Annotated in this window: 103 protein-coding genes (2 of these 103 cut by a window edge); 35 read left to right on the forward strand and 68 right to left on the reverse strand. The window is 48.1% G+C overall.

The features are described from left to right. A protein-coding gene (locus tag FPE01S_RS21670; protein WP_046371152.1) for a glycosyltransferase family 2 protein crosses the window boundary here: on the forward strand, positions 1 to 106 show its 3' portion. Its footprint begins 800 nt before the window's first position; only the last 106 of its 906 coding nucleotides appear in the window; its start codon lies beyond the left edge, outside the window; it ends in the stop codon at positions 104 to 106. Positions 107 to 212: 106 nt separating this feature from the next. After that, a complete protein-coding gene (locus FPE01S_RS21675) occupies positions 213 to 1,652 on the forward strand; it encodes a hypothetical protein (RefSeq protein ID WP_046371153.1) in 1,440 nt (479 codons plus the stop codon). Positions 1,653 to 1,654: 2 nt separating this feature from the next. Here the strand turns inward: FPE01S_RS21675 and FPE01S_RS21680 are convergent, their stop codons facing one another. The 35 genes from FPE01S_RS21680 to FPE01S_RS21855 all read right to left on the reverse strand — a co-directional run bounded on the left by FPE01S_RS21680 (position 1,655) and on the right by FPE01S_RS21855 (position 38,294). Beyond that, complete coding sequence (locus tag FPE01S_RS21680; RefSeq protein ID WP_046371154.1) at positions 1,655 to 2,653, reverse strand: glycosyltransferase family 2 protein; 999 nt, start codon at positions 2,651 to 2,653, stop codon at positions 1,655 to 1,657. Between the two features lie 169 nt (positions 2,654 to 2,822). After that, positions 2,823 to 3,764 carry a GDP-L-fucose synthase family protein gene (locus FPE01S_RS21685; RefSeq protein ID WP_046371155.1) on the reverse strand — a complete coding sequence of 314 codons (942 nt, stop codon included), beginning with the start codon at positions 3,762 to 3,764 and terminating at the stop codon, positions 2,823 to 2,825. A 7-nt stretch (positions 3,765 to 3,771) separates the two neighbouring features. Next, positions 3,772 to 4,890: a GDP-mannose 4,6-dehydratase gene (gmd, locus tag FPE01S_RS21690; protein ID WP_046371156.1), complete on the reverse strand. Its 1,119-nt coding sequence runs from the start codon at positions 4,888 to 4,890 to the stop codon at positions 3,772 to 3,774. Between the two features lie 54 nt (positions 4,891 to 4,944). Continuing rightward, positions 4,945 to 5,697 (reverse strand): glycosyltransferase family 2 protein, encoded by a 753-nt coding sequence (locus tag FPE01S_RS21695; RefSeq protein ID WP_046371157.1) that lies wholly within the window; start codon positions 5,695 to 5,697, stop codon positions 4,945 to 4,947. Between the two features lie 24 nt (positions 5,698 to 5,721). Then, a complete protein-coding gene (locus FPE01S_RS21700) occupies positions 5,722 to 6,279 on the reverse strand; it encodes a WcaF family extracellular polysaccharide biosynthesis acetyltransferase (RefSeq protein ID WP_046371158.1) in 558 nt (185 codons plus the stop codon). Further along, positions 6,276 to 7,421, reverse strand: a complete 1,146-nt coding sequence (locus tag FPE01S_RS21705; protein ID WP_169749205.1) for a glycosyltransferase — start codon at positions 7,419 to 7,421, stop codon at positions 6,276 to 6,278. The genes FPE01S_RS21700 and FPE01S_RS21705 overlap by 4 nt, the downstream gene beginning before the upstream one ends. A 13-nt stretch (positions 7,422 to 7,434) precedes the next feature. Further along, positions 7,435 to 8,421 carry a glycosyltransferase family 4 protein gene (locus FPE01S_RS21710; RefSeq protein ID WP_046371159.1) on the reverse strand — a complete coding sequence of 329 codons (987 nt, stop codon included), beginning with the start codon at positions 8,419 to 8,421 and terminating at the stop codon, positions 7,435 to 7,437. Next, on the reverse strand, positions 8,409 to 9,746 hold the full coding sequence (locus FPE01S_RS21715) for a hypothetical protein (RefSeq protein ID WP_046371160.1): 1,338 nt from the start codon (positions 9,744 to 9,746) through the stop codon (positions 8,409 to 8,411). The genes FPE01S_RS21710 and FPE01S_RS21715 overlap by 13 nt, the downstream gene beginning before the upstream one ends. Positions 9,747 to 9,847: 101 nt before the next feature. Beyond that, a complete protein-coding gene (locus FPE01S_RS21720; RefSeq protein WP_046371161.1) occupies positions 9,848 to 11,011 on the reverse strand; it encodes a glycosyltransferase family 4 protein in 1,164 nt (387 codons plus the stop codon). Then, positions 11,011 to 12,291 (reverse strand): glycosyltransferase family protein, encoded by a 1,281-nt coding sequence (locus tag FPE01S_RS21725; protein WP_046371162.1) that lies wholly within the window; start codon positions 12,289 to 12,291, stop codon positions 11,011 to 11,013. Before FPE01S_RS21725 ends, FPE01S_RS21720 begins: the two co-directional genes overlap by 1 nt. Beyond that, positions 12,292 to 13,512 (reverse strand): glycosyltransferase family protein, encoded by a 1,221-nt coding sequence (locus tag FPE01S_RS21730; RefSeq protein WP_157474123.1) that lies wholly within the window; start codon positions 13,510 to 13,512, stop codon positions 12,292 to 12,294. After that, on the reverse strand, positions 13,502 to 14,590 hold the full coding sequence (locus FPE01S_RS21735) for a glycosyltransferase family protein (RefSeq protein WP_046371164.1): 1,089 nt from the start codon (positions 14,588 to 14,590) through the stop codon (positions 13,502 to 13,504). The genes FPE01S_RS21730 and FPE01S_RS21735 overlap by 11 nt, the downstream gene beginning before the upstream one ends. Positions 14,591 to 14,655: 65 nt before the next feature. Continuing rightward, on the reverse strand, positions 14,656 to 15,765 hold the full coding sequence (locus FPE01S_RS21740; RefSeq protein ID WP_046371165.1) for a DegT/DnrJ/EryC1/StrS family aminotransferase: 1,110 nt from the start codon (positions 15,763 to 15,765) through the stop codon (positions 14,656 to 14,658). A gap of 2 nt (positions 15,766 to 15,767) precedes the next feature. Beyond that, on the reverse strand, positions 15,768 to 16,229 hold the full coding sequence (locus tag FPE01S_RS26355; protein WP_046371166.1) for an acyltransferase: 462 nt from the start codon (positions 16,227 to 16,229) through the stop codon (positions 15,768 to 15,770). A 1-nt stretch (position 16,230) separates the two neighbouring features. After that, entirely contained in the window at positions 16,231 to 17,244 is a 1,014-nt protein-coding gene (locus tag FPE01S_RS21750; RefSeq protein ID WP_046371167.1) for a Gfo/Idh/MocA family protein, read from the reverse strand. A 31-nt stretch (positions 17,245 to 17,275) separates the two neighbouring features. Then, complete coding sequence (locus tag FPE01S_RS21755; protein WP_046371168.1) at positions 17,276 to 18,025, reverse strand: AglZ/HisF2 family acetamidino modification protein; 750 nt, start codon at positions 18,023 to 18,025, stop codon at positions 17,276 to 17,278. A 2-nt stretch (positions 18,026 to 18,027) separates the two neighbouring features. Then, complete coding sequence (gene hisH / locus FPE01S_RS21760) at positions 18,028 to 18,639, reverse strand: imidazole glycerol phosphate synthase subunit HisH (RefSeq protein WP_046371169.1); 612 nt, start codon at positions 18,637 to 18,639, stop codon at positions 18,028 to 18,030. 1 nt (position 18,640) lies between these two features. Then, positions 18,641 to 19,780 (reverse strand): N-acetyl sugar amidotransferase, encoded by a 1,140-nt coding sequence (locus tag FPE01S_RS21765; RefSeq protein ID WP_046371170.1) that lies wholly within the window; start codon positions 19,778 to 19,780, stop codon positions 18,641 to 18,643. A 1-nt stretch (position 19,781) separates the two neighbouring features. After that, positions 19,782 to 20,432 carry an acyltransferase gene (locus FPE01S_RS21770; protein WP_052956087.1) on the reverse strand — a complete coding sequence of 217 codons (651 nt, stop codon included), beginning with the start codon at positions 20,430 to 20,432 and terminating at the stop codon, positions 19,782 to 19,784. A 1-nt stretch (position 20,433) separates the two neighbouring features. Continuing rightward, complete coding sequence (locus FPE01S_RS25200) at positions 20,434 to 21,258, reverse strand: glycosyltransferase family 2 protein (RefSeq protein WP_052956088.1); 825 nt, start codon at positions 21,256 to 21,258, stop codon at positions 20,434 to 20,436. A 31-nt stretch (positions 21,259 to 21,289) separates the two neighbouring features. After that, entirely contained in the window at positions 21,290 to 22,351 is a 1,062-nt protein-coding gene (locus FPE01S_RS25205; protein WP_169749206.1) for a glycosyltransferase family 2 protein, read from the reverse strand. A 9-nt stretch (positions 22,352 to 22,360) separates the two neighbouring features. After that, positions 22,361 to 23,500 carry a glycosyltransferase family 4 protein gene (locus FPE01S_RS21785; protein ID WP_169749207.1) on the reverse strand — a complete coding sequence of 380 codons (1,140 nt, stop codon included), beginning with the start codon at positions 23,498 to 23,500 and terminating at the stop codon, positions 22,361 to 22,363. Further along, on the reverse strand, positions 23,500 to 24,276 hold the full coding sequence (locus FPE01S_RS21790; RefSeq protein ID WP_046371172.1) for a glycosyltransferase family 2 protein: 777 nt from the start codon (positions 24,274 to 24,276) through the stop codon (positions 23,500 to 23,502). The genes FPE01S_RS21785 and FPE01S_RS21790 overlap by 1 nt, the downstream gene beginning before the upstream one ends. Next, positions 24,273 to 25,859: a DapH/DapD/GlmU-related protein gene (locus FPE01S_RS26360; protein ID WP_281176221.1), complete on the reverse strand. Its 1,587-nt coding sequence runs from the start codon at positions 25,857 to 25,859 to the stop codon at positions 24,273 to 24,275. The genes FPE01S_RS21790 and FPE01S_RS26360 overlap by 4 nt, the downstream gene beginning before the upstream one ends. Positions 25,860 to 25,866: 7 nt before the next feature. Then, positions 25,867 to 26,622, reverse strand: a complete 756-nt coding sequence (locus FPE01S_RS21805; RefSeq protein ID WP_046371173.1) for an O-methyltransferase — start codon at positions 26,620 to 26,622, stop codon at positions 25,867 to 25,869. Next, positions 26,623 to 27,900 (reverse strand): ABC transporter ATP-binding protein, encoded by a 1,278-nt coding sequence (locus FPE01S_RS21810; RefSeq protein ID WP_046371174.1) that lies wholly within the window; start codon positions 27,898 to 27,900, stop codon positions 26,623 to 26,625. It abuts the gene before it with no gap. A gap of 11 nt (positions 27,901 to 27,911) precedes the next feature. Continuing rightward, complete coding sequence (locus tag FPE01S_RS21815; protein WP_046371175.1) at positions 27,912 to 28,772, reverse strand: ABC transporter permease; 861 nt, start codon at positions 28,770 to 28,772, stop codon at positions 27,912 to 27,914. A gap of 24 nt (positions 28,773 to 28,796) precedes the next feature. Further along, positions 28,797 to 31,157, reverse strand: a complete 2,361-nt coding sequence (locus tag FPE01S_RS21820; protein WP_046371176.1) for a GumC family protein — start codon at positions 31,155 to 31,157, stop codon at positions 28,797 to 28,799. Between the two features lie 2 nt (positions 31,158 to 31,159). Next, entirely contained in the window at positions 31,160 to 31,897 is a 738-nt protein-coding gene (locus tag FPE01S_RS21825) for a polysaccharide biosynthesis/export family protein (protein ID WP_169749208.1), read from the reverse strand. A 107-nt stretch (positions 31,898 to 32,004) separates the two neighbouring features. Beyond that, entirely contained in the window at positions 32,005 to 32,508 is a 504-nt protein-coding gene (locus FPE01S_RS21830) for a UpxY family transcription antiterminator (RefSeq protein ID WP_046371178.1), read from the reverse strand. Between the two features lie 252 nt (positions 32,509 to 32,760). Then, positions 32,761 to 33,792, reverse strand: coding sequence for a hypothetical protein (locus tag FPE01S_RS21835; protein ID WP_157474125.1), 1,032 nt, complete (start codon positions 33,790 to 33,792; stop codon positions 32,761 to 32,763). A gap of 330 nt (positions 33,793 to 34,122) precedes the next feature. Then, the gene (locus FPE01S_RS21840; protein ID WP_046371180.1) at positions 34,123 to 35,475 is read right to left on the reverse strand and encodes a hypothetical protein; all 1,353 of its coding nucleotides are present in this window, start codon (positions 35,473 to 35,475) and stop codon (positions 34,123 to 34,125) included. Positions 35,476 to 35,513: 38 nt separating this feature from the next. After that, positions 35,514 to 36,011: an acyltransferase gene (locus FPE01S_RS21845; RefSeq protein WP_046371181.1), complete on the reverse strand. Its 498-nt coding sequence runs from the start codon at positions 36,009 to 36,011 to the stop codon at positions 35,514 to 35,516. Between the two features lie 52 nt (positions 36,012 to 36,063). Beyond that, positions 36,064 to 36,951 (reverse strand): hypothetical protein, encoded by an 888-nt coding sequence (locus tag FPE01S_RS21850; protein WP_046371182.1) that lies wholly within the window; start codon positions 36,949 to 36,951, stop codon positions 36,064 to 36,066. A 5-nt stretch (positions 36,952 to 36,956) separates the two neighbouring features. Next, the gene (locus FPE01S_RS21855) at positions 36,957 to 38,294 is read right to left on the reverse strand and encodes an MBOAT family O-acyltransferase (protein ID WP_217998255.1); all 1,338 of its coding nucleotides are present in this window, start codon (positions 38,292 to 38,294) and stop codon (positions 36,957 to 36,959) included. A 152-nt stretch (positions 38,295 to 38,446) separates the two neighbouring features. Here FPE01S_RS21855 and FPE01S_RS21860 point away from each other — a divergent pair, with 152 nt between their 5' ends. Together FPE01S_RS21860 and FPE01S_RS21865 are read left to right on the forward strand one after the other, a co-directional pair. Further along, positions 38,447 to 39,613: an acyltransferase family protein gene (locus FPE01S_RS21860; RefSeq protein ID WP_046371184.1), complete on the forward strand. Its 1,167-nt coding sequence runs from the start codon at positions 38,447 to 38,449 to the stop codon at positions 39,611 to 39,613. 265 nt (positions 39,614 to 39,878) lie between these two features. After that, positions 39,879 to 40,208, forward strand: a complete 330-nt coding sequence (locus FPE01S_RS21865) for a hypothetical protein (RefSeq protein WP_046371185.1) — start codon at positions 39,879 to 39,881, stop codon at positions 40,206 to 40,208. On the opposite strand, the gene FPE01S_RS21870 is transcribed toward FPE01S_RS21865, so the two are convergent. The 9 genes from FPE01S_RS21870 to FPE01S_RS21910 all read right to left on the reverse strand — a co-directional run bounded on the left by FPE01S_RS21870 (position 40,205) and on the right by FPE01S_RS21910 (position 53,389). Further along, entirely contained in the window at positions 40,205 to 41,602 is a 1,398-nt protein-coding gene (locus tag FPE01S_RS21870) for a c-type cytochrome domain-containing protein (RefSeq protein WP_046371186.1), read from the reverse strand. The two genes, FPE01S_RS21865 and FPE01S_RS21870, sit on opposite strands and share 4 nt — an antisense overlap. Positions 41,603 to 41,607: 5 nt before the next feature. Next, positions 41,608 to 42,549 carry a sugar phosphate isomerase/epimerase family protein gene (locus FPE01S_RS21875; protein WP_052956091.1) on the reverse strand — a complete coding sequence of 314 codons (942 nt, stop codon included), beginning with the start codon at positions 42,547 to 42,549 and terminating at the stop codon, positions 41,608 to 41,610. 2 nt (positions 42,550 to 42,551) lie between these two features. Further along, positions 42,552 to 44,066: a DUF1501 domain-containing protein gene (locus tag FPE01S_RS21880; protein WP_046371187.1), complete on the reverse strand. Its 1,515-nt coding sequence runs from the start codon at positions 44,064 to 44,066 to the stop codon at positions 42,552 to 42,554. A 5-nt stretch (positions 44,067 to 44,071) separates the two neighbouring features. Further along, positions 44,072 to 46,816 (reverse strand): DUF1553 domain-containing protein, encoded by a 2,745-nt coding sequence (locus FPE01S_RS21885; protein WP_046371188.1) that lies wholly within the window; start codon positions 46,814 to 46,816, stop codon positions 44,072 to 44,074. Between the two features lie 53 nt (positions 46,817 to 46,869). Next, entirely contained in the window at positions 46,870 to 49,035 is a 2,166-nt protein-coding gene (locus FPE01S_RS21890; RefSeq protein ID WP_046371189.1) for an alpha-galactosidase, read from the reverse strand. Beyond that, complete coding sequence (locus FPE01S_RS25210) at positions 49,025 to 51,115, reverse strand: alpha-L-fucosidase (RefSeq protein WP_052956092.1); 2,091 nt, start codon at positions 51,113 to 51,115, stop codon at positions 49,025 to 49,027. The genes FPE01S_RS21890 and FPE01S_RS25210 overlap by 11 nt, the downstream gene beginning before the upstream one ends. Before the next feature lie 79 nt (positions 51,116 to 51,194). Then, entirely contained in the window at positions 51,195 to 51,857 is a 663-nt protein-coding gene (locus tag FPE01S_RS21900) for a response regulator transcription factor (RefSeq protein WP_046371190.1), read from the reverse strand. Between the two features lies 1 nt (position 51,858). Next, positions 51,859 to 53,004 carry a PAS domain-containing sensor histidine kinase gene (locus FPE01S_RS21905; protein ID WP_046371191.1) on the reverse strand — a complete coding sequence of 382 codons (1,146 nt, stop codon included), beginning with the start codon at positions 53,002 to 53,004 and terminating at the stop codon, positions 51,859 to 51,861. Continuing rightward, positions 52,988 to 53,389, reverse strand: coding sequence for a DUF7793 family protein (locus tag FPE01S_RS21910; protein WP_083990400.1), 402 nt, complete (start codon positions 53,387 to 53,389; stop codon positions 52,988 to 52,990). The genes FPE01S_RS21905 and FPE01S_RS21910 overlap by 17 nt, the downstream gene beginning before the upstream one ends. 182 nt (positions 53,390 to 53,571) lie before the next feature. Here FPE01S_RS21910 and FPE01S_RS25215 point away from each other — a divergent pair, with 182 nt between their 5' ends. Continuing rightward, a complete protein-coding gene (locus FPE01S_RS25215; protein WP_052956093.1) occupies positions 53,572 to 56,046 on the forward strand; it encodes an aminotransferase class I/II-fold pyridoxal phosphate-dependent enzyme in 2,475 nt (824 codons plus the stop codon). Positions 56,047 to 56,062: 16 nt separating this feature from the next. Then, positions 56,063 to 56,476, forward strand: coding sequence for a MauE/DoxX family redox-associated membrane protein (locus FPE01S_RS21925; RefSeq protein WP_046371194.1), 414 nt, complete (start codon positions 56,063 to 56,065; stop codon positions 56,474 to 56,476). Between the two features lie 473 nt (positions 56,477 to 56,949). Here FPE01S_RS21925 and FPE01S_RS21935 read toward each other — a convergent pair whose 3' ends face one another. The 4 genes from FPE01S_RS21935 to FPE01S_RS21950 all read right to left on the reverse strand — a co-directional run bounded on the left by FPE01S_RS21935 (position 56,950) and on the right by FPE01S_RS21950 (position 63,656). Next, complete coding sequence (locus FPE01S_RS21935; protein ID WP_046371196.1) at positions 56,950 to 58,302, reverse strand: RagB/SusD family nutrient uptake outer membrane protein; 1,353 nt, start codon at positions 58,300 to 58,302, stop codon at positions 56,950 to 56,952. A 2-nt stretch (positions 58,303 to 58,304) separates the two neighbouring features. Next, positions 58,305 to 61,550: a SusC/RagA family TonB-linked outer membrane protein gene (locus tag FPE01S_RS21940; RefSeq protein ID WP_169749209.1), complete on the reverse strand. Its 3,246-nt coding sequence runs from the start codon at positions 61,548 to 61,550 to the stop codon at positions 58,305 to 58,307. 12 nt (positions 61,551 to 61,562) lie between these two features. Beyond that, entirely contained in the window at positions 61,563 to 62,816 is a 1,254-nt protein-coding gene (locus tag FPE01S_RS21945; protein WP_046371198.1) for a TlpA family protein disulfide reductase, read from the reverse strand. A gap of 282 nt (positions 62,817 to 63,098) precedes the next feature. Further along, a complete protein-coding gene (locus FPE01S_RS21950) occupies positions 63,099 to 63,656 on the reverse strand; it encodes a sigma-70 family RNA polymerase sigma factor (protein WP_046371199.1) in 558 nt (185 codons plus the stop codon). Between the two features lie 150 nt (positions 63,657 to 63,806). Between FPE01S_RS21950 and FPE01S_RS25220 the strand changes: the two genes are divergently transcribed. Next, positions 63,807 to 64,169: a helix-turn-helix transcriptional regulator gene (locus FPE01S_RS25220; RefSeq protein ID WP_052956094.1), complete on the forward strand. Its 363-nt coding sequence runs from the start codon at positions 63,807 to 63,809 to the stop codon at positions 64,167 to 64,169. Between the two features lie 145 nt (positions 64,170 to 64,314). Beyond that, the gene (locus tag FPE01S_RS21960; protein ID WP_046371200.1) at positions 64,315 to 64,845 is read left to right on the forward strand and encodes a hypothetical protein; all 531 of its coding nucleotides are present in this window, start codon (positions 64,315 to 64,317) and stop codon (positions 64,843 to 64,845) included. 11 nt (positions 64,846 to 64,856) lie between these two features. Here the strand turns inward: FPE01S_RS21960 and FPE01S_RS21965 are convergent, their stop codons facing one another. Next, complete coding sequence (locus FPE01S_RS21965) at positions 64,857 to 65,573, reverse strand: nucleotidyltransferase family protein (RefSeq protein WP_046371201.1); 717 nt, start codon at positions 65,571 to 65,573, stop codon at positions 64,857 to 64,859. Between the two features lie 8 nt (positions 65,574 to 65,581). Beyond that, complete coding sequence (locus FPE01S_RS21970; protein ID WP_046371202.1) at positions 65,582 to 67,021, reverse strand: RapZ C-terminal domain-containing protein; 1,440 nt, start codon at positions 67,019 to 67,021, stop codon at positions 65,582 to 65,584. A 59-nt stretch (positions 67,022 to 67,080) separates the two neighbouring features. On the opposite strand from FPE01S_RS21970, the gene FPE01S_RS21975 reads away from it, so the two are divergent. Further along, entirely contained in the window at positions 67,081 to 69,885 is a 2,805-nt protein-coding gene (locus tag FPE01S_RS21975) for a TonB-dependent receptor (protein ID WP_046371203.1), read from the forward strand. Positions 69,886 to 70,301: 416 nt separating this feature from the next. Here FPE01S_RS21975 and FPE01S_RS21980 read toward each other — a convergent pair whose 3' ends face one another. Genes FPE01S_RS21980 through FPE01S_RS21995 form a run of 4 tightly spaced genes read right to left on the reverse strand, consistent with a single transcriptional unit; the run spans position 70,302 to position 73,673 of the window. Then, positions 70,302 to 71,384, reverse strand: coding sequence for an aromatic ring-hydroxylating oxygenase subunit alpha (locus tag FPE01S_RS21980; protein ID WP_046371204.1), 1,083 nt, complete (start codon positions 71,382 to 71,384; stop codon positions 70,302 to 70,304). A 24-nt stretch (positions 71,385 to 71,408) separates the two neighbouring features. After that, positions 71,409 to 72,437 (reverse strand): PA0069 family radical SAM protein, encoded by a 1,029-nt coding sequence (locus FPE01S_RS21985; RefSeq protein ID WP_046371205.1) that lies wholly within the window; start codon positions 72,435 to 72,437, stop codon positions 71,409 to 71,411. Between the two features lies 1 nt (position 72,438). Continuing rightward, positions 72,439 to 73,071, reverse strand: coding sequence for a 2'-5' RNA ligase family protein (locus FPE01S_RS21990; RefSeq protein WP_046371206.1), 633 nt, complete (start codon positions 73,069 to 73,071; stop codon positions 72,439 to 72,441). 11 nt (positions 73,072 to 73,082) lie between these two features. Beyond that, positions 73,083 to 73,673: a hypothetical protein gene (locus FPE01S_RS21995; RefSeq protein ID WP_046371207.1), complete on the reverse strand. Its 591-nt coding sequence runs from the start codon at positions 73,671 to 73,673 to the stop codon at positions 73,083 to 73,085. Between the two features lie 148 nt (positions 73,674 to 73,821). On the opposite strand from FPE01S_RS21995, the gene FPE01S_RS22000 reads away from it, so the two are divergent. Continuing rightward, positions 73,822 to 74,910 carry a metallophosphoesterase gene (locus FPE01S_RS22000; protein ID WP_052956104.1) on the forward strand — a complete coding sequence of 363 codons (1,089 nt, stop codon included), beginning with the start codon at positions 73,822 to 73,824 and terminating at the stop codon, positions 74,908 to 74,910. A gap of 3 nt (positions 74,911 to 74,913) precedes the next feature. Here the strand turns inward: FPE01S_RS22000 and FPE01S_RS22005 are convergent, their stop codons facing one another. Next, positions 74,914 to 75,726, reverse strand: coding sequence for an N-acetylmuramoyl-L-alanine amidase (locus tag FPE01S_RS22005; protein ID WP_174446987.1), 813 nt, complete (start codon positions 75,724 to 75,726; stop codon positions 74,914 to 74,916). A gap of 2 nt (positions 75,727 to 75,728) precedes the next feature. After that, a complete protein-coding gene (locus tag FPE01S_RS22010) occupies positions 75,729 to 77,030 on the reverse strand; it encodes a DEAD/DEAH box helicase (RefSeq protein WP_046371209.1) in 1,302 nt (433 codons plus the stop codon). A 32-nt stretch (positions 77,031 to 77,062) separates the two neighbouring features. Here FPE01S_RS22010 and FPE01S_RS22015 point away from each other — a divergent pair, with 32 nt between their 5' ends. After that, positions 77,063 to 77,995 (forward strand): SAM hydrolase/SAM-dependent halogenase family protein, encoded by a 933-nt coding sequence (locus FPE01S_RS22015; protein ID WP_046371210.1) that lies wholly within the window; start codon positions 77,063 to 77,065, stop codon positions 77,993 to 77,995. Here FPE01S_RS22015 and FPE01S_RS22020 read toward each other — a convergent pair. From FPE01S_RS22020 to FPE01S_RS22030, 3 genes are all read right to left on the reverse strand, one after another. Beyond that, positions 77,959 to 78,843 (reverse strand): aldose 1-epimerase family protein, encoded by an 885-nt coding sequence (locus tag FPE01S_RS22020; protein WP_046371211.1) that lies wholly within the window; start codon positions 78,841 to 78,843, stop codon positions 77,959 to 77,961. The genes FPE01S_RS22015 and FPE01S_RS22020 overlap by 37 nt on opposite strands. 44 nt (positions 78,844 to 78,887) lie before the next feature. Beyond that, positions 78,888 to 79,502: a DUF3667 domain-containing protein gene (locus FPE01S_RS25225; RefSeq protein WP_169749210.1), complete on the reverse strand. Its 615-nt coding sequence runs from the start codon at positions 79,500 to 79,502 to the stop codon at positions 78,888 to 78,890. Positions 79,503 to 79,638: 136 nt separating this feature from the next. Further along, positions 79,639 to 82,989 (reverse strand): methylmalonyl-CoA mutase family protein, encoded by a 3,351-nt coding sequence (locus FPE01S_RS22030; protein ID WP_046371212.1) that lies wholly within the window; start codon positions 82,987 to 82,989, stop codon positions 79,639 to 79,641. A gap of 130 nt (positions 82,990 to 83,119) precedes the next feature. Here FPE01S_RS22030 and FPE01S_RS22035 point away from each other — a divergent pair, with 130 nt between their 5' ends. The 8 genes from FPE01S_RS22035 to FPE01S_RS22070 all read left to right on the forward strand — a co-directional run bounded on the left by FPE01S_RS22035 (position 83,120) and on the right by FPE01S_RS22070 (position 92,955). Beyond that, entirely contained in the window at positions 83,120 to 84,097 is a 978-nt protein-coding gene (locus tag FPE01S_RS22035; protein WP_046371213.1) for a DUF2157 domain-containing protein, read from the forward strand. Then, the gene (locus FPE01S_RS22040) at positions 84,094 to 85,239 is read left to right on the forward strand and encodes a hypothetical protein (RefSeq protein ID WP_046371214.1); all 1,146 of its coding nucleotides are present in this window, start codon (positions 84,094 to 84,096) and stop codon (positions 85,237 to 85,239) included. The genes FPE01S_RS22035 and FPE01S_RS22040 overlap by 4 nt, the downstream gene beginning before the upstream one ends. Positions 85,240 to 85,572: 333 nt before the next feature. Then, positions 85,573 to 86,166 carry a hypothetical protein gene (locus FPE01S_RS22045; RefSeq protein WP_046371215.1) on the forward strand — a complete coding sequence of 198 codons (594 nt, stop codon included), beginning with the start codon at positions 85,573 to 85,575 and terminating at the stop codon, positions 86,164 to 86,166. A gap of 122 nt (positions 86,167 to 86,288) precedes the next feature. After that, positions 86,289 to 87,629, forward strand: coding sequence for a vanadium-dependent haloperoxidase (locus FPE01S_RS22050; protein WP_046371322.1), 1,341 nt, complete (start codon positions 86,289 to 86,291; stop codon positions 87,627 to 87,629). A 23-nt stretch (positions 87,630 to 87,652) separates the two neighbouring features. Next, a complete protein-coding gene (locus FPE01S_RS22055) occupies positions 87,653 to 88,606 on the forward strand; it encodes a hypothetical protein (protein ID WP_046371216.1) in 954 nt (317 codons plus the stop codon). Positions 88,607 to 88,608: 2 nt separating this feature from the next. Further along, positions 88,609 to 90,159, forward strand: a complete 1,551-nt coding sequence (locus tag FPE01S_RS22060) for a phosphatase PAP2 family protein (protein WP_046371217.1) — start codon at positions 88,609 to 88,611, stop codon at positions 90,157 to 90,159. A 9-nt stretch (positions 90,160 to 90,168) separates the two neighbouring features. After that, positions 90,169 to 92,370 (forward strand): TonB-dependent receptor family protein, encoded by a 2,202-nt coding sequence (locus FPE01S_RS22065; RefSeq protein WP_217998256.1) that lies wholly within the window; start codon positions 90,169 to 90,171, stop codon positions 92,368 to 92,370. A gap of 18 nt (positions 92,371 to 92,388) precedes the next feature. Next, positions 92,389 to 92,955 carry a hypothetical protein gene (locus FPE01S_RS22070; RefSeq protein ID WP_046371218.1) on the forward strand — a complete coding sequence of 189 codons (567 nt, stop codon included), beginning with the start codon at positions 92,389 to 92,391 and terminating at the stop codon, positions 92,953 to 92,955. Here FPE01S_RS22070 and ispG read toward each other — a convergent pair whose 3' ends face one another. Genes ispG through FPE01S_RS22090 form a run of 4 tightly spaced genes read right to left on the reverse strand, consistent with a single transcriptional unit; the run spans position 92,956 to position 97,547 of the window. Beyond that, positions 92,956 to 94,986, reverse strand: a complete 2,031-nt coding sequence (gene ispG, locus FPE01S_RS22075; protein WP_046371219.1) for a (E)-4-hydroxy-3-methylbut-2-enyl-diphosphate synthase — start codon at positions 94,984 to 94,986, stop codon at positions 92,956 to 92,958. 29 nt (positions 94,987 to 95,015) lie between these two features. After that, complete coding sequence (locus FPE01S_RS22080; protein ID WP_046371220.1) at positions 95,016 to 95,657, reverse strand: tetratricopeptide repeat protein; 642 nt, start codon at positions 95,655 to 95,657, stop codon at positions 95,016 to 95,018. Then, positions 95,654 to 96,691 (reverse strand): VWA domain-containing protein, encoded by a 1,038-nt coding sequence (locus FPE01S_RS22085; RefSeq protein WP_046371221.1) that lies wholly within the window; start codon positions 96,689 to 96,691, stop codon positions 95,654 to 95,656. The genes FPE01S_RS22080 and FPE01S_RS22085 overlap by 4 nt, the downstream gene beginning before the upstream one ends. Positions 96,692 to 96,728: 37 nt before the next feature. Further along, complete coding sequence (locus tag FPE01S_RS22090) at positions 96,729 to 97,547, reverse strand: penicillin-binding transpeptidase domain-containing protein (protein ID WP_046371222.1); 819 nt, start codon at positions 97,545 to 97,547, stop codon at positions 96,729 to 96,731. Between the two features lie 39 nt (positions 97,548 to 97,586). Here FPE01S_RS22090 and FPE01S_RS22095 point away from each other — a divergent pair, with 39 nt between their 5' ends. The 6 genes from FPE01S_RS22095 to FPE01S_RS22120 all read left to right on the forward strand — a co-directional run bounded on the left by FPE01S_RS22095 (position 97,587) and on the right by FPE01S_RS22120 (position 103,252). Next, positions 97,587 to 98,549 (forward strand): aldose 1-epimerase, encoded by a 963-nt coding sequence (locus FPE01S_RS22095; RefSeq protein WP_052956096.1) that lies wholly within the window; start codon positions 97,587 to 97,589, stop codon positions 98,547 to 98,549. Between the two features lie 23 nt (positions 98,550 to 98,572). Continuing rightward, on the forward strand, positions 98,573 to 99,334 hold the full coding sequence (locus FPE01S_RS22100) for a hypothetical protein (protein ID WP_046371223.1): 762 nt from the start codon (positions 98,573 to 98,575) through the stop codon (positions 99,332 to 99,334). Further along, the gene (locus FPE01S_RS22105) at positions 99,334 to 99,963 is read left to right on the forward strand and encodes a lysoplasmalogenase (RefSeq protein ID WP_046371224.1); all 630 of its coding nucleotides are present in this window, start codon (positions 99,334 to 99,336) and stop codon (positions 99,961 to 99,963) included. The genes FPE01S_RS22100 and FPE01S_RS22105 overlap by 1 nt, the downstream gene beginning before the upstream one ends. Beyond that, complete coding sequence (nadB, locus tag FPE01S_RS22110; RefSeq protein WP_046371225.1) at positions 99,950 to 101,551, forward strand: L-aspartate oxidase; 1,602 nt, start codon at positions 99,950 to 99,952, stop codon at positions 101,549 to 101,551. Before FPE01S_RS22105 ends, nadB begins: the two co-directional genes overlap by 14 nt. 78 nt (positions 101,552 to 101,629) lie before the next feature. Further along, positions 101,630 to 102,532, forward strand: a complete 903-nt coding sequence (locus tag FPE01S_RS22115) for a lysophospholipid acyltransferase family protein (protein ID WP_046371226.1) — start codon at positions 101,630 to 101,632, stop codon at positions 102,530 to 102,532. 57 nt (positions 102,533 to 102,589) lie between these two features. Continuing rightward, positions 102,590 to 103,252 carry a response regulator transcription factor gene (locus FPE01S_RS22120; protein ID WP_046371227.1) on the forward strand — a complete coding sequence of 221 codons (663 nt, stop codon included), beginning with the start codon at positions 102,590 to 102,592 and terminating at the stop codon, positions 103,250 to 103,252. A gap of 10 nt (positions 103,253 to 103,262) precedes the next feature. Here FPE01S_RS22120 and FPE01S_RS22125 read toward each other — a convergent pair whose 3' ends face one another. The 4 genes from FPE01S_RS22125 to FPE01S_RS25230 all read right to left on the reverse strand — a co-directional run bounded on the left by FPE01S_RS22125 (position 103,263) and on the right by FPE01S_RS25230 (position 106,533). Beyond that, positions 103,263 to 104,669 carry an MBL fold metallo-hydrolase gene (locus FPE01S_RS22125; RefSeq protein ID WP_046371228.1) on the reverse strand — a complete coding sequence of 469 codons (1,407 nt, stop codon included), beginning with the start codon at positions 104,667 to 104,669 and terminating at the stop codon, positions 103,263 to 103,265. A gap of 93 nt (positions 104,670 to 104,762) precedes the next feature. After that, on the reverse strand, positions 104,763 to 105,107 hold the full coding sequence (locus FPE01S_RS22130) for an ArsR/SmtB family transcription factor (RefSeq protein ID WP_046371229.1): 345 nt from the start codon (positions 105,105 to 105,107) through the stop codon (positions 104,763 to 104,765). Positions 105,108 to 105,187: 80 nt separating this feature from the next. Next, positions 105,188 to 105,871: a tRNA (adenosine(37)-N6)-threonylcarbamoyltransferase complex dimerization subunit type 1 TsaB gene (tsaB, locus tag FPE01S_RS22135; protein ID WP_046371230.1), complete on the reverse strand. Its 684-nt coding sequence runs from the start codon at positions 105,869 to 105,871 to the stop codon at positions 105,188 to 105,190. An 11-nt stretch (positions 105,872 to 105,882) separates the two neighbouring features. Beyond that, the gene (locus FPE01S_RS25230) at positions 105,883 to 106,533 is read right to left on the reverse strand and encodes a 3-hydroxyacyl-CoA dehydrogenase family protein (RefSeq protein WP_052956097.1); all 651 of its coding nucleotides are present in this window, start codon (positions 106,531 to 106,533) and stop codon (positions 105,883 to 105,885) included. Between the two features lie 31 nt (positions 106,534 to 106,564). On the opposite strand from FPE01S_RS25230, the gene FPE01S_RS22145 reads away from it, so the two are divergent. Next, entirely contained in the window at positions 106,565 to 106,945 is a 381-nt protein-coding gene (locus FPE01S_RS22145; RefSeq protein ID WP_046371231.1) for a RidA family protein, read from the forward strand. Here FPE01S_RS22145 and kbl read toward each other — a convergent pair. Then, positions 106,942 to 108,123 carry a glycine C-acetyltransferase gene (gene kbl, locus FPE01S_RS22150; RefSeq protein ID WP_046371232.1) on the reverse strand — a complete coding sequence of 394 codons (1,182 nt, stop codon included), beginning with the start codon at positions 108,121 to 108,123 and terminating at the stop codon, positions 106,942 to 106,944. The two genes, FPE01S_RS22145 and kbl, sit on opposite strands and share 4 nt — an antisense overlap. Before the next feature lie 159 nt (positions 108,124 to 108,282). Between kbl and FPE01S_RS22155 the strand changes: the two genes are divergently transcribed. The 9 genes from FPE01S_RS22155 to FPE01S_RS25235 form a co-directional block, all read left to right on the forward strand. Beyond that, positions 108,283 to 108,501 (forward strand): hypothetical protein, encoded by a 219-nt coding sequence (locus tag FPE01S_RS22155; protein WP_046371233.1) that lies wholly within the window; start codon positions 108,283 to 108,285, stop codon positions 108,499 to 108,501. A gap of 135 nt (positions 108,502 to 108,636) precedes the next feature. Next, positions 108,637 to 109,122: an RNA polymerase sigma factor gene (locus FPE01S_RS22160; protein WP_046371234.1), complete on the forward strand. Its 486-nt coding sequence runs from the start codon at positions 108,637 to 108,639 to the stop codon at positions 109,120 to 109,122. Between the two features lie 2 nt (positions 109,123 to 109,124). Then, a complete protein-coding gene (locus tag FPE01S_RS22165) occupies positions 109,125 to 110,222 on the forward strand; it encodes a hypothetical protein (protein WP_046371235.1) in 1,098 nt (365 codons plus the stop codon). A gap of 27 nt (positions 110,223 to 110,249) precedes the next feature. Continuing rightward, positions 110,250 to 111,089, forward strand: coding sequence for an outer membrane beta-barrel protein (locus tag FPE01S_RS22170; protein WP_083990414.1), 840 nt, complete (start codon positions 110,250 to 110,252; stop codon positions 111,087 to 111,089). 115 nt (positions 111,090 to 111,204) lie between these two features. Further along, entirely contained in the window at positions 111,205 to 111,612 is a 408-nt protein-coding gene (locus FPE01S_RS22175; protein WP_046371236.1) for a DUF4332 domain-containing protein, read from the forward strand. Between the two features lie 26 nt (positions 111,613 to 111,638). Beyond that, positions 111,639 to 112,133, forward strand: coding sequence for a BON domain-containing protein (locus tag FPE01S_RS22180; protein WP_046371237.1), 495 nt, complete (start codon positions 111,639 to 111,641; stop codon positions 112,131 to 112,133). A gap of 10 nt (positions 112,134 to 112,143) precedes the next feature. Continuing rightward, positions 112,144 to 112,518, forward strand: coding sequence for a LysM peptidoglycan-binding domain-containing protein (locus FPE01S_RS22185; RefSeq protein ID WP_046371238.1), 375 nt, complete (start codon positions 112,144 to 112,146; stop codon positions 112,516 to 112,518). A 144-nt stretch (positions 112,519 to 112,662) separates the two neighbouring features. Beyond that, positions 112,663 to 113,217, forward strand: a complete 555-nt coding sequence (locus FPE01S_RS22190) for a L,D-transpeptidase family protein (RefSeq protein WP_046371239.1) — start codon at positions 112,663 to 112,665, stop codon at positions 113,215 to 113,217. 230 nt (positions 113,218 to 113,447) lie between these two features. After that, on the forward strand, positions 113,448 to 115,343 hold the 5' portion of the coding sequence (locus FPE01S_RS25235; RefSeq protein ID WP_169749211.1) for a T9SS type A sorting domain-containing protein. 177 nt of this gene lie beyond the right edge of the window; only the first 1,896 of its 2,073 coding nucleotides appear in the window; the start codon lies at positions 113,448 to 113,450; its stop codon lies beyond the right edge, outside the window.

Here is a 115,343-nt window from a genome sequence, read left to right on the forward strand (position 1 = left end):
AATTCAAAGCCTGCTTCAGCAGGCACTGCGGCCACGCAGGCAGCCATTGGTCCTACAATTGAAACGACTTATCAAAAAAGCCATCGGGAGCTTGAAATCATCCTAAGGGTTTTCAATTAGCGGAAAAAATATTGGATTTCCAGTACAATCAACTTTGAATTTCCATCGTTGTAACTGGACGGTTGAGAAATTAAATCCAATATCCAAATTCCATGAAAATCCGGTACGTAGTAGCCCTGCTGCTTCTTGCATCTTGCAGTAAGGAAGTTGAAAACAATGAACTGCTCCCAGTAATTACAGAACCCACGGTTACCCAACCAATTCCACAGCTCAACTATTATGTGAGCCAGTCCGGAAGTATCCTTAATAGCGGTAAATCGGCCGACCAGCCCTGGAGTCTGGATAAGGCAAATGAATTTACGTTCAGTCCCGGTGATACCATCAATTTAGTTGGCACCCTGTACGGTTCACTGATGCTTACAGAGTCGGGAACTGAAGATAGTGTTATCACCATCACCGGCGGGAAAATCAACAGTGGAAATAAAAGCGGAATTACGCTATACAACAATAGTAATATTACGATCAGGAATGTTGAATTGCAGGGTTCAGGTGAGATGAGCATTAACCTGGAGAATTCAGGCATCCGGTTGTGGTCAGATGACGGGAACCGTCATGCGAACTTCATATTTGAGAAAATAATAGCGAAAGGATATTCCCGTTCAGGAATAGAATCAGGACTGGCCATGTCACCGACTGTACTTTGGGAAAGTGAAGAGGCGTCAATGAGCTACGCCGGAGGGTTTGATCATGTTCTGGTAAACCAATGCCAGACTGACAGCAACGGATATGCGGGCATCAATATGGCCGGATCCTGGCCAGGCCGCCAAAACAAGGACATCATCATCAGGAACTCAGTGGCTTTCAGCAACAGGGGAATTAAAGGTTACGATCCTCATTCCGGCCACGGCATATTTTTAACCAATGTTGTTGGCGGGAAAATAGATTCCTGTGAAGCTGCCTATAACGGTTGGGAAAATGGCAGTGGCAATATTGGAATCTGGACAGCCAGTGCAGTGGATGTGACAATTCAAAATTCAAAATCCTACAGGAATATATCCATTACCAACGGAGATGGGGGCGGATTTGATATTGATGGCGGAAGCTGGAACTGTACGATGCAGTATAACTATTCGTATGAAAATGACGGCGCCGGCTACCTGATATATGAGTATGGCAATCCCAATGGCATGAAGGACCATATTGTCCGATACAATATTTCGCACAATGATGGACGCAAGGGAACACATTATGGTGGAATAACCGTAGGAGGAGATGCTCCCATTACCAACCTGCGGATTTACAATAATACCGTAATGATGGACAGGGGCAGCGCTATTCGTTTTGTGGGCGGACAGCTGCTGGGAGTTTATGACGTGAAGAACAATGTGCTGATTGGCACTCAATCTTCCTATCTCGGAAAAACCCCGGCAAACAATGTACTTAAAGACCCGAATCTCAACCTGCAATATATCCCTCTGCAGAATTCGCCGGTGATTGATCTTGCAACAGAAATATCGGGCCTATTGCCTGCTCTCGATTTTTATGGAAAGCCAATAGTCGGCAAACGCGACATCGGCGCAGTAGAATACTAAAACTATTGCTGCGTACTGTCTGCCTGCTTCCTGGCCCCGCTTAAAAACCTCAATGTTACCCGCGAAAAGAAGTAAATCGATTTTTTGCTGGGATACATCAGCATTGATTTAAAAGAAAGTACAAGGTAGCGGAAAGGGTCGCCATAAAAATTGGTGAATGCGATTACGGCGAAATGATTGGAAAAGTTTTCCCTGGCTGCATTCCTGGATGTTTTCCTGATGCGTGCGGGAAGATAGTTCTGTATGATCTTGATGAAATGCTGTATATCTTTCAGGCTTTGCCCTGTTCGATGAGATTTATTGCTGATGTTCCTGGGATGGGACCGGTATTTTGCGAGACAAACAGGGGAATAGCCAACCGGATAATGTGCAGCAATCCTGCACCACATTTCCCAATCTTCACCATAATGGCCACCAAAAAAACCGCCGAGTTCTTCATATACTGAGCGTTTTACCGTTACAGCGGGCGGCTGGCAATAAACTGCCCTGGAGATTTTTTCGAGCCAGTTCGGAAGTATTCCCGGGTTTTGCAACAATAATTTAGTACGTCCGGTCTCTGTCCCATTCCGGTCGACAAAACTGTTCCGGCAAAAGGCAGAACCGATATGCCCGTGCGCCTCAAAGAGCATTTCCATTTCCTTATAGTAACCATCCATCACCAGGTCGTCGCCATGGAGCAAATGCACATATTCGCCGGTCGCACGCTGAAGGCAGGTTTCAAAATTCCGGAGGCTGCCTTTGTTTTCAGGCTGCCGGAAATAATTTACCCGTCCATTGCCAATATTTTTTACCAATTGTTCAAGATCCCCGTCTGTGCTGGCATCATCTACGACTTCAATCTGCATTTGATCAACCCCAAGGTCCTGCGATAAAACACTTTCAATTGTCTGTTGGATATACTGAATACAATTGTATGCCGGTATCATGACAGACCATCTGGGCCTTTTTATCTCCGATCGGGGAAGTATTGCGGGTGGGGTCTGGGGAGTTCTCGTGTTCACAATCTATTGTTCGGCGTTAGTAAAATCGTTGAATTTATACGCGAATAATAAGATAGTTAAATTCCGGATTACCCGAAAATCTACTATTAAAAAAGCGGTTACTCCCCAATAAAAACCGGTATATGCAAAAGGCAAACCAGCTTCAATTCCAGCCGATTGGTTAACGTAATCAACGCATTGCTACAGCTTGTCCCTCCTCAAACTGCCGGTATACACCACGAATTCCATCTTCCAGACCAATTGTCGCTTTCCAGCCCTGTGCATTCAGTTTCGACACATCCATTAGTTTTCTTGGCGTTCCGTCGGGTTTGGACAGATCATGTACGATCTCGCCATCGTAGCCAACGATCTTTTTCACCAGGATCGCCAGGTCTTTAATGCTGATATCATGCCCAACGCCAATATTTACAAGGCCGGCTTCATTGTAGTGTTGCATGAGGAAATAACAGGCATCCGCAAGGTCGTCGGCATGGAGGAATTCACGAAGTGGTGTGCCGGTTCCCCACATGGTTACTGTCGGCGCCGAGTTCACTTTGGCTTCATGAAATTTCCTGATCAGTGCGGGCAGCACATGGGAATTGTTCAGATCATAGTTGTCATTGGGGCCGTATAGGTTGGTTGGCATTACGCTCACAAAATTACAGCCGTATTGGCTCCGGTATGCGTCACATAGCTTGATACCGGCGATTTTGGCTATAGCGTAAGGTTCGTTGGTGGGCTCAAGCAGGCCCGTCAGCAGGTAGTCTTCCTTAAGTGGCTGGGGAGCAAGTTTGGGGTAGATGCAGGAAGAGCCCAGGAACATCAGTTTCTTTACACCATTCAAATACGACTGGTGAATGACGTTGTTCTGGATCATCAGGTTATCATACAAAAACTCGCCACGATAGATATTGTTTGCCTGGATGCCACCCACTTTTGCTGCCGCCAGAAAAACATACTCCGGTTTTTCCATGGCAAAAAAATCAGCGACTGCCTTTTGGTCACGAAGGTCCAGTTCAGCGGAAGTTCTCACAACAAAATTGTTGAAACCTGCTTTTTCCAACCGGCGCCGTATGGCTGAGCCGACCATTCCACGGTGACCAGCGATATATACTTTAGCTTGTACTTCCATTCAGTTATTATTCGTATTGATTTTTGACGTAGTACCCGCTATCGGCCAGTAATTTTTCTTTACGGAAGATCTCCACGTCTGCCGCCACCATTTCCTGTACCAATCCGGCTAGGTCGTATTTTGGCTTCCATCCCAGTTGTGTCTGAGACTTGGTAGGATCCCCGATCAGGAGCTCAACTTCCGTCGGGCGATAATAGCGGGGATCGACAGCAACCACTTCCCTTCCGGCTGGCAGCTGGTAGTCAGGGTTGCTGCAGGCAACTACAAATCCCACTTCTTTTTCATCCTTTCCCCTGAATTCTATTTCGATTCCAACTTCCGCAAAGGCCATGCGCACAAATTCACGCACGGGTGTAGTCACCCCTGTTGCAATCACATAGTCTTCCGCTTTGTCTTGCTGAAGGATCAGCCACATCGCCTCAACATAATCCTTTGCATGCCCCCAATCGCGCTGTGCATTGAGATTTCCCAGGTAAAGTTTATCCTGGAGGCCAAGCGAAATTTTCGCCACAGCCCGGGTAATCTTCCTGGTTACAAAGGTTTCACCACGCAACGGGGATTCATGGTTGAAAAGTATGCCGTTTGATGCGAACATATTATAGGCTTCCCGGTAGTTCACGGTGATCCAATAAGCATAGAGTTTGGCTACAGCATAGGGGCTGCGAGGATAAAACGGCGTCGTTTCACTTTGTGGCACTGCCTGCACGAGGCCGTACAATTCTGAAGTAGAAGCCTGGTATATTTTGGTTTTCTTAGTCAACCCAAGCAAGCGTACTGCTTCCAGTATCCTAAGTGTTCCGATGCCATCAGCATTGGCTGTATATTCGGGCTCTTCAAAACTAACATGAACGTGACTCATTGCGGCGAGGTTGTAAATCTCATCCGGTTGCGTTTCCTGAATGATACGGATCAGGTTGGTGCTGTCTGTGAGATCACCATAATGCAGTTTCAACCGAACATTCTTTTCATGCGGATCCTGGTAGAGATGGTCGATCCGGTCCGTATTGAAAAGTGATGCCCGGCGTTTGATGCCATGAACAAAATATCCTTTACTCAATAAAAGTTCAGTAAGATAAGCACCGTCCTGACCGGTGATTCCTGTTACTAACGCGACTTTGTTGCTCATATCTTGAAATTAGTGCTTGCGATGGTTAATACGTTACTATGGGCGGGGTGCAAATTACCCTTGAAATTGCAAATACTGACGCAACTTCGAAACCGGCTTTAAAAAGATGGTAAAAAAATAAGGTTTTAATCCATTTACCTTCCAGGCCATTTTGTCTTCCCTGTTGGCCTTCCACCGGTTTTTGACAGATGCGTTACTGGCACCACCGGTGCGCATCTTGACAATTACTTCCGGCAAGTAGGTTGCCGGCACCTTGTGTTTAAGCAAAAACCTTAACATCAGTTCATAATCAGCCGACGACCGGAATGTTGTATTGAAAATTCCAAATCTTTCGTACAGCTCCCGCCGTACGAAAAAAGTCGGATGGGGGGGCATCCAGCCAAAAAAGAAACGCCTGATCCGGTACTGTCCCGACTGCCAGTGCCGGATTACTTTTGAGGTGTTGTCGCTTGCTACATAATGCAGGTCGGCATAAACAGCTTGTACTGCCGGATTTTCGAATAGTTCCGCCACCTTTTCCAGCACATTCGGATGGGTATATATGTCATCAGAATTAAGGATTCCGACAACATCTCCGCTTGACAGTGCAATGCCCTTGTTCATCGCATCATAAATTCCGTTATCTTTTTCTGAATGGATCAGCGCGACATGAGGAAATTCATTTGCTATATCAAGGGTGCGGTCCGTGGACAGACCATCTACTATAATGTGCTCAATATCTTTCCAGGTTTGCATGGCAACCGAAGACATCGTATCAGCCAGCGTTTTCTCGCTATTATAGGTAATCGTGATGATCGACAGTTTCATTTCTACATATTTCTTGCTCAGCGCCTAACTGATATTCCGTTCACTTACCGCCACTGCAGGGACGCCTTTATAAATCGTATACGGCTCAAGGTCTTTTTCCGCAACGGCGCTTATGCCTAGAATGCTGTGCGTCCGCGCTGTAACGCCGCCGAAAACGATGGCTTTTGCAGTGATCCAGACGCCATCTTCCAGGACAATCGGCCTGGTCAGAAAATCGAATTTTTCGCTTCTGTGATCGTGGCTGCCGGTAAGGAGCATCGCTCCCTGCGACAAAGTTACATTATCTCCCATGGTAACGTCGGAAAGGTTATCGATCCAGACCTCCTCCCCAATCCAGCAGTAATTGCCTGTTTGCAGTTTCCAGGGATACTTTATGTTCACCACCGGTTTAATAACCGTACCGTTGCCAATTTTCGCGCCAAAGATGCGGAGCAGTGCGACCTTGAGTGAGTTGACAGCGAAAAGTGCACTTTTGAAAATCAGTGCATTAACCAGGTACCACAGCGCCCTTTTTAGTTTTGTTGCACCAGGATCGTGGGTTGTCCTGTACAGGCTGTTGTTGACTTTCTTTTTCTCGTTCATGATAGCAGGGAAGTATATTCTTCTGTCATTCGTGGGTTAGCAATAAAATTTCCGCCAAATTTCCAGGCGGCCCCGGCGTACCCGTCGAAATCCTGTTGATTCCAAACCAGTGCGGCGGATAACGCCGCTGCCCACTTGCTTTCGTCCTTCAAGGAGATGTCCCAGCCAATATGTTTTTCTTCCAGGTGCCGCCAGGGCGTCAGGTCGCTGATCAGTACCGGTCTCCCTGCAAGTATACTTTCAAATATGGAATGTCCGAAATTTTCGCCTTTGGTTGGCGATACAAAAAGGTGTGTTTTTTCGAGGAAGCCGGCTAGCTGGTGGTTGGGTATGGCACCGAGATAATTTACGACAATTCCAGGAGGCAGGTTCCTGATCTGGGCCTGGCAGCTGGTCCAATAACCCTCATCCTCAAGCGGACCAATGATATTCAACTCAATTGATCCTTCCATCGTTTCAAGCCTTTGCAACAGGAACAACAGGTTCTTGATCGGGTGAATCCTGGCTATAAATAACATCTTCAGGTGGCCCGGCTGTTTTTCAACCGAACGAAACGGTTCCTGTATCAATTTCGGAAGATTGTCCGCTATGAACACTTCTGCACCCGGAAAATGCCGGAGCACAGCTTCTTTCTCCAGCTGGTTGGTGGCATGAAACCGGATCAGCCGGTGGATTCCCATTATCCGGAACAGTTTGAGGAACGGAGTTTTTTTGAAACGTTTAATTGCCAGTGCATTTTCAAACAAAGCTCCTCGTGGCCCCATAATCACTTTAGCTTTCAACCGGCCTGCTTTCCTTTCGAATAAGGGAACCAGGGAAAACAGCGGGGAAAACATCAGGTTCAGGTATACGAAATCCGGTTGCACTTCACTGATCAGTTGCCGGACTTTTTTAGCGCGCTGGTTTGCTTTACTCAGGTATACGATCTGAACTCCCTCAATTACTGACGTTGTCCATTGATCGGACTCAATGCCGGGATAGGGAATATTTTCCAGATGATCGGTGTTCCTGGTGACAACGTAGATGCTGAATGTATCTTTTAATGCCAGCACAAGATTGGTGCATGACTGGATTGGTCCTCCTGCTTTGTAGCCCGGGTAAAACCAATCAATGAGTATCATCAGCTTTTTTCTGTCTTTCATCGTATTCTCCGCATTACTCCTGCAGCAGGCCTGCATAAACTGAACGGTATTGCTGAGCAATAGTTCCGGCTTCGAACGGAATTACATTCTTTAGGCCCTCCTGGATAATGCTTTTCCTGTATTGCTGATCACCAATCACTTTCAACAATCCTTCCCGGATATCATTTTCATTGTTTGGGTCGACCAGGCAGGCGCCTTTTCCAGCCACTTCCTTCATTGGCATGATATTGCTGGTAATCACTGCCCGCCCCACGCGTTGCGCTTCCAGTACAGGTAAACCGAAGCCTTCATATAGAGAAGGGAACAGCAGTATATCACAGTCCTGATACAACTGCACCAGTTTCTCCTCAGAAACCCCCACCCATGACTGCCAGGAAATTTTCGCATCTTCCAGTGCCCTGCGCTGCTGATCTGTGACCTGCCCAACGATCCATAACTGAATGGCAAGCCCCTTCATAGCATCTATAGCCCGCTCAAGATTCTTGTTAATTTTTGTTCCTATAAAAAGGATGACTGGCTGGGTTCTTTCCGTGTTATTGGGTGAAGGAGAAAATGCTGCGCTTACAGGATTCGGAATTACTTTGATCTTATCGGGGTTGCAGCCTGTAAAGGATATAATCTCGTCCTTACTTTTCTCTGAAATTGTTGTGATCACACGGGCATGATTTACAGGCCAGTCCAACCAGATCTTTTTAAGGATCCATCGCTTCAGGCCGCTGCTCTGGTGCATGAAAACACAATCATGTATGGTTAGTACCGTTTTTCTGCGGGGAAAACCGAGTACTGCGTAATGAATATCTCCGGTGACATGGTACACATCACCTTTCAGGCTCCGCAGGGACCGGATATTTTTCCAGACACTGGAGAGCCCCCCGGCCCGTACCGGAACTTCTTTTATATTAATTTCGATTTGCTCGCGCAGAAACGGGAGGACTGTTTCGAAAACTTTTTCTATGCTGAAAGAACGATCGTTACGCCTCCTGAAAATCAGTTGTACCACAGCTTTTTGTTGTCATTTACTTTTTTGACCCCCGATTGTTTGGGCACACCAAACCAGTCTGGCCTGAATTTGTACAGCAGCCAGATGAAAAACGAACCCTTAACGATTGAATTCAGGATCTGCAACGTGTCCGTTTCAGCAGAATATGTTAACTGGTAAAACAGCACCGGCAGCCAGCAAATGAGCAAAGGTATATTTGCAGCGATCTGAAACACCCGGTTGTAAGCCCATCGGACAAACCATGCCAGCACTCCCATAAATATTACTGCACCCAGGCGACCAAAGCTTCCGTACCCTTCACCCAACGGGCCTACATTGGTTGAGAAATCGGTAATCGTCATTCCCGCATAATGCTTCATATTGAATTTGCCGCCAGCCATAGGTTTATCCGGCCAGAACAGCCTTGGAACTACAGAAGCTGCAACAACCGTCATAAGCTCCTTTCCATTATCGTGCGGTTGCACTGCGGGGATACGATTCATCACCAGGGAAATATTCCAACCCTGGTTCATTCGCACATACAGCGGAAAAAACTCCTCATCCTGTAAAAGATCAGTTCCTTTACCCAGGTTCTCCATAAACAGTTCCGCAAATAACATTGCCCTGTTTCCCTGGTAGCCGGTATTCATGGTGATTTGCCGGAAGGACCCTTTAGACGCCTGCAGCACGAAAATAAAAATCACGCCGATGGCCACAACAGCCAGCTTCCTGAACATGCTTGTTTTGTTGCCCAGAAAAAAAAACGAGAAAAGCGTGATGCCCATGTAGGCAACAATGGTGAACATCCCTGTCGCAAGGGCATTGGAAAGAATAAAAATCAGAAAGAGGGTGATAAAGGTATACTTGTATCCGGACGGTTTAGAGTAATAGAGATACAACAGGCCGGCAAAAGAACTGAAGTAAAATAAAATCGCTACAAAGCCCAGGCCGCCCGGAAGATATTTTGATATGATCGACATGAAGGTGCCGATCAGGATGATCAGAATTCCGATACGATGTTTGTCGGTTTCTCCCGATTTGATATGATAGACAATCCGGTTAAGTCCCTCCCCGAAATCATTTACCCCGTTTTTGCCGGAAAGGGGCCAGGTCAATACGGTAACAAAACTGGCTATTGCCGGTAATGCTGTTCCGAAATAGACGTCATCCTTAACAATCATGTATTTGATGAACGCCCTGGCAAGCAGGTTGTCCTGCGTATAGTTCTCATACCCGATAATGGGAAATATGAGGCAGGTCGTTGTATAAAAAAAAGCAGCCGTTTCCCGCAGGGGAAGCCCTTTACCCAGCTTGTACAGTATGGAATACAGCTGGGTGAAAAACATGATCAGCACCAGGTCTTTATAATTGTCAAAAACCAGGGAGAGGGTCAGTACAGCTACATAGATAGCTGAGAATATGTAGAATCTTGATTTGATAACCTGCGTTATTTTATGAAGATCTGTTCGATTGCCGTTACGATTGATTCGAAACTGAAATGCCTGACGATCTTACTGGATGTAACCGATGCCTGCTGCCAGGCGGACCTGTCGGTCGCAATTTGCCTGATAAAGCGGATTACTTCGCTGGTATCTTTCCCATCGAAAACAACGCCATTCCTGTTCTTTTGGATCAGATCAGCCGCCCCGCCTGTTTTGGTAGTAGCTATAACCGGCCGGCCAGCGGCCATTGCTTCATTGAGGGCAAGTCCCCAGGTCTCCCCTGGTCCAAGAGAGGGCAGCACGAAAACGTCGGCACAATGATATAATGCAGGCATTTGGGTCTGATTCAGAAAGCCCGGAAAGATAATCCGGGAATCTCCCGCGGCCATGGCTTTCAATGCATCTTCCTGTTCGCCGGATCCGGCGAGAATGAATTTGAAATGTTTATCCGGCAAAAGGCCGGCAAGTTGTATAAGGTATCCCGGATTTTTTTTAGGCTCAAGTTTCCCTGCAAAGAGAATAACAAAATCGTTTTGCGTAATGCCCCAGGACCTTCTTAATTCCGACGCACTGTTTCCGGCAGCCTTGTCTGAGAATCTCGCGTTATCGATAGCGTGGGGAACATTGATCAGCTTATACTCCGGCACGCCGTTCCATTGAAAATATGCTTTGTTATTCGATCCCACATATAAAGCGTAGTCAATAAAGCGGTATACGAAACTGAGCGTTAACCGGCGAAGGATACGCTTTAAAGTGCCCGCTTCGTCCAACAGGGTTGAGTCCCCACGAAACAATACCGGGATTTTCCCTTTAAAATGCCGCATGCAGGCCAGGTGGCTTTTGAAATTCCAACCCATTACCAATACCGCATCCGCTCCCCATGCTGTTATCGCAGGTATCAATCCGGGGTTATCAATTCCATTGAATGACCTGCTGCCCGGTGTTTTAGACTTGTTTTCAATGAATTCGAACCCATAGCCATCCAGCAACGGGATATCCCAGTCAATCGTTTTTCCGAACCCCGGGTCGAATTTCGGTCCCGCCTGTGACTGAGACCAGGTGTAAAATACTCTAGGTTCGATCTTCCCGTGATTTGCGAGTTGTCTGAACCAGGGAGCATTATATTGAACAGGATGTGTTGTAACTATTGCGAGCTTCACTTGTGCCATTACGAGTTCTTTTCTACAGCCAGATCAATCAGGCTAGCCAGTTGCCTTGTCACTGCATATGCACTGTATTGTTCAAATGCGCCAATATCCACCTGTTCTGTACTGAATTCCTTCACAAATTTCCTGTACTGCTCAAAGGTTGCGGAAAAGTTTTCGGAAATAGTATCAAGGCCGGCTTCACCATCAAATGCGATTACCACACCGGCCCTTGCCTGTTGTAAAACTTTAAGTGCCTGGCTTTCCTGATGAAGAACAGCAAAAACCGGCTTTCCACTCATCACACCCTGATAAACCTTGCTGGGAGTATAATGTGGTTCTGTGCTTCCGAGGATGAATATGCCATCAGCCGCCCGAAGGTGAATCAACACATCCAGATACGGGATTCGTTGCGGATATTCGAATACGACTGTTTTCCAGAGCCCGAATTTTTTAGCTATCGGCTTAATATTAAAACTGTTACTGTCATTCGCCAGCTTTCCTGTTCCGATAAAATGGATTTCAAGATCGCTGAATTGTTGCGGATGATCGGCAATCACTTTAAAAATCTGCTCAAGAGGTCCATAGGCTTTTGGCAACATCGCACCCGCGTAAACCAGTTGAAATTTTTCATTTCGCCGGAACAGATAAGGCTCAATAGATAAGGTATTTACTTTCTGATAGTCGATCATCTCTCCCCCATAAGGCATCGCGCCAAATACAGCCTTTTCCAGAAGGTGCGGATTACGGTCTTTCACACCGCCGTAATAGCCTTCCGCCACCCCGGTGATCAGTGAAGCACGTTTTACTGCAATCGGCTCCAGAAACGAAGAAAGCTTTGTACTGAACCAATGGCGGGAGAACATGCGGTCACTACCTGCAAAATGGTGTACCCAGGGATCGATATAATCGATACCATATTTTACGCCGGTGCTAAAATGAAGCCAACGGCCCAACAACGCAACATAAAATGACGGTATTGGAATATACAGAAAATCAATTTGCTCTTCCCTGATGATCCTTTTAGCTTTCTTATACAGCTGAAAAAAGCCTCTGAGTCCAATATCTCCGATGAAGCGTGGTTTGCTTACCTGGAATGCAGCGACCTTTTCAACCCGCAGCCCTTCGGGTAACAGCGCAGCCAAATTCGGATCAAGCTTTTCTTCATAATAATCTTCATGCACTGCAAGAATTACAGGCTCCCATCCAAAAGCAGGTAGATGTTGTGCAAATAACCTGCTTCTATGCACTGCCGCAAGGTTACTGGGGGGAAAATGAGGCGAAATAATCAGGACTTTTTTCACTCAGTTGTTTTTACTTAGAACACTATTCCAAAGATTCGCCAGTTTCAGGCTTTCGGCTTCCCAGCCTTTATCATGTGCCAACCGGAAACGCTCGCCGCTGTGTTGCCGGATGACAGTTTTGTTTGCCACGCAACGTTGCAGTGTTTCTATAATTGCCGGCGGACTACCGAGGGGGAATAATACCCCGTTGCCGGGGAATGCTTCCATATAGGCGGTCTGCGCGGGTGTATCTGACGCTGCGATAAACAGTCCTGCCTGATGGTAGGCCAACATCTTGTTGGAAACTGCTATCCCGTTGTTAATATCCTTTCCGGGCTCAATTGCTAGGCCCACATCGTATTGCCTGAGCATACGGTGCAATTCCCTTTGAGGGAGCGGGGCCAGGATATTCAAATTGGTATGCCGCTTCAGGAACTTTTCGTAAAATGCTCCGTTGAGATTTCCTACCAGCGTAACTGATAGTTCATTACCGAATTTCCCGAGCACGTCTGAAATCTGTTCCAATCCCCTGCCGGCATTAATATTCTGTGAAAACCAGATTACCCTCAGGGGAACTTCCGCTGACGCAGGAACAGGGATTTCAAATTCATCACGGGGAAAATAATTCAAAACCGTTTCCGCCGGATAATGGAATACCCCGATATCTTCCAGTGAATGGGTCAATATCAATGGAGAAGCAGCTGTCAGGTACCGCGCATCTTTCAGATAGGAGTTAAAAATCCTTTTCATTACCAGATTGGTCTCCGGGAGGCTTGACTCACCCGGATGATAATCTTCAATATCAAAACCGAAAGGTATTTTTCTTGATTTGCTGAAACGCCAAACAGGAAGGATTGAACCCGGATTATGGGCAACCACCAGGTCAAAGTTGACCTTCATCCGGCGAAGGAACCGGTCAAGCAAAACAGAACGCCTGTCAGTCATTCCCTGGAAATCCTGAGATGAAAATGCCGCACCGATTTTCCTGGTTACGAAAAAGCGAACTGCGTCAACAGCCCACCGCAGCGACTTATTTGCAGAAATATCCAATGTATAGGCGATCACTTTGCCTTCTAACTCCTCAAGGATCTTTTCATTTAATGCTGCACTCCAGTTACCCAGGCGGAAGGATATGACAGACACTTGCGCGCCGTTATCCATTGCCAGATTTATTTCCTTTACCAATCGTGGATTGGTAGCGAGGTTTGTAGTAGTGACAAATAAAATACGTTTACCCAACATGTGCCGATATTAACGCCTCAATCCTTTCGAGCTGGTGCCGGTAAGTATTTCCAGCTGCAAACTGTACATGATTTTCATCAACTGCCTTGATCCTGCCGGAAACGATACTTTTCGCCGTTTCACTGAATAATTCAGGATACTGTTCATTGCTTGAATCAGGCATCATCCGGAGGTAGGTAGTTCCTTTGTAAGCAGCAACATGATGTGCTACTACTGGCCGTCCGGTACTGATATATTCCAGGAGTTTGTGTGAATTTGATCCATCCCACATCCGTGATGCCGTGGTCTTCCAGCAGATCCAGAACATATCAATTTGTTGCATTTCTGCTGCCATCTGACCGGTTGGCACGACACCTCTCAATATTACATTGGCCTGCCGTTTTAAAAAGTCAACAAAGTCTGCTACGTCAGGATGATCATGACCAATGAATGGTCCGTTCTTTTCATACTGGCCCCAAAATATAAATTGTTTATCGGGATGTGCCGCTATAACTTTTTTCATCGTTGCATGGTCAGGCGCTTCCATCAGCAAATTACCTGCGTAGCCGATACGCATAGCCGGTGTTGGGTTAGCCGCTAACCCTTCGGAACGTCGCGCAGCATGATTCAGGAAAACCGCACTCAGGCCGTGATTGATGAAATAAACATTTGCATTCCCTTCTTTTATCCGTTCCAGAATGGTTGGGGATACAGCGAAACAGATATCGGCTGTCCTGATTTCCCCCGGCAATTCATTCTCAATAAAAAGGTCTGCGCCGAAATAGATTGCCAGCGGAGCTTTGAATTGCTTTAGATTTTCGAACAAAAACGGGTGAAAAGACCAGACAACGTCCGGCTGCACGCCCAGATAATCCTTCAGCTTTTTCAGCTGCAAACTGATCAGGAGGGAATATAAAAAGGGAGGGAGATATTTTTTTCCGCGAAAGAGCGGCTTGTAGCGGACAATGTATAAGTGTTCCGACTCGCTCGCAGGTTTAACGGAAATGCCGGCATGCTTACTGTCCGGCGGTTCAAGGAAATAGACCTTATTTCCTTTCAGTGCCAGTTCAATTGCATAGTGGTGCTTTGACACACGCATGTTTCCCCAATGTTGCGGAGAAACTATAAAAATTACCTTATTAGTGAACGAGAACTCCTTTTGCATCAGTTTTCACCTATTACACCTGCGATATAAGATATCTGCTCATTTGTCAACTCGGCGTACATAGGTATCGAGAGGATATTCTGTTGATTGGCATGCGCAACCGGGAAGTCATTCGGCACATGTCCGTAATGGCTGTAACATGCCAGGAAAGGAAGTGCGGTCGGGTAATGAATGGCTGTATCAATTCCGGATGCAGCTAATTTTTTCTGGAGGTTTTCGCGTTCGTTCACTTTGAGAACGTATAGATGAAACACATGCTTGTAACCTTCTTTCACTTTCGGTGACTGAACTTTTCCAATGCTTTGCAAAACAGCATCATAGCGGCTGGCATTGTTAATACGCATTTCAGTCCACTTATCGAGGTGGGGTAATTTGGCGGAAAGGATCGCTGCCTGCAAACCATCCAGCCGGCTGTTTCGGCCTTCCATCAGGTGATTGTGTTTTCCCTGCTGTCCGTGGTTGGCAATCATACGTGCTTTTTCAGCAAGGGCCTGATCTGCTGTAGCCATTGCCCCGGCGTCACCATACGCTCCCAGGTTTTTTCCGGGATAGAAACTGAAACTGGCTGCGTGTCCAAAAGTGCCTGCCAGCTGGCCATTGATAGCGGCGCCGTGCGACTGTGCACAATCTTCCAGCACAAACAGGTTATGTTTTCGGGCTATCTCCATGATCGCAGGCATGTCAGCCGGATGCCCGTAAAGGTGCACCGGAATAATTGCTTTCGTCCTGGGAGTGATCGCCGCTTCAATTAATGCAGGATTGATGGTGAAATAGTCTGCCTCAATATCCACAAATACAGGCTTTGCACCTATGGCAGTTACCGCCTCAGCAGAAGAAATCCACGTAATTGCCGGCACGATCACTTCATCACCGGCTCCAATTCCGGACGCTTTCAGGAGGATTTCGATAGAATCCGTGCCATTCCCGCAACTGATCACATAGGGCAGCTTGCAGTATTGGGCGAACTCCTGTTCAAAACCAACAACCGGCTTCCCTCCAATATAAGATGACTCTTTTATCGTACGTTCTATGGCATGATCAATTTCTCCCTTTATGGAGAGATACTGCGCATATAAATCTACAAACGGTACTTTCTGGCTATTATTCATGGTTATTTTATTTTTTTTGCTGGATTTCCGGCATAAACTCCAGGCATTGATATGTCCCTGGTCACTACTGCTCCGGCTCCGATCACCACGTTGTCACAAATTGTTACCGGCAGGATCGTGGCATTGGACCCGATAGATACCATGTTGCCGATGGTAGTCGACTTCCATTTGGTTTTGTCTCCCCTGGCGGGGCCTCCGGACTGGAATACATCATTGATGAACATTACTCCATGGCCAATAAAGCAATCATCTCCGATCGTTACAAGTTCACACACAAAGGTGTGCGACTGAATTTTGGTCCGATTGCCGATCCTGACCGTTTTCTGAATCTCGGTAAAGGGCCCTATGAAACAATCTGATCCGATTTCACATCCGTAAATGTTTACCGGCTGCACAACTTTCACATTCCTGCCAAACACAACATCTTCGGTTATACGGGATTCAATTAACAGCGGCTTGTTCATATCAGTCTACGAATTCGGCTGCTTTATAAATTTTCTCTATTATCTCTACCGTTTTCAGTCCTTCGAAAGAGCTGGTAGTAATCGATGCGCCATTTTTTAACACCTCTACCAGATTGTCATATACCTTATCATGGTTACTCATGCTTCCAACATAGTTGCCGTAGTTATTGGGCTTATTTCCTTCCGGCAGGTTCTCAATTACGTAGTCCTCAATTTGCTGGTATTCGAGTTCATTCAGATACTGACCTCCAATTTTGACGGTTCCCTTCTCACCAAAGATGGTCAGGGATCCTTCCATGTTTTTCCTGTAGCTGTTTACGGTGTAATTAATCGTTCCAATTGCACCATTGGTGAACTTTAATATAACAGCCCCGGTGTCTTCAAATTCGATTATTCCTTTATGATTAAAATTGCCGGTGTAGGCTTTGGCTTCACTTACATCTCCAATCAGCCAGTACAGGAGGTCAACAAAATGGCTGAACTGGGTATATAATGTTCCTCCATCCAGATCCTTTGTGCCTTTCCAGGAATTCGCATAATAGTCTGGGTTACGGTTCCAGAAGCAACTCAATTGCACACTGTAAATTTTACCCAGTTTTCCTTCAGTCAGCATTTGCTTTACAGCGGCAACAGGTGGGTTGAATCGGTTCTGCTTGATTGCAAACAGTCTTTTATTGGACTGCTCGGCGGCCTGAATCATCTCGCCACATTCCTTGGCCGACAGGGCCATTGGTTTTTCGCAAATCACATGAAAGCCTTCCCTGAGTGCCATAATGCTATGGGTTGCGTGAAGTCCGTTCGGAGAGCAAACTGCTACCACATCCATCTCACCGGCCTGGGACAACATGTCGGTAACATTGTAAAATGCCTTTGCCTGATATTTTGCAGCCAGTTCGTCGGCCCTGGAAGGAACGGTGTCACATACTGCCACTAATTCTCCTTTATTGCTTATATGTTCAGCATGTCTTTGTGCGATCCTGCCACAACCGATAATACCTATCCTGATTTTGCTCATACTCACTTTTTTTTCTGACTATTACTTTATTTTAAACTTTCAAACTTTCACCGGGGAAACTGATCAGAACACCCATGCCCTTTTTCTGGTAAACGAACATGCTTCCCGCAGCTACCGCGGATGCACCACCTTCCGTTACAGCGTTCCTGAAATCACTCATATCCCTCGCGCCACCACAGGCGATCACGGGAACATTAATCTGTTCACTCACTTTTTTCACGAGCTCCAGGTCATAGCCCGTCCAGGTGCCGTCGCGGTCGATGGATTGAATGATGATCTCGCCGGCCCCAATATTTTCCATTTCCCGGGCAAACGTCCACGGTTCTTTACCCGTGTTAACTGTACCCCCCTCGATATAAACCCGGTATTTACCCAACCAGTTCTTCTTTGCATCAATGCATACAACGGCACTCTGGCTGCCATATACCTGTGCGATCCGGGTAATGACATCTGGCTTCTTAACAGCAGCGGTATTTACAATTACTTTTTCAAATCCGGCATCGAATACTTTCCGGGCATCTTCAAAAGACGCAACACCGCCACCGTAAGCCATTGGCATAAAGGCCTCGCCGGCCATTTCCCGGATTTTTGCGAAATTGATTGACTGGCCCGTTTTGGTGGCTGAAATATCCAAAACAACAATCTCATCAACACCTTTTTCATTAAAGATCTTGACTGTATTTACAGGATCTCCTACGTACCTGGCATCCTTAAAACCAACAGTTTTGTAAAGACCTTCATTGCGGAGCAGCAAAACAGGGATGATTCTTATCCTTTTCATAACTACAGTGCTCCAAAATTTGAAAGAAGGCGCATCCCATACCGGTGACTTTTCTCCGGATGAAATTGTACTCCATGAATATTATTCAGTCGGAAAGACGACACAAAATCATACCCATACTCACATCGGGTAGTCGCAATTGCCGGTTCATCCAGTTGAAAGTGAAATGAGTGAGCGAAATAAAACCGGGGTTCTTCAGGCAGGTCATCCATTAATACCGACCCTTCACAAACGCGTATATCAGACCAGCCCATATGGGGTACCTTAAAACTGCTGTCCTGTGCATGCCGGAAACGGACCGTATCACCGGCAATCCATCCCAGTCCTTTTTCACTGCCTTCCTCACTTTTCCTGGTCATCATCTGGGCACCGACACATATACCGAGAACCGGAGTAGATCCGTCAAATGCCCTGCTTTCCACTACCTGCCTCAGTCCACTCGCATTAAACCGTTCCATGCAAGAATCAAAATGGCCGATACCCGGCAGCAGAATTTTCCCGGCGTTCTGAATAGTTTCCTTATCACCGGTGATACAGGCATCTACGCCGATTCTCCTGAACATATTCAGGATGGAAGTAAGGTTACCCACGCCATAATTAACTATCGCAACCATGTCATTTTTTTAAGGGGAACATCTTTCTGTACAGTTGCTTCACAGGCTTTAATATGGGATATCGTTTGTCGATGGGCATTTCATGATCAAACTCATAATGACTCCGGGGTGCCTCCTTCATCAACTGATCAAACGCTTCGCGCGTAAGGCTGAGTTTCTTCAATACAAACTCATAGTCAATTTTGAGTTGTTCCGGATCATAAATAGGTTTTTTCAATTCTTCCACGGCTTCTTCCTTAGTGATCTGGCCACCAAATATCAGATCGGACAGATGCGCTTTCCGCTTGTCAATTTTAAATTTAACTGGTAGTATATAGCCCTGATAAAACCTGGTCCACACGCTTTCATAGTGTTTGCCACCGTAATCACGCCACCCGAGTTCCTCCTGAATCAGCGCTTTGACGGCTTTCTTGTTGTAGTCAACATAATTCAGGATAGATACAGAACGAACACCCTTAACCTGCTGATAGTACCGCTTTACCTTCGTATCCATAAAGGGGAACGTTTTAAGCGGAACTTTACCATACACTTTGTGAATGGCCTTAATATTAATGTGGTCAGCTTTAGGATGCACCCAGGATTTTGGCAGTGTCTGTTCAGTCTGAACATTTGTGCCATTGAGCAGGTAGCGAATATTCTTTTCGCCTGCCAACCGGTATAAAGTAGCGAAAATAGCGTGGTCTGTGATCGCTTCGATATCCACTACTGATGCTTTCAGGTAGGAAAGCTGCAAGTCTTTAAACTCCTCCCAATCGATCACATAGGTAAACAGGTCGAAGCCCAGCTTATTCACAATATTCTCAATATTCTGAACAGCCAGTTCAGAGTTCCATCCATTATCAAAATGGACAGCCAGGGGGCGAAGGCCAAGTTTCTTTGCGATATAGGCTACATAAGTACTATCCACCCCGCCACTCAGACCCATTATGCAATCGTATGGCAGATCTTTCCCTGCCTGTTTGATTTCAGCGGCAATTGCTTCCAGCTGGTCCCAGCCTTCTTTGCCCTGGATTACGCGCTCTTTTTCCGCCGCCTTGTATTCGTAATAATAATTAGAAATTCCCTGTTCATCGAAGATGATATCAGGGTCAGCAATATTGTCCAATACCGAAACCGCACATTGACGAAACTCAATCGACATACTATAAGTTTAAATACTTCCCTTTAAATTTCTCGAAATGTTCCGCTTTGATATAGCCACGATACTTGTGTTTGTTCTCAAAGGGTACACATTTTTCTTTATCGAGATCACGGATTTTCACCGCTGGCACACCTCCCAAAATACAAAATCCTTCGGGAAAGGATTTTGTCACTACGGCTCCTGCAGCCACAACTGTCCAGTCTCCCAACACCACTCCCGGCATAATCTTACACCCCGCGCCAAGCCAGCAATATTTTCCAATGGCAACCGGTTTCAGAATGTGCTTCCTGGAATCATATGGGTCGTGATTGGCCGTAACTATGGCAACATTGGGCGCAATCTGCGTATAGTCGCCAATGGTAAGCCCGCCTCTTCCGGTAATATAACAGCCCCCCATGATTCCAGGATAGGCATCTATCCCCACGTCAATTTTCTCCACATCATAAACCTTACTGGTAAAATGCACCGGCCAGTAAGCTTTACGGTTGCCCCCGATGTTTAACACCTTCTGGGTAAACCAAAATTCAAAATTAACGAAACCCTGGTAGTCCTGCGTTTCACGGATAAACTTCAGTCCGGGAAATATCCGCACCACGGGAACAACGATCAGCTGTAAGGGTCGGCGAAGAAAATATTTAATTTTTCCGAACATATTATAACTGACGATACAGTCTGAAGTTTTCTAGCGCCCTTGTCTTGTTCAAGGTGGCTATCCCCCTCAGCATTTCCCGCTTGTATGAACTTCTTAACCGCACCAGGGCTTTTTGAATTTTTTCGGGTGAAAGCGGACAATCATTCTCTACCAGGTATTTGCGGATGATACCCTGGTACACCTGCAGGTAACGATGATAATCGTTCATCTCCTGACTGTCATGTTCCCGGTACCAAACGAGGCCATGTGGCATCAGCACTACAGGATGTTTACGGGCAAGTTTATGCCACATATTGAAATCGCCGGCCATCCGGATATTTTCAAACCCGCCAACTTCATCAAATGCCGATTTCCGTATGATAGCAGAAAGCGGCGCCTTATTGAACAAACCCGGGCCAAGATAATGGTACTCATATGCACTGTCAGGCTGCAGTTCGAACGGGAAGGGCCGCGCTTTATCCTGGTTCAGCGAACAAAGGCCCCAACCGGCATCAGGAAATTGTTCCATCATGCCTACCATTAATTCAAGTCCCCACGGATAAATCAGGTCATCCGCATCCACATACTTCAGGTATTTTCCCGTAGCCAGTGAGGCAACTTTATTCCGGTTGCCATAGTCGCCGAGATTTTTTTCGTTGATATGTACGCGAATCCTGTGATCCTTTTCTGCGAATTGCTTCGCAATGGATACAGTTGTATCGCTGGAACGGTCATCTGTAATAATCAGTTCAAAATCCGGGTAAGTAGAATTGAGCACGCTTTCTATTGCTGCTCCTATATATCTCTCCCGGTTATAGGATGTCATCAATACGCTTACAACTGGCATCTGTTGTTTACTTGGGTTCGATTAAAAGTTATTATCCTTGTATATGCAGTCTTTTCACCAATTCATCGCTGACCTCGGAACCGATTGGTGAACGGTAAAACGATGCGTTTTCAAAATATTTTTCAAGGATGAATAAGCCGGCAAGCTTTCGGTAAATTTTGAAAATAATTCCTGATTTCATTTGCTGCAGCGAATTGCCGAATTTCAGAATTGAATATATCAGCTGGGATTTCCTGTCACCGGGGCGGACAAGGTTTCTGAAACCTTCAATTTTTGCACTGTCGATCCGGTTGTTTACCAGCTGAGACAGGTAGATGTCTTTTAGAAAACGCCGCTGAAGTTTATTCCTGTTGGCGGTTAACCCCATCAGGCTTTCATGGTATTGTGAAACCTCGATATAGAGTTGAAGGCGGTTTTCTATTTTTTCGGTGGAGAGGTGATTAACACTGATTGTGTCTACTTTGTCTGAGCGCCGGACAAAATAGTCAGGTAAAACATCATTTTTCTTAAAGCTCCCGCCTTTTAACAAAGCATGTACGTGAAATTCCCAATCCTGGGAAGATTTCGCAAATTCATTAAATGCCAGTTGCTTCCCTGTCAGAAACAGTTTTCTCCAGGTAGCGCCGGAAGTTTGCCATACCGGATCTCCGTCCAGGAATCGCTCGAGGTCCGGCTTTCCTTCAACAGTTAATTTATTCCAGAATTTGCTGGCGTCGGAAGGGTGTTCCCTGAAAAAAGCACCATTGGAGATCAGCGCATCTGTTTCAGGATGTTCCTGCATGAGCAAAACCCTTTCCTCGAGGCACCAGTGAGGCAAAACATCATCGGAATCCAGGAAGATCACCAGATCACCCCTGCTTTCCGACAATCCAATATTCCGGCAGACTGAGGCACCTTTCAGCACACCTTGTCTCTGGAAGTATCGTATGCGACTGTCTTTCGCGGCCAGTCTACCCAATACTTCGGGTGTGTTGTCAGAAGAAATATCGTCTACCACCAATAACTCCCAGTTTTCAAAGGTTTGATGCTGCAACGATAAAACAGCTTCTCCAACAATTTCAGCCCTGTTATAAACAGGCATTATGACAGACACCAACATACTTTAACTGAATAATATCCGGCTTAGCGTTTCGTGTTCCTGCTGAACAGAAAACTTTGTTTTTATACATTCCCGTGCCTGTTGTCCCATTTTTTTGAGCAGGGATTTGTCCCGGTACAACGACAATAAAGCATTGGCGTGATTTTCCACATCAAAAGGCTCAACCAGAATACCAGTCTTTCCCGGCTCCACCGAGTCGACTATTCCGCCTCCATTACAGGCAACAACCGGAAGTCCATAGCTCATTGCCTCAATAACAGATACCCCGAACGCTTCTTCCTGTTCTGAAATTTCGCCCCGAATATTATGCGTGGTAAAAACGTCTGCGTTTTTGAACAACTGTTTAGACTCTGTTTCAGACACAGCGCCAACCAGCCGGATCCTTTCCTTAAACCGGGATCGCCTTTTCAGTAATTCCAGGTAGGGTTGCAACGGACCACTACCGGCTATTATCAGCTCAGCATCCATCCCCATTACTGATGCTTTTTCAAAGGCCTGGATCACATAATCAGGGCCTTTAAAGTCAACCAGCCTTCCGAGATAAAGTATTGTGAATTTTCTATCGTCAGGCTTCCCGATTTCTCCTTCGCCAGGCAGATCGACTCCAAAATAATTGATAAATATCCTGTCGTCAGGAATGCCGATTTCCAGCAGTTTGCCTCGACTGAATTTCGAGTTCACAATAAACCTGACATAGCCGGACAACTCCTTTACTTTTTCGATATAGCCTGCCGGAAAAAAGTCCTTTGATGGATCGGTTATGGATTTGAGCGACCAGGTTATATCGTAGCCATGGCAATAAACAAACGTTTTGCCTTTGCGGGTCCGGATAAAATCCATAAAATTCAAAGCGAAATCGAGGTAATGAATCAACAATGTGCTTCCCCTCGGGATCGCCTGCAATTGCGCATTAATATGGTGTTTTGTAGCAAAGGTCTCACTCAGGAGCTTTGAACGGACAGCGAGTTTTGTCAGCGGTTTTGTAGTATACGACAACGATTTCACCGGAACCGACAGTTCACCCTGTGCGCTGTCAGAAGCCGTAACATAAACCGCCTTGAAAAAACTATGGTTACGAATCTGGCGTTTCAGCCATAACTCTGAATACACACCAATGCTTCTGGCGATAACAATACATTGCATCACTTTATGCATTTATCAATCATGCGTGTAAAAACCGGTCTGTTGTACAACCAGTAGAAAACGGGAATTCTCGGGTTGAGCAGATATCTCCTGATCTTCTTTTGAATCCGGGCACTGTAATACCGGTCCCTTACACGGGGAATCTCCCGGACACTGACTGTATCATAAAGTGTGGTACTGATCCCCCCCATTTCATAATTAGCGATCTGCAGGTCCATATAACAATGTGAAGCATTCCTGAAAATATTTCTAAGCAGCCAGTCGTAATCTGCTTTAATACGCAATTCTTCGTCAAATCCCCCATTCTCCTTAAATAGCCTTGCGGCTGCAAAAATCCCCTGGTGGCAAATCATTTTCCTGTAAAGGGATACCTTGCTGATGCTATCGGGCTTCCTCAATGCCTGCCGGCCGTCTTCATAAATATCCAGCACATTGCCGTAATAGATGTCAAAACCAGGATGCCGGCTGATGAATCCGGTTACCTGCTGCAATACCCCGGAACCGGTAAACTCGTCGCCGCCGTTCAGGAAAAACACCAGATCGCCCGTTACACGTTGCAATCCTTTGTTCATGGCGTTATAAACCCCATTATCGCTTTCAGAAATCCAATCTGTTACAACCGGACTCTTCCGGATCATTTCAAGGCTTCCGTCGGAGGAGCCTCCATCGATCACAATTACCTGGAGATTCTCTATTTTTTGAGACCGCAGGCTTTCCAGAGTCCTGGAAAGTCCTTTCTCATTATTAAAGGTTATTGTAATTACAGAAATTTTCAATGCTTCTCAGAAGTTTGTTTTTGAATAAACGCAATATAGCCATCCACATCCCAGAACATCTTTTCTACGTTTTTCAGTTCATCCAGCGATTGGTTCCACCATTTGATCTGCAATAACTGTTCAATTTTTTCAGGTTCGAAACGGTATCGGATGACTTTGGCCGGAACTCCAACCGCGACTCCATAAGGAGGAACATCCCTGGTCACTACTGCTCCGGCACCAATTACTGCACCGTCTCCGATGGTGACACCATCCAGCACGGTAACATTTGCTCCGATAAAAACATCATTTCCAATCCTGACCAGCCTTCGTTCTTCAATCTTGTCTGTTGCACTCAGCGTTGTTCCGTTCTGTTTTCTGGTAGAATAGAACATGGGAGAAGTGCTGATGCCCTCCATAGGATGAATTCCCCATCCACAGATAAAATTCGGCCCGATAGAACAGAATTTTCCGATCTCCGCGCAGGTGATCTGTGAATTATTTGCGACATAAGTATAATGTCCGATAAGTGCCTTTGAAACCCGATGCGGAGTATACAGGCTTGCTTTCGGACTTACCGCGGAATTGGTAATAGAAGAGGCAACATAACGCCAGTCTGGTGACTGGTCAAATATGGAAATTTCAGGATAAACTTTCTTAAACAGGGATCGTCCGGCATTCCGCAATATTTCCTTAAACCGTGGCAAAATGCTGCCAGCCTGTTTCGCCGATGCACTTTTATTTTTTCCATTCCAGGCATAGAAAAAACGTTTGCAAACTTCTTCAGCTTCAGATGACTCTACCCTTGGCAGTTTTTCCACTTTCACGTGGTCGGCAAGGTCATGATGCCAGTACCTGTAGGTAAGGTTACCATGAGTGCCTGTATTATCGAAACCGATATTGTTTACGAGTGAATTTGATGGATGCAGCACAAATCCCTGATGAAGCAGTACCGAGCAGTGCCACTTGATGAACCAGGTGTTTGATTCACCACTGATATTCCTGTCCAGCTGGCGTCTCAATTCTTCATTACCGAACTTATTGAATGCTTCCCAGAGGTTATTCCGGTCGATTTCTGCTTTCAGCTGAACAGGATCAAGTTGTAGCTTATCCCAGGCCCGCTTCCATGTCGCCCAGCCCCAGCAAAGCGGAACATTATAAAAAAAAGTGTCGCCACTTATTCCATTATTGGGATAGAAGTAGCCTGAAATGTGCATGACCTCTTCCTCCTTTTCATACACTTTGAGGCCATTGTTCATAAAATCGAGAAAACCGCGCGATACTACGATGTCATCTTCCAGCACGATCACTTTTCCATGGTTGTCCAGCAGTTCGGACACGCCTTCCGTGATAGACCTTGCCAGTCCTTTATTTACTGGAGATTCCCTGATGACAACCTTTCCTGCCCATTTTTGCCTGCGTATTACTTCCCTTACCTGAGCAACCGCTTCTTTTGAAACTGAATCTGAACCTTCCTTCTCACCGTCGGCGAATATGTAGAGGATCGTACGGTCAATACCGTCACAGGATGAAAGCGCCTCCAATGTTTTGAGGGTATGACCCGGGCGATTATAAACAAACAGTACTACCGGAGCCTGGTCCATCGGTTTCTTATAAAGAGGTCAGGAATTTATATTGGGGAGAGACCAGTATCGCCGTGTCTTTCACACCCTGGTATACACCTTCTTCAAAAGGAATGTTTTTTTTCTGAAGCGCCAGTTTTACTTCCTGCAACGTCATAGACTCTCCTTCCCGGTTTACATCATCTATAACTATAATAAAGTCTGCAGCAATTTTATCGTTCTCTACAAGCGACACGATCTGGTACCTGGAGTATTGCGGGCTGCCCCAGGGTCCGTCCACGAGCACCAGATTAAATTGCTGATTGCCAATGCCCTCCAGAAGGTCTTTGTATTGGAATACTTCAGCGCCTTTAACCTGTCCTTTACCGATCTCCCTCAGCAACACGTTTTTTGAAACGCCGGGAAAATTCTGTTCAAAAAACCGGAGCCAGTTTTCATCCTGTTCAATGACAAGAAGTTTTTTCTGTTGCTGCGTTTGAACATTACACAGATACTGGTAGGTAAGCTTGGTAGTTTCGCCTAATCCGAACTCCAGGATACTTTGAGGTTTAGTTTCATTAAGGATCCGGTAGAGGATATACAGAAAAGGATATCCCGCTGCCCAACGGCCGGGACTGAACGCCTGTTTTGTAAGCCAGCTGGATCCCGAGATGGTGTTGTTGAACACCTGTGCCCAATATATTTCATCGATCTTTCCGGAAACCAGACTTAGTTTGTCGAGCTTCTTTTCGAGATCTCGTATTCCCAGATGTCTTCTAACCTTGTGTTTTATTCCTGCAAACATTCAATAAGCAATTTTAAAGTCCGTAACTAAAAACCCCTGTGCTTCCGGAATATTTCTTCCTGTTCCGAAATAATCATCATACAATACATTGAACCGCGAAGCATTCTGCACCCAGTCTGCCACCCCCATACTCGTGTCGCAAAACAGGTTAACATTATATGCCCCCTGGTTCAGCATTACCTTTTCCACTTCAAAAATGATGTGACTGGATGACTGTATCGTATCGGCATAGATCGCCGAACTTAACCAGGCCACCCTATTGTTCATAATGTCATTGATGCCGATGTCGATCCTTGCCGTCCGGAGATTGGCGAACTCAGGCGAAACGACGAAATCTATCCGGATCTTCATTGATTCGCCAACTTTGAATTCCTGCCTTTCCCTGTTTGCCGAATCAAGAAAGGTAATTGATTTGAAACGCACGATCGCATTACCTTTCCGATCGTTAATATCATTCAGTTCGAGCGCAGCGTACTGGTCAAGGTCTTTCAGGTAGTCACTGATCACATTGTCGATATTGCCCTCGCTATGCAGCTGCCCTTCCTTCAACATGATACCTTTATTGCAAAGCGTTTTGATTGACGACATATTGTGACTGACAAAAAGTACAGTTCGGCCTTCTCCTTTCGAAACATCCTGCATTTTGCCGAGGGCTTTCTTTTGAAATTCGGCATCGCCTACAGCGAGCACTTCATCCACTATAAGTATTTCCGGCTCAAGATGTGCAGCAACGCCAAATGCCAGGCGAACATACATACCACTTGAATACCGCTTGACGGGTGTATCGATGTATCGTTCGACTCCGGCAAAATCAACTATCTCATCAAACTTTGCCTGGATTTCCTTTTTTGTCATCCCCAGAATAGCGCCATTCAGAAACACATTTTCGCGACCGCTAAGTTCCGGATGGAATCCGGTACCTACTTCGAGCAGGCTTGCGACGCGCCCGCGCATTCTGATTACTCCGGTAGTCGGTGCCGTAGTTCTGCTCAATAACTTCAGCAGCGTACTCTTTCCTGCTCCGTTTCTTCCGATAACACCCACCGTTTCGCCCTTATTGATGGTGAAACTCACTTCCTTCAGGCTCCACACATAGTCGCCGCCACCTTTCTTTGTCCGGTCATTCTTTTCTCCAATTTTCAGGTAGGGATCTTCCATCCCTCTTACCCGGTAAAACCAACGGTTCAGATCGTGGGCCAGTGTTCCTGTACCAATCTTTCCCAGCCGGTATTGTTTACTTATCCCATCAACTTTAATAATCGGTCCTGCACCTTGCATAGCTGAATGAATTAAACAGTATCCATGAAATTTCTCTCCACCTTGTTGAAAACAACAATACCTGATAACAGTATGACCACCATAAAGATGATGGTATAACTCAGGCTTGCAAGGTCAAAAGTTCCTTTTCCGAACAGGCAATAGCGGAAAGATTCCACTATGCTTGTGAGCGGGTTTATCTTGAATATCCAATAAAATGATTTGTTCTGTACGTAGGAATATGGGTATGCAATAGGCGTTGCATACATGCCGAGCTGAACGGCGAATGTGAGTAAAACAATAAAATCGCGGTATTTGGTTGTCAGCGAAGAAATAATAATTCCCAATCCCAGTGATATACAGGCGAGAATCAGAATTATCACCGGAATGAAGATCCAGTTGAACGAAGGCTGGATCGGGTAGCCGCGAAAATGAAAAAATACCATCATCGCAATCAGCAACAGGAACTGAATGGCGAATTTGATGAGGTTGGAAATAATAACAGACAGTGGCAATACGAGCCTGGGAAAATAGACTTTCCCGAAAATATTGGCATTGGTTACAAATGTATTGGACACATTTGTAAGGCAGCCTGAAAAGAAATTCCAAAGGACTATCCCACTCATATAAAACAGGATAGATGGTTCAATGTTATCGGTTGACGTTCGCGCGATACGGCCAAAAATCAACAGGAACATGGCCGTAGTCAGAATGGGCTGTATGATGTGCCAAACCGGTCCCAGTACAGTTTGTTTGAACTGCGCGACAAAATCCCGTTTTACGAAAAGTAACATCAAATCCCGGTAACGCCATACCTCCTGCAGGTTAAGATTCAATTTTGATGCGTTCGGCTCAATAACCAGATCCCACTGGTTTTCACTATTTGTGCTCATGTATCATCTTTAACTCCCCACAGCTTATTTCTTCCAGAACTGCCACCAGGGTTTTGATTTTTCAACTTCAAAATATTCCAATCGCTGGCCGCCATAACCATACCCATAACCATAGCCGTAGCCATAGCCATAGCCGCCCGCTGCCTTCACATCGTTGATAACCAGTCCCATATTTGGTAACTTTTTAGACTGGTAATTTGCTTCGACCAGCTCCAGCATCTTTTTGAATGTATATGACTGTCTTACGATATACAATGTCATATCGGCATACCGTCCAAGCGAAATCGCATCACTCACCAGGCCAACCGGCGCAGAATCCACAATGATCACTTCAAAATTGAGCTTGGCCCAGTCAAACAATTTATCCATTGATGGCAACAACAGCAGCTCAGCCGGATTCGGAGGAAGCACGCCGCAGGGCAACATGTAAAGATTCTCTGCATTGGGTACTTTCAGTACGAGGTCATCAGGATCCTTATCAGCAACCAGGAAGCTGGACAAGCCAACCCTTGAAGTGATCCCCAGGTTCGATGCAATTTTAGGTTTGCGGATATCGAATTCGAGCAGAATTGTCTTTTTTCCCGCAAGGGCATATGCTGCAGCAATATTCGTACTGATAAACGACTTTCCCTCACCGCTCATAGACGAAGTGACCAGGATAACGGGCTTCTTCGCAGAAATGGAGAAATAGTTGATGTTGGAGCGAACTGTCCGGAACTGTTCGGTAATAAAGCTCCGGTTTTGACTTGTTACCAGCAGTGGGCTTGGATTTGATGAGCGGCTGATCTCCCCGGCGATCGGCACACTTGTATTCCTTTCAATTTCGGATCGTGAATTCACTTTATCATTCAGCAGTTCGATCAGGGCAATAATACCAACGGGCAGTGCCAGTCCGAATAGTATATACTTGATATATACTGATGTCGGAATTGGGTTAACCAGCTTCGCCCGATCCGTGGCATATTCCAGAACAGATGAACCGGGAAGGATACCGGCAGAGCTGATGGCGAATTCTTCTTTCTTGGATAGTAACAAAAGGAACAGTTCTTCTTTGATCTTTTGCTGCCTTTCAATATTCAATTGATTTCTGGCTTTACCGGGAACACTAACCGCCTGGGACAATGTACGCTGGTAAGACTTATTAATCTCATTTAAGGTGATATCATAGGAAGCGTTGATGCTGTTCAGTGCAGACAGCATATCATTCCTTAGTTTGTCGACTCCTGTCGTAAGTTCAATAACCAAAGGGTTCAATGGTGTAGCTGTCTTTAACATTGCGGCCCTTTTCAGCTGCAGGGAGTTGTACTCTGTGATTGATTGTGTGAGCGTAGGCTCTTCGATACCGAGATTAACAGGAACTGTGCTGTACCGGGAATCCTCATTCAGAATATAATTCTTCAACCATGCCAGGATCCGCTTTTGAACCTCGACTTCATTGGTTTTCTCTTCGAACTGCTGCATGGAATTGCTGTAATACTCCGACTGCGATTCAAGCGGTAACCCCTTATTATGTTCCAGGAACCGCTGCATGGAACCTTCCACCGAAGACAGTTCTGACTGTACGGAGTCAAGCCTTTCGTTAATGAATTTGATGGTATTTTTAGCGATTTGCTGTTTGTCTTCCACATTTGAACGGGCGTATTCGGCCATAATTGCGTTCACAAAATCTGCAGCAAGAACTTTATCAGTGGAACTGTACGCTACTTCGAGAATTTTTGCATACTCATTGGGTTGAAGGATCTCTATTCCGCCGAGATATATTTCCGCTGCGATTTCAAGGGGATACCAGTTGATCTGAAAATCTTTCTCTTCGCTGCTCAGCTCTGTTTTAAGCAGGTGAATTACAAATACGCCGCTGCCATTATCAATCGGCTGACCAAAATATACCGGTTTCTCATCGTCGTTCAGCAGAAACCGTTTATCATCCAGGATTGAAATTTTGAATCCAACTGCTGCCGAATCCTTCCTTGAGACGATCTCCAGTCTCAGGGGATTGTTCTTGTAGAGTAGCGTGGATTTCACATTTCCAAGTCCCAGATATTCTGTTTGTAATCCCAGCTTGTCTACCACTTTTTGCACAAATCCCTTGGAACGGAGGATGATCATTTCGTTGCGAAGATTGGGACCTTCATCCATGGCAAAAAGGCTATTGAATTTATCGTCGCCTGTTGCAATGGACGGATCGCTTTTCAGGATCATTTGTCCCTTTGCGCGGAAGGTTTTCGGGGTATACCGTAGTGTAATGAATGCCACTGCTGCACCTATTCCTCCTGAAAGAATTACCCATGGCAGGTACTTGATATACCGGAGGATAAATTCCTTCAGGTTGAAATCTGCGGCTTTCCCCTGACCAGTGTTTGCCCTATTTTCAGTACCGTATTCCATGTTTATCGGGTTACCAGCGAAATGATGATCGTGATAGTGGACAATATACTGGTTGTAATGGCAAGGTTGCGCATCAACACCGCCTCACTCCCAGTTGGCTTTTTACGGGTCGGTTCAACATAAACGAAGTCATTCTGCTGTATATAAAATGCATCTGATTTAAATACGCCCGCATCGCGCAGGTCAACTTTCATCACCTTCCTTGTTCCATCCCTTTCTTCCCGAACTACCGTAACATTGTCTCTCCTACCGTAGATGGTCAGGTCACCTGCCAGGCCAACTGCGTCAAAAATGGTAACTCTTTCAGCAGCGAGTTCATACGCGCCGGGACGTGATACTTCACCCAGGATCGTATAGTGGGCGTTTGCATATCGCACAACAACATAGGGATTTTGCAGGTAAGGCAACAGTTTTACCCGGATACTATCTGCTACCTCCGATTTGGTTAGTCCGGCAACTTTCAGTTTGCCGATCTGGTGTATATAGATTTCACCGTTATTATCTACCAGGTATCCTCTTCCGGAACTCATACTGACTCCTATACCACCGCCACCACCGCTGCTGCCTCCGGAAACAGAACTTCCCACCTGTTGCTGATTGAACAGGTCTGTTGCCTCTTTATTGTCACTATAGATAAGCACAGCAAGCAGGTCAGTTTTTTTAATGGGGATTTCCTGAAACTGGATCTGAGAATGATTTATACTATCAACATCCTTCAGATAGATCCTCTGTTCATGCATTTCTTTGCTGGCTCCGCAGGAAAATAAAAAAATTGCAGATAGGTAAACTGCAATTCCGGAAAGCCTGTTAAGCATTTTCAATTGTATAGTATTTTTCTTAATTGTATTCAACTCTCGTCCTTCCTTAACAATTTTATGTTGTCAACATATGCTACCAGTTTAAAACCAAGGCTAACCAACAACACTTCGGAAACCTTTTTCCCACCGGCAAGTACTACTGCCTCCTGGTCCATAAAAGCCCCGCCTGTAATAATCACCTGTTCTCCTTCAGCAGGTTGCCACTGGACCACATAACCGGAGTTATCTTCCAGGAATCGCTTGATCTTGTCTATGTCCCTTTCCGCAATTTTCGCCGGCTTACCCAACCAATACACAAAATTCACAATACCATCCACCATGCGAACGTTAGTCATATGTTCAGGTGACACCTTTACAAAGACATAGCTTTTGAATAACGGTTCTTCAATAACCTTGAACCTGTCACTCCATTTCTTACGCACTTTGGTCAAAGGGCAATAGGCAATAATACCTTTTTGCTTCAAGAGCGCGAATACCTTTTTTTCCCAACGCGGTTTAGTATAAACGGCAAACCAGTACAACCCGTCGCTCATATGATAAGATTTCACAGAGCTTCGCCTCCTCAATCACAGGTCGCGATCAAGAAAACTAAAGCCCCGGATATATAATTGACTACAGATTTTTGATCTCCAATCAATTATGAATATAAAAATAAAGGCTATGGTGAAAAATGCCTTTCAGCCATGCCTTCTACAGATTAACTTAAACCAACCAATCCGCCAAGTTTCGCATATCCCCAAACTCCTCTTTTAAGTCGCGTACAAATATAGATGAAAAACGCATATTTACATGAATCCTAGCCAATTAGCCTTCCCTTTGGCTGCCCCTTCAGAGAGCTGTCCAACTGCAATTTCAGTATCATTTACCTTAGTCACAATACCAGTTCCCTTTAAGTTATAATTGCCCTCGTAAAAAATTGCCAGCGCTCCAACTTTTACAGGCCCTTTTACATCTTTTCTTTTCAAAACGATCGTCCGGGCAGAGATTGGTATACCACGTATGAAGGCACTTGCCTGGAATTTCTGTTGCTTAAAACTTTCCCATATCAGGAAATCACTTTTCCTTGACTGCTCATCAAACCTGGTTGCCCCCATCTCCTTACCTGCAAAGATCACTGGCAGCCCCCCGTCTTCATACGCGATCGTTGTATTTACAATATTAATGCCGCCCCCTAACAACACAGGATCTGGCAGGTTTTTTCTTTTTCTCAAACCAGCCAGCTTAATGGTGCTGTTGGTCAGCGCATCAGAAAGGAACGTTTGCCATGTCCCTATCGCTCCCAGTGATTCTGTTCTTAAATTATTTATATATAAAGGAAAATACTCTACTGTAAACCTGTAAATAAGTGAATTTACCTCTCCACTTGCCTCAACGTCATCTATGATCCAGTTTCCTGGCTGCCGCCTGCCATATTGAGCGAACCCGAATAATGTATGAACAGGACCAATTACTTTCAAATGCAAAATCCTGTTCATCTTTTCCTGGGGCTGCGTTCCCGCAAATCCAATTTTACATGCCCGAAGCGTAATATTCTCAAATGTGCATATCTCCGCATTTAATGTAAATCCGTTGGGAGATGTAACAACGCCTACAATAAATTGCTCAATAGTTCCGCCTTCCACCCTGATTCCTGTTGAACCGCTTTGAGACTTTTCACCGCGATAGTAACTTTTCAGGGAAGGGTATCCACCATCACCCGGTAATTCATTTTTAAATGGGTCGATAGCAATTGCTGCATATGGAGAGAACTGGCTGTTCCTGCATTGTCCATCACTATAGGTCTCCAGAACACTGTTATAGAAATCCTGTGAGGACAAGGCGGGTGGCCGGAACTGGCCACTGAAAGAAACATCTTTAATTAATACGCCTTTCGCTTTATGAATGCTCAGCGCAGGTGCATCATTGAACAGCGCTGTTATTTTGCCAGGCCCAATAATCTGAATAGTAAAAAACCTGTAGTCTTTACCATTCCAGCTGGCAGCAACCAGCGGTTTATCGATCGCAAAATCCCGATCAACAGCAACTTTACCATTATTTTTTACCGCAGCATCAATCCTTCCCTGAAGTTCCTTCCAGTCGGCGTTTTGGGCAAAAAGTCTGGTCGACAACAGTATTAATACCAGTAAGCTCCGGATCATATACAGTTATTAGTACTTCAGTGTTAATTCGTTCTTGTATTTGGCTGGCGAACTCAAATATTCAATCCTGGACTTTCCATTTGAATTTTCCCTGACGTCACCGAATCCCAGGTATCGGTTCTTTTTGTCAAAGAAGAAGACATAATCTCCGGTTTTCGCATTTCCATTTATAGTTAATGGCCGGTAGGTGTCCGTGACCGTTACAGGCAGATCATTCTTCCACTTACGTTCCTTTTTTGCATCGTTCACAAACAATGGCCTGCTCTTCTGGTAGCTAACGCGAACATGCTGCTGATTACCCAAAAAAACCATGGGCGTCACCTGCCCATAGTAGCGTAGTGTCGAAAGGGAAATGGTTACATTATCCCCCCACAACACATAGTCGGGGTGATACTGTACCTGGTTAATATACCGGAAATTGATGGAAGCATTATCGAGCCTGTCATTTCCTTCCGAAATCCAGATACCAATCCTTCCCAATGACTCCGCAAAAACATTACGGATGACAATTTTTGAACCCGGACGTGCTTTGTTGATCATTTGCACCACGTCCCCTGCAATATTGATACCATTTATTTCGCAGGTACCCGCATCTGCTATTCCATAATGATCAAAGTCAAAGAGTGTGTGCGTCAGTCCCCAGGCGCCGATATTTTCAATTGTAGTTGAACCTGTTGCTGAGCCGCCAAATGCAATGCCCACCTTACATGTCCCGATACGGATATTCTCCAGGCGGAGTTCACTTTTTGTAATGGTGCAACTGGCAGAAAACTGTTTCAATCCGACAATAAATCCGTTAAAGGTGCAATCTTTAATAATAAGCTTCCCGGTTGTACCCTTGCAAGCTGATTTATTAATGTACCAGGAACCCAGGCCCGGATACTCATCTGAGCTTATTCCGCCACAGCAAAAAGGATCAACTGCAATGGCAGCATAGGGAGTTTCAGGATTGTCACGGCAATCCCGGGTCTGGTATTCCTGCAGGCTTGCACCATATAATTCAGGAACTGTCAGCTTAGGAGGAATGTACCTGCCTTGAAAATTCAATCCCTCCAGTATAACGGATTTCCCGGACTGAACAATCATCGCAGGCGCATCGGTGTATGTCGTCTGGATCACACTTCGGCTATTTACATCCCACATGGTCGCATCGCCATGTATAGTAACAGCGTATGAATTAAAACTTTCACCCTGCTTATTCGCCACCACCAAAGGCCTGTCAATTTTGTAGTTTCTTGCGACGAAAACTTTTCCGTTGGTATTAACTGCTTTATCGATCAGACCCTGCAACTCTTTCCAGTCGGCATTCTGAGCTGACGCGGCAGCAGAAAAAAACAACAATAGCAACGATAGGTACTTCATGGTTCTGATTATCAACTTAAGGTGCTTCAAAAATCATACTATATCCTGTTACCATCGCGATCCACCCGGCCAATTACCGTCGCAGGATTCCCCACCACCAATGCATACGAAGGGACATCTTTCGTGACCACTGCTCCGGCGCCGACTAATGCATACTCTCCAATTTCCACACCGCAGATAATTGTGGCATTGGCACCGATGGACGCACCTTTTTTTACAACAGTTGGCCGAAACTCAGCTTTCCGCTCTATAAAAGCCCGCGGATTTATGACATTTGTAAACACCACTGATGGCCCCACGAATACGTCATCTTCAAGCGTAACACCTTCATAAAGTGACACGTTGTTCTGTACTTTTACACCATTACCTATGTGTACGCCTTTGGCAATAAAAACATTCTGACCAATAGTGCAGGACTGACCTACAACAGCCCCGGTCATAATATGACAAAAATGCCATATCCTTGTTCCTGCACCAATTACTGCGTCCTGATCGACAACAGAAGACGTATGAACAAAAATCTGCGATGAAATCATGGTTTCTGAACTTTTAACATGATTAATCTCATACGACCAGCCGACTCCGCAATCACTTTTCCTTTGCCAATCCCGAAAAAATCCGATCCCTCATGGCAGTAAAATAGACAGCGTAAGTATCTGCCTCGCCCAGCTGCAGGTGTATCCCGTCCGTTGTCTGATAGGGAGTGCAATCCGGTTGCTCAATATATTTATATACTGTCGGTGGAAAGTATTCCTTCATTTTTTTCCTGATAGCTTTTGGAATGGTGCATGCTGCAACTTTCGGATGAACCGGCATTTCAAAGAAAATGACCTCGGCGCCTCTCCCTACAAACCTGTCGACGTAGGTTTTCAATAAAGCAAATCGTTGCTCAACCTCATTCGAATCAACAATTCTATTGCTGGCTTCAATGTTATTGTTCAATGCATTTTCAAAATGAGGATTGGTCTCGGACGGTTTGGTTCCAGGAGCCTGGGAACGCGCTAATGCATTGACAACTGGTTTCACCAGATTATCCAATTTATTGCTCACGATTGCCAAAGGTTGTTTTTCATCCCTCAATCCTTCCATTTTTGACCTGGCGTAAAACAGAACAGGGTTCTCCAGCGATGAATTAAAATCCGGGCTCAGCGGCCGCAAGAGGTAGTTTGTTTCCACAAAAATTTTAGCGGGCAAGTCCTTCCGCTGCAAAATGACCCGAAATCCCTCAAAAACAGTCTGGCCAATGAAGCTGAGTTTACCATAACCTGGCAGATTTTTATCATTTAGCCTGGCAGATAAAGATGACCCGACAATCACCTGATCTGGTGTGGAATTTCCAAAGACATAAGTTTGCGCCTTGATCTGGTTTTCCTGCCAGTAATGGCGCGACACTTTTACGTTTGGAAAAAACTGAATTACAACAATGTTATAGATTGTCAACCCCAGTAATGCTGTTATTATACTTTTTAGTATCATTTTACCTAGAATTGAAAATATATGAATGCACCAGAAGAACCGCTATTGGTGAGAATCAGAAAAATCATAATGGCGTATCCTGCAAATTTAAACCGGTGGACAGGCGCAAGCCACGACTTCTCCTTTACCAGGTAAGACAAGTGATATAATACTACCGGCAGGGAATAAACAAGGATAGATGAAATCAATGAATATCCGGGTGTCAACCGAGTGTTGTCAGCCATCGATCTGAAATACGCAATTACATGTTCAAATTCAGGCAGTTTGAACAGTAACCAGGCAAAAGTTACAAACAGGAAGACGACTATACCTTTCAGGAACTTGTAACCTGAAGAAGAAGGAGTACCAAATTTATCTCCACAAAATCTTTCGGCTGCCAGCGCAAGTCCGTGTAACATTCCCCAAATGGCATAACTCCAGGCTGCACCATGCCAAAGGCCTCCTAGAACCATCGTAATCATAAGGTTTACATATGTCCTGACTTTACCTTTTCTGTTGCCCCCTAACGGAAAATAGAGGTATTCCATCAAAAATGAGGATAACGAAATGTGCCATCGTTTCCAAAACTCCTTGAACGAACCTGATATATAGGGAAACAGGAAATTGTCCTGGAACTGATAGCCGAATAGTGCTGCCAGGCCGATTGCAATGAGGGAATAACCAGCAAAATCGGCGAAAATCTGCATGGAATAACCAAAGAGCATTACCAGCAGATCAATAGTAGCATGCGCTTCAAAATATGGATATGTGATCCAGTAAGTAAAATCCTTCAGGTTGTCTGCCAGTACCATTTTTAAAAAATACCCTACCACGATGGATTTGAAGGCGCTTTCCCATTGAATATCCCGAAATTTTTTCTGGCCAATCTGGGGAAAAAAGTCGTGTGCTTTCAGAATTGGTCCGGCAACCAGGTGGGGGAAAAAGGATATGAAGAAAAGGGTATGTTGCGCATGTTTCGAAAGGGACGGTGAAAGCATCTTTCTATTGTCAAAATATTTCTCCTTCCAGACATCTACCAGGAGGCTGATGCCTTCAAACGTAAAAAACGAAATGCCAATCGGCAACGGAATGTTTAACAGGAATTGGCCGAGATCACTTCCCGAATGAAGAAATGTATGCGCAAACAGGGGGCTATATTTAAAAAAAGCGATGCCCAGGAGATTTAAGGCCACCCCGGTAATGGCGATCGGACGCCTGTATTCCTTCCTGCCAAATGCAACATAATAGCTGGCTACGATATTGATGGCAGCGGAAAACAATAGCAGTAATACAAGTCCAGGCTCGCCAAATGCATAAAATATCAGGCTCGAGATAATCAGGACCGGAACCTGGAACCTTTTCAAATATGGAATATAATATATACAAAAAGTTATGATTAGCAGGATAAGAAAAGGGAAGCTATTGAATAGCATCGGATGTTGCTTTGTTGATATCTTTAAGAATAAGCCGCGAAAATCGGAATTTCCTGTTATTTTACTTCAAACTATTTCTTGCCTTGAACCAACGCTACTACTCCCTCGATGTATTTCGTGGCGCCACAGTCTGCCTGATGATCCTGGTTAATAACCCGGGAACCTGGGCTCATATATATGGACCACTTAAGCATGCCCCGTGGCATGGTTGTACTCCGACTGATCTTGTTTTCCCATTTTTCCTGTTTGCCGTCGGGAATGCACTGGCGTTTGTGATGCCCCGCCTGGAGGGGATATCAAAGCAACAGGCAGCGGGAAAAATCGTCAAACGTGGTACACTGATCTTCCTGATTGGCCTTTTATTGAATTGGTTCCCTTTTGTGAAGTGGGAAGATGACAGCCTGATTATGAAGTCATTCAGTAACCTTCGCATTCTCGGTGTATTGCAGCGGATTGGAATAGCCTATTTATTCGCGGCGCTGTCCGTATACTTTTTAAAAGGCAGAAAAGCATTTTACCTGGCAACCCTCTTATTACTGGGATATTGGGTGATTACGGCGTTTTGCGGAGTGCCTGACGCCACCGGATTTATTGACCCCTATAGCCTCGAAGGTTTCTGGGGAACTCACCTGGACCGCGCCTTACTGGGTAGTGACCATCTCTACAAGGGGGAAGGTGTACCCTTTGACCCCGAAGGACTTGCCAGTACTATTCCTGCAATCGCCCAGGTGATCTTTGGCTATATGGTAGGGTCCTATATTCAGCAAAAAGGAAAGTCTGACGCCATGGTAGCGAACCTATTTGTTGCCGGAATGATTATGCTGCTGGCTGGCATGGCCTGGGGACTTGAATTCCCCATTAATAAGAAAATCTGGACCAGTTCCTACGTTTTATATACAACGGGGCTCGCTACCCTGATCCTTGCAACCATGATCCAGCTTATTGAATTTCGCGGCTTGAAGGGCCCGTTAACACGCTTTTTTGATGTATTCGGGAAAAACCCGCTTTTCATCTTTGTGATGAGTGCACTCATTCCAAAATCACTGGCTTTGATCCGTATACCTCACGGCCTGAACGAACAGGGGAAAATGACCTATACCAGCCCGTTGGGCTGGTTTTATGAAACAGTTTGTGCTCCGGTTTCAGCAAAACCTGAAAACGGGTCGTTGCTGTATGCGCTGATCTTCATTGGTTTCATGTGGTCGCTCGCCTGGTACATGGACCACCGGAAATGGTACGTAAAAGTGTAAACTCCGGTTTGCCCCAGTCCTTAATTATTTCGTTTTGAAGTGAAGACACCCAATGAAAGGGGTGTTCCGCCTGTGTACCATCGTGTGCATGAAGCTCATCAATTCTCCAAAAACACCCCAAATGTACTCCAACCATGCTCCAAACATCTTCCAAAAACTTTGGAGGATGTTTGGAGCATGATTGGAGATTCTTTGCAGATTGTTTGCGGCATGGTACTTGGTTTTTATCCGGATAATACATATTTTGATAAAAACACATACTACTATGGCAGTTAACCGACAAATGACCAGCCTGATTTCCGGGTTTTCCGGCCGGGTGGGTGACGTTTTGCTAAAGAATTATGGAGATAAAATTGTACTGAGTGCAATTCCCAAAATGACCAACCGGGTTTTGTCTGCAAAACAGCGGGAAAGGAATGAATTGATGCAGGAAGCTATACTTTTTGCCCAGGGCGCCATCGCCGACCCTCTGCGCAAAATGCAATTGGCATTGAAATTTGGAATCCCTGCCGGTAAAGTTTACCGGAAAATAATCTCCACGTATTTATTGTGCAAAGGGGATGACGAGGTAATGAATAACCTTGTCGAAGTCTAATATTTCACCTTACTGGTGTCTCCTTCCAGCATGGGAAGCCGGTAACCGCCGCTGTCAACCTGTGCAGAAGGGAATGCGTTCTTCAGCGTCAGCCAGTCTTTCTGACCAACTTCTGTCTGATACAGATATAGCTGGCGCAGTTGCGGAAGCTGACGTAATTGCAACACGCCGTTGGCAGTTACCCTGTTTCCCACCAGACTTATGCTATGCAGGTTTTTCAGCCCTTTCAAAGCGCCCAGCTGCTGATCGGTGAGACTGGTATGATTGAGCCGCAATTGCCGTAACTCAACGCACCGGGTAATTATTTTGATTGCCTCGTCAGTCAACTGGAAGTCTTCCACCCGCAGGTTCACTACGTGATCTGCCAGCGGAGCCAGGAGAGAAAGGGTCTGCAGATCCTTTTTCATAACGCCCACAAAATTTACTGCGAGCCATCCACTTCCAGAGGCAACAGGTATTACTGTAGCCCCTGCGTCCTGCAAAGCCCGGATCGCAGCCACCGGAGCAGGTCCGGGTGAAGGGGGCAATGCTGCATTGTCTACACCGGCCCCGGTTTCACCCTTTGCCAGACCTTCAAGTACTTTGCTGATCGCTGCATTAGGTTTAAGATCGCCGATCTTAGCCGTGGTTGAAGCGCCCGACTCTACCCACCAGTGCAGCAATGCCACCTCTGCGTCCGTGAGCTGTGCTTTCTCCTTCGGGGGCATATGATCCTTTGATTCCAGCGGAAGTTCAAGTCTTTTGATCATCCCGCTTTCCCCTGGCTTACCGGGAACCAGTGACTTCCCTTCTTCTCCTCCACGCAGGATATATTTCATCGCATCCAATCGCAATTTGCCTTTCTGCTTGCTGCTGCCGTGACAATTGTAACAACGGGCCTCCAGTATCGGCTGCACCACACTGTTATATAGTAACACCGTATCCGGCTTTGGTAATTGCCGGATCACCGGTCCTTTAGTCTCAGCCTTTGCCATCAGTCCCTCCTCAATATATCCCTCGCCATGTGTCAGCGTACCACCCAGGTGCCCCGTAACGGTCAGCAGTAACAACAGGAGTATTGCCACAGGCCGGTTCAATTTCCATAACGGTTGTTTCTTAAACAGCAGGTACAACAAGGCTGCGATCACAGCCGTACTGATTCCCAACCAGCGATGCCGGTTCAAAAACATTTCGTCATAGTCGCTGCCGGCTGCCAGCAACCACCCGCTGATGCAGGAGGCAATCGCGCTTAACATTCCCCAGAACAACAGCATGGGAATCGACGGCCGAAGGCCTGCATACCTGGGCCTGATCGACAATAAAATAAACGCTGCAGCTACGAGCAGTATACCAATGGGCAGGTGCACCAGCAGCGGGTGAAGTCGCGCCAATAATCCGGATATCGTTAATAACATGAAAGTCAGGAATAACGTTTTTTCAGCAATTGCATCATATAAACATTCACCGCCCACTGATCACTCAGCGGTTTTCGGGTATAGGGTTCTGTAGGCATATAGTCGGGAGGGCCGAACTCTGTAAGAATGGTCATCCTTTCGCCACGCTTTTTCCTGCGTTCCACGATTGTATCCCACCATTTCAGGTGCTGTTCAACTGTCGCTTTCCATTCCGGTGCACGGGGATCATTTACCTGCGGACCTTCGGGATGCCCTACCCTGGCGTGAATATGACCAGCACGCTCCAATGCGAGCGCCACCGCCTCAGGCTGATCGGCGAGCAAACTCTCATGAACATTACACCAGTGTGACACATCAAAAGTGATTTGCAGTGCCGGGTTCTTTTCAAGGAATTGACGGGCCACATGCGCAGCAAAAAGAATCCTGCTGCGATGTGTTTCATGATAGATCGGCACCCCGGTTGTCCTGGATTGTTCAGTCGTAAACGTGATAAACTCCTGGTTTGCTGTCAATGGAAAATGATCGCGACCAGAATGGCAGTTAATGTATAAAGGTTTGAGTTGCGCATGAGTAGTCGCCGCTTTAACCTGCTCCTTGAAATAACTGAGGTGCGCAGCAGGTTCATTCTGGTAACCTCCACAGAGGAAACCAACTTTCAGCTGATGACGCTGCAGTGCTGCGGACCATGCGTCCTGGTCCTTTTTATCGCCCGGCCACCAGATCTCGATTCCGTCATAACCTTCCTTTTTTGCTGCGGCACAAAATGCATCAGCATTACCTTCAAATCCCCAGTTGGTTGCGAGTATCAGCAATTCAAATCCCGGTGCACCCGAGTGCTGCGGAGGTGGCACAGCAAAGGCATTCGCATAAGTTTCAAGACTGGCCAGCGTCAGCGCGGCGGTGGTACCTGCAGCTGCCTGCAGGAATTTCTTACGGTTCATAGTCATGTTCAAGCAATAATTTCCCGGATTACTTTGCCGCCAACATCCGTTAACCGGAAAGGCCTGCCCTGGAAAGGATATGTAAAGTTTTCGTGATTAAATCCAAGCTGATTCAGAATAGTCGCCTGTATATCAAACGCATCTACCTTGCCGCTTACCGCACTATACCCGATTTCGTCTGTTTCCCCATGGGTATAGCCCTTTTTGATACCACCACCGGCCATCCAGATAGTAAACGCTTCCGTATGGTGATCGCGGCCTTTGAAAGGATTCTGAACACCGTTACGGTTCTCCATCATAGGGGTTCTGCCGAATTCACCACCCCAAACAACAAGCGTTTCTTCCAGCAATCCTCTTTGTTTGAGATCAAGCAACAATGCCGTCATGCATTTGTCTACACTTCTGTATTTATTGATCATGCCCAGGTTAAGGGAATTGCCGGCGTGATCACCGTGGGCATCCCATCCCCAGTCAAACAACTGTACAAAACGAACACCCTTCTCTACCAGTTTTCTCGCCAGCAGCACATTGTTCGCGAGGCAGGCTTCCCCTTTACGGGTGCCATACATTTCATGGATATAATCCGGTTCATCATTGATGTTCATTACTTCAGGCGCCGTGATCTGCATCCTGTAAGCCATTTCGTATTGTGAGATCCGGCTCAGGATCTCCGGGTCATGATAATTTTTATACTCCTGCTGGTTCGCTTCATTGATAGCATCGATACTGGCTTTCCGCAGGTCCCGGTTCATGCCTTTAGGGTCGTTGATGAAGAGTACGGGGTCTCCTTCACTGCGGCATTGCACCCCCTGGTATACCGACGGTAAAAAGCCGCTGCCCCAAACTGATTTTCCGGCATCAGGAAAACTGCCGCCACTGGTCAGCACCACAAATCCGGGCAGGTTCTGATTTTCAGTTCCCAGGCCATAGGTTACCCAGCTTCCCATACTCGGCCTTCCTAACCGTGGACTTCCCGTATGCATCAGCAATTGTGCGGGTGCATGGTTGAACTGGTCAGTTGTGACCGCCTTCAGGAAACAGACATCATCAGCCATGGTGGAGAAATGGGGCAGGTGTTCACTGATCCAGGCCCGGCTATCGCCATGCTGAGCGAATTTCGCCTGCGGCCCCAGCATTTTCGGAACACCCTTGATAAAGGCAAACTGTTTTCCGGCAAGCAGGCTCGGCGGACAATCCTGGCCGTCCATCTTCATGAGCTCCGGTTTAAAATCAAACAGCTCAAGCTGTGAAGGTGCGCCAGCCATGTGGAGGTAAATGACACTCCTGGCCTTGCCGGCAAACGGCGGAGATTTGGGCAGCAATGGCCTGGCCGGATCAAATGCAATCGCCGGCTCCGCATTTCCAGCGGCGTTGCTACCACAACCGCCGAGCAATGAACCGATCGCCAGCGCCCCCAGCCCCATAGCAGACTCCTTCAGGAAATGCCGGCGGGTATGCATACGCATCTGCGCCGCAGCAGCTTCCTTCAGCAATCGTTGATTGATCATATCCTGTTTCGTCATCGCGACTAATTTTTGGTGATGGTTTCGTCAAGATTTAAAAGGGCATTCGCTACTATAGTCAACGCTGCAGTTTCCGCCATTTCCTTTGGTTCACCGGTTGCTTCTTTTTTGCTGAGCAAAGCAGCCGCTTCTTCGGGCGATTTAGTATAAACCTCCAGTGATTGCTGATACAACCGCTGAAGGGTTTTCAATTTTTCGGCCGGAATGGATTTGAAGAAAAGCAAATTGTAGCCTGCCGTAATTCTGGCTGATGGATCTTTTGATGCAGCAGATGATATCATGCGTAATGCATAATGCCGCGACATGTCCAGGTATGCTGAATCGTTCAGCGTCGTTAATGCCTGCAACGGCGTGTTCGTCCGGATACGCCGGGCTGCACACACTACACGCTGTGCACCGTCAAAACTGATCATGGAAGGATATGGCGACGTTCGCTTCCAGTAAGTATAAACAGCACGGCGATACTGATCCTCGCCGGCACTTTGCTGCCAGCGGGCACCATTATATGGCGAATTCCAGATACCGTCCGGCTGCCAGGGCATAACACCCGGGCCATACATCTTTGTACTGAGGAGTCCGCTTACACAAAGCGCCTGATCACGGAGCTGTTCTGCACTCAGGCGCAGCCTCGGTCCTCTGGCAAGCAGCTTGTTGTATTGATCATCACCGGCAGATTCAGACCAACGGGAATCCTGTTGATAGGTGCTGCTCAGCACGATTTCCCTGAGCAGTTTTTTCAGGCTCCACTGGTAATCATGCATCAACTGATAACTCAGGTAATCGAGCAATGCCTGATGCGAGGGTGTTAGTCCCTGTGTGCCCATATCTTCCAGCGTCTCAACAATACCGGTTCCGAAGAGTTGTTCCCACAAGCGGTTTACAATAGTGCGGCTTACCAGCGGATGTTGTGGGCTTGTCATCCACATTGCCAGTCCCAGACGATTGGAGGGCGCTGATGATGATTGTGCGAACCGTAAACTGGCAGGTACCGCGGGTTGCACTTCCTTACCCGGCGTATGCCGATTGCCTCTTTCAAAAACTACATTCTTTCTTTTCCAGTTGTCCGGATTTTCCAGCATGATCGGGGTGCCGGAGAGCTCCATCCTGAGCAGTCTTGTGTAGGTATTTTTAATCTCAGTATATCCCGGCAAGGTTTTTCCGGGTAATCCACGATGAAATGCCATCCAGTCAAAGGATATCACAAAATCATCGGGTTTCAACCCTCCTCCTGTATTCCTGTATTGTATAAACACATCGTGAATGCCCTGTTGTTCCGGATATTCAAACACTACTGTCTGGGCGCGGTCGGAAGGTTTGACGGACATTGTTGCGAAAGCAGGTCCGTCAGCTTTGTCCAGCCTGAACACCAACTGGCCACCAGGTTTATTGGAGTAAAAACGGAGAATACCTTCTGATGCATTATTGAGATCAATATTCCGTAAACGGGCGATACCGTTTTGCTGAACGGAAAGGTTAACATTATTATTGGCAATTACAGCATGTTGCAGGCTGTCGGCGGTTGTTGCATTGACCGCGGGCTGGTAGGAGCGCAACAATAACTTCACCCTTGCGGCTTCTGTGTCACCACCCGCTTTTCGCGTCCAGTTCACTACTGCATCAATTTCGGGTTTCACACTGTCGGGAAACTGACGCAGCAACGGAAACTCACCCGGCACATCTTCATCCCTGCCGTTATTGTAATAAGCGAGGAACTGGTAATATTCCTCATGACGGAAAGGATCGTAGGGATGGCTATGACATTGTACGCACGCGAAGGTGGTTCCCATCAACCCTTCCCATACCGTATTGACCCGATCCATATTGGCAGAATTGCGAAACTCTTCATTGTCTGTGCCACCTTCATCATTACTCATGGCATTACGCTGAAAAGCAGTTGCAATCAGCTGATCCTCCGTAGGATCCGGCAAAAGGTCACCTGCCACCTGCTCTATGATGAACTGATTATAGGGCATGTCACTGTTGAGCGCATTGATCACCCAATCGCGATATTTCCAGATATTCCTGTGGCCGTCAGATTCATATCCTTTTGTATCAGCATAGCGTGCAATATCCAGCCACACCGATGCCCATCTTTCTCCGAAACGGGGAGAAGCAAGCAGGCTATCCACCAATTCACCATAGGCATTCTGATCACCGCCTTGCAGAAACTTTTGTGCGATAGTGTCATCAGGATAAACACCGATCAGGTCAAGACTCACTCTCCGCAACAGATCAGCCTTGTCAGCACGGGGTGCCGCACTCAGATCGTGCGCCTTCAGCTTCTCCAGAACAAACGCATCTATCGCATTGTTCCCACCTGAAACATCTGGTATTGTCTGCTGTTTAACCGGAAGATAAGCCCAGTGATCACCCCATTTCGCGCCCTGCTTCACCCATTTTTTCAGCAGACTGATTTCTTCCTTCAAAAGCGCCTCGTGCTTGTAAGGCATTCTTTCTTCAGGATCTGTCAGGGTAAGCCTGCGGATCATTTCACTGTGATCAGGATCGCCGGGAATGATGGCGGGTTTACCAGATTCGGTTGTGGCCAGCGCTTCTTCACGAAAAAGGAGACTGAAACCACCCTTAGCTTTCACGCCACCGTGACAGCTTATACATTTTTTATTGATTATCGGCTTGATGTCGGTGCTGTAGTCAACTGCTTTTTCCGAAGTAAGAAATGCCGCCCCGATACCGGCTACCAGCAACACAGATACGGCGATTAAGATCTTTTTATTAGCAAGTCTGATCATCTCTTAAAGTTACCCATTTTAAATGGCTGCCGGCTGTGCAACCGGTTGCGTCCTTATTCAAATACCCACCAGGAATATCCTCCGGCCGGTAATTGTACCGACAACTCCGTTTCTCCTTTGCTGTTGAGGATAATCTGCCGCAGGTTGCCATCCTTTTCCCTGACCCTGGTACTGCCTGATTTGCCGGCATAATATAAGGGGATCATGATCCTGCGGGTGATGGCTTCCTTCGTCGGATTGAACAGTAACATCATTGCCTTGTCTTTCCCGCCCGGATTTACATGAAGCCATCCGTCCCAGTCACGACCGTCCGCCCGCCGCAGGTGGATCAGCGGAGCATTCAGCACTTCCCTGTACCGTTTATACCAGCCTACCACACTGCTGACCAACTGCCTGGTTTTTTCCGTGTCGTAGAGGCGAGGACCGCGATAGCAGGCCTGCACACCGGCACCGTAGTACTGCATCATGAGTTGCTCATACGCGTCCAGGTGTTCTGAAAGCGGCTCAAGCACGGCTTCCGGTCCGCCCCCCTGGTATTTTGTAAGCGGGACAAAGCCCCAGCCCATGGAAGGCGTTTTGTCCCATGTACCATCAAAAATATTCTGGCGGTTAAGGATCATCTGCTGTTCCCGCGGGAGCGAAAAATTCACCTCACGGTACCCGACAGCAATTTTGTTTGTTCCGTCAAGGAAGTACCAGTCCGGTGCATTGATATAAACTCCTCTGCCGTAGAGCCAGTGATACAGTTCCCGCTGGATCTCCATCTGTTTCCATTGTGAATCGCCCAGTCCCTTATGGCCCGGATGTTTTTGGGAGGCACACAGATCACCTGGATAAGGACCATCGTTTTCCCAGATATCAAAACCAGTGGCAGCGAAGAACCTTTTGATCTTGTCGCGATAGGCCAGCCCCCATACGCTACCAAAACAGGGTGCGTTGCCAAACATTGTACCACCGGTTTTTCCGGTTTTCGGATTGATCACATCGTCCTCTTCGCTGATCTTCCTTGAACTGAACAGGGAATAACCACCAATTGCAATCCCCTTACCGTGCGCGAAACCGGATATCTTTTTCCATCGTGCGAGATTAGCGGCTGATGTGTCTTCCATATCGAGGTGGCTGCCGAAACTGAGGATCAGGGCTTCATAGCCTGTTGCTGCACATTGGTTGATGGCATTCTCTACCTGTGCATCGTCTTTACTGACGAGGTGCATAAAAATCGGATTCTCGCTGGTCCACGGTGCCACAGCCTGGTAAAACCGCTGTACGGCGAGTCCTCTCCGTTGGCGATCATAGCTGTCATACAACAATTCAAAACTGCGCACGGACTGAAGCGTATCACCCGCAGGCAATTCCACATCAGTGACGTCCGCCGGGTAAATTTCCAGCCGGCAGGGCGTCTGAAAATCATAATTCACCTGTGATCTGTAGGCAGAGTCGGTTAGCCAATGGGTGGTCTGATCGCTGAGGTCATAGCGCATCGCATTATTGAATGCATAATTCGATTCCACATACAGTCCCTGCTGCTTTTTCATTTTTTCAACACTGCCCACCACTGCACTTTCTTCTTCCACCAGTGATAAAATTTCATTCTTCAGGCGGTTGATGTGCAGCACCTGCTTCCCTTGATTGATTACCGTAACCCATTTGGAAAGCAATGGCAGCCCGTCATATACAGCATAATGTACGGCAACTGTAATGCCTGCCACATCCGGCGAAGGGTGGTCAAAGTAAAATACCAGCTCTTTGCCGGTGGCCGGCTGATGACGGGTCGCCAGGAAACGCAACGGCCGCTGTTGCAGCAGTGGTTGCAGCGGCATTGAGTCCATACGGATGAACCGGAAATCACCTTCGCCGGCTGTCATTGATTTTAACCAGGCTGGTTCCAGGTATCCGCGTTGTTCCTGGCCGTGCAGGCCGCCGATCGCATATACTTTACCATTGATGGTAACGGAGGCTTCCGGTTCTACAGCCCGCAGCAACTCCTGTCCGTTCATTTCATTGCGAAAACTGTAACAGGCCAGATTGGGAGACAGCACGAAATGGCGGGAAAAGAGCGTGTTGCCGATCGCCAACGTGTTGCCGTTCTTTTCTGTAATCACTGACGCTTTGGCCGGAACACCAGGAAGCAGCCAGTCTTTTTTCACCTGCTGGGCAGTTGCATTGCTAATCCACCCGGTAATTGCCAGGCATAACAACGCTTTGAGATTATTCTGCATTATGGAAAAGTCGGTTTGAGGGAATTTCGGTTTTGGGTTGACCAGGCAGTTGCCACGTCAGTTTCAATTCGTTGTCTCCGGCACAATCAAAGTAAAGAATCCGGATAAAATGTTTGCCTTTTTTCAAAGCAGCCTTTCCTTGTTTTTCAAGGGAACCATGTTCACCACCATTATCGATGATCTCTACACCATCGATCATCAGCCTACTGCCATCATCTGAAGTCAGGTAAAAGTTATAAATGCCATTTTTAGGAACATCAACAAATCCTTCGAAGACCAGTCCAAAATTGCTTTTCCGTTTTTTGTAGGAATTGTTGATGGACATCGCCGTTCCGGCGGCAGCAGGAACAGCATCCAGGATCACCTGAAAATCTGCCTTGACATCTGGCTGAGTATAGATATACTTCAGGCCTTTTGCCAGTTTCCCTGGATTGCGGGCGGGCATCCACTCGTACCGCGTTACCTTTTCAGACAGCAAGGTGCCAGGCAGCAGCTCCGGCTGAAACACTGCCGCCTGAACGGTTGTTGTTTTTTCCAGCACAAATGGTGCCTTATATAAAGTTGAAGTGGATGCAGGTACTGAACCATCTATGGTATAACGGATCTCTCCGGGACCGGGGGCAGTCAGGCTCACGCGCGGCGAAAGCGGGTCTTTGGTGTAATCGGCCTGCAGCACGGGCTTTGAAGCAAATTTTCCAAAATTCTTTATGCAGACTGTGTACGCATATGGAGCGGCAAAATCATTGGGATCATAGGCGGGCAATGTAAGCACGGCATTCTCACCTTCCTGGGTTGCAGATACCGGCTTGCGTTTACCCAGCAACGATATTTCCGTTCCTGCCGGAATGGCCAGGTTTTCCAGTACCAGTTTCCCGCCGGAAGGATACTTTGCAAAAGTGATGAACAGGTCATTTGCTTTTGCATTATAGGTGAAGTACAGGTCGTTCTGCCTGTTTTTACGCCAGGCGCCGCAGCCATAGACCGCCTCACCATTTGTTTTCATCCATTGTCCCATTTGCAATAGTCGCTCCTGCATTATCGGCGGGATTTTACCATGTTCATCAGGACCGATATCCAGCAGGAAATTGCCCCCGCGGCTTACCTTGTCGACCAGGCTCATAACAAGCGATGTTGGGGTCTGGTAATCCCAGGCATCTTCTTCGCGGTTGTACCCGTAACTCATACCCATTCCCCGGCTTTCTTCCCAGGCATGGTTATCGAAACCGAGATCGGGCTGATACTCCGGCGTGTACACCATACCGTGATGAAACCGAATATCGCTTCCCCACCGGTCGTTGGTAACAATCTTATCTTTAACGGCACTTTCATTGTACAGCCATGCGAGGAATTCCCGGCTTTTCCAGGTCTCTGCAGAAGCATCCCATTCGCCGTCCGTCCATAGCACTTCCGGTTGATACTTCGTAATCAGTTCTTTCATCTGCGGCCAGGCATGGTCCCTTGCATAAGCAGCATGGTCTTTTTTCCAAAGTGGGTTAAACCATTCGTACAACGAGTAGTAAACACCCGGATGAACACTGGTCTTCCTGACGGCTGAGAAGAGTTCGCCGATGAGGTCGCGTTTAGGCCCTACTACAGCGGCGTTCCAGGGAAATCCCCAGGTCTGATTGGCGTTGGTGTTCGGCCACAGGCAATAACCGTCGTGATGTTTGGAAGTGAGAACGATATATTTTGCACCGGAGGCTTCAAACAGTTTCGCCCATTCATCTGCGTTAAAAAGTTCGGCCTTGAAATCATTGGCGAGGTCGTAATAGGTGCGGTCACCAAATTTCTCCCTGTGAAAACGGATCCTTGCTGTGTCACCGTTCATCAACCCGTTCTGGTACCATTCGGCATACTGCCCCTTGCTGCTCCAGCCGGGCACAGAATAGACACCCCAATGGATGAAAATTCCGAATCGGGCTTCGGTAAACCATTCGGGTACCTGTTTCCTGTCGAGACTTTCCCAGGTAGGTTGAAACGTGGTGGCGGAAGTATGGGATGCTGAATGGGTCTGGCCTGTCACTGCATGTGCAGTGGACAGGCAGGCTGTCACCAGCAGGGCCTGAAGTGATTTATTCATATAGCAGTGTAATCGGACGGTAAGTTAGCCCGTGAAATGATCAGCGGCTGCGGGAGAATGAACAGAAACTTGGTGGATTTTATCCAGGCACCAGGCCAAGCCGGATAGCAGCTTTAACCAGTCCCGCGATATTCCTGACTTTCAGTTTATGGAACATATTTGAACGGTGGGTCTGAATAGTGCGCTTGCTGATGCCGAGGTGTTGGGCGATCTGTTCATCATTCCACTCCAGTACGATGCAGTGCAGGATTTGCTTTTCCCTGGGTGAAAGCGGGCGGACCACGGCTTTTGTTTCTTCTTCTTTTTGCAACAGCTTAATCATGATCTCACTGGAATAATAAGTTTTGTATTGCAAAGCTTGCCGGATAGCCATCTGTAATTCCCGTGTATCTATATTTTTGAGCAGGTAGCCGTTCGCGCCGGCTTCGATCATATTTTCCACCTGTGCCAGCTCATCATAGTTGGAAAGACCGATGACTGCCAGGCGCGGATGGCTTCGCAACATCGCCTGGATCGTTTCTGCGCCATTGGCGTCAGGAAGGCGGTAGTCCATAATGACCAGGTCATAAGGTCTCCGGCCAACTTTTAGCAGCGCTTCCCTTCCGGATTCTGCTTCATCTACCTGGGCAGGCAGATCGTTACGGAAGGATTCAATCATCATTTTCAATCCGTCACGCACCATCTTGTGATCATCAACGATCAGCAGGCGAATTGTTTTTTCGGATTTCTCAGCAGTTGTCATGTTAAATCTGGTTGGGAAGGTGAATGCGACAGGTCACGCCTTCTCCGGCGAAGGAGGTGAATCGAATTGTTCCGCGGTGCGATCTGACCCGAAAATTCATGTTTTGGAGGCCCATGCCTTTCTGAGGCTGGCCTGGTGTAAATTCTTCACCATTATTTTGCAAGACCAGAGTGATTCCGCCTTTACCTGTTTCCAACCTGATGTGCACTATAGTTGCTGCACCGTGGCGGATAGAATTGCTCACAAACTCCTGGACGAGGCGATAGAGATCAATTTCCAATGCGCGGTCAAAGCGGGGCCATTGCCGGGTGGGGCTGATCCTGAATTTCATCTGATTATGAAAACGGGAAGGATTACAGAATTCGCGTATCGCTTTAAGCAGGCCAAACTCTTCCAGTGTTTTCGGCATGAGATCAAAGCAGATATTGCGCATGTCGGTCATGATAGCGGAAAGGGCTTTACTGGATCTTTTGAGAATTTTTTTTTGTCGGCCGGAAGGTGTTTCTCTTTCAGTACTTGCAATAAAGAACCGGATCGCGCTGAGTTGCTGACCGAGACTATCGTGCAGGTCCTGCGCGAGCCTGCGGCGTTCTGCTTCCTGGGTGTCGATAATGGCGCGGAGTATCGCCTTTTCTGCCGCAACTTTTTCAGTAATGTTTCTTGCGGTTACGAGAATCAGTTTTCTTTTGGCGCCGGCGGGCAGAAAATAGGCCGCATTGAGGAGGACAGTCAACTGCTGCCTGCCATCGGACAGGAGTACTTCCTGTCCCTCCCGGATATACGACTGTTTCAGTTGCTTTCGGATTAAAGGGAAAAGAGAATTGCCGGCTGAGGCATTCAGTTGGTTGATGGAAATACCTGTGACTTTTTCTTCCGGCAGCTGCAGCTGTTCGGAAACTGCCCGGTTGGCCTTGTGAATAATTCCTCTTCCGTCGATCAGAAAAACCATGTCAGAAACCGAATGGAAAATGGAGTTGAAAAAGTCCCTTGAAATGGTGACCGCTTTCAGTTCTTCTCCAAGCATATTGATACCGCTGATGATCGCATCGATCTCATCTTCCCTGCCTGATGGCTGGAGGCGTTTGTCGAAGCTGCCGGTTGCATAGGCGGCGATCTGTTCAGCGATGAGGTCAATGCGGGAAGGCATAGGCTGTATTGTTGGAGGAGAGGGACAGCAGCCACTTTTCGGCAGACTTAGGCTGAGAGAATAGCCGGACAGGAATGTGTACACGATGAACGCGGCGGAGGATATTGCCCATCATGGCCTGAAAAGGTGAGCTGGTGACGATGGCGACAGCGGTCAGGCCACGGATGCCATCCGGAGAGGAGAGGTACTGTCGTGCTTCGCGGTTGATGGCGCGAACACCCTGGGCGTGCAGGCAGACGGGATAGCAGCGTGAACCGGTAAAGGAGAGCCTGGCTGCGACCATTTTCTGTGCGGTGGGGAGGTCAATTTTCAATCCCTTCCGGTAGCGCACATGAAGAATTTGCTGTTGCAGGAACAAGTCGATATCGTCACCATGAAATTGCATACATCGCTGGTGGTTAAAGGCAGAAAAACAAAAGTAGGATTTTCGGATACGGCAAATCGGAAACGGGAAAAATACCGGGTTTTCACCTACGTACTTTACGGATGCCGAACCAGATTTTTTCATGGTTTTCTACCGGTTTTTCAGTCCACTTTTTTCTCAAGTTTGGTGTCCATCTAAATCTTATGAGCAAACACCATTCATTTACGGACACGGTGGACCAGCTGGTCAGTTTCGGTGTCAGAAAGGGAATCCTGCATCTGTATACTGAAGATGAAGTCTTTGAAAATAATGCGATCCGGCTGAAGGACCGGCAGGTGCTGAATTTCGGTTCCTGCAGCTACCTGGGGCTGGAGTTCGACGACCGCCTCCGGGAGGGTGCCAAGCAGGCGATCGACCGGTATGGCACACAATTCTCCGAATCACGGGCTTATGTTTCCATCCGGCTCTATAAGGAACTGGAACATTTGCTGGATACTGTTTTTGAAGCCCATTGCGTGATCACGCCCACCACTACGCTGGGCCATATTGCCAATGTGCCGATCATGGTCAGTGACGGTGACGCCGTCATCATGGATCACCAGTTGCACAATTGCGTGCAGACGGCGGTTCAATTGGTGAAAGCGCGTGGTGTATACACAGAAGTAATCCGGCACAACCGGATCGACCTGCTGGAGCAGCGGATTCTTGAGCTCCGGAGCAAATACCGGAAGATCTGGTATATGGCGGATGGCATTTACAGCATGTATGGCGATGCCTGTCCGATCGATGCCATCTATGACCTGATGGACCGGTATGAATGTTTTCATTTTTATGCCGACGATGCTCATGGCATGAGTATTCATGGTCGGAATGGTAAAGGTTTTGTGTTGAATATGCGCCATATGCATCCGAAAATGGTGCTGGCGACATCACTGAATAAGGCGTTTGCTGCGGGCGGAGGAGTTCTTGTGTTTCCGGAAAAAGAAGCAGCCCGGAAATTGAGGACTTGTGGCGGTCCGCTACTTAGCTCCGGCCCAATGCAGCCTTCCGGTTTGGGTGCTGCTGTTGCTGCTGCAAAAATCCACCTTACTCCGGAGATCTACCAGATGCAGGCAACGCTGCAGGACAAACTGCACTTTACCCGGTGCATGCTGGAAAAGTACCAGTTGCCTGTTTTTTCGGTAGCCGGCGCGGCAGTATTCTTTGTCGGACTTTCTGCTCCCAAACTGGGGTACAATATGGTGGAACGAATGCTGAAGCAGGGCTACTATGTGAACCTGGCCATATTCCCTACCGTATCGCTGAAGAATACCGGCCTCCGGTTTACGATCACCCGGTTGCACAGCTACCCGCAGATTGAAGCCATGATCGCTACCATGGCCAAAGAACTTGCCGGAGCCATGCAGGAAGAAGGCGTTTCTATGGAAGAGATCTACAAGGCATTTAAGTCCGCCGTTCCGCACACCCCCGATGGGACAAACCTGGTCCCGGGCCCTAAACCGGAAAAATACCCGGCCGGCAGCCCTACCACCAATACTTCCTCTCCGTCCAAAAAACCGCTGACCAGCCTTAAAGTACAGCAGGCCAAAACCATCGCAGCACTGAATGCTACTGAATGGGATGGGATATTTGAAAGCAAAGGAGCCTTTAATTCCCGTGCATTGATTCTCCTGGAAAGGGCGTTCAGCAACAATGCAGCCCCGGAAGAAAAATGGGAATTCGATTACATCGTGATCCGTGATGAAAGCGATAAAGTCATCCTTGCCACTTTCTACACCACCACCCTCTGGAAAGACGACATGTTATCACCCCTGCTGGTTTCCAGGAGCGTGGAAAAGGAACGGGAAGCTGACCCTTATTTCCTGACGAGCAGGGTACTCAGTACGGGTTCCCTGTTGACGGAAGGACAGCATCTGTTCATTGATTTCGTGCACGAACAATGGAAAGAGGGAATGCTTCTGTTGATTCGCAATACCTATACCCTACAGGAAGAGCGCCAGGCAGAGAATATTGTACTGAGAGATTTCCATGGCATTCACCAGGAAGTGGATGACCTCCTGGTGGAAAACGGATTTTTCCGCGTAACCATGCCCGATACGCATATTGTCCCGGTCAATTTCTCCAGTCCTGAGGCCTATCTGAAATCCCTGCCTTCAAAATCAAGAAACCAACTGCGGACTTCCGTGCTCAAACAGAAGAACGAATTCCAGGTGGAGGTCATAACGGGCCAGCCAGGCAAAAGTCGCATTGCCGAGTGGTACAGTTTATACCTCAATGTCAAAGAGCGCGGACTGGAGCTGAACACCTTTGCCCTTCCTGAAAACCTTTTTCACCAGTTGGCTGCAGACGATCGCTGGGATATTCTTGAGCTCAGTCTGCCCGAAGTAACCCATGGCCCTGTGGCGGTATTATTCAGCTATCGGACGGAAACGGACTATATACCCACAATTATCGGTATCGACTATACCCACAATGGGGAATTCAATATCTACCGGCAGACCCTCTACCATGCGATCCAGCGGGCGGTGACACTAGGAGCAAAGAACATCCGCCTCGGATTCACTGCCTCAATGGAAAAGAAAAAACTGGGTGCTACCGCGATCGCTACCTACGCATACACACATATCGAGGACAGCTTTAATCTGACTGCTATGGAAGCGATAAAAGGCAATACATAACATCAAATTAACTTTTATGAAAAAGGAAACAATGTATCAATTGATCAGTGGTCTGTTCGTATTCCTTTTCGTTTACACTGCTTCCAGCAAATGGATGGACATAGAAACATTTCGCTGGGCCTTATCGGGTTCCCCGTTGTTGAAGCATACTGCCAACTGGATGATTTATGCATTGCCAGCAGTAGAAATCCTGGTAGCGCTTCTTTTGTGTATTCGCGCTACCAGGTCATTGGGAATGCTTTCCTCGTTAGCCCTGATGATCACCTTCACGCTTTATATCGGCTACCTTTTAGCCTCCCGCCATGAGCTACCCTGCAGTTGTGGCGGCATTTTCCGCGACCTGACCTGGAGAAACCACCTCATTGTCAACTGCATTTTACTTGTCATTGCAGCCCTGGGATACAGGCTTCAAGGGCAAAAAACATATTGATTGCGCGATCAACGGGGGAAGCCGAAAACCCGCAACAGAGTAAGCATATCTCAATTCAAACAAGTTTTTCGCACTTTTTGAGATTACAAAAGTGTACTTACAAATGAAAAATTCCGCTATTGCTCTCGCAGCAGTGATCCTCGCTGTATCTGCAGCCGCCTTCACTAAGCCGGCAGCTCCCAAAAACAGAGATTTCGTCCATTACTTTTTCCAGTACAATTCTGCAGGGACTGCATTAATGCTTCCGACCGGAATCCCGCAAACCACCAATTTCAGTTGTCCCGCCGGGGATGCAAAAAACTGTTCCCAGGAATGGACCAACTATGCAATTGTACCTAACAGCAATCCAGTTCAGTACCAACCCGCAGGCGATCTGATATTGACTTACACAAGATCACTTTAATGGGAAAAGCAGCCGTCCAAATAGGCGGCTGCTTTTTGCTTATTATGCTGTCCACTAAAACCAACGGTCATCACCTTTCGTTCTGAATCATATCGGGATGAAAACCAATGACAGATTGCGGTATAGGGTAGATAGAGAGTAGGGAATTTGGTGGCAACACCTTCGACACCCCATTCACGTAGTGGCTAACGGAAATGCCTCTGCCTTCCAGATTTAGTCTCCTGATATCCTCGCTTCTGGTTCCACGATAAACAAGTTCCTTCCTTCTCTCCTGAAGTATAATGTCAAGCAACTTAACAGGGTCTGCCTCACTAATACCACTAAACTTGCCCACTTGATATCGCTTAAATAATAGTGTGTTCAAGTCCTCCAATGCGCCCTCTATATTACCCGACCTGACTCTACACTCAGCCCTGATGAGGTAAACTTCATCATTTGCTAGTCCGGCGAAACTAGAGGCACTGCCACTATAACCACCTTTAAACAAGGTACCGCGTTCACTTTCATCAAACCATAATGATCCTATACGCAAATCACCATCAAGATACAGATCCTTTAGTTCCGGATTAATCCCGGCACTCCGAAAAATACTCCAGGAAAGGATAGAATGAAATACCACTTCATCATTAAATCTGGTCATTCCGGTGACTGAATTAAAGTCAATAAGATCACCATTAAGCAGCAACGAACTGTCCGCATACTTTCCCGCCATTTGATAATTCCGCATACTCAAATTCATCCGGGCTAATAGCGCATAAACTGCCGTCTTAGACCCCCTCGTTTTGAATTCAGGAACTACTGGTAGTAGTTTTAACGCAAGGCCTAAATCAGAAGCTATCAATTGATAGCATTCGTTTACTGTAACCCTACCAATCTTTTCATTTATATCACTACTTACACGCAAAACTATTCCGGGGTCATCAGTGGCGGAAGACTGTTCGAATGGCTTGGCAAATACCTGCAATAAGGCGTAGTACATAAAAGCCCGGTGAAACAAAGCATTGCCCTTTATAGCGTCGTACTTTTCCTGATCCATCGGCGCAGGTGTAATTTTTTTTAGCAGATCCAGAACCATATTCGAATAGAATACAATCCTGTAAGGGGTGTCCCAATCTTTGCAAGTACCGGTAACAAAGGGGTCTTTTTCAAAAGAATATTGAGCCAGATCATCCACCGTCAGGTACGGCATTAAAACGTCATCTAAAACAACCTCATCAGATTGTATCCAATGTACTGATGGGTAAAGGCCTTTCCCATTTTCACCATTCATCGTCCTGTCATCATCGAGTATTCTTTCGCAATCTTCCAAAGTGGAAGGCACTACCAGGAAGCTGTCCGGCTTCGCTGACAAAAATTTATCCTTGTTGCAGGAAAAAAACATCATGCAACTAACGATAGTAATAATAACTGGATGTTTTTCCATAACTATTTGAATTGAAGGTTAACACCTAACGAATATCTTGTACGGGCGCGATTACCATTATTGTAATAGGGATCTATCCCTTGCCTGTTGGCCAGCCACAGGACTCCGATATTATTGACATATGTAAATACACGGGCAGAAGTCAAAATTTTGTTGCTGGTGGACATGGGTACATCATATCCCAGATTAATATCCTCGAAACGGATATTATCCGCCTTAAGCACATTAACTGTCGCGCCCTGATAAAACGCATCCCTTGGCCCAACAATCGGGTAAACTCGCGAGGGAACATTTGTTACCAATTCGTCGCCAGGTTGTTGCCAGCGTTGGGCGTACTCTCCATGCCCCGACCAATTCGAATAGAGGCTACTATAGGCTAAAGATGCTTTGCGGAAAAAATATCCGTATTTATAACTTATGGTAAAGGACAACGAAAGGCGTTTCCAGGTAAAAGTATTACGCAATGCACCAGACCCTACAGGCTGGGCCGGTCCGTTGTACACCATGCTGTCCAAAATCGTATTGTAAAACAGCTGGCTGTAGTCTGAACTTGGTTTGCCCTCCCAATAACCCCTTGGATCTCCATTTTCGGGATTCAAACCAGCCCAGGGAAAACTGTAGAGGGAAAATACCGGCCGGCCAGGCACCGGGTTGATTAGCGTTGGATCATTTACAAATTGATATCCCTGGTTATTTAATGGCATCTTATAGTCAGTCACCTTTACCCTGGATACGCCCCAAATCAATGTCGAAAACCATTTTACTGCGCCATTTACATTGAGTGAATTGACCTCAACATCAAATCCCCGGGTACGGATACCCGCGACATTTCCCATAAAATAATTACCACCGGAGAGCGTAGCCTGACCGAGTGTGGGATCAACGGGAGCCTTTCCAATTAAGTTATCAGAACTTTTATCATACCAGTCAATGCTACCCCACAGCCGCTTCCCTAAAATTGAAAAATCAAGCCCAAAGTTTATAGTTTTCACCTTTTCCCAACTCAGGTATTCATTGGGCGGTGAAGTCAGGAGCAAGCTCATTGTACTAATGGTATATGCGGGCAGAAAAATTCCGGTTGGCAGGGAATTTGCCATTCTCGATATATTACCATTAACACCATAGGTTGCCCGTAACTTCAATCCTTCCATCCAATTCACAGTAAAGAATGGCTCCTCGTTCAGCACCCATGCTGCCCCGGCTGACCATAGCGGCGTTCCCTTCAGATTGGCTTGCGCACCGAAAATATTTGCCTCATCTCTTCTGGCGCTTCCTGTCAGAATATATCGCCCCTTAAACCGATAACTTGCATTCAAATAATAGGCAAGGGACCGGTCGTCCTTTCGGCTGATGCCAACTGAATTTTCTATGAATCGCTGCCAGGCAGGATAACTATATTGGGGATAAAGCGTTGCATAGTTGATAAACCCGTCTGCCAGTCCCGTTTCTGGCTGATAGCCGTAAATCTTGCTGACGGATCCAATATTCGTTGCTGTCCTTATGTCCCAGCCCGCCAAGAAATTAAACTGGTGATCCTTGCCCAAAAATCGTTGATAGGTCAATTGTATGCGTCCTTGGTGCGCCACCATGGAACCTTCATTGCGGTTGACAATACCGCCTTCCGGCACATTATGCACAACCTTTCCGGCTGCATCAATTTCAGAAAAGTTATTTACATAGTTCCGTGCATAAAATGAATTCTCCTTATGCCAGTCTGAGTTGGTCTTCACCTGGCGTTCGTATTGATAACGTACAATCGCCTGAAGGCCCGGAAGAAGGTTATACGTGCCACCCAGGTTCACGAGAAAGTCGTTGGTAACTGTCTTATTCTCATTGGATGCCAATTCATTAATAGGGTTATATTCCCAATTCAACAACCCATTCTCTTCCGCTTGTTTGATAAACCTCTCCCGGTAATTCATATTTACGGGAACCGGATTACTATTATCATCTACAAAGCGCGCATAAGGATAATAATTTTTCGAAGCGACAGAATAATAACTGGACCCAACATTATTGGCTGATTTATCAGCCGTATTCAGGAATGCAATTGAAGTCTCCAGCTTTAATTTTTCACTAACCCGGTAATCCAGGTTTGTCCGGATCGTGAATCGCTGATAATCTGTTCCTACCGATGTGGTCCGGTTGTTATCGAATCCAAATGAAGCGTAATAGTTGAGTTGATTATTACTTCCACTGACATTTACCGCGTATTGCTGGTTGATAAGGGACTGGTAACTGAAGTTTTCCAAATCTTTCCGGACATCATACTCTTTATATCGCTCAATCATTGCATCCGCATCAGCCGGATCAATAAGACCATCACGTTTGGCTATCAGAGTCTCTACAACAGGGGTTAAAGGATTGTGACCGTAATTGTACTGATCGGTAAACTCGTCAAAAAAATAATGATTGTTCTCGAACAGGTATTTCTCTAGATCGACATAGTCTGCCGGTGTAATCTGGCTTACTGCATAAAGATCAGGTCTCTTCTCATAACTCATGTTCGCGGTAACGCCTACAACGGGCATAACGCTCTTTCCCTTTTTGGTAGTCAGCACAATCACCCCATTTGCTGAACGCGCGCCCCAAATGGAAGCAGCTGCAGCATCCTTTAAAACAGTTATCGACTCAATATCATTGGGATTGATATTGGAAAGATCGCCATCGTAAGGAAAATTGTCGAGCACAATAAGGGGTGCTGCATTGCCGAAAAATGTATTCCTGCCCCGGATGGTAATAGGATCAGGATTTGCCGCTGCGCCTTTGTTCATCACCAACCCTGGCACATTATTCTCCAGCCGGTCAAGAATATTCGTGCTCACACTCCTGTTGATCAGTTTATTGTCAACAAAGCTGAAAGCACCGGTCGCCCTTTCTTTTGGCAGCTTCTCAATTCCCGTCGACACAACCACTTCATCGAGCGCCTTATCCTGTCGCCTCATATAAAGGGTGGAGGACAGGTCAGCAGCCTGCTTCACCACTAACAACTGTTCTCCATAAGACAAATGGGATAGCCTGATGGTATCTGGTAAAGCACCCCATTCCAGCGCTGCCTTTCCCGCACTATCCGTCTGGTAGTATTTTTTTGTGCGGTATTGAAAAATGGATACAGAAGGGAGTGCTGCCTGATTTTCAGCGTCCCTTATCGTTACAGTCTGGTATTTAATACCATCTGATTTCTCCTGTGCCGTAACAGCCATCGCTAACGGAAGGAATAAAATAATAAGTAAATAATTTTGTCTCATAAGCATAGTGTTTTAGTGTAACTGGCCAACAGGCCGACCAATGAAAAGCTGAATGTTTCGTCGCACCCGGCTAAGGCGGAGTCCGTATTTCTCCAGCGCCATGGAAATTTCTTCCATGGGTGTCACAGCAGGGATCTCGAGATCGATGGGAAAATCTACGCCTGACTCATCCTGAACCGGAACTGTTGACACATCATTGAGGTAACTCATCAGTAATGAGGGATCTGCATGTCTCAGCGCATATTTGCCGACACCCCTTTCATACAGATTTGTATACTCTTCTTTATAGACAGAGGGATAAACTGTTGTTCCGTTGGTGGTCAGCACCCAGCAATCCACCAGCGTATCTACAAGACTGGTCTGCAAACCAAAATAAAAATCAAACTGATTTTTCAACCATTGTTGTTGAACAGCCTCCGGGAGTGGTCGGTGAACTGCCTCAAAACAATACACCGCTTCTTTCTTATCCGTTGGAAAACGGAATCGGTTGTCGGGCATAGAACGGAGTTCAGGGCACACTGCCTGGTAAAAAGCAATACAGTTTAAATTGTTGATCCGAAGTCCCGTCCGATGACCCACGCTGTCATATGAAAAACCCCAATTGGTAAGCATTCCGGGTAGTGCATCAAATAGCGCGGTCCGGATACGCAGATCGTTTTGTTGCGCCGGGTCCAGCAATTCTATCCAGGGAGTATTGACGGGAAAGTCGATCGAAGAAGCTGCCAGTTTCATTGAGTCGTAGGCATCGGCAACCGCCCACTTCATCGCCCTTTCGTCAATTCCCTGTTCCTTGCTGATGCCACGAAACACACCATTCCTGTCTATCCATACAAAATGCGGAAAACTGGACCACGGAAAATATTGAGCACTCTGTTTATCCTGCAAAACAACGGGCAAGGTGAACTTTTCCTGGTGATAGGACTCCCAGTTCTTGATGACTTTCCGGATCCGGGCCTCATTGTCATTTACATTGGAAGGAATAACTGTAATGATCTGAACGTCTTTTTCAAAAGCATCCTGCAGATCAGCAGAGTGTTTGAAAAACGTAATACAGGAGGCACAATAGCTGGCCCAGAAATCCAGAATCACCACTTTGCCCTTCAGCGATGAAAGTTTAATTGACTTCTTTCCGGACTGATTAAGGGGAGAAAAAACAATTTCAGGAACCCTGTCGCCAGGCCTTAGTGCTTTTATTTTTGGCCGGGTCTGCCCATAACCATCAGCAATGGACAAAAGGATGCCAATTGCAAGAAATATCCTTTTCATGCAGCTAGTTTTGGAAAATATTTATGTTGGCATAATTCAGAGCAGGGTTGCGCAAACGGATAGACACATGAGAAATAACCAACAATCCGCTGCGCAACCACTGAACTCTATCTCAACTCAAACGGGGTTCTTGGGCTTCTTGGCCCACTGCGTTTTGAGCAGGTAAATTGTTATATAGGTGTAACTAAATGACATGACTAAGCGAAAATCATAAGCTTAATAAAATCAATCGGTGATCTGAGTGAAGGATCATCACAATAACAGAAAATGAGTTGTTGTTGTCTATAGTTTTTTCACCTTTTTTAACCTTAATCGTAAAATTTTTAATGCACGCGCTTTCTGGTTGCGTATTGTACTCTGCGTTAGCAGGAGTTGCGCCGCGATCTGACCATGTGACAATCCTTCCTGGTAATACAGATGGAAAATGAGCCGGGACTGAACCGGCAGATCCTTTGCCAGATGGAAGATCTCCCTTAGCGATTCCTGTTGCACGAAACGCTGATGAACACAGGCCTCCACTGCCACCTGCTGATGCCCAAGCCAGGAGGCATGGCGGCGCTCCAGGCGGCGTGAATGCTGAATTGCATTAAAGCATGCATTCCGCAAAGCGGTATATAATAAGCTTTTAAAACCGCCTAAGCTGCACCACCGGTCACGGTATTCCCATACCCGCAGAATCACTTCTTCCACGAGCTCACCAACTTTGTGGGCATCATGCAACAACCTGTTCGCATACCTGACCAAAGGCGAATAACAGGCTTTAAAAAATGACGTAAAATCCTGGAGTAATCCCTGCTGATACAACTTGAACCAGTCGTCCAGTGAGTATGCTGCTTCCATAGGCATTCCTTTGCCCCGTAAGAGGCGGTTAGCAATTCTCAGCAAGGGGTAGAAGCAGCGAGGCCCCGTGCCGTAAGTATATTGCTAATATACAAATACACAGTCATAACTAGGTAATCAAATTCAATAGATTTTATTCCTTGCGATCCGATGCCAGCGGGTTACCATCCTAATTTGACGGCTCTCGATGTTTTCATCATTGACAAAGCACGGGCTTTCCGACATGAGATGAATATGTCGCAGACAGCGTTAGGCATAGAGATGGGTCTTGATCCCAGTTTCATAGGAAATATTGAATCCAAGAAGTCAAAGGACAAATACAATATAAATCACGTCCAGAGGCTGGCTTATATATTCAACCGCTCGTTATGTGATTTTATTCCGCATTTTCCATTGATGGAGGATATAAACAATCCGCCCGCTGCCAGTAAAAAAGCCGGGAAAAAATCAGCAAAAATTTCGAAGAGCAGCAGGAAATCCCCTCCGGGAAAATCTAAAAAGCCAAACAAATAAGACGTAGCGGCTACTTCGTCCGCCGCAAATCCGACAACTAAAATCTGGGGGTTTTCACGGGGATTATTTGCTAATATTTTTAGTTTTTCAAAAGGGAATTGTTACTTTTGGGATTCAATTACAATTAACCGTTAAACTAGATCCCATGGCTGTTCCCCGCTATTCACCAGAGCAGCAGTTCCTCAACAGGATTGCACTGTTTACCGATGACAACGCGCTGCTCGCAGATCCGCGCCCTGCCATTGAACATGTATTTGAACTGGCTCCCCTGCCGCACCTCCAGGAAAAATGGCGCGAATACAGCCTGATCGCCATTCAGGAGGGCAACCAGCTGGAGGAAGGGCACGCTGCCTGCCTTGATTACTTTAACCGCCTTGAATTACTGGTTGAAGCCGCCTGGCTAGCCATCGCAAATGACGCTCCCGAGAGTTTATCCTTTGAGGATTTTTTCGGTGAAATCACTCTCAGCGAATGGAAGAGGATATTAGATTCCTGGCGCACCGCCGTTATGGCCAATCACGCTCTTGATGAATCAGTAGAGACAGTTCACCTGCTCACCTGCTTTCTGAAAATGATCCAGCTTCTTGATGATGCATTTACCTGGCTCAAAACATCCGATGAGGACGAGCAACTGAAAGATCGTGTTCCGGATTACCTGCTGGCACCAGCGGTATAATTGTTTCAGGTTCAGGGGAACAGAGATTCAGCAACACCAATGCTTTCCGGTTTACCTACGTCTACCAGGCGATCTCCACTATGATCAAATCCCATGATCCGGTGGTCACGCGCCAGGCCGAGATAAACGTCTACCAATGAAAACTTACCACGTTGCCGGATCAGGTCAAACACTTCGCTGTTATATGCCACCACGCAACTATACGCCAACGGGCGCAGGTCAGGCTTATCAATACTGATACGCCGCTCCCCTGTTTGTGTATTGGTCCACCCGCACAACCGGTTATCCTCATCAAACAAAAAATACCGGGAAGTCTTTCTGGCCGTAACCCCAAAGCTGATCAGCGCCTCCTGCTGACGATGATATGCCAGCAGCCGGTTCAGATCCAGGTCGGTCAGTATATCCGCATTGATCGACACAAACGGCGCCTGCCCTTCCAGGTAAGGGCGCGCTTTTAGTAATCCACCACCGGTTTCCAGCACTTCTTCCCGCTCATCACTGATCATGATATGTGACCCCCATCCATCCGCCTGCTGAATCGCAGTCTCAATCTGGCCGGCAAAATGGTGTACGTTCACTACCACCTCAGTAATGCCATACCGCTGGAAATATTCCACATTCCGCTGCAAAAGCGATTTGCCATTTACCGGCGCCAGCGCCTTCGGCCGCGTATCCGTCCACGGTTTAAAACGAGTACCCAATCCGGCTGCAAATATCATTGCCTTCATAATAATCTTTAGTCGTTGAATACCTGTTCGCGATGCTTCACCTGCACCTTTACCCCAAATTTATTCCGCAGGTGCCTTGCCAATGCATCTGCAGCATATACACTCCGGTGCTGTCCCCCCGTACAGCCAAAGTTCACCTGCAGGCTGCTGAATCCCCGCTTAATATAATCCGACACCGTTATGTCTACAATATCGAAAACACTGTTCAGATAATCGGGCATGCTGGTCTGCTGTTCCAGGTAATCCTGAACGGCCTTATCCCTGCCGGTTTGTATTTTAAAAGTCTCAATTCGCCCCGGATTCAATATTCCCCTGCAGTCGAACACAAATCCACCACCATTACCGGAATCATCACCCGGCAATCCCTTCTTGTAACTAAAACTCTGGATACTCACGACCAGTGGCGAATCAGGACCCGCCCGCAACGGCTCAAACCGGTTGATCACTTCCGCACTCGCACAAAACTGAAGGCATCGGTCAAACTCTGGCACTGAGATACCCATCCTGCTATGTCCGGTGAACTGTTGCAGGTTACGTAAAGCCAGCGGAATACTTGTCAGGAACTGTGCTTTCCGCTGAAAAAAACCACGGAATCCGTATGCCCCCAAAACCTGTAACAGGCGGATCAGCACATATCCATTATACTGGGCCGTAAACAATGCCGCATCCAGCGGATTGGGCAGGAACCGGCTCGCTTCTTCTATATAGTATTCCAGCAACCTGTCTTTCCATTCTGCAGGCAGATCTGCCCGTGCCTGCCACAACAGACTGGCTACATCATACTGCAACGCGCCCTTCATGCCACCCTGGTAATCGATGAAATGGACATTATCCTGTTCCACCATGATATTCCGGCTTTGAAAATCCCGGAACATAAAATATTTGTTCTCCGTTCTGGTCAGGTAAGTGCTCAGCGCATCAAAATCGTCCAGCAACGCCTGCTTGTCGTACGGAAACTTCAGCGTGTCAAGGAAATAATACTTGAAATACAAAAGATCGCTCAATATCGCCTGCTTTCCGAACTCAAACGCCGTGAGACATTGAGAATAGTCAATCGACGAATCCCCTTCAATCTGCAATTGTGCCAGGCGCGACAAACTCTGTTTGAAAAGATTAAATACATGATCAGAATACCCTTCCTTTTCCAAAATATTGAGCAGGCTGATATCCCCAAAATCAGTTTGCAGATAAGTATCGCCTGTTTCATTCACTGCCAGGATCCGTGGAACCGGACAATCTTGTGTCAGCAAGGAACGGGTAAAGCTCAAAAACGTGGCATTTTCCCTGAGATGATTGTTGTAGGTTGCAATCGCCGTTTTCTCCCCTTCTCCAAAAACCCGGAAGTACAACCGGTCACTTCCGCTCTGCGGCAATTTACTGATCGATAGCGGCTGTTTTCCGAAAGTTTCTTCCCATAATTGGGCTATACCTGATGTAATTGTTTCCATATGATTAGCTGTCGAAAATAGGATTGTTTTTATTAAATTCAGACAAACACCCAATTCGCATGAGACATACCAAACTACTGCTTACGGCCTTCGGCCTGTTGCAGGCTTTTTGCCTGTTTGCACAATCGGTCATAACGGGAACCATTACCGACCAGCAATCCAAATCCCCCCTGCAAGGCGTCTCTGTCAAAGTACGGGGTACCCGCAATGGAACGATCACCAATGACGTGGGACAATTCTCACTTTCTGCTAAACCAGGAGATATTTTCGATATCACCATGATTGGCTATACCAGCCAGGCAGTTACTATCGGTTCCGAATCCAGCATTTCCCTGGCACTGGAACCCAACATTACTGACCTGGGCGGTGTAGTGCTGGTCGGCACCCGCCGCCCCGGCAGGGTTAAAATCGAAACACCTGTGCCTGTTGACATTGTCAATGTGGGACAGGTAGCCCTGCCAACCGCGCGGATGGATCTTACCTCCATCATGAATTATTCAGCTCCCTCCTTTAACTACAACAAACAAAGTGGCAGTGATGGCGCCGATCATATTGATTTGGCAACGCTCCGGGGACTGGGACCCGATCAAACACTCGTGCTCGTCAACGGAAAACGCCGTCACCAGACAGCGTTTGTTGCCGTATTCGGCACCAGGGGCAGGGGCAATTCCGGCACAGACCTCAGTGCATTGCCCATGGCTGCAATTGACCGGGTTGAAATCCTGCGCGATGGCGCTTCCGCCCAATATGGATCTGACGCAATCGCCGGCGTCATCAACCTCGTGTTGAAAAAAAACACGGGTGAACTTACCGGAAATATCGGCTGGTCCGGCTATCTCGACCACAAATACAATCCCGCTACCAAACCCGAACTTGGCCAGTATGTTTATGGCAATAAACTTGACGGTAACGCCCTAACTGCCAACCTGAATTATGGTTTTAATATCGGTAAGAATGGCGGCTTCATGAATTTATCCGGCAACTTCATCAGCTCCGGCAAAACCTACCGGCAAGCATTATCCACCGACGAGAACAGCAAAGACTACCTGCCAACTAACATCTACCGGCGCGCACATGGCGATGGCTCCCTCGATGCCGGCGGCATCTTCCTCAACACAGAAATTCCGATTGCTAAAACCACAACAAGTTTCTACGCGTTTGGTGGATACAATCATAAGTTTTCAGACGCCTACGCCTTTACCCGTAACTGGTCAGCCCGACCCGACCGCTTTCCGACAGACGCCTCCGGTGAACTGATTGAAGTACCTGGCATTATGCAGAAAACCAGTGACGGAGAGATCTACTACAACCCTCATATCCAGACCAAGATCAATGATTTCTCTGTTGCCACAGGCTTCAGGGGAAAAATCGGACAATGGGACTGGGACCTGAGCAATACACTCGGCAATAATGATTTTCATTTTTACGGTGCACGCACCTTCAACGCTTCCATCGGACCAGTGCCCACCAGCTTTGACGATGGCGGCTTCAAATTCACCCAGAATACGGTGAATGCCGGAATCAACCGCACTTACAATACGGTGCTGGAGGGACTAAACCTGAGCTTCGGCGCGGAACTTCGCACAGAACGGTACAAAATCATCGCAGGCGAAGAGGGCTCTTATAAGAACTATGATGCCACCGGTGAGAAAGCCGGAGGTGCACAGGGTTTCCCTGGATACCAACCATCGGATGAGATCAATGCCAAAAGAACAGTTGTGGGCGTTTACGCCGATGGTGAGCTGGATATTACAAAAAAATGGCTTGTCGGATTGGCCACGCGATTTGAGAACTACAGCGATTTCGGTTCAACCTTTAACTGGAAGATTGCCACCCGATACAAGATCACCAACAACTTTAACATCCGTGGCTCCTATAGTACCGGCTTCCGGGCGCCTTCCCTTCAGCAGATCAACTTCTCCTCCACCTTTACGACCGTACAGGGTACAGAAATCAAGGAAGTTAAGATCGCCCCGAACTATAGTGAGATCACAAGAGCAGCCGGCATTCCTGAACTCGTACAGGAAAAATCACAGAACGCCAGCCTGGGATTCACTACCAAGATCACCAACGGCCTCAGCCTGACTGTTGATGGATATTGGGTGAAAGTAAAAGACCGGGTCGTGTTAAGCGGACAATTCAGTGCTGAGGATGAAGGACTCGATCCCATACTGATCGAAGAAATGGAAAGATTGCACGTATCGCTCGCACAATTCTTCGCTAATGCCGTGAACACAACCAACAAGGGTATAGATCTTGTACTGGAATACAACAAAACCTATAAACCCAACCGGTCTGTCCGCGCATTGCTGACCGGCAATATCCAGGATATGACCATCGATGACATCAATGTCCCGGAAAAACTGAGCGGCACAGCAGATCTGCGTGCGACCTTCCTTACAGAACGCGAACAGAAATTCATCCTCGCTTCTGCACCGAATTTCAAATTCGGGTTTACGTTTGAACACAATTGGGAACGCTTTGGCCTTGGTTTGCGGCTAACCTATTTTGGCAAAACGACAATACTCGGCTATGGAGATGGAACTGCCGACGACTTTACACCGCCCTTCAACAGGGGAGATCTTTACGCATATGTGCCCTCCGATGCAGATGGCTCTCCGGTGAAGGATCAGTACGTCTACAACCCCAAGATGACTACCGATATCTATGGCACTATCCACTTGGATAAAAAATTCACGCTCTACCTCGGAGCAGACAATATTTTTAATGTTCACCCGGACCTCGGCTTTGCTCCCGGTGCAAAAAGCTGGGCTTTCAATAACGAAACCGGTGGCCCCTGGGACGCTGTGCAAATGGGCGGCAACGGGCTTAGGTTCTTTGCGAGGATCGGCTTCAAACTCTGATTCCCTGTCAAAGTTATTTTTTGGCGTCTGACAATGTCAGGCGCCATTTCCTTTGAAGAAAAGCCCGCAACGATGGTGCGTGCGCGCTTCGCGCGACGCCTGTTTCACGCAAAGCACGCGAAGGTGCAAAGGCGCAAAAAGAAATTTTTAGAAGAACAATAATGTATAGGTGGCGGGCAGCGGCGTTGGAAGTAGAAAAGCCCTTTCAAAATATCTTTAAAATAGAAATTTGATACAATGCATTTATCGCGTATTCAATTACTAATACTTTTTGCACCTTGGTGCCTTGGCGTGAAATAAAAAGGCGCGCAGCGCCTTAAATGCAAGCATTGACTTTGCTTTGCGCGAAATAAACTACCATAGCAAATATCTTGGGAGAACAACAATTCGAAAGCCGTAAAGTTCCAGCTACTTTCTCAACCCATCCGCTCAGCGAGAAGCCCATGAAAATGATGTGTCCCCTTTTCATGCCGCACACTATATCGGCCGTGGGAATAAAAGCGGGAACGGATGCCCTTTTGCACGTACTGCACCACTTCTTCATCTTCCAGTTCCACCGCATCCAATCCACTGCCCGCTCCTTTTTCCCGCTTGCTTTCATCATAAACAAAAGGAATAAAGGTCACTTTACACCGACCCGCATCCAGCGGCAATACCAGATTCAGTGACAGGCCCCAGGGATAGAAATTAAACATCATATTGGGAAATGTCCAGAAATAATATGCCGCTACTTCCTTGCCAAAATCAACGCTGTCTGATGGCAATTCAAAGCAATTGTCTCCCTTCTTGCCTATGCCCAACTGTAAATTCGAAAAACGGAACAATTCCGTTGTGTAGGATCCGAAATCCAATACAGCATTTAACCCGGCATGCACAAAAGGGATATGAAATCCTTCCAGGTAATTTTCACAATACAACGCCCAGTTGGCCTTCACTTCAAAATGTTGCACCTGGTCTTCCCGCACTTCCATCCTATCGAGCGGCAACCATCCAACGCGTTGCATCATATCACCAAAATACGCCTTCGGATCCTGCAACGGATCGAGACAGGTAAACAACAATTTTCCCCATTGGAATAAGGGCAATGAATGCAGGTTATCTGCTGCTGTCGGAAAGTCCAGCACTTCCTTAAACTCCGGCATCGACTGAAATTGACCATCCAGTCCGAAGATACGTCCATGGTACTTGCACCGCAACTGATTTACCCGACAGGGCTCATATGCCAGGAGGTTCCCCCGATGCGTACAAACATTGGAAAGCAGGTGAATCTTACCTGCCTTATCTTTCGTCAGCAATAGCGGTTCATCCAGGTAGCCCTCCAAAAGGACAAACGGAAAACAATCACCGGGTTCCTTCACCAGATCAGCATGACCGATATATAACCACGAATGGGCAAATATCTTTTCCTTCGCCAGTTCAAAATTTGCCGGGTCAGTATAAAAACTTGTGGAGATAGTTTGCGCCCGGGCAATATCAGGATCAATATGAAAACGCGGCATAAATCGCTTTCGCTAAAGTTACTGCTAAAACATTTTCAGTTGCTGGCCCGGAGTTGCAAACAATGAAGTATCATGTTCCCACCTTTCGCCGGTCAGGCCATAGAGCTGCCGGAACTTTTTGAACTGCTGATTGACCATTTCCGCCAAAACGCCTTCGCCCTTCATCCGCGTTCCCCACCGGCTGTCATTGACCTGACCACCATGGCCATCTTCAATGCCATGCCAGACCTTATCTGCACGGTCAGGAAAATTCTTGTATAGCCAGTCATGGAAAAGAATCTTGACCGCCCCATTCAACCGGATAAAGGTATAGGCTGCACCACGTGCGCCGGCCTCCGCCGCCGCCTCCAGTATGGCTGGCAATTCATGATCCGTCAGTCCGGGAATTACGGGTCCGATCATCACACCTGTATTAACCCCCGCAGCACTTAATTCACGTATTGTTCTCAGGCGTTGCGCGGCAGTAGTAGTTCGCGGCTCCATTACCCTGCGGGTGGATTCCGTCAGAGAAGTAATTGTGACGAAAACTGAGGCCAGCTTCTTCTCCGCCATCGCAGCAAGAATATCCATATCCCGGAGCACCAGCGCATTCTTGGTAATAATGCCAACAGGCTGGTTGAAGGAATGGCAAACCTCCAGCAACCGCCGGGTCAGGCGAAACTTCTGTTCCCCCGGCTGGTAGCAATCCGTGTTGCCGCTGATAGAGATCGGGACGCATTCCCAATTCGGTTTCAACAGAAACTTGCGCAACAACTCCGGCGCATTCCTTTTCACGATGATCTTACGCTCAAAATCCAAACCTGCACTGTAACCCCAATATTCATGCGAATTACGGGCATAACAGTAAATGCAACCATGTTCACAACCCTGATAAGGGTTCATACTGTAAAACATGCCCACATCGGGACTATCCACCTTGTTCACCAGGCTTTTTGCTTCCTGTTCCTGGAATTGCGTTGGTATCTCCGCTTCCGGAATCTCCCAATCGTATTGAAGTTTGTCAAACCGATTGGACGTATTGATCTGCGCACCTCTTCCTTTTACCCCTTGCATACTATCCGAATAAACTTGTTTGCATTGCACCAATAGGCAGATCTTTCCATTCCATCCTTTGAACGATCTGCCAATAGCGATCGCCGTTCCTGCGCTTCAGGAGCAGGCAGGCATCCGCCATGAACTGTGCAGTAAAATGTTTGCGGCTGTAAGTTGCCCATGCAGCGGTATATTTTTCAGGCGGTAGTTTCGACGCCAGCAATATTTTATGTTCTGCTGTAAAGAAAGGCTGATGGTCACGGTCAGGCCGCAATACATGCTGTACCTGTTTCAGATCCCGAACGAGCGGTTGTAAATGCTGCGCGCAGGTCACCGGCAGGTAAATGGCATGGGTTGGCTGGGCCGCAAAATTCTTTATATGAATAGCCGCTGGCCGCCATGCGGAAACCGTCTGGCGTAACTGGCGGACTACCTTATCCTCCATTCCGATATGTTGCCGGAACCTTAATAGCGGCATCATCACTTCATTTGATGGCGCCGGCAAATTATAGTCAACGGCAAAATGCTGCCGGAGCTTTCTCACCCTGTCCTTGATACTTTCAGGCATTGAAACCACCAGCTGGTACTCCCACAAAACAGGATCCAACCGGTCAACAGGCATCAGCGCTTTACGCAATAAGGTGGTTGCTGACATATTTTTTGTTTTTACTCATTAATGAAATTCAATCGCATCGCCAAGGGGAGACGGCTGACAATTTGTTGTCCCTGACCAACCAGCAGCACTTCCTCTACCAACCCCCTGCTGGCGAATGTTCTGGCTGAATAATCCAGGAGCACTTCCAGTGACCGGCTGTCTTCCATTGAATGAACAAGTTGCAACCTTGGCGCTGGCACGGTCACACCACCTGTTCCGTTACTTCTCAGCCAGCCGTCAAGCGACCGGAATTGCTCTCCAAGCCGACGAACGGGACCATCATCCGCCAACCGGATAAACAATGGATATCCGGGCAGACTGCCATAATTGTTACAAGTCAACTCAAACCGCTCTACCTGCGCACAGATCCTGTGCATCCAGCGCAACAGCGTTTCCTCCATATCGCGCCGGGCACAAAATCCGGCAACCGTGATCATTGGCTGCGTAAACCATTGAATTGCCTTGCCATATGTGGTCAGCCCATATGCCTTTTCTTCATCCAGCTGCAGCCTGATTTCCCGACTCAGGTTCAGCACCAGCTTATATTCCACCAGTGCTCTTTCCTGCAGTAACCTGTCCAGTAATAATGTTTCCCTTTCCATGCGGCCCCGTTTTGGTAACCAATTTATTTAGCATAAACTTACTAACTAATTTAGTATTGTCAAAATATTTTACCGCTCTCCCAATTACCCGGTACCTTTCCATATGCGAAAAATTTTACTGGCGTTTTTCGAAGTGTTCCGGTCAATTATGAAATTTTTCCTCCGCAGACCGGTCACCTGGCTGGCTGACCGCGTCTCCTCCTCCCCCCAACAGGTTAATGTCGATAAAGCACTCAGCGAGCTGTACAACAGTATCGCAGATGAACCCGGTAAAAAAGGTCCACTGTTCGCCTTCCGGCCCGACGAACACCCGGTAATCATTTTCAGCGACCTCCACAAAGGCACCAGGGATGGTGCAGATGATTTCGCTGTCTGCGAAGAAAATTATCTCGCGGCCCTGGCCTATTACAACACACAGAACTTCTATTACCTGAATCTTGGCGACAGCGAGGAACTCTGGGAAAACATCCTGCCCAATGTGATCCGCTTCAATAAAAAGACGTTTGCTGCGGAACGCGCCTTCGCCGACCGCCGTGCGTTTGTGAAGCTCGTCGGCAACCACGACCTGTATTGGGGAAACGATCCCCTGGCACCAGCCGTACTCAAAGTATTGTATAACCGGCCGCAAAAAGCACATATGGGTGCAATCCTCCGCGCCCAGCTGCCCGATGGAGAAATCGATTTCTTCTGTACCCACGGTCACCAGGGTGATGCTCAAAGTGACGGCAATGCCTTCAGTAAATGGTTTGTGAGTTATGTATGGGGACCTGCGCAGACTTTCCTGGAAATCAATACCAATTCACCTTCCTGCAACGACAACAACAAGACGCTGCACAACCAGTTCATGTATCAATGGAGTGAGAAACAGAAAAACCTGGTTCTGATTACCGGGCACACACACCAGCCGGTGTTCAACTCCCTCACCCATCTTGAAAGGCTATACCTCCAGCTGGAAGAAGCGAAAGACCACGGAGACAACACTACAGCAGAGAAGATCCTTCAGGAGATCCCACGCCGGAAACGGGAATACAACCATATTGGCCCGCAGTTCCGCAGCATGAAGCCCAGCTATTTCAATGCCGGATGCTGCTGTTTTGAGGATGGCAATATCACCGGGATCGAAATCGCGGATGGATATATCCGCCTGGTTAAATGGACCAAAAAAAATGGCACGCCGCAACGCGAGGTAGCAGAAGAGATTCACCTGGTTCAACTGAGTGCAAAGCTTAATGCCTGAAGATCATAACGCCAGCAGCAGTCCGTACAACACTTTCCGAGCATCCTCATTCATCCCCACGGTACTGTCCTGCATCCAGTGCCGTTTAAAAGAAGAAATGGCAGCAGTAGTGTCCCTCACATCATATCCGATCAGTTTCAGCGCAAGCGTATCATTAAAATCAGGAGAGGGCACAAGTCCCGTTGTATCCCGGTACCAGATCCCGAATCCATGATCGTATAAATCTTTCCAGGGGAACCGCCAGTTCGGGTCATTTTTTCGTGATGGTGCAATATCACCATGACCGATAAAGTTGGCTGCGGGGATATTATAACGCCGTTTCAGCGTATCAAGCAGGGTATACAGGCTGTTGAGCTGTCTTTCATCAAAATACTCGAAACCGTTATTATCAAGCTCAATTCCGATGCTGCTGGAATTAAGGTCAGTATTGTTTCCCCATTTCGCCACACCGGCATGGTGCGCGCGCAGGTAATCATTGAGCATCTGGTGAATGGTGCCATCCTTGCAGATCACATAATGGGCACTTACCTGTGTACGGGGGAGGGTAAATGTTTTCAGGGTCTGCTCGCAACTGTTTTGCGCCGTGTGATGAATGACCACATAGTTGGGCTTGCGGATCCCGAAATTGGTTGTTCCGACCCAATACGTACCATTGTCCAGGCTATTGGCAGGTGGATATTGCTGCAATGTTTTAGTCAGCGCTTTGACTTGTTTCCTGTGCGCCTTATTCGTTTTGGCATAAGGGTTAGGACTACAGGAATGAAGCCCAACCAATACTGCAAGCAATATCATGAGCGATACCCTGAGTTTCAGCATGATTATTCCGGTTTGGGTTTCTGCTGAGACCGTTGCTGGTGATGGGGTTTGCGGGCATGTGCCTGGCTGCCTTTTCCTACACCCTGCTGGGGACGGGGATTTCCCTGGCCGCGGTGACCACCATGGCCCCTGCCTCTTCCTCCGCCTCTTTTCGCTGGCTGATAAGCCGGCGTTTCGCCCAGTTCTGCCGGAACGGCTGCTTTATCCACTTCCTTTCCGATCAGCGATTCAATCCTGGAAAAGCGGCCGATCTCACGGTCGCTCACCAGTGTAAATGCCTTTCCGTCCCGCTCCGCCCGGGCGGTTCTGCCGATACGGTGCACGTAGTCTTCGCCGTCATTGGGCACATCATAATTCACCACCACGTCGATGGTGTCAATATCTATTCCGCGGGACAGCACATCGGTGGCAACAATCACTGGTATCCTGCCACTCCTGAAACCCTGCAGCAGGTCTTCCCGCTCGCTTTGCTCGAGATCAGAATGGATTTCCGCTACATTGAACTTTGCCCTTTTCAGCATTTGGGTCAGTTGTTTGACCGTCTGCTTTCTGGAGCAGAAGATGATCAGGCTCCTGTGGGGAGTATCGCGGATAATGCGCTGGATCAGCGGATTCTTCTGCGGCTCATATACAACGTAGGCTTTCTGTTCAACCTTTTCAGGTGGCTTGGAGATGGCGATATTGATCTCCACCGGCTGCTTCAGGATCTTGCGGGCAAGGCTGCGGATCTTCTCCGGCATAGTGGCGGAAAACAGGAGGCTTTGCCTTTTTTCAGGCAGGTGCTTGATGATGCGCATAATATCATCACTGAAACCCATGTCCAGCATCCTGTCTGCTTCATCCAGCACCAGGAACTGCAGCTGGCTGAAATCCACATATCCCATATTAAGGTGGGCGATCAGCTTGCCTGGTGTGGCGATGATCAGGTCAACGCCGTTCCGCAGGGCTTGCTTTTCCTGCACGAAAGCCTGTCCGTCAACACCGCCGTAGATGGCGATACTGCTCACTTCGGTAAAATAGGCCAGCCCTTCCACATGCTGGGCGATCTGGATCGCCAGTTCGCGGGTAGGCACAATAATCAGCGCGCTGGTATGTCCTTCATGCCTGTGGCCGATGAGCCGGCTCAGGATAGGCAATAAAAAAGCGGCGGTTTTGCCGGTTCCGGTCTGTGCAGATGCGATGATATCCCGACCTTCGATGATAGAAGGCATCACTTGCTCCTGGACGGGTGTGAGGGTGATATATCCCGAGGCGTCAATGCCATCCATAAGGCTCGGATCCAGCGTTAATTCAGTAAACTTCACAAATATTAATCATTTCTAATTTGGTAAAGATAATGCATCGCCGCCGCTTTTCCGGTATCGTCCTGGCCCTGATCACGCTCCAATCCGCTATTTCAGCGTATTCGCAAACTGGTGCGCTGGTATTTCAAACGGACTTTGGTTTAAAAGATGGCGCCGTTTCGGCCATGAAGGGTGTCGCTTTCGGCGTATCACCTGAGCTAAAGCAGTTTGACCTGACCCATGAAATTCCGCCGTTCAATATCTGGGAAGGCGCTTACCGGCTGGAACAAACGGTCGCCTACTGGCCAGCCGGTACTGTTTTTGTTTCAGTTGTCGACCCCGGGGTGGGGTCGAACCGCAAATCCGTAGTGGCAAAACTGAAAACCGGCCAGTTCGTAGTAACGCCGGATAACGGTACGCTCACCTTATTGGCAGAAGCTCCCGGCATCGATTCACTGCGACAGATAGACGAATCCGTCAATCGCCTGAAAGGATCCGGTGACTCCTATACCTTTCATGGCAGGGATGTATATGCGTATACCGGTGCGCGGCTCGCCGCCGGAAAAATCAGCTTTACAGAAGTGGGGCCGCTCCTTCCAGATCCCGTGATCAGGCTCCCCTATCAGCAGGCTACAGTCAAAACCGGCCTCATTCTGGGAAACATTCCTGTTCTGGATGTACAGTACGGTAACGTGTGGACGAATATCAGGGCTTCTTTGCTTGCCACCATCGGTATTCATTATGGCGACACGATTTTGGTTGAGATCCTGCAAGGTAAAAAGCAGGTATACAGAGGCGCGATGCTGTATGGCACCACTTTTTCTGCCGTACCGGAAGGTAAGCCGGTTGCTTACAGCAACAGCCTGCTGCAACTCGCATTCGGCATCAATATGGGCGATTTCGCTTCAACCTGGCATGTAGGCAGCGGGAACAACTGGACAGTGAAGGTTCAGAAACAACGGACAGACCACTCCCGCGCGAAATAGTCGCCGGGGCCGAGGGAGCGGATGCCTTCCTTGCGGGTCAGTTCTTTATCGTGATGTACGCTGTCGGCTATACCACACCAGGGCTCGAGACAAACAAAAGGCGCTCCTGCCGGTGCCCAGATTCCGAAGAAAGGGAAATCCTGCCAGGAAAACTCAATTCCATTCATATGCTTCCATCCCAATAAGCGGATATGTTGATCCGGCAAGCCTTTCAGCACAATTGCATCCTCGCTGAACAAACCGGCATTAAGGCGCAACACGTGATTATCCAGCGTTATCGTTTCCGTCTCATCACTGATGAGTCCATCAGAAAGTTTGTATCGCACCAAAGCGTCCGAACGATCGAACTGAAGGTAATGATCCTCATAGTCGCCCGCATCAGCAACACCCGTTGGCGGAACAGCAAAAGCCGGGTGTGCTCCCACAGAAAACCACAACGTGTCGGGACCGGTATTCACCACGGTATAACGGACACTGAGGCGGTCTTCAATCAGTGCATAAAACACATGAAACTGGAATGAAAAAGGATACACTTCCCTCGTTTCACTATCATCCTGTAACAGAAAATTAGCGGCAAGCGGGCTGCTCTGTTCTACCATAAAACGCTTGTCGCGGGCAAAGCCATGGCGGGGAAGGCTGTAGGTTTTGCCCTGGTAGGTATAACTGTTGTCGCGGAGCGTACCTACAATTGGAAATAATACGGGAGAAGTTTTACCCCACCACGCCGGGTCTCCCGACCACAGGTAGTTGATGCCGGTCTTCTTTCCCTTTAATTGCCGGAGTTCGGCTCCCTTCGGATGAAGGTGAACGATAAGGTGTTCATTTTCCAAAACAATCCGATCTGGCATTTCCTTCGGTTTACGTGCAAGTTACACTTAAGAATGCGCATATTTCATCGTTGCGCCAGCCAGTTAAGGATAAACATTTCCGCTGCCAGTGCAATGATCGCACATAACAGTCCTTTTACCACGCGCCATATGGTATGCCGGTGCCCGAAGACCCCGTTTATCGCCCACCCCATATACATGACCGACAAAGCCAGAAAGATGAATTTGAACGGAAGTAAAAAAGCAGTCCCCTGCAACAGCAGATCGATCGGCAGTCCAAGGATCATCAGCACATTCATCTGCCCACGGAGATAGGTATTTACCACGAGGTGTTCAGAGATATTATATTCAGACTTCCAGTAAAGAATCCTTGTAATGATCGCATATAACGGGATCGAAAGCAAAAGCCTTAATGAGAAATGACTGATACTGTTCGCCCATTTCTTCTGGTCGATATCGTGTGAACCGAAAACTCCCAGGTCCACCAGGAAACTTTGCCAATGAATTTTTGCCAGGATAAATGCACTGATACCTCCGGTTACCAGGATAAATGTAAATGGGTTGTACCATCCGACCCTTTTACCCGCCAGGAATGCGCGCAGTGAAGGGCCGGGATGTAAAGCAAGATCTTTAACTGTCTTAATGGCACCATGTTCTACATGATAGAAGCCATGCAGCAAATGTTCAATAAGGTGCTTAAAAGTGAATCGGTCGGTATGGATCGACTGTCCGCAATTTGAACAGTAATTACCTTCTACGGTTTGTTCACAGTTTTTACAATTCATAGGCGATCTCCAGGCTATATCGTCCAATATACTACATATTTCTGCGATACTGACCGCCCACTTCATACAGGGCATGCGTGATCTGGCCCAAAGAACAGTATTTGACTGTTTCCATTAATTCAGTGAAGATATTGCCGTTGGCCAGCGCTACTTCCCGCAGTCTTTTGAGTGCTTTGGCAGACCGCCCGTCATTGCAGCGATGGAATAATTTCAGGTTAAGGATTTGCTGCTCGCGTTCCTCCCGGCTGCTGCGGATCACCTCTGAAGGAATACTGGTGGGAGAACCATTTTTGTTCAGGAAGGTATTCACGCCAACGATCGGCAGCTCACCGGTATGTTTCAGCATTTCATAATGCAGGCTTTCCTCCTGGATCTTGTTGCGCTGGTACATGCGTTCCATGGCGCCCAGCACTCCACCCCTTTCATTGATCCTGTCAAACTCCGTCAGTACGGCTTCCTCCACCAGGTCGGTCAGTTCTTCAATAAGAAATGATCCCTGGATAAAATTTTCGGTGTTGGCCGTTCCGAGTTCCCGGTTGATGATCAACTGGATGGCCATTGCCCGCCGCACACTTTCTTCGGTAGGTGTAGTGATGGCCTCGTCGTAGGCATTGGTATGGAGGGAATTGCAGTTATCGTAAATCGCATAAAGCGCCTGGAGTGTAGTACGGATATCATTGAAATCAATCTCCTGTGCGTGAAGGGAACGTCCCGAAGTCTGGATATGGTACTTCAGTTTCTGGCTTCTCTCATTGCCCTTGTATTTCAGTTTGATTGCCTTGGCCCAGATTCTGCGGGCAACACGACCGATCACACTGTACTCGGGGTCCATACCATTGCTGAAAAAGAAACTGAGATTCGGAGCGAAATCATCGATGGCCATTCCCCGGCTGAGGAAGTATTCCACATAGGTAAACCCATTAGCAAGGGTGAATGCCAGCTGCGTGATCGGATTGGCACCGGCTTCGGCAATATGGTAACCACTGATGGAGATGCTGTAAAAATTCCGGACCTTATGCTGTATGAAATACTCCTGCACATCTCCCATCAGTTTCAAGGCGAATTCCGTGGAGAAAATGCAGGTGTTCTGCGCCTGGTCTTCTTTTAGAATATCTGCCTGTACGGTTCCCCGCACCTGTTCCAGCGCAGATTGCTTTAACTGATTGTAAATATCAATGGGGAGTACTTCATCACCCGTCAATCCCAGGAGGTTCAATCCAAGGCCATTATTGCCTTCCGGCAGCCTTTCGGGTGAGGCCGGGTTAAAATATACCGGCCGGGGAACTTGGCTGAATTTCTTATTGATGGCGACGTCGATTGATCGGGATTTATTTTCGGCCGTCAACCATTTTTCACAGGCCTGATCAATGGCAGCATTCATAAAGAACGCCAGCAAAATCGGCGCTGGTCCGTTGATGGTCATGCTGACTGATGTCATCGGATCGCAGAGATCAAAACCACTGTACAGTTTTTTGGCATCATCCAGGGTGGCAATGCTCACACCACTATTGCCTACTTTGCCAAAGATGTCCGGCCGCATGTCAGGATCTTCACCATACAGCGTCACGGAATCAAAAGCAGTGCTGAGCCTTTTTGCCGGCTGGTCAAGGGAAAGATAATGGAATCTCTTATTGGTACGCTCCGGACCACCTTCGCCGGCAAACATCCGCGTGGGATCCTCCCCCTGCCGCTTTAGAGCGAATACCCCGGCGGTATAGGGAAAAGCGCCAGGCACATTTTCCTGTAACTGCCAGCGGAGGATATCTCCCCAGTCATTGTATTTGGGCAGGATCACTTTCGGGATCCTGGTGCCACTCAGTGATCTTACGGTCATATCCTGGCGTATCGTTTTCTCCCGTACCCGGTATTCAAAAAAATCAGCTGCATACTGTTTTTTCAGGGACGGCCAGTTTTCAACTGCCTGCTGATTGTCTGCCGTGAGCTGCGCCCGGAATTTTGTTGCCAATGCTTCCAGGGCGCCTTTACTGACCGCGTCCGCATCAACAAGAATCCCTGCCGCCTGGTACCATCTGGTGGCAGCAGCAGCCTGTGAGGTAACCCATTCATCATATTGCCGGTTATTGTCAGCGATCTCCGACAAATAGCGGACCCGTTTGGGAGGGATCACCTGGCTTTGCGCGGTGGTGGCGTGAAGATGCCGGTGTACTTCGATGGCGCCGAAACTGGTGCCGGTCTTCTTTTCAACTACACCTACCAGTGCTTCAAACAGTTCATTGACACCGGGGTCATTAAACTGCGCGGCGATCGTACCGAATACCGGCACTTCAGTATCCGGCAGCGTAAAGCGCTGATGATTGCGCTTGTATTGCTTCCTGACATCATGCAGCGCGTCCAGCGCACCATTCTTGTCAAACTTGTTGATGGCGATCACGTCTGCAAAGTCAAGCATATTGATCTTCTCCAGTTGTGATGCAGCACCATACTCCGGCGTCATCACATACAGGCTGACATCACAATAGTCAAGTATGGATGCATCGCTTTGTCCCACGCCCGCTGACTCCAGCAATACAAAATCATAACCTGCCGCATTGCATACATCCAGGGCATCCTGCACATGCGCACTTAAAGCTGTGTTATCATCCCTTGTAGCCAGCGATCGCATATACGCCCGGGGAGAACTGATACTGTTCATCCGGATCCGGTCACCCAGCAATGCACCGCCGCCTTTCTTTTTCGTGGGGTCAACCGAAACGACAGCAATGGTCTTTTCCGGAAAATGGTGAAGAAACCGGCGAACCAGTTCGTCTGTTACGGAAGATTTACCGGCCCCGCCTGTTCCGGTAATGCCCAGCACTGGTGCGCGTTTTTCCTGCCGGTCAGCCTTCTGACCGTTCCCCTTTCCATTTTCCGCATTGGTAATGCTGCGGGCGATCAGGCGCACATCCTTCCATTCTTCCAGTTTCATGGGTTGCTGGAAGGGTTGCTGACCATTCAGGGCAAAATCGCAGGAGCGGATTACTTCTTCGATCATCCCTTCGAGCCCGAGTTTCCTTCCGTCATCCGGTGAATAGATCCGCGTGATGCCATACTGGTGCAGTTCCCTGATCTCTTCCGGCAGAATGGTTCCGCCGCCACCGCCAAAAATTTTGATATGCCCGCATCCGTTCTGATCCAGCAGGTCCTTCATGTATTTGAAGAATTCGACATGACCGCCCTGGTAGCTGGTAATGGCAATACCCTGCACGTCTTCTTCAATCGCAGCTTCCACAATCTCAAGTACGGAACGATTGTGGCCCAGGTGGATGATCTCGGCGCCTTTGGCCTGGAGGATCCGTCTCATGATATTGATAGCGGCATCATGACCGTCAAATAGGGAGGCAGCGGTTACGATCCTGATCTTATGTTGTGGCTGATAATGCATATTCCATTCGGTTGGCGCCAAAGGTACAAACGCCCGGCGACAATGCGAACAGTTGTTAGTTTCATTCCGGATCCCGAAAACCATTCCGGGTAGCCCGGAAATATTTATATTTCTAAGACAAAACCATCACATGGCCCTATCCGTTTTTGAAAGACTTATGGAAGAGGGACTGATCAGCGCCGGCAGCCTTGAAAAAATCAGGGAAAAAGAAAAGCCCGGTCCCACCAGTCTGCATTGGGAGTGGCGAAGCCTGTTGTACCTCGGGATAATATTGTTCCTTACCGGAACCGGTATTATCATTTACACCCACCTGCAACAGTTTGGCTATTTTGTGATTATCGGGACACTGATTTTGCTGATATCACTGAGTTATACCTACTGTTTCTTCGTGAAACCGCCGTTCTCATGGTCAGCGATGGCCTCCCCGAATATCTGGTATGATTACAGCTTGCTGGCCGGCGGCAGTCTGCTTGTATTGCTGGCAGCCTATCTCCAGTCGCAATTCAATTTTTTCGGCAGTTCCTGGAACCTTGATCTATTTGTGCCAATGGTGATGCTGTTTTTCACGGCATATTACTATGACCACCGCGGTATCCTCGGCATGGCCATACTGAGCCTGGCTGCCTGGCTGGGTATCACTATCAACAACGCTACGGCATTCGGGTTAAACCTGCTGAATGAGCCGGATGTGATCCGCACCTTATTCTTGCTGGGCTGCGGGCTGATCGCATTGTCTGTTGTGATCGGCCAAAACCGATTCAAACCACATTTCCAGGAGATCTTCCACCAGTTCGGAATCCATTTTGCGGGAGTAGCCGCAGTTGCCGGAGTGATCAATGAAAGCAAATATTACCTTATCTGGCTGGCGATCCTGCTGGTGCTGGCTATGTACCTGATGCGAACAGCTTTCCGTAAGAAATCAACTTATTACCTGGTCGCTGCGTGCCTTTATCCTTATGCCGGCCTCACCTATATTTTTATGGAAAACTGGACGAAATCGCTCCACGGCGAACCACGTATTTATGCTAACCTGGGTTATGCCGTAATATCCGGCCTGATCCTGATCGGGGTAATCTATCGGCTCAACAAAAAAATCACCCAATCATGATCGCGTACCCTAAGGAAGGATTGAATATTCGTGCGCTGCGGGAACTGGCTGAAGCCGCCCATGATCAGCATTCGATCACGGAAGAAGAATGGACTGCCATAAACAAAGCTTACCCCGATCCGTTTTTTTCGCCGCGGCTATTTGGCCGGATCGGATTTGGGATACTGACCCTTTTTGTGTCAGCTGCACTTGCCGGGATTTTGCTGATGCTGGTAGACTTCGATGCCGCCGGTGAGATTTTCCTGTTCATGGCTTTGCTTTCTTTCGCAGCGCTTACCTGGTTTGTGAAGAACAAATCACATTTTCATTCGGGCATTGATGATATGCTTTTGCATACCGGGATAATTTATGCAGCCTCGGGTGCAGCGATCCTGGCCGACGAACACGTTTCATCTGTCGGCATTATCAGTCCATTCTCCATTATTGCAGGCGGCTTGTACCTGGTTGCTGCATTTGTCTTTTTGAACAGGATTGCTGCCTTGCTGGTTCCGTTGACCGCTTCAATACTCATTATTGAGTTATTTCCGGCCTACCAAAATGGAATGCTGTCTGAATGGATCATTGCAGCAATTATGTTGGTATTGATCTGGCTGGCCAGAAAAGTGCAAAAGGCACCCTCCCCCAATTATAAGGCTGAAGCTGGTTTCTGGTTGGAAATGGCAGCGGCTATCGGCTTGTATTGCGCCTTCAACAGCCAGGTGGTAAAAGATCTTTCGGGTTCAGCCTATCGCACCATCGGATGGTTCATTTTTAGCTGGGCGTGGACGATCGCAATACCAATACTCTATCTGATTTACGGATTTACCACTCAACGGATTGCCTATATCAGGCTGGGATTACTGGGTTGTTGCGCAATCGCGTTGACGATACAGCTGGTCGTTCACCCGGTTTCCGATGAAACGATGATGGTGATTTTTGGAATTGTCTGCATCATTACAGCGGCCTTTCTCATTTTTTATTACAAAAAGGGTAATAGCAGCCGGTATAGTTTCGACCCCGGGACGTCCAGACACCTCCCTGATCCTGGTTTACTGGCAGCTTTCGCCATCCATGCCGCGCATCAGCCCACAACAACCTCCCCCCAGAATACTGAGTTCGGCGGGGGCGACTTCGGCGGTGGTGGGGCAGGAGGGGATTATTGAGTTTATGGGTTTAAAAGTTTAATAGTTTAGTTGTTGAGCTGAACACGGTACAGGTTTCGTAGTGGCAAGGTGAAGTCCTCCCTTTGAACTACCTTCCTACTACCTTCCTAGTACCTTCCTACTACCTTCCTACTAAGAATAAACAGGACTCCTTCCCGTGTAAAATCGGCATTCACATCCCAAAACGCTTACTCCGCATCCAAAAACAGAGGAGCCCACATCCAAACTTTTCATCCGGAAATTGGTTCGCAACGGGGGTAAAAATCAAATCTCAGCGCGGTAATTAAAAAAGAACCCAGGCATGGCCGGATCAAAAAATTGAACAAAAGGTAAATGATATTGATTTTTTATTACTTTACACAGGTGAAGAAACTGGCTGCCATACTGCTGTGTGCTGTACTCCTGTTTAACTGGGTCGGTTACCGGTTTTTCTTCAACTACGTGGAATCCAGTACCAGCCAGCGTCTCAATACCCAGCTCGATGAAGACATCTACAATGAAAGCGAGCTGATAACCATTAAAATTCCGGTTCAGGGCCTTCCCTACTATACCAACTCCCCCGTTTTCGACCGGGTGAAAGGAAGTATTACCATCGGAGGGCTGAACTATCAATATGTTGAAAAAAGGATCTACAACGACTCCGTTGAAATGCGGTGTATTCCGAATGCGCAGGCAACCCATATCAGTAATGCCCGCGATGCCTTTTTCCAGATGGTTGCCGATCTGCAGCAGACCAACTCCTCCGGTAAACATGCGCCGGTCAAACCAACCATCAGCCTCAAGACATTTTTACCTGATTGCGTCGTAATGGAAACACGGTATCTCTTTGAACCGTCCTATTTCCAGATTCAAAAGCATTATCCGGATTATTCCGATCATCTACCTGTGAGCTTTCTGAGCAGTCCAGAACACCCCCCTACTGCCTGATTTCTCGTGATGTAATACGTTTATAAAAAAGTGTATGTGCCATCCCGGGAATGCGGCTCAGGTTGCATTCCCGGGTAACGCACATGCATCGTGTTTACCAGAATCCCCGTTCTCTTTTCCAGATGAAAAATTTACTGTTTAAGGCTGGCCTGTCAGGCCTGGCAATCGCTATTTCCTTTTGTTCGTGCGCCCCGGCAACAGATTACAAAAAGACCCTGAATGATCCGCTGCTCTTCTGCAAGACCGTAAAGAAATTAAACAACGTTGTTCTCGAGAACAACTTCCCTCCCATGATCGCCACCAGGAATTACACCTATGCCACCATTGCGGCATATGAGGTAATCGCAGCGGGCGATCCACAGCATTATCAGTCACTGGCCGGACAGGTCAAGGCGCTGAAACCGCTGCCTGTACCTGCTGATACCAGCAAAATCAATTTTCCCCTGGCCGCCATGCTTGCCTTCACCAAGGTCGGCAATGCGGTTACCTTCCCCGAAGGAAGCCTGATGGGCTATTACGAAAGCCTTGTCAACATGGCCGACAGCCTGGGTATGCCTGAAGACATACTGACTGGCACCAAAGCCTTTTCTGACACGATCGTATCCTCTATCATGGCCTGGGCCAAAGGTGATAATTATGCGCAGACCCGTTCTGCCTCCCGATATACCGTAACCAATGATCCGGGCCGCTGGATTCCCACGCCGCCCATGTATGCACAGGCCGTCGAACCACACTGGATGGAAATCCGCACCATGGTACTGGATAGTGCCAGCCAGTTCCGGCCTGCTCCGCCACCCCCATTCACCCCGAAAGACACCAACAGCACTTTCTATAAAGCACTGAAGGAAGTGGAGATCATTGGCAACAGCCTGACCGACGAACAAAAACATATCGCCGATTTCTGGGATGACAATCCGTTCAAACTGAACGTAAGCGGGCATGTTATGTTTGCCACTAAAAAATTCTCCCCGGCCGGGCACTGGATGAATATTGTAGGCATTGCCGCAAAAACTTCCGGCGCTGATTTCAATACCACAGTTACCGGCTATGCGAAAACAGCTATCGCCCTCTATGATGCTTTTATCAGCTGCTGGGAAGGCAAATACGTTTACAATTTTGTGCGGCCTGAAACGGTGATCAATGCCAACCTGGACGCCGACTGGAGGCCATATATCCAGACACCGCCATTCCCTTCATCCGCCAGTGGCCATGCCACTGTTTCCGCTGCTGCTGCCGAAACCATGACCAGCATCTTTGGAGACAACCTGAAATTCACTGATACCTCACTGCTCGAATTCGGGATCGCCAACCGGCAGATCGCCTCTTTCCGGATGGCAGCAGCCGAAGCAGCCATGTCGCGGCTGTACGGAGGGATCCATTACCGATTTGACAATGATCTCGGTGCCGCTTCCGGCAAAAAAACCGGTGAACTTGTCGTTAGCAAGTTGAAAATGAAAAAATAAACCAACCATTAACTGCAACTAAAATGAAGAAAAGGACAATGCTCAAAACCATCGTGATGGCTGCGGGCAGCATGATGCTGATCGGAAGTGCTGCCGCACAAACGGAGCAGGACGCGATCATGATGAACAAAAACCAGCTTTGCGGCGGGTTTATGTACAACCACGGCTCCTGGAAAGACTATTGGGAAGGCACTCTCAAACGAGAAAACCTTAACCTGGGAACCGTTACTGCTCAATCCATGATGTTCATGGCCAACTACGGGATCACCGATAACCTGAACATTATGGCCGGTGCACCCTATGTATGGACACACGCTTCTGCCGGTACCCTGCACGGCATGAAAGGCATCCAGGACGTTTCTGTAACACTAAAATGGCGCGCGCTGAATTTCAAATTCGCCAACAACGATAAACTTGCTGTTTATGCTATGGGCGGAATTTCCACGCCGCTTGACAACTATGTCATAGACTTCCTGCCCCTGTCTATCGGCCTCGGCAGTACCAACCTGACCGGAAGGGTAATGGTTGATTACCTGCACAACCGGTTTTTCGCAACAGCCTGGGGAAGCTACATCTTCCGAAGCAACGTAAAGATCGACCGCGACGCATACTACGACGAAGAACTGCATAATTCCAATGAAGTAAAAATGCCCGATCAGGTCAATCTCCAGCTGCGCACCGGGTACCGGGGCCGTTACCTGATCGCTGAAGCGCTCCTCACCCAGCTATGCACCCTCGGAGGCTTTGATATCACCAGGAATAACATGCCATTCCCCAGCAACCAGATGAACAGTACGGTAGCGGGAATCAACTTCAAGTATACCCTGAAGCAGCTGACCAACATCAGCCTTCTTGCCGGAGCCAACTATACCATTCATGGGCGAAACGTCGGACAAACCACAGCCTTTAACGGCGGTGTGTTTTATGCTTTCTACACAAAAAAATCCAGTCGTAAACCCACCAACAATCTGCAATGAGTATGAAACGTAATAATATTTTCGCAGGCGCCTGCCTGGTGCTGATAGCCGCAGGGATCTTTGCCTGTAATAAAGACATCAATGACCGCACTGCTGACCTTCCTGCACTTCAACCCGCCAGTGCGGATGAAGATGCTGGTACCTGGAAACCCATCCTGCTCACCAGTGCAGATGAATTTACCGTAGCAGCGCCGATACCGACCAATGCCCCCGACTATGTTGCCCAGATCAATGAGATCAAAGCCACGCAGGCGAACCTTTCCGATGAGGAAAAGGAAATTGTGAAGTACTGGAGCGCGGGTGGCGTGCTGAGATGGAATGAGATCCTGAGAGAACTGGTGGCAAAACATAACCTACCTCCCTATCAGAATGATGATGGCACTTATCCCATACCAAGTGCCGCCAATCCGCTGGCTTATCCTTTGTTCCCTTTCGCCAACCCGCCTTATGCGTCAAGAGCATATGCTTATGTGAGTGCCGCACAATATGATGCCCTCGTAGCTGCTTACCACTACAAGGCTTTGTACAACCGGAAATCGCCCTATAACGTGGACAGCTCCGTGCAGGTGCTGATCCCCCGCAATACCCTTCCTTCCTATCCTTCAGAGGATGCTGTTATTGCCGGAGCCGCCGTGGAAATGCTGAAGCTGTTGTTCCCGGGAGATCAGGACTATATCCAGATGAAAGCTGAACAACACAAGCGTTCCCGCATCGTAGCCGGAGCAAATGTGCGCAGTGATATCGATGCCGGTGAAGCACTTGGCCGCGCAGTTGCCCAGAAATTTGTAGCCCGTGCCAGAACAGACCGGGCAGGTGCTGCCGTAGGTAACCCGGAAATGTGGAAGAAACTTGAAGATGATTGTATCGCCCGGGGCGAAGAACCCTGGTACAGCCTGGAAACACCCCGCCGCCCACCCATGTTACCCGCTTTCGGAAAAGTAAAGGGATTCCTTTGTGATTCGCTGACCGTGATTGCTTTCAGGGCTGATCCACCGCCTTCCGTAACCAGTGGTAAGATGAAAGAAGAAACCCAGGAAGTGTATGATTTTATTGCCAACCCAACCCGTGAAAGAACGAAGATCGTTCACTACTGGGCTGATGGCGTGGGTACTTCAACCCCGCCCGGTCACTGGGATGCGATCGCTGCCGAAGATTTTATCGGGAAGAACTATAGCGAAGTTCGCTGGGCGCGCAACTTTGCGTTGCTCAACATGTCGCTGATGGACGCGGCCATCTGTTGCTGGGATACCAAAAATTTCTATTTCAATCCCCGCCCGAGCCAGCTTAACCCGGCGATTAAAACACTTACCGGAGTTCCCAATTTCCCCTCCTATATATCCGGCCACTCCACCTTTAGTGGCGCTGCAGCGACGATCCTCTCGCACCTCGTTCCTGAACGTGCAGCCGCATATGAAGAGATGGCCAATGAGGCTTCCCTTAGCCGCATGTATGGTGGCATTCACTATCGCAGCGATTGTTCCGCCGGCCTGTCTGTTGGCAGAAAAGTGGGCAATATGGCTGTAGACCGCGCTAAGACCGATGGTGCGGATTAATGAGGCGTAATGAACAAAAATACCCTGATGACGCTGTTCGCTGTCGCCTGCAGGTTTACCGCCCTGCAGGCACAGTCACAGCAAAGGGACACTGCAGCCCCTTCTGTAAAAGTGCTCGACAGTGTACTGATCACCTCCTTCCTGCAGCAGGGAATCCCTGCAAAACTTGCGGAAACCCGGGGCACTTATATTTTCTCGGGACAAAAAACGGAGTCCATCAGCCTGAATGAAACACCTGCGGATATCACCAATAAGGTGGGCAGGCAATTGTTTGCCAAAATTCCCGGCATGTTCGTCTATGATATGGACGGGGCGGGAAACCAGGTAAATATCGCGGTTCGCGGCCTGGATCCTCACCGCGGCTGGGAGTTCAACATCCGCCGCGACGGCATCATCACCAACAGCGATATGTATGGTTATCCGGCCAGCCATTTCAGCATGCCGATGGAAAGTATTGAAAGGATCGAACTGGTGAGAGGCACCGGATCCTTACAGTATGGTGCACAATTTGGCGGGATGCTGAACTACATTTCCAAAGAAGGCGACACCACCCGGCCGATCAGCTTTGAAAGCATCAACAGCACAGGCTCCTGGCAATTGCTCAGTACCTTCAATGCCATTGGGGGTAAGGTGGGAAAGTTCCGGTACTATGCGTGGTTCCAGAGAAAATCGCGGAATGGTTACCGTGACAATGAGCAAACGAACAGTGCGGCAGAAGGTGTGTCCGTCACCTGGTCACCGAATGAAAAGGTACAGGTCAAACTCGACTGGTCAAGATCCGAATACCTGTACCGCATGGCCGGACAGCTCACCGACAGCCAGTTCTATGCCAACCCGAAACAGGCCAGCAGAACCAGGAATTATTTTAATCCTGATATTCACGTTCCATCATTTAGCGCCAACTGGCAACCCACCGCATCAACGCGTATACAACTAACTGGTTCTGCTGTACTCGGCCGGCGGAACAGCGTGCTGTTCGACAAGCCTGCGAATGTGAAGGATACCATCAACCTGCTTACCAATCAATACAACAATCGCCAGGTCGATATCGACCGGTTCAATTCCTACTCGCTTGAAGCGCGTGTGCTGCAGGAATACCGGCTGGGCCACCAGACCAGCGTTCTTTCGGGAGGTGTACAATACATGAACAATGACCTTCACCGTAAGCAACTGGGCGTGGGAACCACGGGCACGGACTATGATCTCTCCCTGGTGGTACCGGGGTGGGGGCGGGACCTGCATTTCAGAACCAAAAACATTGCCCTGTTTGCTGAGAACCGGTTTCAGTTGTCATCCGGCCTCTCCGTAAATCTCGGTGCGCGATGGGAGCATGGAAGAACGGATATGTCCGGCACCATCGTTTATTATCCTGAAAATGCTATTCCGGTTTCAATACTTCATGAATACCCGTTGCTGGGTGCACATTTCTCCTGGAAACCATCTGCCGGCAGCGATGTGTACGGAGGAATCAGCCAGGCCTATCGTCCGATGCTGTTCAAAGACCTTATTCCGGCCTCCACTTATGAAAAAGTTGATCCCGATATCAAAGACTCCCGTGGATTCAATGCAGAGCTGGGATGGCGCGGCAACAGCCAGCAGTGGCACTGGAATGTGACAGCGTTCCTGCTCGAATACAAAGACCGCTTCGGCACCCTTATTGAAACAGATACTACAGGAACGCTCTATACGTATCGCACCAATATCGGCGACTCGCGCAATATCGGGCTGGAGATCTACCTGCAAAAAGACTGGCGGATCAATAACCATATGGCGGTATCTCTTTTCACCTCCACTTCATTCCTGCAGGCCCGTTATACCAGCGGCGATGTAAAGTCGGGCGCTGCCAATGTGAACGTGAAAGGCAACCGGGTGGAATCAGCACCGGACGTGATTGCCAGAAGCGGCGTAAACCTCCGCCTCCACCGGTTCAGTTTTTCGGGCACATGGCATTATACGGCAAAGTCTTATGCCGACGCACTCAACACGGAAGTACCGCCCCCGGCAACCGGGGCAGTAGGCCTTGTACCGGCATACCAGCTGATCGATCTGACCACAGGTTATCGTTTCAGCAGGAACCTGTCCGTCAGGATGCAGCTCAACAATGTGGCCAACCACCAGTATTTTACCAAGCGGCCCGGTTTTTATCCAGGACCGGGCATCTGGCCTTCCGATGGCAGAAACTGGAGCCTTACCCTCGATATCCAATTGTAAGGGTAATATCTTCGCTGGATGAAACAACTCCTTCTTCCGGTCTGTGTTGGTCTGCTGTCTTTGCTGATGCAGGAGCCAAAACAGGCCGGATTTATTTTGCCTCACCAACAGAACAATTTCGAAATACGGGATTCATTTCCGGCGGGATGGGCGGGAATATGGAAAGGAAATATGAGCTGGTTCCAGGGAAAAACCAGGCAGCAAACGGTGCCCATGCAATTGCAGATAAAAGCCCTGGACAGCGTTGACATGTATTTATGGGGGATGACTTATGGATCAGACAAAAAAGACAACAGGGCATATACCCTCAAACCCTTCGACAAAAGCCGTGGTCACTGGCTAATCGATGAGCATAACAGTATTGTACTGGATCTCTTCCAGATCGGCCCGAAAGTCACCGGCAGCTTTACGGTTGACGGCAACACTATCGTAAACAGCTATACACTCCAGGGAGACAGTCTCGTAATAGAGTTTTACAATATCCAGGAACGTCCGATAGCAATCACAGGAGGAAAGGATTCAACCATTCCAAAGATTAAGTCCTATGGCATGCGCAGTTACCAGGTCGCGGTACTGCGCCGTTGACTATACTGCGTCAATCCAGGCATCGTTTTCCTTCAGCAGGCTGATGAGTTCTTCCACTGCCACCGCACTGTTCACATTCCGCTTCACCACTTCCTTTCCCTTGTAAAGGGTAATCTTGCCCGGCCCTGAGCCGACATAACCAAAGTCAGCATCAGCCATCTCTCCCGGTCCATTGACGATACACCCCATGATGGCAATCTTGACACCTTTCAGATGATGGGTAACAGATCGGATCCTGGCGGTCGTTTCCTGAAGGTCAAATAATGTTCTTCCGCAACTCGGGCAGGAAATGTATTCAGTTTTCGAGATCCGCGTACGCGTTGCCTGGAGAATGGAAAAAGCGGTATTGTTCGTGAAAGCAGCAAGGCTGGTAACGGGCAGATAGGTGCGTCCGGTTACCTGAACATTATCGAGGGGCTGGCTTGCCGTGTAACCGAGGCAGATGCCATCACCCATTCCGTCGAGGAAAAGTCCCCCGGTTTCTGTAGCAAAATGAATCAGGTGCTCGTCCGGTGTTTGCCAGTAGCTGTCTGTGATCAGTACCACAGGATTGCGGATTCCCCTTTCTGCGAGGCTGATGAACAGGCGGCGCACAGATTGAAGCGCGTTCTTATTGGTACTGCTCAGGCAGATCACTACTGAAGGATCACTGGCCACCTGGCCGAGCCATGTTTCCGGAAGCGTAGCGCCATCGGAATAAGCATCTATCATTACAAAGTTCATGACGGCGCTTTTCTTTTCTGCTGTAGCAAACCCGCTATCCTGGTAAATGGGAAAATGAGTTTGCTGTCCGCTTTCCGGCAGCAGTTGCCAGGAACCGGGATAACAGATCACGCGCAATGTTCCCGGTAAGGGAAATGAAATCGTCTGGTGGCCGGTAAAAATATAGTCCGCAGCTGCATCAGCAATATGCCACTTGTCGTTCGCTTCATCATACCGGTAACCCACAGCCGAAAGATCGGCTGGCGTTATCTGCTCAACCCTGCTCAGGTCAGCGATCACCACCGGAACGTGGCCGGCACCGATATTCTGCACAGCAAATGATTCCCTGCGCTGGTAAGACATTGGCGAATACGGAAGTCCGTTTTCGGGAAGGGCGGGCAACACCGCATCAACGACGGGCCTGTTTGAGTCAGGTAAGACAATCTGGCTGCCATAACGCTTCACCAGGTCACGGCAAACCGGAAGTTCGAATTCAGGATCTTCCGTCAGGGAAACCCTGATAGTATCACCGATGCCATCTTCCAGCAGGCTGCCGATTCCTACAGCAGATTTGATCCTTCCGTCTTCCGCATCACCTGCTTCCGTTACGCCCAGGTGCAATGGATAACATTCGCCGAATTCCTCCTGCATGGTCGCTACCAGCATCCGGTAAGCCTGAACCATCACCTGGGGATTGGAAGATTTCATGCTCAGCACGATCTGGTGGTACCGTTCATCGCGGCATATGCGCAAAAATTCCATCGCGCTTTCCACCATTCCTATTGGCGTATCGCCATAACGGCTCATGATGCGGTCACTCAGTGAGCCATGATTGGTGCCGATGCGCATGGCCGTTCCATATTCTTTGCAGATCCTGACAAGCGGCGTAAAGCGGTCACGTATGCGTTCAATTTCTTCTGCATACTCCGCATCCGTATAATCGATCTGTTCAAACTTTTTCTTGTCGACATAGTTGCCCGGATTGACCCTGACCTTCTCTACAATGCGGGCTGCAATCTCGGCAGCATTGGGGGTAAAATGAATATCGGCAACCAGTGGTGTTTTGTAACCACGGGCATGAAGCGCATTGCGGATCTGCAGGAGGTTTTCCGCCTCCAGTTTACTGGGAGCAGTGATCCTGACCAGCTCCGCTCCTGCTTCAATACAACGGATCGACTGCAGCACGGTGGCTTCCGTATCCATCGTATCAGTGGTGGTCATGGTTTGAATACGGATTGGCAGGCCATTTCCAAGACTTAAATCACCTATACGTACTTCCCGTGTGATCAATCTTTTATATTGTGTCAGCGATGCGCTGTACAATTCCATAAAGCAAAATTGAGAGGCAAAAATAGGATTTACCAGTCTTTCTCCGGTTTATTGGGGCTGCCGCCCTTTTGCTGCATTTTCTTTTGAACTTCCTTTTCTTTCTGTTCGAGTGCTTTCAGCAATTGCTCTACCTGCTTCTGGTTCAACCGGCTTTGCGGTGGAGGTGTCTGATTTTTCTTATCCTGTTGCTGATCTTTTTTCTGCTGTTGCTGCTGTTGTTGTTGCTGCTTCTGCTGCTGTTGCTGTTTTTCCCGGAGCGCTTTCTGCAGGTTCTCTCTTGCCTGCTTGTCATCCGGATCAAGTTTCAAGGCAGCTTTCCAGGCTTCAATGCTTTCGTCCAGCTGCTGTTGTTGCTGGTGCAGCACGCCTTTATCGTAATACGCACGTTCCTGGATGTCTTTGGCGGTGCTATTGGTGGTGGTAGCGGCGATCAGTTTATCGTAGCTCTCCAGGGCAGCAGGTTTATCGCCTTTCCTGGCCAGGGTATTGGCCCGGTTGTAGCCAGCTGTACGGTCTGCCGGATTGCGGGCAATAGCCTTATCGTATTCGGCGACCGCTTCATCAAATTTGCCTTCCTTATTCAGTTTGTTGCCTTCCCGAACGGCTCCGTCCTGCCCCATCACCCCGGTTGCGGTAAAACTGAACAGCATTATAGCTATAATGGATCTCATTTGTTTGAATTGGAAGGGGAAACAAAAATGGCATCCGCTTTCTTTTGCCGGATGCGTTCCGGCAACAGCAGTTCAGCCAGTAACAGCAACAATGCCAGCCCGACGAGGTAATAATAGTACGTGTTAAAATGTGCAAAGGACTCATCTTCCAGGTCCTTTTTTTCAATCCCTGCAAGCTGGCTGCGCAGCGATGCTGCCGCTGCAGTGGCATCCTGGAGATAAACATAGATCCCGTTTCCGGTTTGCGCCAGTTCCCGCAATTGCGCTTCATTAAGTTTCGTGATCACCGTATTGCCTTCAGCATCTTTTTTAGTGTCATTGGTAGCAGGATCGAAAATGGTGGCACCTTCTGGTGAACCAATGCCGACAGTATTGATCATCACACCGCTGCCGGCCAGATCTTTGACAATCCTGAGTGCTTCGGGGTCATGGTCCTCCCCATCAGAAATCAGGATGACTGCCTTGTATTTTTTGTCTTTATTGTTGAAAGCGGAACCGGCCATCCGCAGCGCTTCGCCGATCACCGTTCCCTGGGTAGGAACCGCATCGGGACCAGCATTCTGCAGGTACAGTTTTGCTGCGGCAAGATCAGTGGTCAGCGGCATCTGGAGATAGGCTCTTCCTGCGAACCAGATCAGGCCGAGGCGGTTATCACCGAGATTATCAATCAACTGGCTGACCAGCAGCTTTGCGCGATCCAGCCGGGTCGGCTTGATGTCCTGGGCCAGCATGCTCTTACTGACGTCCAGCAGGATCATGACATCAAGGCCCTTTTTATGCTGAGGACCACTTTCGCTTCTTGTTTGGGGATTGGCAGCAGCGAGTATCAGCAACACGAGTGCGAAACCCGCCAATAGCGATTTTAACAGGAATTTGCGGGAGGAAAACTCCGCCGTCAGGCGGTCGATCAGCCATTTATCTCCAAGCCTGGCCCTGGTCTTCTGCTTCCATCGCTGCAACAGCATATAAAACAATATGCCGATGGGAACCAGTCCCAACAGGGTTAATAGCCAGATATTTTCAAACTTGAACAAATTGCAGTTTTCGGTGACACATCAAAAAAGAAGCCAGCTATCTTTTTCCTTCCATAAATCCCAGTTGCTTCAGGCACTTTTTGAGGATTTCCATGCGAACTTGCGGAATGTCCGTTCGCCCGGCAGCCAACCTGATCTGTAGAACGAAAAAGTAGGGGTGTTTATTCTCCTCAATCCAACCGATGACCCAGGCGATATTGTCACCGTTTTCCGCATGCTCCCAACCGGTCTTGTAGCTCAGTTGGTAGTTGGCATTATCTTCCATCAGCATCATCCTTCTCACGATTTCCATCGTTCTGTGCTGGAAGGGCAGCTGATCAAAATATAATTTTTTAACCAATCCCAGCTGTTCATCGGGCGTTACCTTGATCGTATTGTCGAGCCAGAAAGTATCGATTGTTCCGATGGGCGTCCGGGTATAACGACGGGCATAGCCGAGCGTATCCAGCCAGCGTTGCATATTTTCCTTTCCGATCCTGCGGGCCAGTTCCTGGAACCAGGGAACTGCTGAATACCGGAAAGCACGGTACATGCTCAGGTCCTGGTTCCATTCCGGTACCCTGCGCACCACCCCATCCCACGGGATTACCGTACTGTCGTCTTTCACTATACCCGATTCCAGTCCGATCAGGGAATTGACAACCTTGAAAGTGGAAGCAGGCAGAAAGGTACTGTCCCGGAACTGTTTGGTATTGCTGACAATAAAATCTCCCTGGCCATTATCGAAAAGCCCGAAACAACCGGTTACTTTATTGTCCTGGAAATATTTATCCAGCGAAACATCTTCCCTGACATTATTGGGCGAGCATGCCACTACCGATACCGCCAGACCGAAGAAAATTAACCACAGACGCATGAAATCAAATTGTGGCGCAAAGTTAGGTAGTTTTGCCCCATGAGTTTCCGTATTTCCCATTCCACAGCCGCAGGCATTCCGCTGGTACAGCTGCACGATGATTCATTATCCACCACTGTTTCCATCATACCGCATGCAGGCGCCATGTTGCACGGTTTTAGTACAGTAATGGACGGGCAGGTTGTTAACGTGATTGATCATTATCCGGATGCAACAAACCTTGATCGTGAACTTTCGCTCAGTTACAAGAGCAGCAAGCTGTCGCCATTTCCCTGCAGGATCGAAAAGGGAAGATATTCCTTTGAGGGGAAAGCCTATCAGTTTGACCGGCTTTTCCCTGATGGATCTGCCATTCACGGGCTGTTGTTCGATCGTCCCTTTGAAGTTACCAGGCAGGACGTCACCAGCTTTATGGCCACCGCGGTATTTCAATATGATTACCCGGCCGATGACGCCGGATATCCTTTTCCTTACCGCTGTGTGATCAGCTATGCCCTTTTCCCCGGAAACAAACTGCAGCTGCAGACGACAATCTCCAATACCGGTAGTCAGAAAATTCCCATTGGCGATGGCTGGCACCCCTATTTTCAGCTGGGAGGCCAGGTGGATCAATGGACCCTGAAATTCCCCGCAGACGGGATGCTGGAATTCAACGATCAGCTGCTCCCTACGGGCCGGATGCTGGAAGCTGATGACTTCAGAAGCGGCATTGTCATCGGGGACCGTCAGCTTGACAACTGCTTTTTGCTGGATGCCAATTCACCGGGTCCGGTTTGCACTCTCGGTCGCCCCGAAACAGGTTGGTCGATCGATTTCTTTACCGATGGCCAGTATCCGTTTTTACAGTTGTATATCCCGCCGCACCGGCAAAGCATTGCGATAGAAAACCTGAGTATGGCGCCCAACGGATTTCATAACCAGATGGGGGTGACAATACTGGATCCCGGCGAATCGAAAACGCTCACAGTATTCTACCAGTTAAATACCGGGGAAACCGCGTAATTTGTAGCATTATTCTAAATATTATGAAGAAGATAAAAATTTTACTTGCCCTCGGTATTGCTGTTTGTTTTACAGCCTGTATTCAGATAGACGAGGAGGTAGAATTGAAAAGTGACGGCTCCGGAAAGATGAAAGTTCATTCCGACATGGGCAAGATGTTTGAGATGCTGAAAGGATTTGCATCTGAGGAAGAAATGGCGAAGGAGGGGATGGGACGTGAAATGGATACCACGATCCTGATGAAAGACCTGGTTGACACCGCCACGAATATGACTGCCGAGAACAAGGCTTTACTCCGGAACGGCGTGCTGAACCTGAAGATGAACATGAAGAACAATGTGTTCCTGCTTGACATGGCTTATCCTTTCAGCAACCTGGCAGATGCCAACAAGCTTTATACTGCAATGAACCAGGGCGGCATGATGGGCAATGTATTTAAAGGGCTGAACCCAGCCGCAGGTGGTGGCGAAGGCGAAAGTGACGGGCTCGGCAAGATCGGCAACATGTACGACGTAAAGCTGAGCAATGGTGAGTACAGCCGTACGCTCAATAAAACCCGTTACGACAGCGTGATGAACGATCCGAAAGTGCAGGAATCCAAAGGAATGATGGCGATGATGGGTGACATGTCTATGAACCTGACCGTAAAACTTCCGAGACCAGCGAAGACAGTCAGCAATCCCAAAGCAACCTTGTCAGGCGATAAAAAAACAGTATACCTTAAAAATGACCTGCTGATCGCACTCGATTCACCGAAAAATATGGAAATCGTAATCCGGTATTGATGCGGTTTAAAGGATGGCTCCCGGGTTATCTGACCGTCGCGCTGTTACAACTAATCGCATTGGCAGCCGGATGGGAATGGTTACGCTTTGTTTCCAAACCATTGCTGATGCTGATTCTCCTGTTTGCTCCGACTAACGGATGGATCAGAACAGCACTTGTCTTTTCCTGGCTCGGTGATATTTTCCTGTTGAATGAAGGAGAACATTATTTTATGGCCGGACTGGCTTCCTTTCTGGCAGCGCACGTTTTTTACATCATAGCATTCTGGCGGAAACGGCGCGACAGCCAGCCCCGCAAGCCATGGAATCTCTATGTTGTGGCCGGCACAGGTGTTTATGCTGCAGTCTTTTTTCTCTGGTTGCAGCCCCATCTTCCGGGTGGCCTCAGGCTTCCGGTATTGTTGTACACCCTCGTCATAGCAGCGATGTTTATTTTCTCTTTTTTCACCAACTATTTTTGCATAGCCGGCGCTGCCCTTTTCCTGGTTTCTGACAGCCTGCTGGCGACGAACAGCTTTTACCAGCAATTTACCGGCGGATCGTTTCTGGTGATGCTGACTTATATTTCGGCGCAATTACTAATCGTTTTGGGAAGCCCGGAACAAACTATCAAGGATGAAAAGAACTGACTACCTCGTGATTGGCTCGGGCATTGCAGGCCTCACCTATGCTTTGAAAATGGCAGCGAGGTTTCCTGACCGGACCGTCACTGTCGTTACAAAAGCTGCTGCCGACGAAACGAATACCAAATATGCACAGGGCGGCGTTGCCGGTGTAACCGATTTTGAGAACGACAGTTTCGATAAACATATCAACGACACCCTTGTGGCAGGCGATGGCCTCTGCAATCCGCAGATCGTGGAAATTGTGGTGAAAGAAGGCGTGGAGAGGATCCGGGAGATGATCGCCTGGGGCGCACAGTTTGACAAAGACGCCGACGGAGATTATTCATTGGGACGGGAAGGCGGTCACAGCGAGTTCAGGATTCTGCATCATAAAGATGTTACAGGAAAAGAAATGGAAAGGGTATTGCTGGAAAAAATTGGCAGTTACCCCAATATAGAATTTGTAAAACACTGGTTTGTTATCGACCTGATCACCCAGCACCACCTGGGCTACCTGGTAACGAAGAGTACACCAGACATTGAATGTTACGGTGTATATGCGTTGAATACCCATACCAACCAGATTGAGACCATTCTTGCCGGATCCACTTTGCTGGCCACCGGAGGCAATGGACAGGTGTACCGGTCAACTACCAATCCCGCTATAGCAACGGGTGATGGCGTGGCCATGTTATACAGGGCCAAAGGAAGGATTGAGAACATGGAGTTCATCCAGTTTCATCCTACCGCGCTTTATGAACCGGGCGTGGGCGGTCAGGCTTTCCTGATCACGGAAGCGGTGCGGGGAGACGGTGGCATCCTGCGCAATAAAAAAGGAGAAGCCTTCATGGCTGCTTACGATGAACGCAGGGATCTCGCTCCGCGGGATATCGTTGCACGGGCAATCGACAGCGAAATGAAGATCGGCGGTACGGAATATGTTTACCTCGACTGCCGCCATATGAACCGCGAAAAGTTTATTCATCACTTTCCGAATATTTTTGAGAAATGCCTTTCCATCGGGATCGACGTTTCCCAGCATATGATCCCGGTTGCGCCGGCAGCACATTACAGCTGCGGCGGCATCAAAACCGATGAATGGGGCAGAACTTCCATCCGCAACCTGTATGCAGCAGGAGAATGTGCTTCCACAGGACTACACGGAGCGAACCGGCTTGCCAGCAACTCCTTGCTGGAAGCGATGGTATTTGGCAACCGTGCATTCGAAAAAGCGGCAGAAGCAACCGGCACCATCATTGCGGCGGAACGGGTGCCTGACTGGAATACCGCCGGTACTACGGACCCCCATGAGATGATCCTGATCACACAAAGCCTTAAGGAACTGCAGTTGCTGATGAGTGATTATGTGGGCATCGTGCGGACCAACACGAGGCTGGAGCGTGCGATGAAGCGGCTAGACCTTTTGTGGTCGGAAGCCGAACAATTATATGAGGCAAGCACGGTTTCCCCTCAACTGGGTGAATTGCGCAATATGATTACGGTAGCATACCTGATCGTAAAAGGCGCCCAGTTCCGTAAGGAGAGCAGAGGCCTGCATTTTAACACTGATTACCCGGATAAAAGCCCGCTGCTGCAGAACATTGTATTGTAAATACCGTGTTTTTCTCCCCCTCTCCGGTTTGGACAGCCCAAACCCTGCCATTATTTTTGATTTCTGAACAGCTCACACATGTATTATATCGTTTATGGATTATTGTATGCCGTTTCACTGCTGCCACTCTGGCTGCTCTATGGCATTGGCGATCTGATACGGGTACTGCTGTTCCGGGTTTTCGGATACCGGAGAAATGTAGTGCGGGGAAACCTGGCCATCGCATTTCCTGAAAAAAGTGCCGCGGAGCGGGAAAAGATCCGGAGTGACTTTGAACACCAGTTTGTAGACACGTTTATTGAAACCATCAAATTGTTCTCGGCCGGCAAAGGATTCATCATGAACCGCGTCACCGGCAATTTCCATGTGCTCAATGAATTGTATAACGGTGGCCTGGTCAGAGCACAGGTACATATGGGCCACAATTTCAACTGGGAAATGCTCAATCTGGCCTACCCCTATTATTTCAGGTACACCCTCCTTGCCGTATATATGCCGCTCCAGAACAAAGTGATGAACCGGGTTTTTCTGAAGTTGCGAAGCAGAACAGGAAACGTTATGTTACCGGCAACCGATATGCGAAAGGCCATGCTGCCCCACCGGTCAAGTCATTTTCTTGTAGGGCTGGTGGCAGATCAGGTTCCCGGAAACATGGACAAAGCCTGGTGGCTGAATTTCTTTGGCGTGCCCACTCCCTTTGTATCCGGACCTGAAAAGGGAGCTGCAGCCGGTAACCTCCCGGTAATATTTGCACACGCCTACAGAGTGCGGCGCGGACACTACTATCTCTATTTGGAAGTGGCTTCTGAAGCACCTCATGACCTGCCCAAAGGAACACTAACCCGCCAGTACCGCGATTTTCTTGAACGGGTGATGCGCGAAAACCCGGGTGGGTGGCTCTGGAGCCACCGCAGGTGGAAAAAGAAATGGGACAGCGCCTATACTGCACAGTGGATCGATAATACCCCGCCTCCGTTATAACCGGATACTGACCTCGTACCCTCAGTTTGCATTCCCTCGTAGTTAAAATAATACATCATGCGCCGTTTTAATGTGGTGTTGGTGGAAGACCACACCTTATTGCGGAAGGGCCTTGTGTCACTGGTTGAGCGATTTGAGGAGTACAAGGTCGTTCTTGAAGTTTCCAATGGAAAAGAGCTTTCCGAAAAACTGGATCCGGCATGCCTTCCGGACCTGATCCTGATGGACATCAACATGCCGGAAATGGATGGCTACAGTACAACCAGCTGGGTTAAGCGCACTTACCCGGACATTAAAGTGCTGGCACTTTCCATGTATGACACAGAAAATGCGATCATCCGGATGTTTAAGGCAGGGGCCCGCGGCTACATCATGAAATATTGTGATCCGGGCGATCTCCGTTTCGCAATGGATTCTGTGACTAAAAAAGGCTATTACTATTCCGAAACTGTCACAGGAAGGCTGATCCATACCATCAACCAGTATGAAGACCTGGAGTCCCTGGACCAGATCAACCCCCTTTCAGTGCTGAATGACCGGGAACTCGAGTTTCTCCGGTTTGCCTGCACCGAAATGACCTACAAGGAAATTGCAAGCAGGATGTACCTGAGTCCAAGAACAATAGATGGCTACCGTGATGCACTGTTCGACAAGCTCCGGCTGAAAACCCGGGTCGGCCTGGTGACCTTTGCAATCCGGAACGGCATTGTTTCCATCTGAACAACTGATGTCAGTTCAGCATACTGGTTTCCTTTTCTACGGGAACCGAACCCAGTGCGCTGATTGATTTCCAGCCACCGTTCACGTTCCGGAGATTATGGATCCCCTGGCGTTTGAAAAGACTGGCAGCGATAACGCTGCGGTAACCGCCGGCGCAATGGAGATATAGATTATGCTGTTCCTCCAGGTTGGCCATGGTTGCAGGATCATTAAGATCTGAGAGGTTCAGGTTGATCGCGCCGGCAACATGCCCGTCAGCAAATTCAGCAGGCTTACGAACATCTACTACCACCAGGTTCGGGTCATGCGGAAGGTCCATTGCCAGTTCATCTGCGTCAACGGAAATGATCATATCGGTTGGAAATCCTTCCTGCTCCCAGGCTGCATAACCGCCCGAGAGGTAACCTATGATATTTTCAAACCCTACCCTGGCCAGCCGGACGAGTGACTCCTCGGCTTTGCCATCGGAAGTGATCAGCACAACAGGCGTATCAAATGACAGCAGGCTGCCCGCCCATTCAGCATAACGGCCTTCCAGTCCGATGCTGACAGAACCTGGAACAAAACCGTCTACAAACTCAATTGCGGGACGGGTATCGAGGAGGACCAGTTGTTCTTTTTCCAGGTTGGCGCGCAATTGTGGTGCTGTGATGGGGCGCATCCCTTTTCTCATGACATCTTCCATAGTTCCGTATCCTTCTTTGTTGATCCGTGCGTTCAGTGAAAAATAAGCAGGAGGCTCGTCCAGTCCTTCAGTGACAGCTTTGATAAATGAGGCTTTGTCAGTTGCCTGCAGCGCATAGTTCTGCTGGCGCTGGGTGCCGATTGTGCTGTAGGTTTCAGGTCCCAGCTGTTTACCGCAGGAACTGCCCGGACCGTGTGCAGGATAAACCACCACTTGATCGGGCAGGGTGACGATCTTTTGCTGAAGCGAGTCAAACAGCAGACCAGCCAGTTCTTCTTTGGCAAGGTTGCCGCTGCTCAGATCGGGCCGGCCTACATCGCCAACGAAAAGTGTGTCTCCCGTGAAAATTGCCTGTGGTTCACCCTGATCATCTTTCAGGAGATAGCACGTTGACTCAATGGTATGCCCTGGGGTATGCAATACTTCAAGGGTAATAGCGCCGAGCTGAAATACCTCTCCGTCTTTGGCCAGGTGAATAGGATAGTTGGTCTTCGTGTTTGGGCCAAATACGATGGGTGCGCCGGTTACTTTGGACAGATCGAGGTGCCCGCTGATGAAATCGGCATGAAAATGCGTTTCGAATATATATTTTATAACTGCATTCCTGGATTTCGCCAGATGAGTATATTCTTTAATATCACGGAGCGGATCGATAATAGCTGCTTCACCGTTGCTTTCGATATAATAAGCAGATTCGGAGAGACAGGATGTATAAAGCTGTTGAATAAACATGCCTGGACGGATACAAAAAGTCAAAAGTCAACTCCCAAACGGCTACTGACAGGTAACACGCAGGGGATTGACTTTTGACTATCGGGTTAAAACTTAGTTAGTGATAATTTCTTCTACACAACGGCTGATCTCAAGAATCCTGGGCTCGTTGAGACGGTAATAAATAAATTTTCCATCACGTTCTGTTTTAACAATACCAGCGCGACGCAGGATTGCGAGGTGCTGAGATGCAACAGATTGTTCCAAACGGAGCCGTACATAAATTTCTGTAACGGTCAGTTTTTCATTTTCTTCCAACAATTTCATGATTTGCTGGCGGAGCTTGTGGTTCATAGCCCTAAGGGTGAGGGCCGCCTTCTTTACGTGTAAGAAATCAACTTTCATTTCAGAGCCTTCTAACTCGTTTACCACTAGAAAATTTCCTGCTACTGTGTTCATGTCTGAGAATTGGATTTAATAATTTCTACGATTGCCTTAACCTTAACATGCAAATTTACATATGAAATTTTTAAAATGCTTCATGTTTTTGCTTTTCCGGGGCTGTAAAAAGCTTTTACGTAATGTGGCTCAGCGTAGGCCAAATCCGAAAACGCTTGCTGGGCGTACATTTCAGCGGCCAGGCGGGTGGTTGCTGTAGTCGTATCCGCCATCACGGACCAAACCAATCCGGGGGTTTTTAACAGGTCTTTACATTTCTCCGCGCCGCTTCCGAACAGGTAAATATTTCCCCGGCCAGCCCAGCGCTCAAGGGTTTCCGGTTCGAGAATTACTGCCTCGGCCTCCTGTAACTGGTTGCCATTCAAGTCATAAACAGCCATATAGACTTCCATCCGACGTGCATCGATCATCGGACACAATACACCCTGGATGTCAATATCCGGTCGTACAGTTTCAGCCATTATCCTGAGCGTGTCAATGCAAATTAATTTTTTATCTAATGCGTAACAAATTCCCTTGGCAGTAGATAAGGCAATCCTTAACCCGGTATAAGACCCTGGTCCGGCAGAAACCGCAACAGCATCAACGGCTTGCAGCGTTAGATTCAGATCTTCGAACAGCGAAGCGATAGCCGGTTGCAACCAGGCTGCCTGTTCTTTCTGGTCATTCATCTGGCGGGACGCCAGGATGTCGACACCCCGGCTGACGGCAATTACGGCCTTGTCCAGCGCAGTGTCAATAATTAACATCAGGGGCAGGTACATGAAGAAAAAATTCAATTGGTAGAGTGGTTCGCAATGACGCCTGACAGGCCGGAGGCAGGCTGATAACGGGGATTTCCGGCAGCCATTTGCTTCAGCAGGGTATATACATTCCGGAGGCCGATCTTCTCTGCCCATTCAAACGGGCCGAAAGGATAATTGGTTCCGCACCGCATTGCCACATCAATTTCCGTAGTGTGACTAACACCTTCTTCCGCAGCCAGAAATGCCTCATTAATGATCATCGAAATGATGCGTGGCCTGACCAGTCCCGGTTGATCGGGCACCATTTTCCAGCACCAGCCACAGTTTTCTGCTGCCCGTACTACCGGATCAGGCAGCTGGCCCGATGCCGAAGCACATTCCAGTAATGGCTGGCTGGAAAAACCGTTCCATCCGTTATACCTGATAAAACCCTGTGGCAGTTCCGCACAGGTGTGGATCACTTCGTTAACCATTATGATGGCCGGAGTTTTTCTGGCCAGTGCTTCCATCCGGGATGTTTCAAAACGAAAATCTGCATCAATGTAAATGTCTGCCGAAGCCTGCAGAAAATGTTCCAGATCATGATGGTAATGGATATTCACCAGCGCGGGGTCATTGGCGACCAGCAATTCCTGTCCGGATGGGCAACAAATGGCAACATTGATCTGCGGCGAAGACATCTGTAAAGGTACAAAGCAATTAATTTTGGGCATGCAAAAAAACATTATCAATACCCCCCAGGCCCCTGCGCCGATCGGCCCTTACAGCCAGGCTGTACAGGCAGGTCCCCTGCTTTTTATCTCCGGCCAGGTAGCTTTCGAACCAGCAACAGGAAACCTGATGACAAGTGATATTCCGACGGAAACCCGCCAGGTGATGGAAAACCTGAAAGCCATCTTACTGGAAGCCGGTCTTGATTTCAATCATGTGGTTAAAACAACCATTTTCCTGAGCGACATGGCAAATTTTTCCGCCGTCAATGAAGTATACGGTCAGTACTTTACAGACGCCTTCCCTGCCAGGGAAACCGTTGCCGTAAAAGGATTGCCCAGAAACGTAAACGTTGAAATCTCGATGATCGCTGCAGTCTAATCAGCAATCTTTGCTTTTACCCGGGTGAATGCTTCGATAGCCTTATCGAGGTGTTCACGGGTATGGGCTGCACTCAGCTGAACACGGATGCGCGCCTGGCCTTTGGCCACCACCGGAAAGAAAAATCCGATCACATAGATCCCTTCTTCAAGCAGTTCCGCAGCAAAACGCTGGGCTACCACGGCATCATACAGCATGATCGGTACAATGGGGTGATCACCCGGTTTAATATCGAATCCGGCAGCTGTCATTTTCTCCCGGAAGTAACGTGTATTTTCTTCCAGCCGGTCGCGCAGATCGGTCGTGCTGCTCAGCATGTCGAGCACAGCAATGGAAGCACCCACGATCGAAGGAGCGACGGTATTGCTGAAAAGATAGGGACGGCTGCGCTGGCGCAATAATTCAATTACCTCTTTTCTGCCGCTGGTAAAGCCTCCTGAAGCACCACCCAGGGCTTTACCCAATGTTCCGGTGATAATGTCGATCTTTCCCATAACCCCCCTGTATTCGTGCGTACCCCGGCCGGTTTTACCCAGAAAACCGGAAGAATGGCATTCATCGATCATCGTGATGGCGTCATATTTTTCGGCGAGCGCTACAATCTCATCCAGCCTGGCAATGGTGCCGTCCATGCTGAAGGAGCCATCCGTAACGATTATCCGGCTTCTTGCAGAAGAAGCCTCCTTCAGCTTTGCCTCCAGGTCTTCCATATTATTATGCTTGTAGCGGAAGCGCTGTGCTTTACACAGGCGGACGCCGTCAATAATGGAAGCATGGTTGAGCTCGTCTGAAATAATAGCATCCTGTTCGCCAAAGAGGGGTTCGAAAACACCGCCGTTGGCGTCGAAAGCTGCTGCGTATAATATTGTGTCTTCTGTTCCGAGAAAGTCCGCAATCTTCTTTTCAAGGGTTTTATGGATATCCTGGGTACCACAGATAAACCGCACACTGCTCATGCCATATCCATGAGTCCGGATCGCCTCATGTGCCGCTTCGATCACAGCAGGATGGGATGACAATCCCAGGTAGTTATTGGCACAGAAATTCAGCACCTTTTTACCATTTACCGTAATCTCAGCACCCTGCTCACTGGTGATTACCCTTTCCCGCTTAAATAAACCGGCGCTGTTGATTTCATCTAATTCCTCCCGGATGCGGGTGACAAACTTCTCATTCATTGTAAATGGTTTAGGTCGCAAAAATAGGAAGATTCAGAACCTGCCGCTGCCGTAGGCGAAACCGTTTGCATAGTTTTCATGAGGCATTGCATTTAACTTTTTTTAACGCGTAACTGTAACAAACCGCTACTAATTTGCGTCCAAGAGAAAAACCTGATCATGAAAATGTTTGCCTTTGGGAAGATTGTGCTGATTCTGGTTGCACTGGCTTTGGTTTCACTGAAGATCCAGTCGACGTCAGGCAAGACTTCCTGCCGGGAAATGAAAAAGAAAAGTGGACGCGAAGCCGTGGTATGCCCGGCCAGAGAGGAAACTCCCCGCGAGCCCGGGGCTTCCATTATCGGCGACTCGATGTCTGACAATTTATTATCAGGATAGCTGTAAATCAATTAGTTACCATTTCACAACACGAAAGCCTGCGGAATTCCGCAGGCTTTTTTTGTAAACTGTAACTTTAAGGGCTGGTGGTGCGTATAACTATCAAACCTTCAGGAGAATTCAAGCAGACTGTTTATGACAGAAAGGGAATACAACGAATGTGTACGGCAATATGCGGATAACGTATATCGCTTTATCCTAAAAAACCTCCGGCATGAAGAAGATGCCAGGGATGTGGTTCAGGGGGCATTTGAAAAGATGTGGCAGCACCGTGAGGAAGTGTCTTACGAGAAATGCAAGAGTTATTTGTTTACTGTGGCTTACCACCAGATGATCGATCACCTGAGAAAGTCCAAAAGAGTGGTGCTGAAAGAAAGTTTCGGGGAGCAGGTGCAGGTGATGAACAAACCGGCCAACAACCTGAAAAAAGTACTGGATGAAGCCCTGCAGCGTTTGAGTGAAACCCAGCGGAGCCTTGTGTTGCTGAAAGATTATGAAGGGTATAGTTATGAAGAGATCGGCAAAATAACATCGCTCAGTGAAAGCCAGGTAAAAGTTTACCTGCACCGTGCCAGAATACAATTGAAGAATTACCTGGTTAAACCAGAAAATGTAATATAACCATGAACATCAACCGCGATAATTACGAATTGTTTTTCCTGCTTTATGCAGACAAGGAGTTGTCTGCTGCAGAAAGACAGGCCGTTGATGCCTTTGTGGAACAGCATCCCGACCTGAAAGCTGAGCTGGAAATGCTATTGCAGACGGTTCTTCCCGCCCTGGAAACCAGCTTTCCTGATAAGGAAGCCCTCTTCAGAACAACCGATACCACCAGCCTGGTCAATATGACCAACTATGAATCCTACTTTGTGCGGTATCATGATGATGAACTGAACAATGAGGAGAAAGCAGCAACGGAGCTGTTTGTTTACCAGAACCCCGAATGCCAGCCGGATTTTGAACTGATCCAGCAGTGCCGCCTGATGCCTGAGAAAACAATCGTGTTCCCGGATAAGCAGTCCCTGTATCGAAAAGAAAAGAAGGCCGGTGCCACCGTGATCGGTCTCTGGGTAAGAATAGCAGTTGCCGCCATACTGTTGCTGCTGGCTGGTTTGTACTGGCTGAAACCCGGAAGCGGCACTGACAGGCAGCAACCTGGTATCGCGCAGGCGCCAAAAGCAACCAAAGACAGCAGGAAGGAAACCACACCAGTGGTAGCGCCTGCTCAACAGCCCCCGCAGGAACTTGCTGCAGCCGATGCAGTAAAGGAGATTAAACGTGAAACTGTCACCAGCGCGCCGGCAGCCATCAATGGCAATAAAATCAAAGAAGCCGGTACCCGTAGCAATAACGATGAGCAGGAAAGTGCTTCGCAGCTTGCGGTAAATGAACAGCCGTCCAGTACACATGAGCTGACCCCTCAGACCAGTGTACCCACTACAACCCTGCAACCTGAAAAACCCGAAGTGGCAGCTACTGGAAACCTGCAACCGGTTCAGGCCACTACACAACCCGTTTATGTACAGGTTGCCGAGAAATCGCCCTCACAGGAAGACTATGTGTTTGTGCAGAATGACGATCGTAACAATGACCAGCTGAGTCAGAAGAAGCCACTGCGTGGTTTGCTGAGAAAAGCCAGCAGGGTAATAGAACAGAATAATCCATTAGGTGCAGAAAGAAGAAGACAAGGTGTGTTCACTGCATCTGCAGAGTCGCAATAATCAACCCATCATACGAAAAAAAAAGATATGCTAAAGAAGATGAGCCTCTTGGCCCTGGCAGGTATTTTCTGCCTCCAGACGCAGGCCCAGACAGACACCACGGCAAAGACGCCCGCGAAACCCGCCGATACCATGCACATCGGGAACATTATCATCCTGAAGAACGGTGCCCCCTCGAGCAGCAGCAGCAACGACTGGGAATACTACGTCAATAAAAAAAGAAAGAGTTACCCCGCCAATATTGAAACAGAATGGGTAATGGTAGACCTCGGTTTCAGCAATTTCAACGACAAGACCAATTACGCCAGCCTGACCAGTGGCTTCGGTGCCGGCAGCAATGAATCATGGTTCAACCTCCGCAACGGAAAATCCATGAACGTGAACATCTGGTTCGTGATGCAGAAGCTGAACGTATACAAACATGTGGTGAACCTGAAATACGGTATCGGGCTTGAGTTGAACAACTATATGTTTGATACCAACCTGCGGTTTGACAAGAATCCGGCAAGGGTTTACATCGACCAGATTGACTATAGTAAGACCAAACTCGCTGCTGACTATCTTACTGTACCGATCATGATCAATTTCAACTTCACACCCCGCAATTCCTCCTTCAGAACCTTCGGTGTGAGTGCCGGTATCAGCGCAGGATACCTGTACAGCAGCCGGAACAAATTTGTGAGCAGTGAAACCGGAAAGGACAAAGTGAAGGGTGATCTCGGCCTGAATGACTTCAAACTGGCATACATAGCCGAAGTGATGCTGGGACCCATAAAACTATACGGCAGCTATGCATTTGAGTCCATGTACAAAGACGGACTCGATCATACGCCCTACAGCTTTGGAATCAGGCTCGGTTACTGGTAGCAGACAGGAACAACCTAAAATTATATGCAGCCGGCAAGGGTTAACTTAAAAGAAACCCCTGCCGGCTGTTTCATTTTGAATTTTCCCTAAATTAGATATTCAAAGATTCAGGAATATGAGTTACCCGGTTATCGATATTGAAGGCATTGGAGAAACCTATGCAGCAAAGCTGGAACAGCATGGCATCCGTACAACCAGTGATCTGCTGGCGAAGGGCGGCACAAAAGCGGGAAGGGAAGTACTGGCTGCGGGAACGAAGATCCCGGAAACCCTGATCCTTACCTGGGTGAATCACGCGGATTTATTCCGCATCAATGGTATCGCCGGGCAGACTGCCGAGCTGCTGGAAGCTTCAGGAGTGGATACCGTTAAGGAACTGGCAGCAAGAAATCCGTCCAATCTGCACAATAAACTGCTGGAGGTTAACCAGCAATTCGGGCTCAGTGGCAAAGTACCTTCTGAAGAAACATTGCAGGGTATGATCCTTGCAGCGCAGGCTCTCGAACAGAAAGTGTTCCATTGAGTGCATTAATCATAAAACCTACAAGTATGAAACAGCAAATTGGCAGGATGCTGGCATCACTGCTACTGATGTCGGCTCTGGCTTTAACGGGATGCGGGCCTAAAGACGCGGACATTGAAAAAAACGTAGCGACGGCCATTTCAGCTTATCCGGGCGTTAGTGTTGCGGTAAAAGACGGTGTTGCCACGATCAGCGGCCAGGTGCCGGACGAAAGTACCAGGGCCAGCGTGGAAGCTGCCGCAAAAGGTGTTAAAGGGGTAAAATCTGTCAGCAATAACCTGACTGTACCTCCGCCACCCCCACCACCGCCACCGGTCACCATTAACCCGGACGAAACACTCCAGAGTTCCGCCAACCAGGTGCTGGCAGGATTTGACAATGCGAAGGGTGTGAAAGCGACGGTGAAGGACGGCGTGGTGACGTTGACCGGAACCATCAAAAGAGCCGACCTGCCGGGCCTGATGCAGAAACTGAATGAAATCAAGCCGAAAAAAGTAGAAAACAAACTGGTCATCAAATAAACTTTAAACCATGGGACTGCAGGATAAATACAAGGCAGTAATCGATGCTGCCACCGCCCAGGGCGTCAGTGATCTCCTTGTGAGGGAACAGGATGGCGTATTATATATAGATGGTACTGCGCCGAGCAGCAATGCCAAACAGCAGGTATGGGACGTTTATGAATCAGTGAACCCTGATTTCAGGGATTCCGATGTGGTGATGAACCTTTCGGTGGCTGCCGGAGGAGAAGAATCCTATACCGTAAAAAGCGGCGACAACCTCAGTAAAATCGCTAAGAAATATCCCGGACTGTCGTGGAAGGACATTTACGAGGCGAATACGGACAAGATCAAGAACCCGGATCTTATACAGCCGGGATGGGAATTACGCATCCCCCAGAAATGATATAACAGCTTCATTATCAGGCGAAGACCATTCCATTCCGGGATGGTCTTCGTCGTTTATAAAAGTTTTTCCACATCTGAAATATTAGGCGATATGGCAACGTTTTTGTTCCTAACCGACCCGAAGCGTTAAAATCTGAAAACTATGTTATCCAGACTATCCGTATCCCTGGGCCTGATTTGTACCGTTGGCCTGTTTTCCTTCTCTGGTGATCATTACCGCACCGTCCGTTTCAACAGGTTGAACGGCGAATTGAACGGCACCCCCCACATTATTATCGACAAATCTGACTACGAGCTGAGCGTCTATGATGATGACGGCTGGTATGCGACCTACCCTGTGGTTTTCGGTGAGAAGACCGGCGGCGACAAGATGTGGCAGGGCGACCGGAAGACTCCGGAAGGTGAATTCAAGATCGTTACGAAAAGACCAGACAAGAAATGGGGTAAAATGATGCTGATTGATTACCCGACCCCGGTTGATGTAGCCAGGTTCAAGGAGCGAAAAGCCAAGGGGCTGATCCCTGCCGGAAAGACCATCGGAGATGGTATCGGCATCCATGGTACCTGGGAGCGTGACGACATGGCTGTTGACTATATGCAGAACTGGACCAATGGCTGTATCAGCCTGAAACGCAATGAAATGGAAGAAATCTATACTATGATACCCATTGGCACAAGGGTGAGTATACGAAAATGATTTTTTAACCCCGTCACGGGCCAAAAAATTTTAGCCATATCATTAGATATGGCTATTTTTGTTTTGTAACTTACGTATTACAAAGTCTCATATATCCTGGTAGAGTAACCAAATTTCCAATCCCTTTTTCGTAGAGAATTAGCTGTTTGCCGTGCCTGGTAAGGGCCCGGTTATGCTTTTTATCTAAAAACTTATTGTTTATGAACCTCAATTCTACCAAATACTCTACCATGAGAAGACTTGTACACCTAACCTTATTCGTTTTATTTGCGCCTGTGTTTGCACTTGCTGCAGACCGTTACTGGGTGGGTCCGTTGATACCTCCCCCGTTTCCTTCCGACTGGAACAATACTGCCAACTGGTCCACAACGCTCGGCGGTGCAGGCGGTGCAAGTGTACCTGGTACTGCCGATGTGGCGATCTTCACCAGTACAGCCAATACACCGTACCTGCTGTATTTTACTAACGATATCAGCGTTCAGACAATACGGGTAACCAGGAACTTCCCTCCCGGAAACATCCAGGTTCCAAATGTGACATTTGCGGGGAACGTGACACTTTCTGCCAACACAAGCCTGCAGGTACTGGCCGGGAATGTGACAGTAGGGGGCACACTTACTTCAGCAGGTGATGTGATCGTCGGCACAGCGGGTTCAGGCAACCCTACTGCTACACTCAGTGTAACCGGTAATACAACCTTCAACAACACTGGCAGAAGTACTGCAGTGAACTCAGTTGGCGCGGGTCAGATTAACTTTTCGGATCTCACCGTGAATACAGGTGCATCTAACGTAATATTCGGATCTTCTCCTGCAGGCCGCTATAACGTAAACGGCAACCTCCTGCTACAATCAGGCGCGATCAACAGTACCGGAACAGGAGGCAACAAAGGCATGCTTTACCTGTATGGAAACCTGACTGCTGTGGCAGGTGCACGGGCTTCTGATATTAACCTTAACTTCCTGGGAACTGAAGACCAGACAATTACTCTGGGTACCGGTTCTCAAAATATCCTCAACGGTAACATCGAGCTGAACCTTACGGATCCTGCTACACTGACCCTGGGCTCACCGGTGGTTCTCGACCAGGCCGGACAGGTGTTAACTTTCGTTACTGGCGTCGTGAACACTACTGCTGCCAACTACCTCGGATTTGCCGGTACTGCCAACTGGACAGGCGCCAGCAGCCTGAGTTACGTTGACGGCCCTGTTCGCAAAACCGGTACAACTGCCTTCACCTTCCCGGTTGGTGACAATGGCGTTTACGCTCCAATCCATATTTCAGGCGGTGGTGGCGCTACCCCGGCAACGCAGTTTACAAACGCCCTGAATAACATCAACGGTGCCGCTCCGACTTATGAAGGTCAGTATGTTGCCAGCAGCCCGCTTCCCACTTTCCCGAATACTGTTCCACCAGTAAGCAGCGGTCTGCCTGTTGCTGTGAGCAACCAGGAATACTGGACTCTTCGTTATGTGGGCACTGCCCCCTACCGCGATCCCCAGGATGATGCCAATGCGCCATTTATCTGGCTGTCATTTGAAGATCAGAGAAGCGGTGGCCTTACAGAACCGTCTTCAATCGGAGTTGTAAACTGGAAGACCAATACCTGGGATGTGCTTGGCGGCAGCAACGCTACCACCACTGCTCCTGATGGCCTGACCTACACAAGAGCTACTGCAGCTGCTTACACAGTTGCTGACAACAACCCCGTTTTCACTATCGGTACTACCAACCATATTGCCAACCCGCTGCCTGTGACCTGGCTCGACTTCACCGGTCGCTACGCCAACGGCACCACCCTGCTGAACTGGACTACCAGCATTGAAAAAGACAACGCTGAATTCACCGTTGAACGTTCCGCAGACAGCCATGACTTCACCGCCATCGGTACGGTAGCAGGCAAAGGCACCAGCAACCTGACGAACTATTATAACTTCACTGACGGTGCTCCACTGAATGGTGACAGCTACTACCGCATCAAACAAACAGATTTCGATGGTAAATTCTCTTACAGCAAAACCATCCGTGTTTCTGTTAACGGTAACAGCACAGCAGGCGTCCGCCTGTTCCCGAATCCGCTGAATGCTTCCCAGCAACTGACTGTTGAGAACAGCAGCCTGAAGAAC

The organism is Flavihumibacter petaseus NBRC 106054, from assembly GCF_000974785.1.
GTDB lineage: Bacteria > Bacteroidota > Bacteroidia > Chitinophagales > Chitinophagaceae > Flavihumibacter > Flavihumibacter petaseus.

Coding starts and splice junctions, on each gene's coding strand:
- FPE01S_RS21675 (WP_046371153.1), top strand. CDS start 213: ATGAAAATCCGGTACGTAGTAGCCCTGCTGCTTCTTGCATCTTGCAGT.
- FPE01S_RS21685 (WP_046371155.1), bottom strand. CDS start 3,764: ATGGAAGTACAAGCTAAAGTATATATCGCTGGTCACCGTGGAATGGTC.
- gmd (WP_046371156.1), bottom strand. CDS start 4,890: ATGAGCAACAAAGTCGCGTTAGTAACAGGAATCACCGGTCAGGACGGT.
- FPE01S_RS21695 (WP_046371157.1), bottom strand. CDS start 5,697: ATGAAACTGTCGATCATCACGATTACCTATAATAGCGAGAAAACGCTG.
- FPE01S_RS21700 (WP_046371158.1), bottom strand. CDS start 6,279: ATGAACGAGAAAAAGAAAGTCAACAACAGCCTGTACAGGACAACCCAC.
- FPE01S_RS21705 (WP_169749205.1), bottom strand. CDS start 7,421: ATGAAAGACAGAAAAAAGCTGATGATACTCATTGATTGGTTTTACCCG.
- FPE01S_RS21715 (WP_046371160.1), bottom strand. CDS start 9,746: ATGTTTTTCACCCAGCTGTATTCCATACTGTACAAGCTGGGTAAAGGG.
- FPE01S_RS21720 (WP_046371161.1), bottom strand. CDS start 11,011: ATGGCACAAGTGAAGCTCGCAATAGTTACAACACATCCTGTTCAATAT.
- FPE01S_RS21730 (WP_157474123.1), bottom strand. CDS start 13,512: ATGTTGGGTAAACGTATTTTATTTGTCACTACTACAAACCTCGCTACC.
- FPE01S_RS21735 (WP_046371164.1), bottom strand. CDS start 14,590: ATGCGTGTGTCAAAGCACCACTATGCAATTGAACTGGCACTGAAAGGA.
- FPE01S_RS21740 (WP_046371165.1), bottom strand. CDS start 15,765: ATGAATAATAGCCAGAAAGTACCGTTTGTAGATTTATATGCGCAGTAT.
- FPE01S_RS26355 (WP_046371166.1), bottom strand. CDS start 16,229: ATGAACAAGCCGCTGTTAATTGAATCCCGTATAACCGAAGATGTTGTG.
- FPE01S_RS21750 (WP_046371167.1), bottom strand. CDS start 17,244: ATGAGCAAAATCAGGATAGGTATTATCGGTTGTGGCAGGATCGCACAA.
- FPE01S_RS21755 (WP_046371168.1), bottom strand. CDS start 18,025: ATGAAAAGGATAAGAATCATCCCTGTTTTGCTGCTCCGCAATGAAGGT.
- hisH (WP_046371169.1), bottom strand. CDS start 18,639: ATGGTTGCGATAGTTAATTATGGCGTGGGTAACCTTACTTCCATCCTG.
- FPE01S_RS21765 (WP_046371170.1), bottom strand. CDS start 19,780: ATGTCGATTGAGTTTCGTCAATGTGCGGTTTCGGTATTGGACAATATT.
- FPE01S_RS21770 (WP_052956087.1), bottom strand. CDS start 20,432: ATGTTCGGAAAAATTAAATATTTTCTTCGCCGACCCTTACAGCTGATC.
- FPE01S_RS25200 (WP_052956088.1), bottom strand. CDS start 21,258: ATGCCAGTTGTAAGCGTATTGATGACATCCTATAACCGGGAGAGATAT.
- FPE01S_RS21785 (WP_169749207.1), bottom strand. CDS start 23,500: ATGCAATGTATTGTTATCGCCAGAAGCATTGGTGTGTATTCAGAGTTA.
- FPE01S_RS26360 (WP_281176221.1), bottom strand. CDS start 25,859: ATGGACCAGGCTCCGGTAGTACTGTTTGTTTATAATCGCCCGGGTCAT.
- FPE01S_RS21805 (WP_046371173.1), bottom strand. CDS start 26,622: ATGTTTGCAGGAATAAAACACAAGGTTAGAAGACATCTGGGAATACGA.
- FPE01S_RS21810 (WP_046371174.1), bottom strand. CDS start 27,900: ATGCAAGGTGCAGGACCGATTATTAAAGTTGATGGGATAAGTAAACAA.
- FPE01S_RS21815 (WP_046371175.1), bottom strand. CDS start 28,772: ATGAGCACAAATAGTGAAAACCAGTGGGATCTGGTTATTGAGCCGAAC.
- FPE01S_RS21820 (WP_046371176.1), bottom strand. CDS start 31,157: ATGGAATACGGTACTGAAAATAGGGCAAACACTGGTCAGGGGAAAGCC.
- FPE01S_RS21825 (WP_169749208.1), bottom strand. CDS start 31,897: ATGCATGAACAGAGGATCTATCTGAAGGATGTTGATAGTATAAATCAT.
- FPE01S_RS21830 (WP_046371178.1), bottom strand. CDS start 32,508: ATGAGCGACGGGTTGTACTGGTTTGCCGTTTATACTAAACCGCGTTGG.
- FPE01S_RS21840 (WP_046371180.1), bottom strand. CDS start 35,475: ATGAAGTACCTATCGTTGCTATTGTTGTTTTTTTCTGCTGCCGCGTCA.
- FPE01S_RS21845 (WP_046371181.1), bottom strand. CDS start 36,011: ATGATTTCATCGCAGATTTTTGTTCATACGTCTTCTGTTGTCGATCAG.
- FPE01S_RS21850 (WP_046371182.1), bottom strand. CDS start 36,951: ATGATACTAAAAAGTATAATAACAGCATTACTGGGGTTGACAATCTAT.
- FPE01S_RS21865 (WP_046371185.1), top strand. CDS start 39,879: ATGGCAGTTAACCGACAAATGACCAGCCTGATTTCCGGGTTTTCCGGC.
- FPE01S_RS21870 (WP_046371186.1), bottom strand. CDS start 41,602: ATGTTATTAACGATATCCGGATTATTGGCGCGACTTCACCCGCTGCTG.
- FPE01S_RS21875 (WP_052956091.1), bottom strand. CDS start 42,549: ATGACTATGAACCGTAAGAAATTCCTGCAGGCAGCTGCAGGTACCACC.
- FPE01S_RS21880 (WP_046371187.1), bottom strand. CDS start 44,066: ATGACGAAACAGGATATGATCAATCAACGATTGCTGAAGGAAGCTGCT.
- FPE01S_RS21885 (WP_046371188.1), bottom strand. CDS start 46,816: ATGATCAGACTTGCTAATAAAAAGATCTTAATCGCCGTATCTGTGTTG.
- FPE01S_RS21890 (WP_046371189.1), bottom strand. CDS start 49,035: ATGCAGAATAATCTCAAAGCGTTGTTATGCCTGGCAATTACCGGGTGG.
- FPE01S_RS25210 (WP_052956092.1), bottom strand. CDS start 51,115: ATGAATAAATCACTTCAGGCCCTGCTGGTGACAGCCTGCCTGTCCACT.
- FPE01S_RS21900 (WP_046371190.1), bottom strand. CDS start 51,857: ATGACAACTGCTGAGAAATCCGAAAAAACAATTCGCCTGCTGATCGTT.
- FPE01S_RS21905 (WP_046371191.1), bottom strand. CDS start 53,004: ATGCCTTCCCGCATTGACCTCATCGCTGAACAGATCGCCGCCTATGCA.
- FPE01S_RS21910 (WP_083990400.1), bottom strand. CDS start 53,389: ATGCAATTTCATGGTGACGATATCGACTTGTTCCTGCAACAGCAAATT.
- FPE01S_RS25215 (WP_052956093.1), top strand. CDS start 53,572: ATGAGCAAACACCATTCATTTACGGACACGGTGGACCAGCTGGTCAGT.
- FPE01S_RS21925 (WP_046371194.1), top strand. CDS start 56,063: ATGAAAAAGGAAACAATGTATCAATTGATCAGTGGTCTGTTCGTATTC.
- FPE01S_RS21935 (WP_046371196.1), bottom strand. CDS start 58,302: ATGGAAAAACATCCAGTTATTATTACTATCGTTAGTTGCATGATGTTT.
- FPE01S_RS21940 (WP_169749209.1), bottom strand. CDS start 61,550: ATGAGACAAAATTATTTACTTATTATTTTATTCCTTCCGTTAGCGATG.
- FPE01S_RS21945 (WP_046371198.1), bottom strand. CDS start 62,816: ATGAAAAGGATATTTCTTGCAATTGGCATCCTTTTGTCCATTGCTGAT.
- FPE01S_RS21950 (WP_046371199.1), bottom strand. CDS start 63,656: ATGGAAGCAGCATACTCACTGGACGACTGGTTCAAGTTGTATCAGCAG.
- FPE01S_RS25220 (WP_052956094.1), top strand. CDS start 63,807: ATGCCAGCGGGTTACCATCCTAATTTGACGGCTCTCGATGTTTTCATC.
- FPE01S_RS21960 (WP_046371200.1), top strand. CDS start 64,315: ATGGCTGTTCCCCGCTATTCACCAGAGCAGCAGTTCCTCAACAGGATT.
- FPE01S_RS21965 (WP_046371201.1), bottom strand. CDS start 65,573: ATGAAGGCAATGATATTTGCAGCCGGATTGGGTACTCGTTTTAAACCG.
- FPE01S_RS21970 (WP_046371202.1), bottom strand. CDS start 67,021: ATGGAAACAATTACATCAGGTATAGCCCAATTATGGGAAGAAACTTTC.
- FPE01S_RS21975 (WP_046371203.1), top strand. CDS start 67,081: ATGAGACATACCAAACTACTGCTTACGGCCTTCGGCCTGTTGCAGGCT.
- FPE01S_RS21980 (WP_046371204.1), bottom strand. CDS start 71,384: ATGCCGCGTTTTCATATTGATCCTGATATTGCCCGGGCGCAAACTATC.
- FPE01S_RS21985 (WP_046371205.1), bottom strand. CDS start 72,437: ATGCAAGGGGTAAAAGGAAGAGGTGCGCAGATCAATACGTCCAATCGG.
- FPE01S_RS21990 (WP_046371206.1), bottom strand. CDS start 73,071: ATGTCAGCAACCACCTTATTGCGTAAAGCGCTGATGCCTGTTGACCGG.
- FPE01S_RS21995 (WP_046371207.1), bottom strand. CDS start 73,673: ATGGAAAGGGAAACATTATTACTGGACAGGTTACTGCAGGAAAGAGCA.
- FPE01S_RS22000 (WP_052956104.1), top strand. CDS start 73,822: ATGAAATTTTTCCTCCGCAGACCGGTCACCTGGCTGGCTGACCGCGTC.
- FPE01S_RS22005 (WP_174446987.1), bottom strand. CDS start 75,726: ATGCTGAAACTCAGGGTATCGCTCATGATATTGCTTGCAGTATTGGTT.
- FPE01S_RS22015 (WP_046371210.1), top strand. CDS start 77,063: ATGCATCGCCGCCGCTTTTCCGGTATCGTCCTGGCCCTGATCACGCTC.
- FPE01S_RS22020 (WP_046371211.1), bottom strand. CDS start 78,843: ATGCCAGATCGGATTGTTTTGGAAAATGAACACCTTATCGTTCACCTT.
- FPE01S_RS22030 (WP_046371212.1), bottom strand. CDS start 82,989: ATGCATTATCAGCCACAACATAAGATCAGGATCGTAACCGCTGCCTCC.
- FPE01S_RS22035 (WP_046371213.1), top strand. CDS start 83,120: ATGGCCCTATCCGTTTTTGAAAGACTTATGGAAGAGGGACTGATCAGC.
- FPE01S_RS22040 (WP_046371214.1), top strand. CDS start 84,094: ATGATCGCGTACCCTAAGGAAGGATTGAATATTCGTGCGCTGCGGGAA.
- FPE01S_RS22045 (WP_046371215.1), top strand. CDS start 85,573: ATGATATTGATTTTTTATTACTTTACACAGGTGAAGAAACTGGCTGCC.
- FPE01S_RS22050 (WP_046371322.1), top strand. CDS start 86,289: ATGAAAAATTTACTGTTTAAGGCTGGCCTGTCAGGCCTGGCAATCGCT.
- FPE01S_RS22055 (WP_046371216.1), top strand. CDS start 87,653: ATGAAGAAAAGGACAATGCTCAAAACCATCGTGATGGCTGCGGGCAGC.
- FPE01S_RS22060 (WP_046371217.1), top strand. CDS start 88,609: ATGAAACGTAATAATATTTTCGCAGGCGCCTGCCTGGTGCTGATAGCC.
- FPE01S_RS22065 (WP_217998256.1), top strand. CDS start 90,169: ATGAACAAAAATACCCTGATGACGCTGTTCGCTGTCGCCTGCAGGTTT.
- FPE01S_RS22070 (WP_046371218.1), top strand. CDS start 92,389: ATGAAACAACTCCTTCTTCCGGTCTGTGTTGGTCTGCTGTCTTTGCTG.
- ispG (WP_046371219.1), bottom strand. CDS start 94,986: ATGGAATTGTACAGCGCATCGCTGACACAATATAAAAGATTGATCACA.
- FPE01S_RS22080 (WP_046371220.1), bottom strand. CDS start 95,657: ATGAGATCCATTATAGCTATAATGCTGTTCAGTTTTACCGCAACCGGG.
- FPE01S_RS22090 (WP_046371222.1), bottom strand. CDS start 97,547: ATGCGTCTGTGGTTAATTTTCTTCGGTCTGGCGGTATCGGTAGTGGCA.
- FPE01S_RS22095 (WP_052956096.1), top strand. CDS start 97,587: ATGAGTTTCCGTATTTCCCATTCCACAGCCGCAGGCATTCCGCTGGTA.
- FPE01S_RS22100 (WP_046371223.1), top strand. CDS start 98,573: ATGAAGAAGATAAAAATTTTACTTGCCCTCGGTATTGCTGTTTGTTTT.
- FPE01S_RS22105 (WP_046371224.1), top strand. CDS start 99,334: ATGCGGTTTAAAGGATGGCTCCCGGGTTATCTGACCGTCGCGCTGTTA.
- nadB (WP_046371225.1), top strand. CDS start 99,950: ATGAAAAGAACTGACTACCTCGTGATTGGCTCGGGCATTGCAGGCCTC.
- FPE01S_RS22115 (WP_046371226.1), top strand. CDS start 101,630: ATGTATTATATCGTTTATGGATTATTGTATGCCGTTTCACTGCTGCCA.
- FPE01S_RS22120 (WP_046371227.1), top strand. CDS start 102,590: ATGCGCCGTTTTAATGTGGTGTTGGTGGAAGACCACACCTTATTGCGG.
- FPE01S_RS22125 (WP_046371228.1), bottom strand. CDS start 104,669: ATGTTTATTCAACAGCTTTATACATCCTGTCTCTCCGAATCTGCTTAT.
- FPE01S_RS22130 (WP_046371229.1), bottom strand. CDS start 105,107: ATGAACACAGTAGCAGGAAATTTTCTAGTGGTAAACGAGTTAGAAGGC.
- tsaB (WP_046371230.1), bottom strand. CDS start 105,871: ATGTACCTGCCCCTGATGTTAATTATTGACACTGCGCTGGACAAGGCC.
- FPE01S_RS25230 (WP_052956097.1), bottom strand. CDS start 106,533: ATGTCTTCGCCGCAGATCAATGTTGCCATTTGTTGCCCATCCGGACAG.
- FPE01S_RS22145 (WP_046371231.1), top strand. CDS start 106,565: ATGCAAAAAAACATTATCAATACCCCCCAGGCCCCTGCGCCGATCGGC.
- kbl (WP_046371232.1), bottom strand. CDS start 108,123: ATGAATGAGAAGTTTGTCACCCGCATCCGGGAGGAATTAGATGAAATC.
- FPE01S_RS22155 (WP_046371233.1), top strand. CDS start 108,283: ATGAAAATGTTTGCCTTTGGGAAGATTGTGCTGATTCTGGTTGCACTG.
- FPE01S_RS22160 (WP_046371234.1), top strand. CDS start 108,637: ATGACAGAAAGGGAATACAACGAATGTGTACGGCAATATGCGGATAAC.
- FPE01S_RS22165 (WP_046371235.1), top strand. CDS start 109,125: ATGAACATCAACCGCGATAATTACGAATTGTTTTTCCTGCTTTATGCA.
- FPE01S_RS22170 (WP_083990414.1), top strand. CDS start 110,250: ATGCTAAAGAAGATGAGCCTCTTGGCCCTGGCAGGTATTTTCTGCCTC.
- FPE01S_RS22175 (WP_046371236.1), top strand. CDS start 111,205: ATGAGTTACCCGGTTATCGATATTGAAGGCATTGGAGAAACCTATGCA.
- FPE01S_RS22180 (WP_046371237.1), top strand. CDS start 111,639: ATGAAACAGCAAATTGGCAGGATGCTGGCATCACTGCTACTGATGTCG.
- FPE01S_RS22185 (WP_046371238.1), top strand. CDS start 112,144: ATGGGACTGCAGGATAAATACAAGGCAGTAATCGATGCTGCCACCGCC.
- FPE01S_RS22190 (WP_046371239.1), top strand. CDS start 112,663: ATGTTATCCAGACTATCCGTATCCCTGGGCCTGATTTGTACCGTTGGC.